The 113,000-nt window shown below is 72.2% G+C and carries 111 protein-coding genes (2 of these 111 cut by a window edge); 57 read left to right on the top strand and 54 right to left on the bottom strand.

All coding sequences use genetic code 11. The features are described 5' to 3' along the window. Positions 1 to 1,380, top strand: partial view of a DUF4011 domain-containing protein gene (locus BM290_RS50755; RefSeq protein ID WP_093617909.1) — the end only. It extends 3,456 nt beyond the left edge of the window; 1,380 of the gene's 4,836 nt are visible here — the last part of the coding sequence; its start codon lies beyond the left edge, outside the window; its stop codon occupies positions 1,378 to 1,380. 27 nt (positions 1,381 to 1,407) lie between these two features. Here BM290_RS50755 and BM290_RS48580 read toward each other — a convergent pair whose 3' ends face one another. Beyond that, entirely contained in the window at positions 1,408 to 1,560 is a 153-nt protein-coding gene (locus BM290_RS48580; RefSeq protein ID WP_177319880.1) for a glycine zipper domain-containing protein, read from the bottom strand. A gap of 125 nt (positions 1,561 to 1,685) precedes the next feature. Here BM290_RS48580 and BM290_RS24470 point away from each other — a divergent pair, with 125 nt between their 5' ends. Further along, complete coding sequence (locus BM290_RS24470) at positions 1,686 to 2,909, top strand: family 8 glycosyl hydrolase (protein WP_143133921.1); 1,224 nt, start codon at positions 1,686 to 1,688, stop codon at positions 2,907 to 2,909. Here BM290_RS24470 and BM290_RS24475 read toward each other — a convergent pair. Continuing rightward, positions 2,891 to 3,127, bottom strand: coding sequence for a DUF4229 domain-containing protein (locus BM290_RS24475; protein WP_093617913.1), 237 nt, complete (start codon positions 3,125 to 3,127; stop codon positions 2,891 to 2,893). The genes BM290_RS24470 and BM290_RS24475 overlap by 19 nt on opposite strands. A 105-nt stretch (positions 3,128 to 3,232) precedes the next feature. Continuing rightward, positions 3,233 to 3,583 (bottom strand): GrpB family protein, encoded by a 351-nt coding sequence (locus BM290_RS24480; protein ID WP_093617915.1) that lies wholly within the window; start codon positions 3,581 to 3,583, stop codon positions 3,233 to 3,235. A gap of 40 nt (positions 3,584 to 3,623) precedes the next feature. On the opposite strand from BM290_RS24480, the gene BM290_RS24485 reads away from it, so the two are divergent. Continuing rightward, the gene (locus tag BM290_RS24485; RefSeq protein WP_093617917.1) at positions 3,624 to 4,151 is read left to right on the top strand and encodes a VanZ family protein; all 528 of its coding nucleotides are present in this window, start codon (positions 3,624 to 3,626) and stop codon (positions 4,149 to 4,151) included. Here BM290_RS24485 and BM290_RS24490 read toward each other — a convergent pair. From BM290_RS24490 to BM290_RS24515, 6 genes are all read right to left on the bottom strand, one after another. Beyond that, positions 4,127 to 4,645, bottom strand: coding sequence for a hypothetical protein (locus BM290_RS24490; RefSeq protein WP_093617919.1), 519 nt, complete (start codon positions 4,643 to 4,645; stop codon positions 4,127 to 4,129). The genes BM290_RS24485 and BM290_RS24490 overlap by 25 nt on opposite strands. A 79-nt stretch (positions 4,646 to 4,724) precedes the next feature. After that, on the bottom strand, positions 4,725 to 5,330 hold the full coding sequence (locus tag BM290_RS24495; RefSeq protein WP_239143654.1) for a lytic polysaccharide monooxygenase auxiliary activity family 9 protein: 606 nt from the start codon (positions 5,328 to 5,330) through the stop codon (positions 4,725 to 4,727). Between the two features lie 240 nt (positions 5,331 to 5,570). Next, positions 5,571 to 5,981, bottom strand: a complete 411-nt coding sequence (locus BM290_RS24500) for a S26 family signal peptidase (protein ID WP_093617923.1) — start codon at positions 5,979 to 5,981, stop codon at positions 5,571 to 5,573. Further along, positions 5,978 to 7,810 carry an ABC transporter ATP-binding protein gene (locus BM290_RS24505; protein ID WP_093617925.1) on the bottom strand — a complete coding sequence of 611 codons (1,833 nt, stop codon included), beginning with the start codon at positions 7,808 to 7,810 and terminating at the stop codon, positions 5,978 to 5,980. The genes BM290_RS24500 and BM290_RS24505 overlap by 4 nt, the downstream gene beginning before the upstream one ends. Then, positions 7,807 to 8,337, bottom strand: a complete 531-nt coding sequence (locus BM290_RS24510; RefSeq protein WP_093617927.1) for a thioredoxin domain-containing protein — start codon at positions 8,335 to 8,337, stop codon at positions 7,807 to 7,809. Before BM290_RS24510 ends, BM290_RS24505 begins: the two co-directional genes overlap by 4 nt. A 71-nt stretch (positions 8,338 to 8,408) precedes the next feature. Beyond that, positions 8,409 to 8,615, bottom strand: coding sequence for a hypothetical protein (locus BM290_RS24515; protein ID WP_093617929.1), 207 nt, complete (start codon positions 8,613 to 8,615; stop codon positions 8,409 to 8,411). 151 nt (positions 8,616 to 8,766) lie between these two features. Between BM290_RS24515 and BM290_RS24520 the strand changes: the two genes are divergently transcribed. The 3 genes from BM290_RS24520 (at position 8,767) to BM290_RS24530 (ending at position 10,787) form a co-directional block, all read left to right on the top strand. After that, complete coding sequence (locus tag BM290_RS24520; RefSeq protein ID WP_093617931.1) at positions 8,767 to 9,306, top strand: MauE/DoxX family redox-associated membrane protein; 540 nt, start codon at positions 8,767 to 8,769, stop codon at positions 9,304 to 9,306. A 125-nt stretch (positions 9,307 to 9,431) separates the two neighbouring features. After that, positions 9,432 to 10,439: a carbohydrate-binding protein gene (locus BM290_RS24525; RefSeq protein ID WP_093617933.1), complete on the top strand. Its 1,008-nt coding sequence runs from the start codon at positions 9,432 to 9,434 to the stop codon at positions 10,437 to 10,439. A 30-nt stretch (positions 10,440 to 10,469) separates the two neighbouring features. Beyond that, complete coding sequence (locus BM290_RS24530; protein WP_093617935.1) at positions 10,470 to 10,787, top strand: hypothetical protein; 318 nt, start codon at positions 10,470 to 10,472, stop codon at positions 10,785 to 10,787. Positions 10,788 to 11,089: 302 nt separating this feature from the next. Here the strand turns inward: BM290_RS24530 and BM290_RS47505 are convergent, their stop codons facing one another. Both BM290_RS47505 and BM290_RS24540 read right to left on the bottom strand, forming a co-directional pair. Continuing rightward, positions 11,090 to 11,494: a GIY-YIG nuclease family protein gene (locus tag BM290_RS47505; RefSeq protein WP_143133922.1), complete on the bottom strand. Its 405-nt coding sequence runs from the start codon at positions 11,492 to 11,494 to the stop codon at positions 11,090 to 11,092. 61 nt (positions 11,495 to 11,555) lie between these two features. Then, positions 11,556 to 13,112 carry a GGDEF domain-containing protein gene (locus BM290_RS24540; RefSeq protein WP_093617939.1) on the bottom strand — a complete coding sequence of 519 codons (1,557 nt, stop codon included), beginning with the start codon at positions 13,110 to 13,112 and terminating at the stop codon, positions 11,556 to 11,558. 159 nt (positions 13,113 to 13,271) lie between these two features. Between BM290_RS24540 and BM290_RS24545 the strand changes: the two genes are divergently transcribed. Then, the gene (locus BM290_RS24545; RefSeq protein ID WP_177319881.1) at positions 13,272 to 15,515 is read left to right on the top strand and encodes a putative bifunctional diguanylate cyclase/phosphodiesterase; all 2,244 of its coding nucleotides are present in this window, start codon (positions 13,272 to 13,274) and stop codon (positions 15,513 to 15,515) included. 3 nt (positions 15,516 to 15,518) lie between these two features. Here the strand turns inward: BM290_RS24545 and BM290_RS24550 are convergent, their stop codons facing one another. From BM290_RS24550 to BM290_RS24565, 4 genes are all read right to left on the bottom strand, one after another. Beyond that, the gene (locus BM290_RS24550; RefSeq protein ID WP_093617943.1) at positions 15,519 to 16,184 is read right to left on the bottom strand and encodes a response regulator; all 666 of its coding nucleotides are present in this window, start codon (positions 16,182 to 16,184) and stop codon (positions 15,519 to 15,521) included. Then, positions 16,181 to 17,368, bottom strand: coding sequence for a sensor histidine kinase (locus BM290_RS24555; RefSeq protein WP_093617945.1), 1,188 nt, complete (start codon positions 17,366 to 17,368; stop codon positions 16,181 to 16,183). The genes BM290_RS24550 and BM290_RS24555 overlap by 4 nt, the downstream gene beginning before the upstream one ends. A 68-nt stretch (positions 17,369 to 17,436) precedes the next feature. Then, positions 17,437 to 18,603, bottom strand: a complete 1,167-nt coding sequence (locus BM290_RS24560; protein ID WP_093617947.1) for an alpha/beta hydrolase family protein — start codon at positions 18,601 to 18,603, stop codon at positions 17,437 to 17,439. A gap of 112 nt (positions 18,604 to 18,715) precedes the next feature. After that, the gene (locus BM290_RS24565; RefSeq protein WP_093617949.1) at positions 18,716 to 19,144 is read right to left on the bottom strand and encodes a MarR family winged helix-turn-helix transcriptional regulator; all 429 of its coding nucleotides are present in this window, start codon (positions 19,142 to 19,144) and stop codon (positions 18,716 to 18,718) included. A gap of 85 nt (positions 19,145 to 19,229) precedes the next feature. Here BM290_RS24565 and BM290_RS24570 point away from each other — a divergent pair, with 85 nt between their 5' ends. The 3 genes from BM290_RS24570 to BM290_RS24580 all read left to right on the top strand — a co-directional run bounded on the left by BM290_RS24570 (position 19,230) and on the right by BM290_RS24580 (position 21,642). Further along, complete coding sequence (locus BM290_RS24570) at positions 19,230 to 20,156, top strand: quinone oxidoreductase family protein (RefSeq protein WP_093617951.1); 927 nt, start codon at positions 19,230 to 19,232, stop codon at positions 20,154 to 20,156. Positions 20,157 to 20,307: 151 nt separating this feature from the next. After that, complete coding sequence (locus tag BM290_RS24575) at positions 20,308 to 20,868, top strand: DUF3455 domain-containing protein (protein ID WP_093618482.1); 561 nt, start codon at positions 20,308 to 20,310, stop codon at positions 20,866 to 20,868. A 132-nt stretch (positions 20,869 to 21,000) separates the two neighbouring features. Continuing rightward, positions 21,001 to 21,642: a nucleotidyltransferase domain-containing protein gene (locus BM290_RS24580; protein ID WP_093617953.1), complete on the top strand. Its 642-nt coding sequence runs from the start codon at positions 21,001 to 21,003 to the stop codon at positions 21,640 to 21,642. Positions 21,643 to 21,672: 30 nt separating this feature from the next. Here BM290_RS24580 and BM290_RS24585 read toward each other — a convergent pair whose 3' ends face one another. Continuing rightward, positions 21,673 to 22,536, bottom strand: a complete 864-nt coding sequence (locus tag BM290_RS24585; protein ID WP_093617955.1) for an NmrA family NAD(P)-binding protein — start codon at positions 22,534 to 22,536, stop codon at positions 21,673 to 21,675. Positions 22,537 to 22,622: 86 nt separating this feature from the next. Between BM290_RS24585 and BM290_RS24590 the strand changes: the two genes are divergently transcribed. Further along, positions 22,623 to 23,072 (top strand): MarR family winged helix-turn-helix transcriptional regulator, encoded by a 450-nt coding sequence (locus tag BM290_RS24590; protein ID WP_093617957.1) that lies wholly within the window; start codon positions 22,623 to 22,625, stop codon positions 23,070 to 23,072. On the opposite strand, the gene BM290_RS24595 is transcribed toward BM290_RS24590, so the two are convergent. Together BM290_RS24595 and BM290_RS24600 are read right to left on the bottom strand one after the other, a co-directional pair. Further along, positions 23,073 to 23,660 carry a TetR/AcrR family transcriptional regulator gene (locus BM290_RS24595; protein WP_093617959.1) on the bottom strand — a complete coding sequence of 196 codons (588 nt, stop codon included), beginning with the start codon at positions 23,658 to 23,660 and terminating at the stop codon, positions 23,073 to 23,075. A 28-nt stretch (positions 23,661 to 23,688) separates the two neighbouring features. Next, the gene (locus tag BM290_RS24600; protein ID WP_093617961.1) at positions 23,689 to 24,372 is read right to left on the bottom strand and encodes a type 1 glutamine amidotransferase domain-containing protein; all 684 of its coding nucleotides are present in this window, start codon (positions 24,370 to 24,372) and stop codon (positions 23,689 to 23,691) included. A gap of 37 nt (positions 24,373 to 24,409) precedes the next feature. Between BM290_RS24600 and BM290_RS24605 the strand changes: the two genes are divergently transcribed. After that, positions 24,410 to 24,745 carry a hypothetical protein gene (locus BM290_RS24605; RefSeq protein WP_373871070.1) on the top strand — a complete coding sequence of 112 codons (336 nt, stop codon included), beginning with the start codon at positions 24,410 to 24,412 and terminating at the stop codon, positions 24,743 to 24,745. A gap of 9 nt (positions 24,746 to 24,754) precedes the next feature. After that, complete coding sequence (locus BM290_RS24610) at positions 24,755 to 25,201, top strand: CBS domain-containing protein (RefSeq protein ID WP_093617963.1); 447 nt, start codon at positions 24,755 to 24,757, stop codon at positions 25,199 to 25,201. A 6-nt stretch (positions 25,202 to 25,207) separates the two neighbouring features. Here the strand turns inward: BM290_RS24610 and BM290_RS24615 are convergent, their stop codons facing one another. The 3 genes from BM290_RS24615 to nhaA all read right to left on the bottom strand — a co-directional run bounded on the left by BM290_RS24615 (position 25,208) and on the right by nhaA (position 29,654). Beyond that, positions 25,208 to 26,860: a sensor histidine kinase gene (locus BM290_RS24615; RefSeq protein WP_177319882.1), complete on the bottom strand. Its 1,653-nt coding sequence runs from the start codon at positions 26,858 to 26,860 to the stop codon at positions 25,208 to 25,210. Between the two features lie 95 nt (positions 26,861 to 26,955). Then, entirely contained in the window at positions 26,956 to 28,251 is a 1,296-nt protein-coding gene (locus BM290_RS24620; RefSeq protein ID WP_093617967.1) for an ArsB/NhaD family transporter, read from the bottom strand. Between the two features lie 104 nt (positions 28,252 to 28,355). Next, positions 28,356 to 29,654 carry a Na+/H+ antiporter NhaA gene (gene nhaA, locus BM290_RS24625; protein ID WP_093617969.1) on the bottom strand — a complete coding sequence of 433 codons (1,299 nt, stop codon included), beginning with the start codon at positions 29,652 to 29,654 and terminating at the stop codon, positions 28,356 to 28,358. A gap of 208 nt (positions 29,655 to 29,862) precedes the next feature. On the opposite strand from nhaA, the gene BM290_RS24630 reads away from it, so the two are divergent. From BM290_RS24630 to BM290_RS24650, 4 genes are all read left to right on the top strand, one after another. After that, positions 29,863 to 30,759 carry an ABC transporter ATP-binding protein gene (locus BM290_RS24630; protein ID WP_239143653.1) on the top strand — a complete coding sequence of 299 codons (897 nt, stop codon included), beginning with the start codon at positions 29,863 to 29,865 and terminating at the stop codon, positions 30,757 to 30,759. After that, the gene (locus BM290_RS24635) at positions 30,756 to 32,387 is read left to right on the top strand and encodes a hypothetical protein (RefSeq protein WP_093617973.1); all 1,632 of its coding nucleotides are present in this window, start codon (positions 30,756 to 30,758) and stop codon (positions 32,385 to 32,387) included. The genes BM290_RS24630 and BM290_RS24635 overlap by 4 nt, the downstream gene beginning before the upstream one ends. A gap of 209 nt (positions 32,388 to 32,596) precedes the next feature. Further along, entirely contained in the window at positions 32,597 to 32,887 is a 291-nt protein-coding gene (locus BM290_RS24645; RefSeq protein ID WP_143133924.1) for a hypothetical protein, read from the top strand. Positions 32,888 to 32,923: 36 nt separating this feature from the next. Beyond that, positions 32,924 to 33,655 (top strand): hypothetical protein, encoded by a 732-nt coding sequence (locus BM290_RS24650; RefSeq protein ID WP_143133925.1) that lies wholly within the window; start codon positions 32,924 to 32,926, stop codon positions 33,653 to 33,655. Positions 33,656 to 33,697: 42 nt separating this feature from the next. Here the strand turns inward: BM290_RS24650 and BM290_RS24655 are convergent, their stop codons facing one another. Next, a complete protein-coding gene (locus BM290_RS24655) occupies positions 33,698 to 33,970 on the bottom strand; it encodes a hypothetical protein (RefSeq protein WP_093617981.1) in 273 nt (90 codons plus the stop codon). Between the two features lie 148 nt (positions 33,971 to 34,118). Between BM290_RS24655 and BM290_RS24660 the strand changes: the two genes are divergently transcribed. Continuing rightward, on the top strand, positions 34,119 to 34,580 hold the full coding sequence (locus BM290_RS24660; protein WP_203779466.1) for a GNAT family N-acetyltransferase: 462 nt from the start codon (positions 34,119 to 34,121) through the stop codon (positions 34,578 to 34,580). Here the strand turns inward: BM290_RS24660 and BM290_RS24665 are convergent. Next, entirely contained in the window at positions 34,577 to 35,989 is a 1,413-nt protein-coding gene (locus BM290_RS24665; protein ID WP_093617983.1) for a class I adenylate-forming enzyme family protein, read from the bottom strand. The genes BM290_RS24660 and BM290_RS24665 overlap by 4 nt on opposite strands. Before the next feature lies 1 nt (position 35,990). Further along, a complete protein-coding gene (locus tag BM290_RS24670; protein WP_093617985.1) occupies positions 35,991 to 37,508 on the bottom strand; it encodes an NAD(P)-binding domain-containing protein in 1,518 nt (505 codons plus the stop codon). A gap of 63 nt (positions 37,509 to 37,571) precedes the next feature. Between BM290_RS24670 and BM290_RS24675 the strand changes: the two genes are divergently transcribed. The 5 genes from BM290_RS24675 to BM290_RS24695 are packed head-to-tail and all read left to right on the top strand — an operon-like array spanning position 37,572 to position 44,129. Next, positions 37,572 to 39,062: an aromatic amino acid ammonia-lyase gene (locus BM290_RS24675; protein WP_093617987.1), complete on the top strand. Its 1,491-nt coding sequence runs from the start codon at positions 37,572 to 37,574 to the stop codon at positions 39,060 to 39,062. A 24-nt stretch (positions 39,063 to 39,086) separates the two neighbouring features. After that, positions 39,087 to 40,628: an NAD(P)-binding domain-containing protein gene (locus tag BM290_RS24680; protein WP_093617989.1), complete on the top strand. Its 1,542-nt coding sequence runs from the start codon at positions 39,087 to 39,089 to the stop codon at positions 40,626 to 40,628. A gap of 5 nt (positions 40,629 to 40,633) precedes the next feature. Next, positions 40,634 to 41,617, top strand: coding sequence for an alpha-hydroxy acid oxidase (locus BM290_RS24685; RefSeq protein ID WP_239143652.1), 984 nt, complete (start codon positions 40,634 to 40,636; stop codon positions 41,615 to 41,617). After that, positions 41,614 to 42,870, top strand: a complete 1,257-nt coding sequence (locus tag BM290_RS24690) for a cytochrome P450 (RefSeq protein WP_093617993.1) — start codon at positions 41,614 to 41,616, stop codon at positions 42,868 to 42,870. Before BM290_RS24685 ends, BM290_RS24690 begins: the two co-directional genes overlap by 4 nt. Then, positions 42,867 to 44,129, top strand: a complete 1,263-nt coding sequence (locus BM290_RS24695) for a cation:proton antiporter (protein WP_093617995.1) — start codon at positions 42,867 to 42,869, stop codon at positions 44,127 to 44,129. Before BM290_RS24690 ends, BM290_RS24695 begins: the two co-directional genes overlap by 4 nt. Here BM290_RS24695 and BM290_RS24700 read toward each other — a convergent pair. Further along, positions 44,041 to 44,709: a TetR/AcrR family transcriptional regulator gene (locus tag BM290_RS24700; protein WP_093617997.1), complete on the bottom strand. Its 669-nt coding sequence runs from the start codon at positions 44,707 to 44,709 to the stop codon at positions 44,041 to 44,043. The genes BM290_RS24695 and BM290_RS24700 overlap by 89 nt on opposite strands. An 80-nt stretch (positions 44,710 to 44,789) precedes the next feature. Here BM290_RS24700 and BM290_RS24705 point away from each other — a divergent pair, with 80 nt between their 5' ends. The 4 genes from BM290_RS24705 (at position 44,790) to BM290_RS24720 (ending at position 49,854) form a co-directional block, all read left to right on the top strand. Further along, positions 44,790 to 45,929, top strand: coding sequence for an FAD-dependent oxidoreductase (locus tag BM290_RS24705; protein ID WP_093617999.1), 1,140 nt, complete (start codon positions 44,790 to 44,792; stop codon positions 45,927 to 45,929). A gap of 91 nt (positions 45,930 to 46,020) precedes the next feature. Further along, complete coding sequence (locus BM290_RS24710; protein WP_177319883.1) at positions 46,021 to 46,677, top strand: response regulator transcription factor; 657 nt, start codon at positions 46,021 to 46,023, stop codon at positions 46,675 to 46,677. After that, the gene (locus tag BM290_RS24715) at positions 46,674 to 48,005 is read left to right on the top strand and encodes a sensor histidine kinase (RefSeq protein WP_239143651.1); all 1,332 of its coding nucleotides are present in this window, start codon (positions 46,674 to 46,676) and stop codon (positions 48,003 to 48,005) included. Before BM290_RS24710 ends, BM290_RS24715 begins: the two co-directional genes overlap by 4 nt. A gap of 445 nt (positions 48,006 to 48,450) precedes the next feature. Beyond that, positions 48,451 to 49,854: a DUF4352 domain-containing protein gene (locus BM290_RS24720; protein WP_143133926.1), complete on the top strand. Its 1,404-nt coding sequence runs from the start codon at positions 48,451 to 48,453 to the stop codon at positions 49,852 to 49,854. Positions 49,855 to 49,935: 81 nt separating this feature from the next. Here BM290_RS24720 and BM290_RS24725 read toward each other — a convergent pair whose 3' ends face one another. From BM290_RS24725 to BM290_RS24740, 4 genes are all read right to left on the bottom strand, one after another. Further along, positions 49,936 to 50,295 (bottom strand): VOC family protein, encoded by a 360-nt coding sequence (locus BM290_RS24725; protein WP_093618002.1) that lies wholly within the window; start codon positions 50,293 to 50,295, stop codon positions 49,936 to 49,938. A 61-nt stretch (positions 50,296 to 50,356) separates the two neighbouring features. Next, complete coding sequence (locus BM290_RS24730; protein WP_093618004.1) at positions 50,357 to 50,728, bottom strand: GntR family transcriptional regulator; 372 nt, start codon at positions 50,726 to 50,728, stop codon at positions 50,357 to 50,359. Between the two features lie 5 nt (positions 50,729 to 50,733). Next, on the bottom strand, positions 50,734 to 51,543 hold the full coding sequence (locus BM290_RS24735; protein WP_203779465.1) for a hypothetical protein: 810 nt from the start codon (positions 51,541 to 51,543) through the stop codon (positions 50,734 to 50,736). A gap of 98 nt (positions 51,544 to 51,641) precedes the next feature. After that, positions 51,642 to 52,244 carry a TetR/AcrR family transcriptional regulator gene (locus BM290_RS24740; RefSeq protein ID WP_203779464.1) on the bottom strand — a complete coding sequence of 201 codons (603 nt, stop codon included), beginning with the start codon at positions 52,242 to 52,244 and terminating at the stop codon, positions 51,642 to 51,644. 169 nt (positions 52,245 to 52,413) lie between these two features. On the opposite strand from BM290_RS24740, the gene BM290_RS24745 reads away from it, so the two are divergent. The 3 genes from BM290_RS24745 (at position 52,414) to BM290_RS24755 (ending at position 54,349) form a co-directional block, all read left to right on the top strand. Continuing rightward, on the top strand, positions 52,414 to 53,181 hold the full coding sequence (locus BM290_RS24745; protein ID WP_093618008.1) for an NADPH-dependent F420 reductase: 768 nt from the start codon (positions 52,414 to 52,416) through the stop codon (positions 53,179 to 53,181). Between the two features lie 97 nt (positions 53,182 to 53,278). Continuing rightward, positions 53,279 to 53,881, top strand: coding sequence for a hypothetical protein (locus tag BM290_RS24750; protein WP_093618010.1), 603 nt, complete (start codon positions 53,279 to 53,281; stop codon positions 53,879 to 53,881). A 45-nt stretch (positions 53,882 to 53,926) separates the two neighbouring features. After that, complete coding sequence (locus tag BM290_RS24755; RefSeq protein WP_093618012.1) at positions 53,927 to 54,349, top strand: hypothetical protein; 423 nt, start codon at positions 53,927 to 53,929, stop codon at positions 54,347 to 54,349. A gap of 252 nt (positions 54,350 to 54,601) precedes the next feature. Here the strand turns inward: BM290_RS24755 and mptB are convergent, their stop codons facing one another. The 3 genes from mptB to BM290_RS24775 form a co-directional block, all read right to left on the bottom strand. Beyond that, complete coding sequence (mptB, locus tag BM290_RS24765) at positions 54,602 to 55,951, bottom strand: polyprenol phosphomannose-dependent alpha 1,6 mannosyltransferase MptB (protein ID WP_093618016.1); 1,350 nt, start codon at positions 55,949 to 55,951, stop codon at positions 54,602 to 54,604. Positions 55,952 to 56,082: 131 nt separating this feature from the next. Continuing rightward, positions 56,083 to 56,421 carry a hypothetical protein gene (locus BM290_RS24770; RefSeq protein ID WP_093618018.1) on the bottom strand — a complete coding sequence of 113 codons (339 nt, stop codon included), beginning with the start codon at positions 56,419 to 56,421 and terminating at the stop codon, positions 56,083 to 56,085. Between the two features lie 76 nt (positions 56,422 to 56,497). Next, the gene (locus tag BM290_RS24775; protein WP_093618020.1) at positions 56,498 to 57,067 is read right to left on the bottom strand and encodes a hypothetical protein; all 570 of its coding nucleotides are present in this window, start codon (positions 57,065 to 57,067) and stop codon (positions 56,498 to 56,500) included. A 248-nt stretch (positions 57,068 to 57,315) separates the two neighbouring features. Here BM290_RS24775 and BM290_RS24780 point away from each other — a divergent pair, with 248 nt between their 5' ends. The 5 genes from BM290_RS24780 to BM290_RS24800 all read left to right on the top strand — a co-directional run bounded on the left by BM290_RS24780 (position 57,316) and on the right by BM290_RS24800 (position 62,534). Then, positions 57,316 to 57,813, top strand: a complete 498-nt coding sequence (locus BM290_RS24780) for a hypothetical protein (RefSeq protein WP_093618022.1) — start codon at positions 57,316 to 57,318, stop codon at positions 57,811 to 57,813. A gap of 8 nt (positions 57,814 to 57,821) precedes the next feature. Next, positions 57,822 to 59,825, top strand: a complete 2,004-nt coding sequence (locus tag BM290_RS24785; RefSeq protein WP_239143650.1) for a sensor histidine kinase — start codon at positions 57,822 to 57,824, stop codon at positions 59,823 to 59,825. Then, positions 59,822 to 60,469, top strand: coding sequence for a response regulator transcription factor (locus BM290_RS24790; protein ID WP_093618024.1), 648 nt, complete (start codon positions 59,822 to 59,824; stop codon positions 60,467 to 60,469). The genes BM290_RS24785 and BM290_RS24790 overlap by 4 nt, the downstream gene beginning before the upstream one ends. Before the next feature lie 10 nt (positions 60,470 to 60,479). Then, positions 60,480 to 61,187, top strand: a complete 708-nt coding sequence (locus tag BM290_RS24795; RefSeq protein ID WP_093618494.1) for a nucleotidyltransferase family protein — start codon at positions 60,480 to 60,482, stop codon at positions 61,185 to 61,187. Positions 61,188 to 61,304: 117 nt separating this feature from the next. Continuing rightward, positions 61,305 to 62,534 (top strand): FAD-dependent monooxygenase, encoded by a 1,230-nt coding sequence (locus BM290_RS24800; protein ID WP_177319884.1) that lies wholly within the window; start codon positions 61,305 to 61,307, stop codon positions 62,532 to 62,534. Here BM290_RS24800 and BM290_RS24805 read toward each other — a convergent pair. From BM290_RS24805 to BM290_RS24825, 5 genes are all read right to left on the bottom strand, one after another. Continuing rightward, entirely contained in the window at positions 62,531 to 63,043 is a 513-nt protein-coding gene (locus BM290_RS24805) for a monooxygenase family protein (protein ID WP_093618026.1), read from the bottom strand. The two genes, BM290_RS24800 and BM290_RS24805, sit on opposite strands and share 4 nt — an antisense overlap. 79 nt (positions 63,044 to 63,122) lie before the next feature. Next, positions 63,123 to 66,179 carry an FtsX-like permease family protein gene (locus BM290_RS24810; protein ID WP_093618028.1) on the bottom strand — a complete coding sequence of 1,019 codons (3,057 nt, stop codon included), beginning with the start codon at positions 66,177 to 66,179 and terminating at the stop codon, positions 63,123 to 63,125. Beyond that, complete coding sequence (locus BM290_RS24815; RefSeq protein ID WP_177319885.1) at positions 66,176 to 69,223, bottom strand: FtsX-like permease family protein; 3,048 nt, start codon at positions 69,221 to 69,223, stop codon at positions 66,176 to 66,178. Before BM290_RS24815 ends, BM290_RS24810 begins: the two co-directional genes overlap by 4 nt. A gap of 190 nt (positions 69,224 to 69,413) precedes the next feature. After that, positions 69,414 to 72,353 (bottom strand): S8 family serine peptidase, encoded by a 2,940-nt coding sequence (locus tag BM290_RS24820; RefSeq protein WP_093618030.1) that lies wholly within the window; start codon positions 72,351 to 72,353, stop codon positions 69,414 to 69,416. A gap of 280 nt (positions 72,354 to 72,633) precedes the next feature. Continuing rightward, the gene (locus BM290_RS24825; RefSeq protein WP_093618032.1) at positions 72,634 to 72,942 is read right to left on the bottom strand and encodes an NIPSNAP family protein; all 309 of its coding nucleotides are present in this window, start codon (positions 72,940 to 72,942) and stop codon (positions 72,634 to 72,636) included. 179 nt (positions 72,943 to 73,121) lie between these two features. On the opposite strand from BM290_RS24825, the gene BM290_RS24830 reads away from it, so the two are divergent. The 3 genes from BM290_RS24830 to BM290_RS24840 all read left to right on the top strand — a co-directional run bounded on the left by BM290_RS24830 (position 73,122) and on the right by BM290_RS24840 (position 75,256). Then, the gene (locus BM290_RS24830; RefSeq protein ID WP_093618034.1) at positions 73,122 to 73,760 is read left to right on the top strand and encodes a TetR/AcrR family transcriptional regulator; all 639 of its coding nucleotides are present in this window, start codon (positions 73,122 to 73,124) and stop codon (positions 73,758 to 73,760) included. A gap of 108 nt (positions 73,761 to 73,868) precedes the next feature. After that, positions 73,869 to 75,059, top strand: coding sequence for a cytochrome P450 (locus BM290_RS24835; RefSeq protein ID WP_093618036.1), 1,191 nt, complete (start codon positions 73,869 to 73,871; stop codon positions 75,057 to 75,059). Further along, positions 75,056 to 75,256 carry a ferredoxin gene (locus BM290_RS24840; protein WP_093618038.1) on the top strand — a complete coding sequence of 67 codons (201 nt, stop codon included), beginning with the start codon at positions 75,056 to 75,058 and terminating at the stop codon, positions 75,254 to 75,256. Before BM290_RS24835 ends, BM290_RS24840 begins: the two co-directional genes overlap by 4 nt. Before the next feature lie 267 nt (positions 75,257 to 75,523). Here the strand turns inward: BM290_RS24840 and BM290_RS24850 are convergent, their stop codons facing one another. Both BM290_RS24850 and BM290_RS24855 read right to left on the bottom strand, forming a co-directional pair. Next, complete coding sequence (locus tag BM290_RS24850) at positions 75,524 to 75,757, bottom strand: hypothetical protein (RefSeq protein ID WP_093618042.1); 234 nt, start codon at positions 75,755 to 75,757, stop codon at positions 75,524 to 75,526. A gap of 187 nt (positions 75,758 to 75,944) precedes the next feature. Further along, a complete protein-coding gene (locus BM290_RS24855) occupies positions 75,945 to 76,703 on the bottom strand; it encodes an SDR family NAD(P)-dependent oxidoreductase (RefSeq protein ID WP_093618498.1) in 759 nt (252 codons plus the stop codon). Between the two features lie 78 nt (positions 76,704 to 76,781). Here BM290_RS24855 and BM290_RS24860 point away from each other — a divergent pair, with 78 nt between their 5' ends. The 4 genes from BM290_RS24860 to BM290_RS50760 all read left to right on the top strand — a co-directional run bounded on the left by BM290_RS24860 (position 76,782) and on the right by BM290_RS50760 (position 79,798). Next, on the top strand, positions 76,782 to 77,234 hold the full coding sequence (locus BM290_RS24860) for a MarR family winged helix-turn-helix transcriptional regulator (protein ID WP_093618044.1): 453 nt from the start codon (positions 76,782 to 76,784) through the stop codon (positions 77,232 to 77,234). Further along, complete coding sequence (locus BM290_RS24865) at positions 77,231 to 77,836, top strand: dienelactone hydrolase family protein (protein ID WP_143133928.1); 606 nt, start codon at positions 77,231 to 77,233, stop codon at positions 77,834 to 77,836. The genes BM290_RS24860 and BM290_RS24865 overlap by 4 nt, the downstream gene beginning before the upstream one ends. Positions 77,837 to 78,106: 270 nt before the next feature. Further along, positions 78,107 to 79,504, top strand: a complete 1,398-nt coding sequence (locus BM290_RS24870) for an IS1380 family transposase (protein ID WP_093618048.1) — start codon at positions 78,107 to 78,109, stop codon at positions 79,502 to 79,504. A gap of 159 nt (positions 79,505 to 79,663) precedes the next feature. Continuing rightward, a complete protein-coding gene (locus BM290_RS50760) occupies positions 79,664 to 79,798 on the top strand; it encodes a hypothetical protein (RefSeq protein WP_275413296.1) in 135 nt (44 codons plus the stop codon). A 36-nt stretch (positions 79,799 to 79,834) separates the two neighbouring features. Here BM290_RS50760 and BM290_RS24875 read toward each other — a convergent pair whose 3' ends face one another. Together BM290_RS24875 and BM290_RS24880 are read right to left on the bottom strand one after the other, a co-directional pair. After that, positions 79,835 to 80,461 (bottom strand): hypothetical protein, encoded by a 627-nt coding sequence (locus BM290_RS24875; RefSeq protein ID WP_143133929.1) that lies wholly within the window; start codon positions 80,459 to 80,461, stop codon positions 79,835 to 79,837. Continuing rightward, a complete protein-coding gene (locus tag BM290_RS24880; protein WP_093618500.1) occupies positions 80,448 to 80,786 on the bottom strand; it encodes a PadR family transcriptional regulator in 339 nt (112 codons plus the stop codon). The genes BM290_RS24875 and BM290_RS24880 overlap by 14 nt, the downstream gene beginning before the upstream one ends. A 189-nt stretch (positions 80,787 to 80,975) precedes the next feature. On the opposite strand from BM290_RS24880, the gene BM290_RS24885 reads away from it, so the two are divergent. The 8 genes from BM290_RS24885 to BM290_RS24915 all read left to right on the top strand — a co-directional run bounded on the left by BM290_RS24885 (position 80,976) and on the right by BM290_RS24915 (position 94,662). After that, positions 80,976 to 82,622, top strand: coding sequence for an RICIN domain-containing protein (locus BM290_RS24885; RefSeq protein WP_177319886.1), 1,647 nt, complete (start codon positions 80,976 to 80,978; stop codon positions 82,620 to 82,622). Positions 82,623 to 82,720: 98 nt separating this feature from the next. Further along, on the top strand, positions 82,721 to 83,113 hold the full coding sequence (locus tag BM290_RS24890) for a hypothetical protein (RefSeq protein WP_143133930.1): 393 nt from the start codon (positions 82,721 to 82,723) through the stop codon (positions 83,111 to 83,113). Positions 83,114 to 83,267: 154 nt separating this feature from the next. Then, positions 83,268 to 84,098, top strand: a complete 831-nt coding sequence (locus BM290_RS24895) for a hypothetical protein (RefSeq protein WP_093618056.1) — start codon at positions 83,268 to 83,270, stop codon at positions 84,096 to 84,098. 121 nt (positions 84,099 to 84,219) lie between these two features. Next, positions 84,220 to 84,558 carry a hypothetical protein gene (locus BM290_RS24900; protein ID WP_093618058.1) on the top strand — a complete coding sequence of 113 codons (339 nt, stop codon included), beginning with the start codon at positions 84,220 to 84,222 and terminating at the stop codon, positions 84,556 to 84,558. 8 nt (positions 84,559 to 84,566) lie between these two features. After that, positions 84,567 to 85,151 carry a nucleotidyltransferase domain-containing protein gene (locus tag BM290_RS24905; RefSeq protein WP_143133931.1) on the top strand — a complete coding sequence of 195 codons (585 nt, stop codon included), beginning with the start codon at positions 84,567 to 84,569 and terminating at the stop codon, positions 85,149 to 85,151. A gap of 152 nt (positions 85,152 to 85,303) precedes the next feature. Continuing rightward, positions 85,304 to 88,246, top strand: a complete 2,943-nt coding sequence (locus tag BM290_RS24910; RefSeq protein ID WP_093618060.1) for an ATP-binding protein — start codon at positions 85,304 to 85,306, stop codon at positions 88,244 to 88,246. 99 nt (positions 88,247 to 88,345) lie between these two features. Then, the gene (locus BM290_RS48585) at positions 88,346 to 88,489 is read left to right on the top strand and encodes a hypothetical protein (RefSeq protein ID WP_177319887.1); all 144 of its coding nucleotides are present in this window, start codon (positions 88,346 to 88,348) and stop codon (positions 88,487 to 88,489) included. 14 nt (positions 88,490 to 88,503) lie between these two features. Then, positions 88,504 to 94,662: a S8 family serine peptidase gene (locus BM290_RS24915; RefSeq protein ID WP_093618062.1), complete on the top strand. Its 6,159-nt coding sequence runs from the start codon at positions 88,504 to 88,506 to the stop codon at positions 94,660 to 94,662. A gap of 62 nt (positions 94,663 to 94,724) precedes the next feature. Here BM290_RS24915 and BM290_RS24920 read toward each other — a convergent pair whose 3' ends face one another. The 3 genes from BM290_RS24920 to BM290_RS24930 form a co-directional block, all read right to left on the bottom strand. Continuing rightward, positions 94,725 to 95,381: a hypothetical protein gene (locus BM290_RS24920; protein WP_093618064.1), complete on the bottom strand. Its 657-nt coding sequence runs from the start codon at positions 95,379 to 95,381 to the stop codon at positions 94,725 to 94,727. Positions 95,382 to 95,420: 39 nt separating this feature from the next. Continuing rightward, positions 95,421 to 95,807 carry a hypothetical protein gene (locus BM290_RS24925; RefSeq protein ID WP_143133932.1) on the bottom strand — a complete coding sequence of 129 codons (387 nt, stop codon included), beginning with the start codon at positions 95,805 to 95,807 and terminating at the stop codon, positions 95,421 to 95,423. Between the two features lie 118 nt (positions 95,808 to 95,925). Further along, positions 95,926 to 96,498 carry a TetR/AcrR family transcriptional regulator gene (locus BM290_RS24930; protein ID WP_093618068.1) on the bottom strand — a complete coding sequence of 191 codons (573 nt, stop codon included), beginning with the start codon at positions 96,496 to 96,498 and terminating at the stop codon, positions 95,926 to 95,928. 77 nt (positions 96,499 to 96,575) lie between these two features. Here BM290_RS24930 and BM290_RS24935 point away from each other — a divergent pair, with 77 nt between their 5' ends. The 5 genes from BM290_RS24935 (at position 96,576) to BM290_RS24955 (ending at position 100,351) form a co-directional block, all read left to right on the top strand. Next, positions 96,576 to 97,262: an SDR family oxidoreductase gene (locus BM290_RS24935; RefSeq protein ID WP_093618070.1), complete on the top strand. Its 687-nt coding sequence runs from the start codon at positions 96,576 to 96,578 to the stop codon at positions 97,260 to 97,262. Between the two features lie 255 nt (positions 97,263 to 97,517). Next, positions 97,518 to 98,039: a GNAT family N-acetyltransferase gene (locus tag BM290_RS24940; RefSeq protein WP_177319888.1), complete on the top strand. Its 522-nt coding sequence runs from the start codon at positions 97,518 to 97,520 to the stop codon at positions 98,037 to 98,039. 292 nt (positions 98,040 to 98,331) lie between these two features. Beyond that, complete coding sequence (locus BM290_RS24945; RefSeq protein ID WP_093618072.1) at positions 98,332 to 98,700, top strand: hypothetical protein; 369 nt, start codon at positions 98,332 to 98,334, stop codon at positions 98,698 to 98,700. Positions 98,701 to 98,802: 102 nt separating this feature from the next. After that, the gene (locus BM290_RS24950; protein WP_093618074.1) at positions 98,803 to 99,372 is read left to right on the top strand and encodes a TetR/AcrR family transcriptional regulator; all 570 of its coding nucleotides are present in this window, start codon (positions 98,803 to 98,805) and stop codon (positions 99,370 to 99,372) included. A 73-nt stretch (positions 99,373 to 99,445) separates the two neighbouring features. After that, the gene (locus BM290_RS24955; RefSeq protein ID WP_093618076.1) at positions 99,446 to 100,351 is read left to right on the top strand and encodes an SDR family NAD(P)-dependent oxidoreductase; all 906 of its coding nucleotides are present in this window, start codon (positions 99,446 to 99,448) and stop codon (positions 100,349 to 100,351) included. A gap of 48 nt (positions 100,352 to 100,399) precedes the next feature. Here the strand turns inward: BM290_RS24955 and BM290_RS24960 are convergent, their stop codons facing one another. Next, positions 100,400 to 101,173 (bottom strand): LysR family transcriptional regulator, encoded by a 774-nt coding sequence (locus BM290_RS24960; protein ID WP_203779458.1) that lies wholly within the window; start codon positions 101,171 to 101,173, stop codon positions 100,400 to 100,402. Between the two features lie 29 nt (positions 101,174 to 101,202). Here BM290_RS24960 and BM290_RS48590 point away from each other — a divergent pair, with 29 nt between their 5' ends. Then, a complete protein-coding gene (locus tag BM290_RS48590) occupies positions 101,203 to 101,343 on the top strand; it encodes a hypothetical protein (protein ID WP_177319889.1) in 141 nt (46 codons plus the stop codon). Here the strand turns inward: BM290_RS48590 and BM290_RS24965 are convergent, their stop codons facing one another. Next, complete coding sequence (locus tag BM290_RS24965) at positions 101,344 to 103,482, bottom strand: GAF domain-containing protein (RefSeq protein WP_177319890.1); 2,139 nt, start codon at positions 103,480 to 103,482, stop codon at positions 101,344 to 101,346. Positions 103,483 to 103,622: 140 nt separating this feature from the next. Next, positions 103,623 to 106,643 (bottom strand): AfsR/SARP family transcriptional regulator, encoded by a 3,021-nt coding sequence (locus tag BM290_RS24970; protein WP_177319891.1) that lies wholly within the window; start codon positions 106,641 to 106,643, stop codon positions 103,623 to 103,625. Positions 106,644 to 106,865: 222 nt separating this feature from the next. Between BM290_RS24970 and BM290_RS24975 the strand changes: the two genes are divergently transcribed. Then, complete coding sequence (locus BM290_RS24975; protein ID WP_093618084.1) at positions 106,866 to 107,747, top strand: MarR family winged helix-turn-helix transcriptional regulator; 882 nt, start codon at positions 106,866 to 106,868, stop codon at positions 107,745 to 107,747. 6 nt (positions 107,748 to 107,753) lie between these two features. Here BM290_RS24975 and BM290_RS24980 read toward each other — a convergent pair whose 3' ends face one another. The 7 genes from BM290_RS24980 to BM290_RS25010 form a co-directional block, all read right to left on the bottom strand. Further along, entirely contained in the window at positions 107,754 to 108,440 is a 687-nt protein-coding gene (locus tag BM290_RS24980) for a hypothetical protein (RefSeq protein ID WP_093618086.1), read from the bottom strand. Then, the gene (locus tag BM290_RS24985; protein WP_093618088.1) at positions 108,437 to 108,991 is read right to left on the bottom strand and encodes a SigE family RNA polymerase sigma factor; all 555 of its coding nucleotides are present in this window, start codon (positions 108,989 to 108,991) and stop codon (positions 108,437 to 108,439) included. Before BM290_RS24985 ends, BM290_RS24980 begins: the two co-directional genes overlap by 4 nt. Positions 108,992 to 109,090: 99 nt before the next feature. Next, positions 109,091 to 109,936, bottom strand: coding sequence for a class II fructose-bisphosphate aldolase (locus tag BM290_RS24990; RefSeq protein ID WP_239143646.1), 846 nt, complete (start codon positions 109,934 to 109,936; stop codon positions 109,091 to 109,093). Continuing rightward, positions 109,933 to 110,862, bottom strand: coding sequence for a 1-phosphofructokinase family hexose kinase (locus BM290_RS24995; protein ID WP_093618092.1), 930 nt, complete (start codon positions 110,860 to 110,862; stop codon positions 109,933 to 109,935). Before BM290_RS24995 ends, BM290_RS24990 begins: the two co-directional genes overlap by 4 nt. Next, a complete protein-coding gene (locus tag BM290_RS25000; RefSeq protein WP_093618094.1) occupies positions 110,859 to 111,764 on the bottom strand; it encodes a DMT family transporter in 906 nt (301 codons plus the stop codon). Before BM290_RS25000 ends, BM290_RS24995 begins: the two co-directional genes overlap by 4 nt. Before the next feature lie 13 nt (positions 111,765 to 111,777). Next, positions 111,778 to 112,695: an N-acetylglucosamine kinase gene (locus BM290_RS25005; protein WP_093618096.1), complete on the bottom strand. Its 918-nt coding sequence runs from the start codon at positions 112,693 to 112,695 to the stop codon at positions 111,778 to 111,780. Position 112,696: 1 nt separating this feature from the next. Beyond that, on the bottom strand, positions 112,697 to 113,000 hold the end of the coding sequence (locus tag BM290_RS25010; protein WP_093618098.1) for an SIS domain-containing protein. 812 nt of this gene lie beyond the right edge of the window; only the last 304 of its 1,116 coding nucleotides appear in the window; its start codon lies off the right edge, out of view; the stop codon is at positions 112,697 to 112,699.

Raw genomic sequence — 113,000 nt, forward strand, 5'->3', positions numbered from 1 at the left:
CGCGACACCGTGCTCGCCCTGCGCCCGTGCGTGCTCGCCTCCCCGCTGACGGTGAGCCAGTCACTGCCCCCGGACGTCGACTTCGACGCCGTCATCTTCGACGAGGCCTCCCAGGTCACCCCGGCCGAGGCGGTCAACTGCATCTACCGGGGCCGCTCGCTGATCACCGCGGGCGACGACCGGCAGCTGCCGCCGACGTCGTTCTTCGACCGCTCGTTCTCGGTGGCCGGCCAGGACAGCGAGGTGCTCGACTTCCAGTCGGTGCTGGAGCTGGCCAAGGCCTGCGGCGCGTTCCCCGGCATGAGCCTGACCTGGCACTACCGCAGCCGGCACCAGGCGCTGGTGGCGTTCGCCAACGACGCGTTCTACCAGGGCCGGCTGAGCACGTTCCCGGCGCCGGTGATCGGCGGCCCGGACACCGGTGTCGAGCTGTTCCCGGTGGCCGGGGTCTACCGGCGCTCGTCCGGCCGGGACAACCCGGTGGAGGCCGAGCGGGTCGCCGAGCGGATCGTGCACCACTTCGCGACCCGGCCCGGGCGCTCGCTGGGGGTCGTCACGTTCTCGGTGGCGCAGGCCGAGGCGATCGAGCGGGCCCTGGAGAAGATCGCGGCCGGTCATCCGGCCCTGGAACGAGCGGTCACCGACGACCGGCTGCACGGCTTCTTCGTGAAGAGCCTGGAGTCGGTGCAGGGCGACGAACGCGACGTGATGATCTTCTCGATCGGGTACGGGTTCGACGAGAACGGCCGGATCAGCGCCAACTTCGGGGCGCTCAACCGGCCCAACGGCTGGCGGCGGCTGAACGTGGCGATCACCCGCGCCCGGCACCGGGTGGAGATCGTGACGTCGATCCTGTCCCGCGACGTGCCGGAGTCGGACAACGGGGGGATCCGGCAGCTGGCCGCCTACCTGGACTATGTGGAGCGCGACGCGACCGGGGCCGACCGGGCGGCCGACGACGAGGCGGGCGCGTTCGTCTCCTCGGTGCTGGCGACCGTGCGGGGCTGGGGCTATCCGGCACGGACCGGCCTGGGCACGGCCGGCGGACGCGTCGACATCGCGATCCGGCACCCCGGCGACCCGGCCGGCGACTACCTGCTCGGGGTGCGCTGCGACGGCCCCGGCTATCGGGACTGCCCGGCCGCCCGGGACCGGGACCGGCTCAACGACCAGGTGCTGACCGGCCTCGGGTGGCGTCTGCACCGGGTGTGGGCGCTCGCCTGGTACCGGGACCGGGCCGGCGAGGAGGCCCGGCTGCGGGCGACGCTGGACCTCGCGGCGCGGGCACGCCCGGGACGTACCGGCGCGGTCGAGGCCCCGGCCGATCGCGCGCCGTCGGCCCACCCCCGGGTGCTGCGCTCCGAACCGGCCCGCCGCTGACCCGGTGCGGCGACGCCGGTCGCCGGGTCAGCCGCGGCGGTGGGCCATCATGCCCAGGCCCAGGCCGATCACGACACCGAGCGCGACGCCCAGGGCCAGATGGTCGGTCAGCAGGCCGAACGCTATGCCGATGGCGAGGCCCACACCGACGCCCGCGCCCTCTTGTGCCTTCTTGTTCATCGGACTCCCCCGTACCAGCCGACATCGAGACATTCATGATCATAGAACGGATGACCACGAAGGGCGCACTCCGGGTCCGTCGTCGCGCGGCCGGGCGGGCCGGAAACTGACGTAGGGTGGCCGCCGTGATCAGGTGGGCCGCGGGTCTTCTCGCTCTTCTGGCCCTCGCCGGGTGCGGGCCGGAGGTCCCGGCGGGCGTGCTGCGGCCGGTCACGCCGTCGCCACCGGTGGGCTTCTACCCGTACGACGTGATCCGCCCGTCGGCGAGCCCGGCGCTGATGCGGGAGCGGCTGCTCGCCTACTACACCGCGTGGAAGTCGGCGTTCGTACGGCCCGGCTGCACCGCCGGGACGCTGCGGGTGCACTCTCCCGACGCGGCATACCCGGCGATCGCCGAGGGGCAGGGGTACGGCCTGGTGATCGCCGCGTCGATGGCGCCGCTCGACGGCCGGGCGCGGGAGCTGTTCGACGGGATCCTCGGATTCGTGCTGGAGCACCCGTCCCACCTCGACCCCGACCTGATGGCGGCCGAGCTCGACGCGCGCTGCGCCGCCCGCGACGGCGGCGACTCGGCGACCGACGGCGACCTGGACATCGCGTACGCGCTGCTGCTCGCCGACCGGGCCTGGGGCAGCGCCGGCCGCCACGACTACCGGGCCTTGGCGGTACGCCGGATCGCGGCGATCAAGCGCAGCACGGTGAACCGGGACAGCGGCCTGATGCTGCTCGGCGACTGGAGCACCGAGGGCACCCGCCTGCACGCGACGTCGCGCACCTCGGACTGGAATCCGTTGTACTTCCGGGCGTTCCAGGCCGCCACCGGTGACCCGGCGTGGGCGGAGATCACCCGGGCGCACCGTGCCGCGATCAGCGGTCTGCAGCGTGAGCACAGTCCCCGGACCGGGCTGCTGCCGGACTTCGTGCGCGGTGACGGGCCGGAGCCGGTCACCGGCCGGGTGCTGGAGACGGCGCACGACGGCGACTACGGGTACAACGCGTGCCGTACCCCGTGGCGTCTCGGCCTGGACGCACTGCTCACCGGCGACGCCGTCACGACGGCCGCGGCCCGCCGGATGACGGCCTGGTTCCGGTCGGTGACCGGCGACGATCCAGGCAGGATCGGTTCGGGGTACGCCCTGAGCGGCGCCCGCTACGACGCGGACCCCGACAACGCGTTCTGGGCGCCGCTGGCGGTGAGCGCGATGACCGACCCGGCGGCCCAGCCGTGGCTCGACGCGCTGTGGGAGCGGCTCGCCGCCGCACGCGTCGACCCGGGCCACTACTTCGGCGACACCCTGCAGCTGCAGGTGATGATCATCGTCTCGGGCAACTATCCCCGGCCGGACTGACGGCGCCGCTCCAGGCGGGCGTCGACCTTAGTCACCACCTGCTCGGTGACCTCCAGCCGCTCCCGGCGCAGCAGGAAGAACGAGAGCACCATGCTGACCACGAAGGCGATCAGCACCCGCAGGATCAGGTCGAGCCCGAGCGGCGCGACGGTGAGCACCCCGAAGACGAGCAGGAAGTACAGCAGCCGGAGGCCGAGCAGACGCAGGACGGGACGCATGCGGCCCAGCGTACCGGTCTGCTGCGGGCCGGACGTCTCCCGGCGTCGCGGCCCACGCCGCCGGCCGCCGCAGCGTGTCCTCGCTCAAGCCCGCCCGGCGTCCGGTCAGCGCAGCCCCGCCCGGGTCAGGATCTCCACGATCACGTCGCCCTTGTCCCGCACATAGCCGGACGTCGACAGCGGATGCCGCGCGGCCGCCGCCTGCTTGTGCGCCGCGTAGCGGTCCCGGTCGGCGGGGCAGGCGCGCAGCCAGTCGCGCAGGACGAGGTGGCGCACGCCGAGGGCCGTCCGGATGCGCGCCTCCTCCCGCCGGTAGCGGGCCGGCCAGGCCGGGTCGTACTCGCTGATCGTGATGGGTGTGGCCGGGCGGTCCGCCGGCCGGTCGCCGACGGTGCGCCGGGCCATCCGGTCCGGGGTCAGGAACGGGGGCGGCGGCGGGAGTGGGGGCAGGCGCATGGCCGGACGCTACCTGGCGGTGGCTCGGTAGAGTGCGCTGATGCTCGGGGGCTGGCACGAATGGTTCGGCACGATCACCGGGGTCGTGCTCGTCACGATCGTCCTGGCGCCGGTGGCGGGGCTGGCGGTGTGGTGGCCGGCCCGGCGGCACGGTGAGTGGCGGCGGGCGCTGGCCGAGGTGGGGATCGTCTACGGGACGGTGCCGTGGGTGTGGATGATCCTGCTGCCGGGGGACGAGGCCCGGGTGAGCCTCGTCCCGTTGCGTGACCTGCTCACCGTCCTCGCGGCGGGGCCGGTGACGATCGTGGTGCAGATCGTGGGGAACCTGCTGGTGTTCGCGGCGCTCGGGTTCTTCGGGCCGATGCGGTTCGCGGCGCTGGCGTCGGTGCCGCGGGTCCTGGCGGTCGCGGCGGCCGGGTCGGCGCTGGTCGAGGCGGCGCAGTACGTGTTGCGGCTGGACCGGGTGACGTCGGTGGACGACGTGCTGCTCAACACGGCCGGGGCCGGGCTGGCGGCGCTGGCGTCCCGGCGCTGGTGGTGTGCTCAGAGCCCGGCGGCGGCGTCGTAGCGGCTGCGCAGGTCGGTCATCTCCGGTTCGGTCAGCGCCTCGGTGAGGGCCAGCTGCGCGTACCGCTCGGGGAACATCTCGTGCAGCCGGTCGACGAATCTGACGTTCTCGGTGGCCTCGACGACCTGGATGCCGGGCGGGTCGGACATGGTGACGATGACCGGTCCGGCCAGTTTGACGGCGACGTCCCACGGCAGCTGCGGCTCGGCGACGCCGCACATGTGGAACCCGTAGACGGTGCGCACGTCGGCGAGCTCGGTGACGTCGGACGGTTCGTAGCCGTACAGCCGGATGCCGCAGACCACCGCCTGCCGTCCCGGCGGACCGCTGTGGCCGGCGTGCTGGTGGGTGGCCGGGTCGGCCTCCTCGAGGGTGGTACGCACCCGGGACACGAGCTGCTGTTGCAGGTCCGGTGGCTCGTCGGTGAGGTGGAGGGCGACGGCGCCGGCCGACACGGCGAGCAGGGTGACGGCCGCCCACACATAGCGGTGCATCGTTGTTCCTTGTCGTTGTTCCTTGTCGCCGGGGACCTCCGGCCCGGGGTTGACGAGACCCCGGGCCGGAGGTCGGGGATCAGACGAAGTTGACGTCGCTGCACCACATGTAGGCCTGGTCCAGGTGCGAGGCCTGCCAGATGACGAACAGGATGTGCTGTCCGGTGTAGCCGGAGGTGTTCACGGTGAACGAGATGTTCTGCGCCGGCGCGTACTTCCCGGTCTGCGTGATGAAGTCGAGATTGCCCCAGCCGAGGGTCTGGGTGGCCGGGTTGAAGCCCTGCTTGCTCACGTAGACACGGAAGTAGTCGGCGCCGTGGCTCGCCTGGTCGTAGAGCTGGACGGTGAAGTTGCGGGTGAGGTTGCCGGTGGTCTTCCAGGCGCCGACCTTGTTCAGGCTGTCGTTACGGGTGAGCCCGTTGCTGCACAGCTGGCCGTCGGGCGTCTTGGCCTGGAACTGAGCACCGAGGCCGTCGCGCAGGGCGCTCATCCAGTTCCACATGGTGTCGGGGTTGGCCTGGAACGCCTGCCAGCACATCGGGTCCTGGGTCTGCATGGCCGGGTTGGTGTGCTGGCTGCCCCAGGTCTTCCAGCACTGGTAGGCGCGGGACTGCGGGTTGATGATCGTGCCGTGGGCCTGTGCGGACCCGGTCCAGGGCAGGGCACTGAGCAGCAGTGTGAGCACGACGACGGCTGCCTGGACGGGCCTGCGGGATCGGCGGGACTTGTGTGGGGGCACAGTTCGTCCTTTCCGGGGGGCCTTCCGGGGAACGGAAGAGCGCTGTCATAGGGGATTGGGAGCGCTCCCGAAAGGATTACATCCAAGTTTCCGAAATATCAACCGATGTCTATCGACGTGGCACACTTCCGGTTCGGCCGGGATGCCTCTTGCGCCGATGCGGGGCGCGTCGACCGTACATTTTGATCATCGGGGTAAGCGGCGGAGAACGACCCCGATGACGTCGTCCGCGGACAGGTAGCCCATCGTCCGGGAATCAGCGCTGCGGGCGGCGTTGTCGCCGAGCACCAGCAGCCGGCCCGGAGGGACGGCCGCGTCCGGCACCGGGAAGCCGGCCGGGACCGGATCGCCGGGCAGCGCCGCGGCGCGTTTGACCATGAACGGCGGATCGGCCGAGCCGGCGCCGGGCGGCGAGGCGACCAGGACGGCCGCGCCGCGGCGGACGCCCGCCAGGCCCGCGCGCCGGACCAGCAGGCGATCGCCGGGCCGGTAGGCGGGCTCCATGCTGACGCCCTCGACCGTGACCACCAGCAACCGCCGGCGCAGCAGGACGCCCACGCATCCCACCACGCCGGCGGCCGTGAGCAGCAGGATCATTCGGCCGCCGCGTAGCCGTCGGCCTGCATCCGGAACAACCGCGCGTAACCGGCGTCGGCGGCCATCAGCTCGTCGTGGCTGCCGCGCTCGCGCACCACGCCGTCGGCCAGCACGACGATCTCGTCGGCGTCACGGATGGTGCCGAGCCGGTGCGAGATCAGCACGCTGGTCCGCCCCTCCCGGTGCCGCCGCAGCCCGCGGTGCAGCTCGTACTCGGCCTCCGGATCGAGCCCGGCCGTCGGCTCGTCGAGGATCAGCAGGTCACGCCGGTCCCGCAGGAACGCCCGGGCCAGCGCGACGCGCTGCCACTGCCCGCCGGACAGCAGCACGCCGGTCTCGTCGTTCTCCCGGTCGGCGTCGTCGTACCAGGCGTTCGTCAGCATCGTGTCGTAGCCGTTGGGCAGTGCCGCGAGCGCCTGGTGAATGCCGGCACGGCCGGCGGCCGCCTCGAGCCGCTCCCGATCGTCCATCGCGGACAGGTCGCCGACCCCGATGTTCTCGGCCGCGGAGAACTCGTACGCCATGAAGTCCTGGAAGACCACCCCGATCCGGTCACGGACCTCGGCCGGGTCGAGCTCGCGCAGGTCACGGCCGTCCCAGGTGACACTGCCGCGCGTCGGGTCGTAGAACCGGCACAGCAGCTTGACCAGGGTGCTCTTGCCGGCGCCGTTGAGGCCGACCAGCGCGATCGTGCTGCCGTGCGGGATGGTGAGATCGACGCCCTGGAGCACCCACGGCTTGTCCGGGCCGTAACGGAACCAGACGTCGCGCAGCTCGATCCCGCGCTGCAGCGGGCCGGCCGGCAGCGGGTGCGGCGGCACCGGGAGGTCCGGTTCGGCGTCGACGAGTGTCCGATAATGATCAAACAGCAGGGCGTTCTCGTGGGCCGAGGCGAATCGGTCGACCAGACCGCTGCCGGCCGACTGCACCCCGCCGACCGCGGCGACGAGCAAAGAGATGTCGCCGATCGAGAGCCGGCCGGCCGCCGCCTGGTGGATCGCCCAGATCAGCCCGCCCCCGGCGACGATCGCGCTCACCGCCGCCAGCAGCGAACGGACCGCCAGCTCACGGCCGTCCTGCCGGGCCTGCTCGCGGTTGCCGGCCGTCATCTCGCGCAGCATCCGGCCGCGGAACAGCTCGCCGAGCCCCAGCATCCGCAGCTCCTTGGCCGCGGACAGGCTGGTCAGCAGCTCGGCGTAGTGGGCCTCGCGCCGGGCCCGCCCGCTGATCCGCCACAGCATCCGGGCGTTGCGCCGGTTGAGCCACATCTGCGCGGCCAGCGCCGGGCCCGCGGCGGCCAGGGCGAGCAGCGCCAGCCACGGGTTGAGGGCGGCCAGCACCCCCACGAACCCGGACAGCATGATCGCCGACTCGACCGCGCCGAGGGTGTCGTCGACCAGCTGGCCGGGCCCGGAACGACCGGACTGCTGAGCCATCCGCAGCCGGTCGCGGAACTCCGGGCTCTCCATCACGCCGATCCCGACGATCCGGCTCATCGCCTGGTAGAGCCGGTCCATCGCGCGGACGCCGACGGCGCGCAGCATCCGGCCGTACAGGTGGCCGCGGACGGCCGGGACCACCCCGAGGATCAACCCCAGGCAGGCGAGCAGCACGGCGGGGACGGTCAGCGCGGCGATCCCCCGCCCCGCGGCCAACCCGTCGATCACGGTACGGAGAACCGCTGCCGCCGCCACCGGGGCGACCCCGGCCGCGACCGTGACCAGCACATATCCGGCGAGCACACCGGGGGCCGCGCCGGCGCCGATCCGGACGGCCGCCCACAGGTGCCCCGGGATCCGGCGCACCGGAACCGACGTCGAGCCGGTCACGCCGGAACGAACTCGGGCAGCTCCGGGAAGGCGTTGCCGCCCGCCACGACCACACCCTGGGCGTCGACCAGGCACAGCGCCGGGAAGCTGGTCACCGCGAAGACGGTGGCCAGCGGGCCCCGCTCCGGCTCGACGACCACGTCGACGTGCGGGGACAGCCGCGCCACGTACGGCCCGGAGTCGTCGGCGCCGGCGACCACCACGGCGACCGCGGCGACCCCGGTGCGCTGCTGGTAGGCGACGAACTCCGGGATCCGGTCGTCACAGGCGCCGCAGCCGACCGAGAAGAAGCCGATCAGCTGGGCGCTGCCGGGCCGCACACTCGACACCGCGCCGCCGCCGACGGTGGTCGCGCTGACCGCCGGGACCGACGTGCCGGGCGGGAGGGTGGCCTCCTGGATGACGGCGTTCCGGTCGGCCAGCTTGGCGTCATGCACCTTGAGCTTGCGGATCACGCCGAAGGTGAGCAGCAGGTTGAGCGCCGTGGCGGCGATGGCCACGGTGACCGCGACCGTCAGGTAGAGCATGTCGTTCCTTTCCGGCCGGGGTGGCGCGGGGACCGGCCGGTTCCCGCGCCACGCACCGCACGAGCAGCGTGTCAGCAGATGGTGAGGGTGTTCGACCAGGAGCCGCAGGTGGCGGAGCAGTTGCAGCTGTCGACACACCAGCGGCGCTGCTGCAGGTGACCGACACAGCGGTACTGGTAGTAGCCCTCACCTGGCCGGCACGGGCAGGCGCCGGCACGCTCCTGCGGAAGGAACGTGGCCAGCATGCGGTCGGCGATCGCGCCCAGCTTCTGTCGCATGTGTAACTCCTTCGTTTACGCTCCCGAGATCATCTCGGCGGGCCGAGACTACCCACAGTGGAGCGTCCCGCGCTGTCCCGTTCATCGATGAACGTGGCCCCTCGGTGCCGGGTACGGTGGACCACCGGGGGGATCCACGGGGAGGTCCGGAGTGAGTTATGCGTTGATCGGCGCGCGCGTGCTGATCGGTCTGGTGTTCGCCGTCTCGGCAGTCACGAAACTGCGCGGCCGCGCCGCGTTCACCGCGTTCCGGGCGTCGGTCGCCGACATGCGCGTGGTGCCGGAGCCACTGGCCGGGCCGGTCGCGGCCACCGTGGTCGCCACCGAGGCGGCGATCCCGGCGCTGCTGCTGGCGCCGGCCACCACGGCCGCCAGCCTCGTGCTGGCGGTGCTGCTGCTGGCCGCGTTCTCGGCCGGGATCGCGCGGGTGCTGGCCACCGGGACGGCCGCGTCGTGCCGGTGCTTCGGAGTGTCCGCGGCGCCGTTCGGCCGGCACCATCTCCACCGCAACGGCGCGCTCGCCCTCACCGCCGCAGCCGGCCTCGCCTGGCCCGCGTCAGCCACCGACCCGGCCGGCTCGGCGATCGTGGCGGGGGTCGCGGCGGTCGCGGCCCTGACCGTCGTCATGCTCGACGACATCGTCGACCTGTTCCGCTCCCCCGCCGTCCGGACGCCCCGCAGCGGTCGCTGAAAATAATTACCAGTCTGGATGCGTGCCCTGGCGGAGCGTCCCCTAAGATCGACCGCGCGCCTGCCGGCCGGTACCACTGAACCGGCACACAACCGAATACGCGCCGTCGAGGGAGATGCATCGCGGTGGAGGAGCGTCCGAGCGCTTCACTGTTCCGGCCCTACGTTCTCACGCCCGATGGGACGCCGCCCGCACGCAGCGACGACTCACCGACCCGCGTCCTCCCGGCCGTCGCGGCAGATCGGCCGGTCCCGCCCGCGGCGACCGCCGAGCCGGGCCGATCGCAGCCGGCGGAGCGGACACCCGCCCTGCCCGACGGCCCGTCCGACGTCGCCGATGCCGCACCGGCGCTCCGCCGGTCCCATCGCGCCTGGTTCCTCGGCACGGCCGTGGTGCTCGCCGCGGCCATCCTGGGAGCGGCGCGGATGACCGCCACCGACCGGGAAACCGGTCCGGCCGACGGGTCCGCCGCCGAATGGGTCGTGCCGAGCGCGCCGGTCCCGGCCGAGGCCACGCCCGGCAGCGTCCCGGCAGATTCCGCCGGCGGCGACACGCCCGAGCAGCCGCAAGGCGGCAACCCCCGGAGCACCGGCGCCGGCACCGCGGATCCGGGCCGGGCCCCGCGGTCGCCGGCTGCCCCGCCGCAGAACGCCACCGCCTACACCGTCATCCAGGCCGAGACGTTCGACGAACAGAACGGTGTCAAGATCGAGAAGGCGCCGACCGGCACCGGCCGGCACGTCGGCTTCATCACCAAGGGCGACTGGATCCGGTACGACGACATCGGGTTCACCGACGTGCCGGCCACCAGCCTGCAGATCAGCGCCGCCGACTGGGCCAGGAACGACGGCACCGGAGTGGTCGAGGTGCGCCTCGACGACCGCGCCGCCCCGCCGATCGGCGTGATGACCATCCCGAACAACCACTCCTGGTTCGACTTCGTCACCTACACCATGACGATCCGGCCCACCACCGGTGTGCACACCGTCTACCTGACCTTCACCAGCAGACAGCGCGAGGAGTTCGCCAACATCGACTGGTTCCGGTTCCGGCACTTAGCCCGTCGCTCGACGACCCCGGCCCGCCCGCCCCGTCGTCAACGGCGCCGAGCCCCGGGAGGCCTCCATGGGTGATCCTCCGCGAGCTGCTGGAGGATGAGGGGTGTGAATCGCTTCGAGACCTGTTGCCACCTCGACTGGTGGGCGAACCCCGTCACCTGCCTGGCCAGTGTTGCGGTCTCGCTCGTCGTCACCACCACCGAGTCGGGCTGGGCGGCGGAAGGGCGCCTGTTGGCTGCCGGCGACGAACAACGTGAAGGCTTCGCCCTCCTGTGCGACCTGGACCCGGTTTTCACTCTCAGATTCGGCGACGGCAGCGAGTTCGCCGTAACCGTGCTTCGAGGGCTGGGCGACGACTTCACGCTGACGGAGTGTGTGGAGTCGGAGGCCCGCGAGATCGACCACACGATCGACCTTCGATGAGCCGAACTTCCGTCGATGCACCGGCGGCCGGCCACGGAGCGCGTAATCCGCGGCAAATTGAGTGCACATGCGGTCGAGCGCTGGTCCTGACTCCCCGACCGCAGAGGAAAGCTCAGGCGAATGCGATGTCGGCAAGCGCGGGGTTGTGTGTGCGCCAATGCATCGTGGGCCCCTTACGCATCAGGTCCAGGTTGAGCTTTCTGGCTGCGGGGAGGACGCCACGCACTCCGAGCAGCCGAGCGAAATCCTGCGGCTCCACAGACAGCGCCGCGACGTTCGGCCGGGCTCGGTAGCCAGGCTTATCATCCGCCTTGACCTTGGGCATCCGGCGCCTGAGCGCGTCGAGAGAGCCCCCGGCCTTGCTGGCGGTGGCGGTGCTTCGGATCGTCAGGGCGATCGTCGATTTCCGCCACCTTTGCGGACCGAGGCGCCGTCAGCCAGGACTGCTGTTCCTCGGGTGTGATCAATTGGTCGAAGTCCGGAGCGTCGAGCCGGCCGTCAAGGCCGGCTACATTGCGCAGCGAGACGCCCGCCCGTTCGAGCCTGGCGATTTCGGATTGCTCCACGGCGTCGAGTTGTCCGCGTGAGACACGGCGAAATCCGAGTTCCACGATGTCGCCGGGGTGATTACGCCGGTGGGCTCCGAAGCGGCTGCTCACGTCAACGGCTTGCCCGACATACCGGTCACCGTTGCCGAACAACAACACGTAGATTCCGCATCGGCTCTTCGGATGAATTGATCTTCAGGCTGCCTTGGGTGCTGGTGGGCTACCGGCGCGAGCGACCCGATGTGTCGCCGACCCGCTGGACGTCCGTGGCCGGCGGCAGCGGGGGCGTCGCGCCCCACACCACCACCCGGTTGCGGCCGGCGCGTTTTGCGTCGTAGAGGGCCTGGTCGGCGCGGTCGACGAGGAGGTCACCGTCGGCGTGCGGGCCGGTGGCCACGCCGATCGAGGCGGTGATCGTCAGGGTCGCCCCGGTGAGATCCACGGGGGTACGGGCGATCTCCTGCCGGATCCTCTCGGCGATGTCGGCGGCGTCGGCGTCGCCGGTCCGTGGCAGCAGCACGACGAACTCCTCGCCGCCCCAGCGGGCCACCAGGTCGCCGGCCCGGCTGACCGCCGAGATCCGCGCCGCCGCCGCTCGTAGCACGATGTCGCCGGTGAGATGGCCGTACGTGTCGTTGATGCGCTTGAAATGGTCGAGGTCGATGACGAGCACCCCGGCGGGGTCGGGCCGGACGGTGTCGCGGTCGGCGAGCCGCTCGTTGACGAAACGCCGATTGTGCAGGCCGGTCAGGCTGTCGGTCACGGCCAGCCGGTGCTGTTCGGCGACCGCCGCGCGCAGCTGTTCGGCCAGGGCCGCGCGGTCGGTGGTGAACAGGTACTGCCGCAGCAGGACGGCCAGGAACAGGACCCCGCTGATCGCCAGGGTGGTGGTGTCCACGTCGCCGGTGCGGGCCTTCTGCGTCGCCAGCAGCGTGAACACGACGACGCTGGAGAGCAGCACGGGGGTGAGTGTCAAACCCCGGTCGAAGGTGCGCGGCGCGGCCGGCGGCTCGGGGACACGCACGGCGACTACCGCCGCGATGAACGAGCACACCGAGGCCGCCTCGAAACCGGCATCGATCAGGCCGCCGCTCTCGTACCCCGTCGTGATGCTCATGAAGGTGTAGCTCATGTCGCTGACCGCGTTGACGGCGCCGGCCAGACCGATCAGCCGCACGCTCACCGGCACGCCCGAGTGACCGCCCAGCCCGATGATCAGCAGGCAGCAGAGCAGTGCGGTGTCCAGGACGGGATAGGTGAGGCTGACCAGGTCACCGGGGCTCAGGGAGGCCGGGACCTGCGGCTGGACCAGCAGATGCCAGGCCGCCGCGCCGACGCCGAGCACGATGATGGCGGTGTCGGCCAGGCCGCGCAGCTGCCGGAGCCCGCTCGCGCCGCCGAACCCGACGAGGACCGCGCACAGGGTGGTCACCGACGCGACGGTGTAGCCGAGGTCGGCCACCGACGGCTCGGGCGGCCCGTTCTCGGACAGGTAGTCGTAGCCGGCCCAGATGCACTCCCCCACCAGCTGAGCGGTGTAGGCGACGGCCAGCAGCAGCCAGAAGACGCGGTGCCGGCCGGTCAGCCGGCGCACCGCGATCACGGCCACCACCACGCTGGCCACGATCGGCACCACGTAGAGGATGTCGCCGACGAAGAGGTTCGCGGCCGGCGCGTCCCGGGTCAGGAGGATCAGCAGCACGTAACCGGCCAGCCAGGTGACGGCCAGCGCCGTGCACCGGCGGACGACGGGGTCGCCGAGCGGTCGGGCTGCCATTGTCGCCTCCCGTTCGCGATGGGTCCGGCACCTGCAGCAGCTGATCGGACGGCCCCCGGCACGACTGAGGAATCGTCACCGTCATCACCCTCGTGGCCGGCACGGGACAGCATCGGATTCCGGCCGAGACCGCACGTCCGGTGTGCTGTGCTTAGCTACGTGACGAGACAGGACCGACCGGCCGGCAGCGCCCTGCTGCGCTGGTACGTCGTTCTCGGCTGCTCGCTCATGGCCGCCATCCTGCTGGTCCCGGCCCTGCGGCTGTGGCTGTACATCCTGGTCGCGTGTCTGGTGCTGGCCGGCCTGATCCTCGGGATCCGCCGGCACCGCCCGGTCTGGGCACGGCCCTGGTGGCTGCTGGTGGGCGCGGTCGGCATGTCGATGGTGGCGAGCCTGGGCTGGGCGGTCACCATCACGGAGGACGAGCTGCCGCCGTACCCGTCGATAGGCGACCTGTTCTACTGCGCCTCGATGGGACTGCTGACGGCCAGCGTCTACTGGTGGGTGCGGCCCGGCCGGTATCGCGGCGGGCTGCTCGACGCCGCGATCGCGCTGACCGGCGGCGGCGCGGTCGTCTGGGTGGCGGTGGCCGAGCCGCTGCTGTTCGGCGGCCGGTTCGAGGGGGCACACCTGGCCGGCTACCTGCTCTACGTCACCAACGATCTGCTGATCCTGGCGCTGACCGTGCGGGTCGTGGTGGTGACCCGGGTCCGCACGGTCGCCTACCGGATGATGGTGGGCGCGGCCACGGTGTGGGTGGTCACCGACACCGCCTTCTACGCCGCGCTGTTCCGCGAGCAGGGCGAGGCCGCCGCGTGGATCCAGGTGGGCTGGCTGTCGGCCTACCTGATGATCGGCGCCGCGGCGCTGCACCCCTCGATGTCACGCAGCACCGGGTCGATGCCGCGCAACGCGGCCCTGCTGACGCGCAGCCGGCTGGTGGCGTACGTCGTGCTGATCGTGCTCATCGCCGGCCTCGACGCGGTCCGGGCCGTAGCCGCCGCGCCGCCCGGCCACGGCGGCCGGATGATCGTGGTGCTGTGCCTGGGCTGCATCACCTCGGTGTTGCTGATCGGCCGGCTCGCGCAGCTCGGCGCGGCCCTCGACGAGCGGGCGCACGTCGACGCGCTGACCGGCCTCGGCAACCGGACGGTGCTGCAGAACGAGCTGAACCGGCACCAGCCGCACGACCGGGTGCTGATGATGCTGGACCTCAACGGCTTCCGCGACATCAACGCCGCGTTCGGTCACAAAGCGGGCGACGCGGTGCTGGTGGAGAGCGGCCACCGGCTGCGGGCCTCGGCGCCCAGCGACGCCACGGTGGTCCGGCTCGACGCCGACGCGTTCGCCGTGCTCACCCGCGGTGACGACGATCTGCTGCACCGGCTGGCCGGGCGGCTGCTGCCGGCGCTCGCCGAGCCGTACCCGGTGCCCGGCCTGACCAGCCGCCGGGTCGAGGCCAGCGTCGGTGCGGTGATCATCCCGGCCGGGGAGAGCGGCACGACCGCGCTGCGTGACGCGGAGCTGGCGCTGGAGGAGGCGCGCACCCAGGGTGACGGTCTGGCGGTGTTCGATTCCGGGGCGTACGCGCAGTGGCGTGCCAACCGGGACCTGATCACCGAGTTGCAGCACGCCATCGGCACCGACGAGCTGAGCATGCACTACCAGCCGATCGTCGAGCTGGCGACCGGCCGGATCGTGGCCGCCGAGGCGCTGCTGCGCTGGTTCCGGCCGGACGGCGCCCCGGTCTCGCCGGGACGTTTCATCCCGCTCGCCGAGCAGAGCGGCGACATCCTGGTGATCGGCGAGTGGGTGCTGGGACGGGTGTGCTCGGATCTGGCCGGGCTGTGGAGCGGGTACCGGCTGCCGGTGACGGTCAACGTGTCGGCGCACCAGCTTCGGGACACCGGGTTCGCAGCCCGGCTGCTGGACCGTCTCCGGGACGTCGGCCTGCCCGGGGAGGCGCTGATCGTGGAGATCACCGAGACGGTGCTGATGACCACGGTGACCGACGCGGCGACCACGATCGGTCAGCTGCAGCAGCTGCGCGAGCACGGCGTACGGATCGCGATCGACGACTTCGGGACCGGGTACTCGTCGCTGGCGTACCTGCGGGAGCTGCCGGTGGACATCCTGAAGATGGACGGGTCGTTCACGTCCGAGCAGATCGAGGCGGGCGGGCCCCGGGAGATCGCGTTCGTGCGGACGATCGTCGACCTCGGCCGCAGTCTCGATCTGTGCACGCTGGCCGAGGCGGTGGAGACCGAGGGCCAGGCGCAGCGGCTGCGTGAGCTGGGCTGCCATCTGGCGCAGGGTTACCATTTCGCCCGGCCCGCGCCGGTCACCCGGCTCCACGAGCTGCTGGCCGCGCAGCGGGCGACGTCGGCCGAGGCGGCGGTCTGACCTCTACGGGGGTGTCTCCAAGGGCAGGAGCCCGCAGCGGTACGCCCAGATGACCGTCTGGACACGATCACGAGCGCCGATCTTGGTCATCGCGCGGCTCAGGTGGCTCTTGACCGTGCTGACCTCGACCGTCAGCTCGGCGGCGATCTCGGCGTTGGACAGCCCGTGCGCCAGCAGCCGGACGATCTCCGCCTCCCGTGTGGTGAGCAGGTCCGGTCCGGCGCCCGCCGGGGTGGTGGCACGGCGGCGGCGGGCGAACTCGACGATCACCCGCCGGGTGACCGTGTGGTCGACCATGCCGTGCCCGGCGGCGAGCCGGCGGATCGCGTCGAGGAGGGTGTCGAGGTCGGCGTCCTTGAGCAGGAATCCGCTCGCGCCGGCTTCGAGCGCGCCGAACACGTAGTCGTCCAGCTCGTAGGTGGTCAGCACCAGCACGGCGGGCGCCGGGTCGAGGGTGGCGACGATGTCGCGGGTCGCGGTCAGGCCGTCGCCGCCGGGCATCCGCACGTCCATGCACACCACGTCGGGTCGCAGCAGGCGGGCCATCCGGACGGCCTCGGGCCCGTCGCCGGCCTCGCCGACCACGGTGATGTCCCCGGCCAGCTCCAGCAGCGACCGGAATCCGGCACGCAGCATCGGCTGGTCATCGGCGAGCAGCACAGTGATCATGCGTGCTCCTCGGTGGGCCGGACGGCGAGCGGGGCGGTGTGCGGGACGGTCAGCCGGACGTGCCAGCCGCCGTCGGCGGTGGGACCGGCGGAGAGGTGGCCGTCGATCAGGGACGCGCGTTCGCGCATGCCGATCAGGCCGAAGCCGCGGCGCTCGCGGTCGTGGTGGACGGGCGGGCCGGCCGGCGGGCCGTTGTGGATCTCCATGGTGGTCTCCGAGGGCCGGTAGGTGAGCGCGATCGTCACCGGCGCGCCGGGGGCGTGGGCGCGGGCGTTGGTCAGCGCCTCCTGCGCCACCCGGTAGAGCGCCAGCTCGACGGCCGGGTCCTGGACGCCGGGGGCGCCGTCGACGGTGAGCACGGCCTCGCCGCCGGACACCAGCTTGTCGATCATCGCAAGGCCGCTGCCGTCCGGCAGGTGCGGGTCGGTCCCGTCGTCGGAGCGCAGCGCGCCGACGATCCGGCGCAGGTTGTGCAGCGTGTTGCGGCCCTCCTCGCGGACCGCGGCGGCGTGCCGGCGGGCCGCGTCGGGGTCCCGGCCGACGAGCCGTTCGACCAGGGTGGCCTGCACGATCAGGGAGGTGAGGTGGTGGGCGGCCACGTCGTGCAGCTCGCGGGCGGTCCGGGCGCGTTCGGCGGTCAGGACCGCCTCGGTGCGGGCCCGGTGCGCCTCGGCGTCGGCGGCCGCGCCCGCCGCGACGACCTCGGCGAAGCGGCGCCGCATGGCCAGGTGCGCGCCGAGCAGCGCGGCGCCGACGTGGAGCAGCAGCGACAGGACGAGGTGCGCCGCGATCCGGGTCAGCTCCAGCGACAGGTCCGGCGCGGCGGGCAGGCTCACCGCGGCGTATCCGGCGATCTCCACGACCGCGGTGATCACCGCGAGGACTATGGCGGTACGGGTGACGAGCACCGTGCCGCACGTGTAGACGGCGACGGCGAGCCCGACCCCGCGCAGGCCGGAGCCGGGTGGCACGGCCGCGGAGATCGCGCATTGCAGCGCCAGCATCAGGGCCAGGCACCACACGGGCGTGACCCGGCGCAGGCAGATGAGCAGGGTCTGCGCCGTGATCAGCGCCAGCACGGCCGGGCCGGGCAGCCGGCCGGTGTTGGTCAGCCACATCAGCACCGCGGTGAACGGCACGGCGGCCACGCCCAGTGCGGCGTCCTGGATGAGCCTCGTGCGCATCGTGGTCCCTTCTCCGGCTCCGGGCCCGGCAGTCCCCCTCAGGCTGCCGGGCCCGCCCTGCGTGCCGGTCAGCGGTGTGCGGCCAGCCAGGTGGTGATGTCGCGCAGCACCGCCGGGTCCGGGTTGCCGGGCACGGGCTGGTACTTCGGGGTGACGTTCATCAGGTGGCTGACGCCGGGGTAGGTGATCAGTGTGTGGTCGCGGTTGCCGGCGGTGGCCAGGGCGGCGTCGGTGACGATCGCGCCGCGCACCACGGTCTGGGTGTCGGTCTGGCCGTTGAGCAGCAGAACCGGGCCGTCGTAGTGCGGCAGGTCGCGCGCGGGGGCCGGGAAGCGGCCGATGTCGGTGATGTAGCGGGCGAACCGGTCGGGCAGGCCCGGCAGGTTCGGGAACCGGTCGAAGCCGGCGGCGGCGCGGACCACCGGCTCGACCTCGGTGTCGATGGCCAGCTCGCCGTCGCCGTCGGTGTCGGTGGCCGGGTCGGTCAGGACGGCCCGGAACTGCGCCGCCGTGTCGCCGGGCAGCCCGATCAGGCCGTGTGCGGTCTCGTCGGCGGTCAGCCGGCCGTCCCCGTCGACGTCGAACTCCTCGTGCAGTTGTCCCAGCGTGCGGCCCACGGCCTGGTAGTAGATCACCTGTCGCGGGGTGCCGTCGATCACGCCCATCGCGATGACGCCGGCGGGTTTCCTGATGCCCCACGCGTGCGGGTCGCCGGCCAGGTTCCCGGCGACCTGGGTGCCTTCGCTGTGGCCGAGCAGGTAGACGGCGGCCGGGTCGGCGCGCTTGGCGGTCGCGGCGAACCGGACTGCGGCGGCGGCGTCGCGTACCGTCTGCTCATAGGGTTTGGCCGGGTCGAGGACCGCCGGATCGTCGCTGAGCCGCGGTCCCACACCGACCACGCCGCGTTTGTTGAATCGCAGCACGGCGAAGCCGGCGCGGTTGGCCGTCCGGGCGACGGTCTTCAACGTGGTCACGCCCGGCGCGAGGGTCTGGTCCATGTCGTTGTACCCGCTGCCGTGCAGGAGCACGAGGATCGGCAGGCGGCCCCGGGCGCCCTTCGGGTAGGTGATCTCGCCCTCGGCCGACCAGCCGCCGTCCATCGGGATCGTCACGGACTCGCGGACGATGCCGGCCCAGTAGCTCCCCGAGCCACCGGTGGCCTCGGCGAAGGCGGGCGGGACCAGCCCGATCGTGACGGTCGCGACGGTCAGCACGGCGGTCTTCTTCCACTTCATGAACGTTCCCCCTGGTCGGTGTCGTGGTGACACCTCAGAGCCTGCCGCCGGGGCGGGGCCGGGCACATCCGGCGCGGGCGGGAACCGCGGCTTACGACTTCCGATGGAGGCCTCAGTCGCCGGTCGGGTTCAGCAGGGGGTCGAGCAGGGCGAGCAGCTGGTCGCGTTGCGCCGGCCGCAGGCGGGTGATCTCGGGGGCGAGGGCGTCGCGGACCTCGAGGTAGAGGCGCTGGGTGAGGTCGCGGCCGGCCGGGGTGAGGAAGACGTCGACGACGCGGCCGTCGGCCGGATTCTTCTCCCGGGCCAGCAGGCCACGGCGCTCGGCGCGGTCGATCAGGCCGGACATCGTGGACTTGTCGAGGCCCAGGTAGGCGGCGAGCTCGGTGACGCGGGGCCGCCGGTCACGCAGGATGCCGAACACGCGCAGCTGGGTCAGGGACAGGTCGTTGTCGGCGCCGATGCGGGTGAGCACGCCGGTGATCTGGAAGGTGCAGCGGACCAGTGCGTCGACCAGGGCGTCCACGGTGTCGTCGGCGGGCATGCGGACATCCTAGTTGACATGGTTGGGATTACGAACCATCCTTGGTTTAGTTGGTAATACAAACCATCTCTCCCGGAGGTTCACCATGTACGCCGCAGTCCTCACCGCGTTCGACACCCCGCCGGTCTACCGCGAGCACCCCGAGCCCGTCGCGACCGGCAGCGACGAGATGGTGGTCGACGTCCTCGCCGCCGGCCTGCACCACCTGACCCGCGCCAAGGCCACCGGCGCGCACTACAGCAGCACCGGCGCGCTGCCCCTGGTGCCGGGCGCCGACGCCGTCGTGCGCGACCGGACCGGGACGTTGCGGTACGCGGCGCTCGACGACACGACGCTCGGCACGTTCGCCGAGCGCACCGTCATCGACGTACGCCGCAGTGTCGCCCTCCCGGCCGGCATCGACCCGGTCCGGATCGCCGCCGCCATGAACCCGGGGATGTCCTCCTGGGTGGCGCTGCGCCGGCGCATCACCTTCACCGCCGGGCAGCGGGTCCTGGTCATCGGCGCCACCGGGAACGCCGGGCGGATGGCGGTGCAGGTCGCCAAGCTGCTCGGGGCCGCGCACGTGATCGCCGCCGGCCGTGACGAGGCCCGTCTGGCCGCGCTGCCCGCCCTCGGCGCCGACGAGACGTGCACGTTCGACGAACTCGACAGTGCCGCCGACGTCGACGTCGTGCTCGACTACGTCTGGGGCGAGCCCGCCGCCGGCGCCATGGTCCCGATGCTCACCGCCCGCGGCGACCGGTCCCGGCCGCTGACGTGGATCCAGATCGGATCGATGGGCGGGCCGACCGCGCCGGTCCCGTCGGTGGCGCTGCGCTCGTCACGGCTGCAGATCGTCGGCAGCGGCATCGGATCCGTCAGCGCCCGCGACTTCATCGCCGAGCTGCCGCACCTGGCCGCGGCGGTGACCGAGGGCACGATCAGTGTGCAGGCCCAGGCCGTGCCGCTCGCCGACATCGAGCGGGCCTGGACCACCACAACGGACCGCCGCGTCGTCCTCGTGCCCTGATCACTCCCGCGGGGTACGTCGATCGCACATCCCCGGCCGATGTTCGGACCGGTTCCCGGACCGCACCGATCCGCGGCGGCCGCGGCTGCGTGGACTGACGGTGAAGCGGGCCGTTCCGGAGCCCGCCGTCATCTGCCTCAGGGAGAAGTCGATGCTTCGTGCATCTCGTACCAGGGTCCGGGTCCTCGCGGGCGCGAGCATGGCCGGTGTCGTGGCGACGGTCGCCGCGGTGGCGCTGAACGCCTCGGCCGCCGAGGTACCGCAGTCGCCGGGCATTCCCGTGCCGCCGGTGCCGGAATCCATCGCGCCGAAGGACGGCTCCACGGCCATCGGCGTGTTCCGGGTGACCACCGGCACTCAGACCTACACGTGTGACACCGCCACCGGCACCTTCGGCGCCAAGTCGACGCCCGAGGCTCGGCTGGCCGGGGCCGGTGGGCTGGTCCACCACTTCGCCGGGCCGAGCTGGCAGTACGAACGCGACGGCTCCTCGGTCACCGGGACGATGGCGAAGCAGTCGCCGCGGGAGGGCACCATCCCCGAGCTGCTGCTCACCGTCACCGGCCACGGCGGCACGGGCCTGCTCGACCGGGCCGACCAGATCAGCCGGCTGCAGACCTCCGGCGGGCTCCGGCCCACCAGGACCTGCTCCGCCGGGGAGACGGTCGCCGTGCCGTACAAGGCGATCTACGTGTTCTGGGACGCCCCGTAGCCGGCGGCTGCCCACCGGATGATCGACGGGGCGGCGCGAGTCACGTACCCCGACTCGCGCCGCCCCCGCCGGCCGCGCGGCCACCTCGCGTCCAGCCGTCGCGGCCGGGGATTACGTTGCTAGATTTCTGCGGTGAGGGAGCAACTGCCCACCGGCGGCCACCGGCTGTCGCCGGCCGAGATCGACGCGCTCGACGCCAGATGGTCGTCGTGCTGGCGGCCGCAGGAGGTCGCACGCCGCCTGGCCGGCACGACGACGCCCTGGTGTGTGGCCGCCGGCTGGGCGCTGGACCTGTTCCGCGGCGAGCAGACACGCGAGCACGGGGACATCGAGATCGCGATCCCCGCCGCGGGTTTCGCCGACGTCCGGGCCCGCTTCCCCGGACACGCCTTCGACGCGGTGGGCAGTGGCCGGATCTGGGAGAACGCCACACCGGACGAACTCGGCGCCACCCATCAGACCTGGCTGCGCGACCCGGCCACCGGGGACTACCGGCTCGACGTGTTCCGCGAGCCGCACCAGGGCGACACCTGGATCTGCCGGCGGGACGCGACGATCCGGCTCCCCTACCGCGACATCATCCACCACACCGGGGACGCCGTCCCCTATCTCGCGCCCGAGCTGGTCCTGCTGTTCAAAGCCAAGCACGTCCGCCCGAAGGACCAGGCCGACTTCGACGGGACCGTCCCGCACCTGACCCGGGACCAGCGCGCGACCCTGGCCGGGCTGCTCGCCCGCGTGCATCCGGGACATGCCTGGCTCGCGCACCTGTGACCCCGGCGCGGCGCCGGGCGGGTGGCGGCCTCAGGCGAAGGCGGCCGCGTGATCCTCCGCGAACTGCCGGAAGGTACGGGCCGGGCGGCCCAGGACGGTGGGCACGTCGTCGGTGGTCCAGTCGGAGTCGCCTTCGGCGAACAGGCTGACGGCCTGGGCGTTCATGTGGGCGATGTGCTCGGGGACGCCGACGTCGACCATGGCCTGTCGCTGCTGCTCGAAGGTCAGGGGCCGGAACGTGACGGGCCGGCCGAGCACCCGGGACAATTCGGCGGCCGCGTCGGCGTACGACAGGCTCGCCGGGCCGCTCGGCCAGTAGGTCCTACCGGTGTGCGGCTCGGGTGCAGTGACGATCGCGGCGGCCACGGCGGCGACGTCACGGCTGTCGATCATGCCGATGCGGCCGTCGCCGGCGGCGGAGCCGAAGCCGCCCGTCGTGCTGACGGCGGGGCCGAGCATGAGCAGGTTCTGCATGTACGCGTTGTTCCTGAGCAGGGTGTACGCGAGTCCGGAGGCGATCAGCCGGTCCTCGATGGCCGCCTGGTCGCGCCGCCGGGCGATGGGCGAGTCGGCCGACGCCTTGCTGGTGACCTTCACGACGTGGGCGACGCCGGCCCGGACGGCGCTGTCGATGACGGCGATCTCCTGTGCCGGGATCGCCGGGCTGACGAGGATCACGGCGGTGACGTCGCGCATCGCCGCGTCGATGCTGTCCCGGCCGGCCAGGTCACCGGCGACGACGTCCACGCCGGCGCGCGCCAGCGCCGTGGCCCTCTCCGGATCGCGGGCGATCACCCGAACCGGCGTTCCCTGCCGGGCGAGCGTGCGGGCGGCCTCGGCGCCGACCTTGCCGGCTGTCGTCACGAGGATCGGGCCGGCACCGTGATGTGTCATGCGGACTCCTTGGTCGCACCAATGTTGGTCCGACCAACGTACTCCCGATCTGTTGGTTGAACCAACAAAGTGATTAGGATGACCGTATGACCGACCCCGGGGCGCCCGCCCTGCTCCGCAACCTGGCCAGCTGGCAGACCGGCCGGGTCGCCACCCTCGGCACCCGGTTCACCGCAGCGCGGATGCCTCTCGAGGCGCGCTCCGACTTCGCGGTCCTCGCCGCCCTGGAGGAGTACGGCGATCTCAGCCAGGCCGAGCTGGGCCGCCGGCTGGGGCTCGACCGCAACAACGTCAACGGCATCGTCACGCGCCTCGAAGAGCACGGTCACCTCGAACGGCGCACCGACCCGGTGGACCGGCGGCGCAACATCGTCGCCGTCACCGAGGCGGGCTCACGACACCTGCACGACCTGAACGAGCGCGCTCTGGCCGTACAGGACGAACTGCTCGCCGCTCTTGACCCTGGTGAGAGAGAGCAGCTCCGGGCACTGCTGTCGAAGGTCCTCGACAGCCACCCGGCCCAGCCTGCGTCCTAGTCAGACGCCGAGCAACCGGCGGGTCAGAGCCGTCGCGGTGTCCATCGGCGCCAGACTCCGCTGCACCTTGGCCATGACGCTGGCGCCCAGCCAGAGCTGGTACAGGGACTCGGCGGTCGCCCGGGCGTCCCCGGTGAACGGCGAGGAGCCGTCCTGGACGGCGCCGGTGATCGCGCGCTCGAGACGGTCGACGACCTGCGTGGTCCCCGCTTTCAGGGCCAGCCGCATGGGCTCGGACATGTCGGCGACCTCGGCGCTGAGCTTGACCGCCAGGCACTTGCCCGCACAGTCGCCGAAGCTCTGCGACGCCCGCCACGACGCGAAATAGGCCAGGATCCGGGCGGCCCAGTCCTGCCCGGCGGCGTCGAGGATCTCGTCCATCTCGGTCAGGTACTGCTCGAAGTAGCGAACGATCACGGCCTCGCCGAAGGCGTCCTTCGAGCCGAAGTAGTGGTAGAAGGAGCCCTTCGGCACGCCGGCGCCGGACAGGACCTCGTTGATCCCGACGGCGGCGTAACCCTTGTGCGCGAAGGACCTCTCGGCGGCCAGGAGCAGCTGCGTACGCGTGTCGCGGCTCTTGATCGTCATGTCTCCCACCTTACGGGCCGGGCGCCGGTCAGCCCTCGGCGAGCAGGGCGAGGAGCGCGTCGGCGGCCTCGGCGGACGAGGCCGGGTTCTGGCCGGTGATCAGCAGACCGTCACGCACCACGTAGGAGCCCCAGTCCGGGCCCTGGGAGTAGACGCCACCGTTGGCCTTGAGCATGTCCTCGACGAGGAACGGCACGACCCCGGTCAGGCCGACGCCCTCCTCCTCGGAGTTGGTGAAGCCGGTCACCCGGCGGCCCCGCACCAGCGGCGAGCCGTCCTCGGCGGTGACGTGCCGCAGCACGCCGGGCGCGTGGCAGACGAGGGCGACCGGCTTGCCCGCGCGCAGCGTGGTCTCGATGACGGTCCGCGAGTCGCCGTCCTCGGCCAGATCCCACAGCGGGCCGTGGCCGCCCGGGTAGAACACCGCGTCGTAGCCGGCCGGGTCGACCGTGCTCAGCACGACCGTCGAGTCCAGCGCGGCCGACGCCTCGGCGTCCGCCTCGAACCGGCGGGTGTCGTCGGTCTGGGAGCCGGGCTCGTTGCTCTTGGGGTCCAGCGGCGGGCGGCCGCCTTTCGGCGAGGCCAGCGTGATGGTGGCGCCCGCCTGCTTGAGCCGGTAATACGGCGCGGCGAGCTCCTCCAGCCAGAAACCGGTCTTGCGGCCCGTGTCGCCCAGCTCGTCGTGCGAGGTGAGAACAACCAGAACGTTCATGTCGGGGCCTTTCGTCACGGCGGCCGTTGTCGGCCACGTGCCGACTCTAGACGACTGGTCTACTATCGGCAAACCGTCTGCCTCGCCCGGAAACCTGCTCTCCGGCGATCAGGACTGCCCGGAGCTCGCCGCCCTGCTGGTCTTCGGCGCGCTCGTCCCGCCGGCGTTCCTCGGCGAGACCTCCTGGACCGGCCGGGTGTTCGCGATCCTGGCCATCTTCGTGGCGCGGCCGCCGGCGTTGTGGCTGTCGTTCCTGCTGCGCTCCTCCACCGGCGTGGTCGTGGCCTTCGACGAGCAGGCCGAGGTGCCGGCCTGGTACGGCGTGCTGCGCCGGCGCGGCGGCCGGGGCCGGCCCGGCGGCGGGACAGCGTAGGGTCTGCTCATGCGCGCCGCTGACGTGTCCGTGTCGATGAGCACCGTGACCGAGCAGACCAGGGCCCGGGAGGCGGCGCGGATCCTCGCGTCCCAGGATCTGCCGGGCCTCGTCGTCGTCGACGGCAAGGGCCGCCCGGTGACGGTGCTGGCCGGCACCCAGGTGCTGCGGATGGCGCTGCCGTCCTACTGCCAGGACGATCCCGCGCTGGCCCGGGTCATCGACGAGGCCGACGCCGACGTGATCCTGGCCGGGATCGGCGACCGCACGGTCGCCGATCTGCTGCCCGCACACCGGCCGGACCTACCCGCGGTGAGCGCCGACGCGACGCTGCTGGAGGTGGCGTCGGTGATGGCCCGTTCGAACGTGCCGCTGGTCGCGGTCGTCGACAGGACACGGGTGATGACCGGGGTGATCACTCTCGACGGGCTGCTGGACCGGATGCTCGGCACCTGATCCGGCCTACTCGGCTCGTCCGGTGACCGCTCCGTCGGCGTGGGCCAGGCGCGCCATCGCCGGTGCGCCGCCCGGGGCGCTGGGCAGCGCGAGCACGAACCGGCTGCCGTGGGGCACGACCGCCTCGTACCACAGAGCGCCGTGATTGGCCTCGGTGAGCAGCCTGGACAGGTACAACCCGAAACCGGCGCCGGTCCGCGCCGCTCCGGCGCCGTCGGCCTGGGTGAAGCGGTCGAACAGGTGCGCGACGAAGTCCGGTGGCACGCCGTTGCCCTCATCACTGACGGCGAACAGCACCATGGTGCCGGTGTCGTTCAGGGTCGCCGATACGTGGACGGCGCCGGGGCTGTACTTGACGGCGTTCGTGACGAAGTTGATCAGCACCTGGTGGGTGTGTACCGGGTCCGCCCAGACGGCCGCGCCGGGAGGGCCGAAGTCGGCGTCCACGCGCTGGCGCGCCTGCCGGGACAGGTTGTCGACGAGCCGGGTCAGCATCCGGTCGACCGGCAGCACCGCGGGCCGGGTCCGGATGTCGCCGCGCTCGGCACGGCAGAGCGCCAGCAGGTGCGCGGCCATGTCGAGCAGGTCGTCGACCCGTCTGCCGAGGGTCTCGGCCGAGGTGCGCCGTTCGTCGTCGGTGATGCTGTCCCAGTCGTGGGACAGCTCCTCGGCGCAGGCCGAGATCACCGCCAGCGGCTGGTTGATCTCGTGGGAGAGGGCGGCGAGGATGTCGCTCTTCCACACATCGGCGGCCTCCAGCTCGCGATTGGCGGTGGTCAGATGCTCGGCCCGCCGGCTCAGTTCGCGATGCGCCGAGTGCAGCTCGTCGTGGGCCGCCGACAGCCGGCGGTAGAGACCGGCGGTCTCGGCGATCAGCGCCGTCAGGACCACCGCCGAGGAGACCAGGAGAGCGGTGCGCGCGGCGTAGAAGCCGACCGAGTAGCGCGGCGCGACCAGGGTGAGGACCGCGGTTGCCAGTGACGCGCTGATCGCCACCACCACCCACCGCTCCACCTCCGGACGGCGGCGCAGATCCCTGGCCACGGCCAGCAGGCTGACCGCGATGACCGGCACCGCCACCCCGTAGAGGACTCGGCCGGCAGCGGTCGCGGACCCGTTCTGGTACAGCGGCGGCAGCCCGGCCGACCCGCCGGCGACGGCGCCGGCGACGGTGGCAGCCGAGGCCACCGCTGCGACGGCCATGATCGCGACCGCCGCCGGCCGGCGGCCGCGGGCCAGATCGTGGCGGCGGGCCGGAACGGCCGCGACCAGGACGGGGAACCCGGCGACGACCACCCACCCCAGCAACGGGGCGCGGACCTCCGACCAGCTCGGGCCGGCACCGGAAGCCTGCGACCGGGTGAACGCGACGGCGTACGCCGTCATCACCAGGCTGGAGAAGAGATAGATCCCGGCGAGAGTCAACGTCGTCGGCCGCCCGTGTGCCAGGAACTGTTGCGCCAGCAGATACCCGGTGAGCAGATCGGCCGCCGGCATGAGGACCAGGAACACGAGGACCAGGTTCGGGTGAACGCCCAGGCGACCGCCCGCGAACGGCACCAGCGCCACGGCGGCGGCGATCACCACGACCGCGTACACCCACGGGCCGCGGCGCACCGGCGCCTGTTCCGGCCGTCCCACTCCGCCCTCGGGGTTCACCGGCGACCGCCCCTCAACACACGGATGACCCATGTCGAGGCTATCCACAGGAACGGCCGCCTACCGGCGATTCCCGGCCTCGGCCGGGCGGGCCGTCAGAGAGCGACGAACCGCAGATAGAGGTACGGCACGGCGAGCGCGACGGTGATCGCGGTGACGATCAGCCCGTACCTGGTGAAGCCCCAGAACGTGATCGGGTGACCGGCCCGGCCGGCGATCCCGAGGACGACCACGTTCGCCGACGCGCCCACCGCTGTGGCGTTGCCGCCGAAGTCGGCGCCGATGGCCAGCGCCCACCACAGCACCTGCGCCTTGTCGAGACCGCCGGACGCGGTGACCAGCTCCGACACGATCGGGCTCATCGTCGCGACGTAGGGGATGTTGTCGACGATCGCGGACAGCCCGGCCGACGCCCACAGCAGCAGCATCGCAGCCGGCCACAGCTTGCCCTCGACCGCTCCGGTGGCGGCGTGCGCGATCTCGTCGATCACCCCGGTGGCGACCAGGCCCCCGACCATCACGAACAGACCGGCGAAGAAGATCAGCGTCGGCCATTCGACGTCCTTGGCGACCTCCTCCGGATCCAACCGGGACAGTACGAGCAGCAGCAGGCCGCCGAGCAGCGCCACCACCGACGGCTCCAGATGCAGCAGGGTGTGCAGCACGAACGCGATCAGCACCGCGCCGAGGACACTGAGGCTCATCACCACCAGGCGTGGGTCGCGGATGGCGTCGCGCTCCTTGAGCGCCATCACCCGGGCCACCCGTTCCGGGTCGTAGCGGAACGCCCGGCGGAACATGATCCGGCACAGCAGGACGAACACGATGAGCACCACGACGACGAACGGGGCGAGCACGGAGAGGAAGTCGTTGAAGCTCAGCCCGGACCGGCCGGCGATGATGATGTTGGGCGGGTCGCCGACCAGGGTGGCGGTGCCGCCGATGTTGGAGGCGAAGACCTCGGCGATCAGGAACGGCACCGGGGGTACGCCGAGCCGGTCGCAGACCAGCAGGGTGACCGGGGCGATCAGCAGCACGGTGGTCACGTTGTCGAGCGCCGCGGACACGACGCCGGTGACGGCCACCAGGATGACCATGATCGGGAAGGGCCGGCCGCGGGCCTTCTTCGCCGACCAGATCGCCACGTACTCGAACAGGCCGGTGCGTTTGAGCACGCCGACGATCAGCATCATGCCCAGCAGCAGGAAGATGACGTTCCAGTCGATGCCGGCCTCTTCGGAGAAGAAGGCGTGCTCGGCATCGGTGGCGCCCAGCGCGAGCATGATCGCCGCGCCGCCGACCGCGACCGTCACCCGATTGATCTTCTCGGTGGCGATCAGCACGTAGGCGATGGTGAACACCGCGACCGCGGTCCAGGCGATGACGCTCAACAGTGTCTCCCCCGGTTTCTGGTCAGGCTTCATCGATCGCCGACCAGACTTCCCGGCACACCGTCGATCAACCTACCAGTCGGCGCCAGGTCCGCCCGGCGGCCTCAGCGCTGGTAGACGTCCGGAACGCCGTCGCGGTCGTCGTCGACCTCCTCGGCCTGGCGAAGGCGGCGGTAGACGCGGTTGCGGGCTCGCAGCACCACGGTGGCGAGCAGGGCCGCGACCAGGGAGCCGGCCAGGACGGCGATCTTCACATGGTCGTCGCGGTCGTTGCCGGACCCGAACGCCAGCTCGCCAATCAGCAGCGACACGGTGAACCCGATCCCGGACAGCACGGCCAGCCCGGCCACGTCGATCCACGCCAGGCCGGCGTCCATCCGGGCCCGGGTGAACCGAGCGGTCAGCCACGTCGCAGCCAGAATGCCGACCGGTTTGCCGGCGACCAGGCCGAGGATCACACCGATCGCCACCGGGTCGGTCAGCGCGGACCGCAGGCCGTCGAGGCCGCCGATCGTCACGCCGGCCGAGAACAGCGCGAACACCGGCACGGCGAAGCCCGCCGACAAGGGCCGGAAGCGGTGCTCGAAATGCTCGGCCAGGCCGTGGGCGGTGTGGCCGGGCGACGCCGGGTGGGCGGGGGTGAGCACGGGGACGGCGAACCCGAGCAGGATCCCGGCGACCGTGGCGTGCACCCCGGACGCGTGCACCAGCGCCCAGGCGGTGAACGCGAGCGGCAGCAGCAGCCACCACGACCGGACCCGGCGCTGGACGAGAACCGTGAAGGCGCCCAGCGGCAGCAGCGCCGCGAGCAGCGGCAGCACGGACAGGTCCGCGGTGTAGAACACCGCGATGATCATGATGGCGAGCAGGTCGTCGACCACCGCCAGCGTCAGCAGGAAGGTCCGCAACCCCGACGGCAGGCTCCGCCCGACGACCGCGAGGACGGCCAGCGCGAAGGCGATGTCGGTAGCGGTCGGGATCGCCCACCCCTTCACCGCGCCACCCCAGTTGACCGCCAGGTAGAACACCGCCGGAACGATCACCCCGCCGGCCGCCGCGGCGACCGGCACCGCGGCCCGCCGCGGATCGCGCAGGTCGCCGGCGACGAACTCGCGTTTGAGCTCCAGACCGGCGACGAAGAAGAAGATCGCGAGGAGCCCGTCGGCCGCCCAGGTCGCCAGGGTCAGGTCGAGGTGCAGCGCGGCCGGGCCGATCCGGAACTCGGTCAGCGCGTGATATTGCCCCGACCAGGGCGAGTTGGCCCAGATCAGGGCGACGACCGCACCGGCCAGCAGCAGGATCCCGCCGATCGTCTCCTTGCGCAGCACGTCGGCGATACGGCGGGCCTCGGCCCAGGAGCCACGGCTGAGGACGGAGAAGGGAGGACGAGAGATGTCAGGCACGGCGGCTCCAGGCACGGACGGTCAGGGACTCCGCCGACCAGACTTCCCGGCACACCTGACGGCAACCCTACCCGGTGATCATGCGACGGCGAAGCGAACGGCACGGGCGGGGCTTCCCGGGCGGCGGCAGCGGGAGTACGGTGAGCCTCAGGTGTGCCGGGAAGCCTGGTCGGCGTCAGTGACGGTCGTCGACGCGAAAGGCAGTCCCGTGACCGATGTTCCCGCGCTGCGCGCTTCCGGCCTGACGAAACGCTACGGCCGGCTCACCGCTGTCGATGCGCTCACTCTGGACGTACCACCCGGTGAGGTTTTCGGTTTTCTCGGGCCGAACGGCGCCGGCAAGTCCACCACGATCCGGTTGCTGCTCGGGCTGGCCAGACCCACGGCCGGGCGGGCCGAGGTGTTCGGTGTGGACGCCGCCGACGTCACCCGCGCTCACCGGCGCGTGGCCTACGTGCCGGCCGATGTGGCGCTGTGGCCGCACCTGACCGGCGCCGAGATCCTGCACCTGCAGGAACGCACCGGCCCCGGCACAGATCGCGCCTACCGTGACGAGCTGGTCGAGCGTTTCGCGCTGGACCCGTCGAAACCGGCCCGCACCTATTCGACGGGCAACCGGCAGAAGGTGGCGCTGGTCGCCGCGTTCGCGACCCGAGCGCCGCTGCTGGTGCTGGACGAGCCGACCAGCGGCCTGGATCCGCTGATGGAGCGCGAGTTCCGGGCAGCCGTGCGCGCCGCCCGCGACCGGGGCCGGACCGTCTTCCTCAGTTCCCACCAACTCGCCGAGGTCGAGGCGGTCTGCGACCGGGTGGGGATCCTGCGGGCGGGACGCCTGGCCGAGGTCGCCGCGATCAGCCGGCTGCGGTCCCTGCACCGTGCGGAGGTGACGGTCACCCACACCGGTCCCGCGCCGGATCTCAGCACGGTCCCCGGTGTCGACGGCGTCTCCTCGGCCGGCGACGGGCAGCTGCGGTTCACGCTGACCGGGCCGCCCGCGCCGGCGCTGCGTGCCCTGGCCGCCGCGGACGTGACCGCCCTCGCCGTGCGGGAACCGAGCCTGGAGGAGATCTTCCTCGACTACTACGGCTCGGAGAACGGGCGATGACCGCCGCTGTCGTCTCCCCCGCCGCGCGCCCGGCGTCCCTGCCGGCTCCGGGCCGTGCGGTGTCGCGGCTGGCGATCCGCCAGATCCGCCGGGGCGGGCTCATCGTCGTCGCCCTGACCAGCGGGATGACCGCCATGGTCGCGGCCACCTTCGACACCGTGATGGCCGATCCGGCCGCCGCCGGCAGCCTGGCCGCACTCGCCGGCAACCCGGCCGTCCGTACCCTGTTCGGCACGCCCGCCGGCCTGGACACCTCGGGCGGCTTCACCGTGTGGCGGGTCGGCACCTTCACCGCCGTGCTCCTCGCGGCCTGGACGATCATGGCCACCACCCGCATCACCCGCGGCGAGGAGGACACCGGCCGGTGGGACGTTCTGCTGGCCGGCCGGATCACCCTGCGCGGCGCGGTCGTCCGCCACCTGACCGCCGTGATGCTGGTCCCCGTGGCCGCCGCCGCCGCGATGACCACGGTCCTCACGATGTCCGGCACCCCGGCCGGCGGGGCTCTGGTCCATGGGATCGGGACCGGGCTGATCGGGCTGTTCTTCGCCGCTGCCGCGGCCCTCGCCGCGCAGATCTTCCCGGCCCGCACACCGGCGACGGGTACGGCGTTCACGGTCCTCGGGGTCACCCTGCTGGCCCGGATGGTCGGCGACGGGATCACCGCCCTGCAGTGGCTGCGCTGGCTGTCACCGTTCGGCCTGACCGAACTCAGCGGCCCCTACCTGCACGACCGTGTCGTACCCCTGGTGGTGCTGCTCGCCGCGACCGCGGCGACCGCGCTGACGGTGCCCGTCGCCGCCGCACGGCGTGAGGTCCGCGGCGGTCTCACCGCGGCGCACACCGGCCGCCCGGCCCGGCTCGGCCTGCTCGGCGGTGTGGAGCAGTTCGCGGTACGCCGGGTGCTGCGGCCGCTGGCCGGCTGGGCTCTCGGCATCGGCGCCTACTTCCTGCTCGTCGGTCTCACCGCGGTCTCGGTGACCGAGTTCCTGGCCGCCAACCCGGCGATGGCCGGTCAGGCGGCCGAGGCCGGATTCGCCGGCCTCGGCAGTGTCACCGGATTCACCGCGACGCTGTTCGCGCTGCTCGCGATGCCGGTCGGTGGCTTCGTCACCGTCCGGCTGGGCGCTTTCGTGGCGGCCGAGACAGACCGGCGGCTGGTGCTGCTGACCGCCCAGCCGATCAGCCGGGCGAGGCTGCTGGGCGCGGAGATCGCCGCGACCACGGCCGCCGCCGTGACGCTGGTGACCGTGGCGGGCCTGGCGACCTGGACCGGTGTGACGGCGATCGGTGGCGAGCTGCCGTTGACCGCGGCTCTGCAGGGGGTCTGGAACACTCTGCCGGTCGCGGCGCTCGGCCTCGGCGTCTGTGTCCTGGCCACCGGCTGGGCGCCCCGCCTGGCCGGGACGGTCGGGGCGCTGCCGGCCGTCGGGGGCTTCCTGCTGCTGGTGATCGCCGAGAGCGTGGGCGCCCCGTCGTGGGTGCGCGAGATCTCCCCGTACGCCCATCTCGCGCCTGTGCCGCTGACCGGCGCCGACTGGACCGCCACGGCTGTCATGCTCGCCGTCGCCGCGGTCCTGACCGGTGCGGGCATCGCCGGCTTCCGGCTGCGTGACCTCCGGTCCTGACACAATTCCACTCGTGACGTCACCGAGCCCTGCCGTTGTCGTGTTCGGCGTGGCCGCGGCCGTCTCCGCGGCCGGCGCGGGCGTGGAGTCGCCGCAGGTCCGGTACGGCGCCGAGATCGTGGCGATGCTGGCGGTGTCGGCGGGCGCGGCGCTGACCGGCCGGCACCGCGCCCTGCGCCTGTTCGGGCTTCTGCTGGCCGGTGCTGGCCGTGACCCGCACCTCCGGCGGCCGGCCGCGCACCGCGGCACTCGTCGGCGGGGGCCTGCTCGCCCTGGTGCCGGCCCTGTCCGCCGTTCAAGAGATCACCACCCCCATGGTCCAGTTGCGGCATCTGACGCCCGACCCGGCACCCGGCTTTCTGACGCTACGGGGGTGCGCCTACTCGTACTGGACGCCGACCACGTCCCTGACCACGGTCGCATTGACCGCCGGCGGGGTCCTGCTGGTCCTGGCGGCCCCGGCGCTGCTGGTCTGGGCGTCACCGCGGCCGTCCCGCTGATCGGGTCTCGCGGGCGATCTCTCGTACGATGGCGCGGTGACCCGCCATGTGCTCGACGACGTGGCCGCGCTGAGCGGCAGAGCGCGGGCGTTTCTCGACGAGCACTGCCGGCGTACGCCGATCTCTCTCGCCGACCCGGGCCGGTGGTACGAGTGCACCGATGTGAACGGTGCACCGGTCCCGGGCCCCGCGGGCGGCCTGGAGCGGCTGACGTCCTTCGTCGCCCGGTACGGCGGGATGACGTTCTGCCCCGAACGACCAGGCTGCCACGGCGCCCACGACCATCCCTACGTGTTCGACAACAGCGTCTCGTCAGGATGGGACGAACTCGACGACGGTGACCACGTCGCCGTCGTCGGATCCGTGGAAGGTTTCGCCCTCACCCTGAGCTGGTCGACCGGTCGCATCGGTGCGGTGGAGCCGGATTTCTGGATCGCCGCCGGCGCCGTCAACCTGATCGAGTCCAGCGCCTTGGGGCAGAGCATCTACACCGGCGAGTCATGGTCGGAGGCCATCGAACGCGACGGGAAGGGCGCCGGCTGGGGATTGACCACCGTTGGATCGGATGCCTTCCGCGGCACGGTCGGCGAGGTCGCCGCGGCGTCGAGCGAGTGGAATCGGTGGTACCTCGACGAACACGTCGCCGTGCACGGCTGGCGCGTCACCTATGAACCGGAACGCGGCGAAGCCGTCATGGCGTGGTATCGCACCCCGGAGGGCCGCCGGCGAATCGAGACCGTGGCCGGGCCACTGCAGCCCGCTCCCTGACGGAACCGACACAATACGGTCACCGCCATGGCTCGGTGATCCTCACTCGTACGGCAGGCCCTCCTCGGAGACGACGTGCCACCCGTCGGCGCGCCTGCTCAGTACGAAGGCGGTGGGTTCCACCGCGTCGTAGTACCCGGCGTCCGGGGCGTGCCCGAAGATGAACCGGCGCGCTTCCACGCGCGCCGTGTCAGGTGTCCGGTCGACGACGGTGACCGTCTCCAGCCGCGACGTCGCACCGAACTCATCAACGGTGTCCTGGCCGTTGATCTCGGCGTATTCCGCACAGAACTCGTCGGGGTCTCGATAGGGCATGCGCGCCTCCTTCAGCCGGGCGACGACCGTTGCACCGCACAGGATCGCATCCGCACACACCGGACAGCACGAGCCGGCTGAGATCCCGGTGGGCTGAACGCCGGACCGGGAGTTGATCGGCCGTCGCGCTGCGGGGGATCATCGGCTGGTGAAGGTGCAGGCAGCGGTTTCCGGCGATGTGGACGGCTTCCTGGCGCTGGCGGCGAGCGTGGAACAGTGGTTCGGCCCGATGGCGAGCGACCCGGGTTTCCTCGAGGCGGTGCACCGGAACATCGGCCGGGGCAGCGCGTTCGTGGTCCGTGGCCGGGAGGATCGACTGCTCGGCGGGATCCTCACCGGCGGCCGGGCGCCGACGTATCGGATCAACTGGCTGGTCGTCGATGCGCTCGCCCGCCGGGGCGGGGTCGGGCAGGCTCTGGTGGCTCATGTGGTCGGCCGGTGTCAGCGCCCGTGCAGCCTCGACGTGGTGACGTTCGGCGAGGATCATCCGGCGGCCCAGGTCAGCGGCGCCCGGGCGTTCTACGAGCGTCTGGGTTTCCTCGGCGGCGACGCGGAGCCCGACGGTCCGGAGGGCGGGAGCCGGCAACGGTTCCGCCGCACTCTCGTTTAGGACGGTGGCCGACCGGGTTCCGCCGGTGGAGATCCGGGCAGATCGCGGACCGCGAGGGCGGCCTTGTCGGGTTTGCCGCTCGGCGCCGGCGGAACCTGGTCGATCACCGTGACGGTCCGGGGGACGCTGGAGGCGCCGAGCGTCGCCTCGACCAGGGCACGGAGCCGGGCCGGGTCGGGGGTGGCGCCGGTGGCCGGGACCACGAAGGCGTGGACGGCCTCGCCGGTCTCGTCGTCGGGGCGGCCGACCACATAGGCCTCGGCGACGGCCGGGTCGGTGGCGAGCCGGCGTTCGATCGGGCCGGCGTGGACCAGCGTGGCCTGGACGATGATCACGTCTCGGGCCCGGCCGTGCAGGTGCAGGTAGCCGTCGTCGTCGAGGGTGGCCAGGTCGCGGGTGCGGACCCAGCCGTCGACGAAGACCTCGGCGCTCTCCCGGGGGTCCTGCCAGTAGAAGCTCGCCTGGGCGGGCGTCCGGACGTACAACTCCTGGTCGTTGATCCTGAGGTCGGTGACCGACGGTGGCCGGCCGACGGTCTCCGGCCTCTCGCCGGGGAAGGTCATCGAGATCATGCCGGTCTCGGTCTGGCCGTATCCGTGGAAGACGATCGGCCCGAGGACGTCGAGCGCCTCCCGCAGGCGGGCGGGCCGCAGTGGCGAGCCGGAGACCATCAGCGCCTTCAGGCTGCTCAGGTCGGCGGGGTCGGTGCGCTGGGCGCGGACCAGCTGGTGGAGTTTGCCGACGGTGATGACGCTGGCGGTGGCCCGGTGGCGGACGAACGCTCCGGGGAAGTCCGGTGGGTGGGCGGCGACGAGGGTGCCGCCCGCGGTGAGCGCGAGGATGCCGTATTCGAGCATGACCTGGCTGTTCAGGGAGCCGAAGACCAGGTAGCGGTCGAGCCGGGTGGCGAGTTCGGCGATCACCGGAGGCCAGCGGCCGGGGTGGGGTGCCCAGGACGCGGACATCGCGGCGTACGTCTGGGCGCAGCCTTTGGGGTGGCCGGTGCTGCCGCTGGTGTAGATGATCCGGGCGACGTCCGGGCCACGGCCCGCCGCGCTGACCGGGCCCGGCGGGTATTTCAGCAGGTCAGCAGCGGTGGCGTCGTCGATCAGGACGGCGTCGTCGCGGTCCAGCAGATACTCCAGCTGGCCCGGGGCGAGTCCGGGTGGGATGCCGCAGACGCGCGTTCCGGCCGCGAACGCGGCGATCGTCGTGGCGAAGGCCTCGGCGTTGACACCGAGCCGCAGCGCGATCCCGCGGCCCGGGCCGAAACCGTGGTCCCGCAGGCCGGTGGTGACGCGGCGGATCATCGTGTGCATCCGGGCCGCCGTCACGACCCGGTCGCCGTCCTCGAAGACCGGGCGGTCGCCGCCGGTGGCGAGCAGGTCCAGGACCGGTTCGGGCCACATGTCAGAGCAGGCCCTTGAGGAAGCGGGCCAGGGGCTCCTGGTGTACGGACGGGATGTTCCAGTGGTTCTCCAGGTTCTCGGCCAGGTGGTGCTCGGCGACGACCTCGCCGTGGCGGCGGGCCCGGACCACCGGGTGCAGGTAGCTGGCCTGATGGGCGGTGGCGGCGTCGTTCTCGGGGATCCGCGGGACGGTGATGTCGAACGGGTCGACCTGGTCGTGGCCGGGCCCGTATTCGAGGGTGACCACGAACGAGAGCGGCTCGGGCCACAGGTGGGCGACCGGGATCTCCTCGTAGTAGCCGGCCCGGCCGTCGGCGACGGTGACCACGTCGGCGAGCACGGCGAACTGCTGCCACAGCGCGGAGGTGACGTTGATCCGGGCGATGATCGCGTCGGTGATCGCCTCCGGGGTGGCGTCGACGGGTGTGGACGGCCACGGGATGTCGTGGTGACGGCTGCGCAGGATCCGGTGGAGAGCGCGTACGGCGTACCGGAATCCGTGAATGAAGCCGTTGGTGGATTTCTTGAAGTCGCGTTGCTGCGAGAGGGTTCCGGCGAAGTAGAGGCCGGGCACGTTGACCGATTCGTAGGCGGGGGTCTGTGCCGGGAAACGGTCGTCGATCGCGAGTTCCGGGCGGGCCGACTCGTCGAAGATGGTGGCGTCGAATCGGAAGCCGGTGGCCAGGATGATCCGGTCGTAGTCGATTTCGCGGAGCCGTTCGCTGGTCCTGGCATAGCGGAAGACGATCCGGAAGCCGCCGTCGTCGCGCCGGGTGATCCGCTCGACGGTTCCGTCGAGCACCGCGTTCTGCGATTTGAGCTGATACGTGTCGAGGAAGTTGTTGTTGACCGCCCGCAGGTGCCCGACGTAATGGGTCTGCCAGGCCAGCCGGATCGAGTGCGGACCGGCGACGTGAATCGTCGACGCCGTCTCGACCAGCGCGTCGGCGGTTTCGAAGGCCGAGTTGCCCTTGCCGATGATCAGGACCCGCTGGTTCTCGAAGCCGGCCGGGTCGACGCTGACCGTGTCGTAACGTTCGCACAGGTCAGCACCGTCGATCGGGGGCACGTACAACTGCGAGACGCCGGTGGCGACGACGACCCGCCGCGCCTCCCACGAGCGGTCGCCGGCCACCACCGTGAAGACGTCGCCGTCCCGGGAGACGCGCTCCACACGAGTGCCGAAGACGATGTTCAGTCCTCGGGCGAAATCGGCCAGATAGCGCACCAGATCGTCGGCGCCGGGGAAGTATCGGCGGCTGTAGTTCTTGAACAGCAGCGCCGGGTCGTCGGTGAGCAGCGAGTTCCAGTCCGAGCGCAGATTGAACTCCGGGTCGTCGGATCCGGTGAACACCTTGTTGATGGAGATCAGCGTCCGGTGCCGCGGATAGCGGGTGAAGAAGGCGCCCGGCGCGTCCCCGGCCTCGATCACGACGTAGTCATGACCGTCGCGCTCCATCAGGGAGGCGAGCTGCAGGCCGGCGGGCCCGGCGCCGATGATGAGGTAGTCGTGCGTCATGCGCCGGAAGCTACCGGCCCGATTTCAGAGGGTTCTGAGAAGTGCGGATTAGCGTCGGCGGGCATGACGATCGAGGTGGATCTGGCGGCCCCGCTGAGCATCGCGGATCTGCGCGCGGCCCGCGAGCCGATCACCGTGCTGGTCGGACCGGCGGTCCGGGAGCGGGTGACGGCCGGGCGTGTCTTCCTGGCCAAGGTGCTCGGCGACGACCGGGCGGTCTACGGCGCGACCACCGGTTTCGGGGCGCTCGTGGGGTATGCGGGCCGCGCCGACCAGCGCGATCAGGCCGACAACACGCTCGCCCACCTGGGCGCCGGCCAGGGTCCCGACATCGAGCCGGATCTGGCGCGCGCCACCCTGCTGGTACGCGCGCACTCGCTGGCCCGTGGTGACTCGGGCGTGTCGCCGCACGTCGTCGACGCGCTGGCGGCGGCGCTGGGCACGACGTTCGCGCCGGCGATGCCGCGTCTGGGGTCGGTCGGCGCGAGCGGCGACCTCATCCCGCTGGGCGCCGCGGCGCAGGCGTTGCGAGGGCGGGGAGACGCCTATCTGGACGGGCGGCGGCTCCCCGCCGCGGAGGCTCTGGAGCGGGCCGGCCTGGAGCCGCTGCCGCTGGACGGCCGGGATGCGCTCGCACTGGTCAACGGCACGTCGCTGACGACGGCGGCGACCGCGCTGGCGCTGGACCGGGTCCGGGCCTCGCACCGGGTGATCCAGCTGCTCACCTGTGTGCTGGCCGATCTGCTCGGCTGCGATCCGCAGTTCCTCGACGCGGGCCTGCTCGACGCGTACGGCCATCCGGGCGCGATAGCGGTGGCGGCCCGGATGCGCGCGACGCTGGACGGGGTGACGCCGTCGGGGACGCGGCCGCTGCAGGAGCCGTATTCGATCCGCTGCACGCCCCAGCTGCTGGGCGCGGCCGAGGACGCGCTGCGGTACGTCGACGGGGTGGTCGCGGCCGACCTGGCCAGTGTCAGCGACAACCCGCTGTTCTTCCCGGGCGCCGATCGGGTGGTGCACGGCGGCAACTTCTTCGGTCAGCCCGCCGCCTTCGCCGCCGACCTGCTCACCATGGTTCTCGCGCAGCTCGGCAACCTGGCCGAACGCCAGCTGGACCTGCTGGTCGACCCGGTCCGCAACGGCGGCCTCCCGCCGATGCTCGCGGCCGGCCCCGGACAGCAGCACGGCCTGCAGGGCGTCCAGCTGGCGTCGACGGCGCTGATCGCCGAGATCCGCCGGGACGCGATGCCGGCGAGCATCCAATCCCTGCCGACGAACCTTCACAATCAAGACATCATTCCCTTGGGTACGCAGTCCGCGCTGCGTGCCCTGGACCAGTCCCGCCTGCTCAGCCTGATCACCGGCTCGCTGGCGCTGGGGCTGCGTCAGGCAGTGCATGTGGGCGCGCGTACCCCCACCGCCCCGGCCTGCGCGGAGTTGCTGGACGCGCTGGCCGACGCGATCGCTCCGATCGACCCGGACCGCCCGCTGGAGGCCGAGGTGCGCGTGGCCGCCGCGATCGCCGAATCCCGGAGCGGATTGAAAAATCTCTGATTTCTTGTTCGTAGCGTCGGCGGCATGGCGCTTGACTACGTGATCATCGGGGCCGGCCCGGCCGGGCTTCAGCTGGCCGCTCTGCTGGAGGCCGACGGCAAGCGTGACTACCTGCTGCTGGAGGCCGCGGACAAAGCGGGCGCCTTCTTCGAGCGGTATCCGCGCCACCGGACGCTGATCTCCATCAACAAGCCGCACACCGGCACCGACGATCCGGAGCTGAATCTGCGGCTGGACTGGAACTCGCTGCTCAGCGACGACCCGGAACTGCTGTTCACCCGCTACACCGGGCGCTATTTCCCGAGCGCCGACACGATGGTCCGCTATCTGGGCGACTTCGCCGGGCGCACCGGGGTGAAGGTGCGCTACAACGCGCGGGTGACCAGGGTCGGCAAGGTCGGGGACCTGTTCACCGTCGAGGCCGGCGGCACGTCGTACACCGCGCGAAGAGTCGTCGTGGCGACCGGGGTGTCGCAGACCTATCGGCCGGACATTCCCGGGTTCGAGCTGGCCGAGGGCTACGACACGATGTCCACCGACCCGCGCGACTACCTGGACCAGCGGGTGCTCATTCTCGGCAAGGGCAATTCCGCGTTCGAGACGGCGGACAACCTGATGGAGACGACCACGGTGATCCACGTGGCCGGCCCCAGTTCGGTTCGGCTGGCGTGGCGCACGCATTTCGTCGGCCACCTGCGCGCGGTCAACAACAACTTCCTCGACACCTATCAGCTGAAGTCGGCGAACGCGATCCTCGACGGCTCGGTGCGCCGCATCGAGCGCGACGGCGACGGTTTCCTGGTGACGTTCGCCTTCTCGCGGGTCGACGAGGTGGTCAAGGAATTGCGGTACGACCGGGTTCTGGCGTGCACCGGTTTCCGTTTCGACGCGTCGATCTTCGACGAGTCGTGCCGGCCGGAGCTGGCGATCAACGACCGTTTCCCGGCGCAGACCGAGGCGTGGGAGTCGGTGAATGTGCCCGGCCTGTTCTTCGCCGGCACGATCAGCCAGGTCCGCGATTTCAAGAAGTCCACGAGCGGTTTCATTCATGGATTTCGGTACGCCGTACGCGCGCTGCACAGGATCCTCGAGGGCGCGCCCTGGCCGGCCGAGAAGCTCGACGTCACCCCGGAGGCGGTGACCGACGCCGTGATCGCGCGGGTGAACCGGACGTCGGCGCTGTGGCAGCAGTTCGGGTTCCTCGCCGACGTGGTGACGGTCGGTGAGGACGGGGCGCGCTATCACGACGAGGTGCCCGTCGACTGGTTCGTCCGGCACGGTCTGGCCACCGCCGGGCACGACTACCGGGACGCGTTCGTGGTGACCCTGGAGTACGGGCCGGATCACGACAAGGTGGACCCGTTCGACATCAGCGTGGCCCGGATCGCGCAGGACACGCCAGGTCAGGCCCACGACGCCGCGTACCTGCACCCGGTCGTGCGGCACTACCGCGACGGCGTGCTCGCGGCCACCCATCATCTGGCGGAGAACCTGGAGAACCGGTGGGACCGGCCGGAGGCGCACGTCAAACCGCTGGCGGCGTTCGTGGCCCGAGCCCTGCGGTGAACCCGGTGCACGCCGACTTCTTCGCCGGCGGGGCCGGTGCGGAACGGACCCTGCGCGACAACCTCGACGCGTACCACCGGCTGCGGATCGTGCCCCGGGTGCTGCGCGCCACCGGCGACCGTGACCTGCGCACCACCCTGTTCGGCACGCGGCTGGCGACGCCGGTCCTGGTCGCGCCGACCGCGTTCCACCTGCTGGCCCATCCGGGCGGTGAGGCGGCGACCGCGGAGGGGGCGGCCGCCGCCGGGACGATCATGGTGGTGAGCATGGCCGCGACCCAGCCGGTCGAGCGGATCGCCGAGGCCGGTGGCCCGCTGTGGTTCCAGCTGTATCCGCAGCCGGATCGGGAGTTCACCGCCGCGGTGGTGAAGCGGGCCGAGGCGGCCGGCTGCCGGGCGCTGGTGGTGACGGTGGACTCGCCGGTCTTCGGCCGCCGCGAGCGGGACCTGCGCCACGGCTTCACCGACCTGCCGGCGGGGCTGGCCTGCGAGAACATGCGCGACGGCACCGGGCGGGTGCGGGACATCGCGATGGACGCGACGCTGGGCTGGGACCGGATCGGGTGGCTGCGCGAGATCACCGGGCTGCCGATCCTGCTCAAGGGCATCCTGCATCCGGCCGACGCGCGGCTCGCGGTGGAGCACGGCGTGGACGGGGTGATCGTCTCCAACCACGGCGGGCGGCAGCTGGACGGGGCGCTCGCCACGATCGACGCGCTGCCGGCGGTGGCCGAGGCGGTCGGCGGGCGGATCCCGGTGCTGGTCGACGGCGGGATCCGGCGTGGCACGGACGTGCTGATCGCGCTCGCCCGGGGCGCTGCCGCGGTCCTGGTGGGGCGGCCGGTCCTCGACGCGCTGGCACAGAACGGCGCGGACGGCGTACGAGATCAGTTGCGGACGCTGACGGCGGACCTGGACCATGCGATGGCGCTGGCCGGAGCGAAGCGACCGGCCGATCTGAGCCCGGACCTGGTGCGGGTGGCCGGATGAACGCCGTGGTCCGGCTGCGTGAGTGGATCTTCCAGCGGGTCAACGGCACCGAGGGCATCCCGGTGCCCGGGCCGCTGATCGGCGCGGAACACTTCGAGCAGGTCTACAGTCATCCGGCCGCCGACGGCCGCAGCCGCGGCGCGGGACTGTCCGACCTGTTCTGGTACTGGCTCGCGCCGGGCCCGCAGATGCACCAGGAGCACCTGGAGCCGGGTGATCGCTATCAGACAGTCGCCCGCACCACCCGCAGGGTCCTGGCGGTCCCGCACGCACGCTCCGACGAGCTGGCGACCGCGGCGACACGCCGGATCCTGGACCGGCTGCCGGCGGAGCGGCCGTCGCTCGTACGGCTGCGGGATCTGTTCATGCCGGTCTGGGCGGAGGTCTTCCACGAGCTGGTCTTCGCCGAGGCGTGTCCCGGCGAGGCGCGCGAGCTGATCGTCGCCAACGCCGACGACGTGGTGACCGCGTTGAAGGGGCTGAGCCTGCGGCACATGCGCCGCCGCGACCGGCTGACACGCTACCTGCTCGGCCGGATCGAGGCCGGGACCTGCCCGGTCGTGCTGCCGCCGCCGTTCACCGCCCAGGAGACGGCCTGGTATCTGCAGGGCGCGTTCTTCAACACCGCGGTCGTGCAGATGTCCGAGGCGATGGCGCACATCCTGCTGTGCGCCGCCGGATACCCGACCGACCTCTCCGACAGCTCGCTCGACCGGCTCATCGACGAGACGCTGCGGGTGCATCCGCTCTTCGGCATCGCCCACCGCATCACCTCGGCGCCGATCGTGGTCGGTGACGTCACCCTGCCCACCGGATCGGTGCTGCTCTTCAACTACCTGGCGTTCCAGCGCACCGGCCCGGCCGCCGACGACACCTTCGACCCCCAGCGCTGGAAGACCCTCAAACCCCGGCAGGCACATTTCATCCCGTACGGGGTGACGGCGAACCGTGCCTGCCCGGCCCGCGGCGCGGCTCCCGTGATGCTGCGCGCCGCGACCCGGGAGGTGCTGCGCCGGTTCACGCTCGCATCGACGGTCCGGCACACCCGGTCGCTGCCCAGCCGTGGCCCCGCCTACCTGACCCCGATCGGACGGCCGGGACCGACACCCGGCCGTCTGCTCGCGTTGCGCCGCGCCGATGCCGTCGCCGACGCCGGCCGCTCGGTGAAACAGCTGGTGCTCGGCACCTGGATGGTGCTCGACGCCCGCCGCCGGAAGCTCTGCGCCACCTATTTCGAGGAGGCCCGCCCGTGACCCCGACCGAGCTGGCGCCGCGGTTCTTCATCGCGGTCGCCGTGATCCTGCTCTTCTGCCGCCTGGTGTCCTGGCTGCTCGGCAAGGCCGGACAGCCACCCGTGGTCAGCGAGATGCTGGCCGGGGTGCTGCTCGGACCGTCCCTGCTCGGCCTGCTGTTCCCCCAGGTCCAGGAGGCGCTGTTCCCGGCGCCGCTGCTGCCGGTGCTGTACGTGGTCGGGCAGGTCGGCCTGGTGTTCTTCATGTTCCAGGCCGGGTACGCGTTCAAGTCGCACCGGGTCACCCGGCTGGCCGGCACCGCGGGGGCGGTGTCCCTCGCCGGGGTCACCGCTCCCCTGCTGCTCGGCGTGCTGCTGGTGATCGTCACCGCGGACACGGTCCCGCTGCGGCCCGACGGCGTGTCGGTCGGGGTGTCGGCGGCGTTCGTCGGCGTGGCCCTGGCCATCACCGCGTTCCCGATGCTGGCCCGGATCATCACCGAACGCGGGCACGCCGGCACCCGGCACGGCTCGCTCGCCCTGGCCAGCGGCGCGATCGACGACATGGTCGCCTGGATCATGCTGGCCGTGGTGCTGGCGTTCGCGTCCGGCGAGGCCGGGCCGGCGTTCGTCACCGCGGGCGGCGCGGTCCTGTTCGGTCTGGCGCTCTGGTTCGGCGGGCCGCGGGTGACCGGGGCGCTGATCCGCAGCGACCGGCTCGACGATCGCGGGCGGATGCTCGGCGTGGTGGCGCTGCTGTTCCTGGTCGCCTTCTACACCGACGAGATCGGCCTGTACGCGGTGTTCGGGGCGTTCGCGCTCGGCGTGGTGATGCCGCAGCACGAACGCAGCGACCGGGTGATCGCGGTGACCAACCCGGTGGCGTCGGCGGTGTTCCTGCCGCTGTTCTTCACGTTCTCCGGGCTGCGGACCGAGTTCGCGCTGCTCGGTGATGTACGGGTGCTGCTGTTCGCGGCGGCCTGCGTGACCCTGGCGATCGTCGGCAAGTTCGGGGCGTGCTGGGCTGCCGCCCGGCTGCGCGGCGAGCCGAACGCGGTGGCGCTGAAGGTCGGCGCGCTGATGAACGCGCGGGGGCTGATGCAGCTGATCGCGCTGAACGTCGGCCTGGAGGCGGGGATCGTGAACTCGTCGCTGTTCACCGTGCTGGTGCTGGTCGCCCTGGTCACGACCATCATGACGACGCCGGTGCTGACCTGGCTGGAGCGGCGGGAGAAGCGGGCGCCGGCGCCGGTCGAGGAGCCGGCTCTGGCCGTGCCGTAGAGCGAACGGCGGCCGGCCAGCCCCGCTCCAGGATGTCGAAGACCGCCTCGACGGCGGCGCGTGGGTCCGGCCGGCCGCGGACGAGGCCGGGGATCTCCAGGACGAATCGGGCCAGCGCCACGCAGCCGAGGTCGTCGCGGTCCACACCGCACTCCTCGGCTATGGCGGCGCCGAGACTGTCGGTGTGCCGGGTCCACATGCGTTCGGCATACGACCGCAGGGCCGGCGTGGCGTCGACCAGGGCGACGAACTCGGCCATCCGAGGATGCCGCGCGACGGGGAGGTAGGCGTCCAGGATGTGTACGCGGAGCGCGCCGACGATGTCCTGGCCGGCGGCGCGCTCGCGCACCGCGGCGATCAGCTGCGCCTCGTTGTCCTGCTCCCGGTCGAAGACCAGGGCCTCCTTGCCGGAGAAGTGTTTGAACAGCGTCGTGGTCGACACGTCGGCCGCGTCGGCGATCTCGCGCAGACTCACCCGGTCGTAACCGTGCTCGAGGAACAGGCGGAGGGCCGCGTCGGCGATCGCCTGCCGGGTGGCCGCCTTCTTGCGCTCCCGGCGGCCGACAGGTGTCTGAGTCATGAGCCGAGTATAGGCGAAGGTGGCATCAGACCAAAAGTTGACTCGTTGCACTTTTAGAATCGTTCTGCTTTTCTTGGGCCATGACCTCACCCACCAGAGAAGCGCGGATCGACATCATCGGCGCCGGGCCCGCCGGGCTCACCTGCGCCCGCATCCTGCAACGGCACGGCATCACCGTCACCGTCCACGACCGCGACGCCGGCCCGGACACCCGCGATCAGGGCGGCAGCCTCGACCTGCGCGCCGACAGCGGCCAGCTCGCCCTGCGCGAGGCCGGTCTGCTCGACGCGTTCCTCCGGCTGTCCCGCCCGGAGGGCCAGGAGATGCGCATCCTCGGCACCGACGGCGAGCTGCGGGCACGCGTCGTCCCGGAGGAGGGCGAGCCGGCCAAACCCGAGATCGACCGCGGCCGGCTGCGCGACCTTCTGCTCGACTCGCTCTCGCCCGGCACCGTCCGCTGGGGCCGGGCGCTCACCCATGTCAGCGGGGCCGCGGGCGGTCCCCGCAGACTGCACTTCACCGACAGCGCCTCCATCGAGACGGACCTGGTGATCGGCGCCGACGGCGCGTTCTCCCGGGTGCGGCCGGCGGTCTCCGCGGCGGTCCCGCAATACACCGGCGTGAGTTTCACGGAAGCCTGGTTCCACGCCGTGGACGATCGGCACACCGAGCTGTCCACCCTGATCGGCCCGGGCAGCGCCACCGCAGCCGACGGCCGGCGCGCGCTGTGGGGCCAGCGCAACGGCGGTGACCACCTTCGCGCCTACATCATCCGCCAGGTCCCTGCCGACTGGATCACCGCCGCCGGGCTACGGCCCCATGACACCGCCGGCATCCGCGCCCACCTGCTCGACGAGTTCGCCGGCTGGTCGCCCCGCCTGCGGCGGATGATCAGCGACAACGACGGCCGGTACGTCGACCGGCCGATCTTCGCGCTCCCCGCCCCGCACCTCTGGGACCACGACCCCACCGTCACCCTGCTCGGTGACGCCGCCCACCTCATGCCCCCACTCGGCGTCGGCGTCAACCTCGCCATGCTCGACGCCGCCGACCTGGCGCTCGCGCTCGCCGGCTCCGCGACCATCGACCAGGCTGTTCGCGCCTACGAGGACACCATGCTGCCCCGCTCCACGGAGACCGCCAAACTGCTCGACGGCTGCGTCGAGGACCTGCTCAGCGACGACCTGCCGCCCGAGTTCGGCGGCGATCACAGCGACTGAGGCCACCGCGGCGCCGGTCGCTTCTAAGAGTTTCATTTAGAAATCGGGCTTCTTCGTCCAGATCGCCCAGACATATGAGATCTTCGATGTCATGCGCCGGCTGCTGGTCGTCGAGGACGACGCCGAACTACGCGAGATGGTCGCCGGGACCCTGGTCGACGAGGGCTATCACGTCGACCAGGCCCCGGACGGGCAGCGCGGACTGCACCTGGGCCTGACCAGGCCGTACGACGTGCTGGTGATCGACCGCCGGTTACCGGCCGTCGACGGGCTGGACCTCATCACCAAGCTCCGCGCACGGGCCGTCGCCGCCCGCGCGCTGATGCTGACCGCGCTCGGCACCGTCGACGACCGGATCGCCGGCCTCGACGCGGGCGCCGACGACTACCTCGTCAAACCGTTCGACCTCGACGAGCTGAGCGCACGGATCCGGGCCCTGTGCCGGCGTACCTCGGACGCCACCGACGCGCTGCGCATCGGCGGCGGCCTGCTCGACCTCGGCGCCCGCGACGCGGTGCTGCCCGACGGGACCCGGGTGTCGCTGTCGGCGCGCGAGTTCGAGCTGCTGCGGGTCCTCGCCGCCCGGCCCGGCGCCGTGCACCCCCGGGCGGCGCTGCGCAGCCGGGTCTTCGACGAGGCGGCCGCGGCGTCGATCGTCGACACCTACGTCTACTACCTGCGCCGCAAACTCGGGCGCCGGGTGGTGCAGACCGTGCACGGGCTCGGATACCGGCTGGGCGCGCTGTGATCCGCGACGTCGAGCCGTGGGCGGTCCGGCGGGCGCGGGCTCGGACATCGGCAGGGCCCGCCGCGGCCCGCGACGTCGAACTGCGGGCGGTCCGGCGCGCCCGCTGGCAGATCGGGCTGCTGGTCGGGCTCGCGATCGCGACGCTGCTGGCGATGGCCGGCGCCTTCGCGTACGAGGTCATGCGGCACAGCCAGGAGGAACAGATCGGCCTGGAGCTGGACTACGGCATCCGCAACGGGATCATCGCCGGGCCGCCCACCTGCAGCTGGATCTTCTTCTACGCCCCGGACGGCCGGCTCACCCACGCCGACCGGGCCGCTCCCGCCGGGCTGCCGCTGCGCGACGACGCCGAGGAGGTGGCCGCCACCGGCGCCACCCGCGACCGGCAGGTCGACCGGGACGGCACCACCTACTGGATCCGTACCCAGGACCGCGGCGCCGGCATCGTCCAGGCCGTCTTCGACGCCCGCTTCCAGAACGCCGACCGGCGGCATCTGCTCACCGCGTTCCTGCTGGCCGCCGTGGCCGGACTGCTCGCCGCGATCCTGGCCGCGATGCTGGTCGGCCACCGGGCGGTCGCCCCGCTGGCCGAGGCTCTCAGCCGGCAGCGCCGGTTCGTCGCCGACGCCAGCCACGAGCTGCGCACCCCGATCGCGCAGGTCCACACCCGCGCCCAGCTGCTGGCCCGGCGGGCGGCGCAGAACGGCGCGGACCGCCGCGACCTGGACCGGCTCGTCGGCACCACCCGCCGGCTCGGCGAGATTGTCGACGAACTGCTGCTGTCCGCACGTCTGGGTGCCGACAACCCGCGGCCGGGCACGCCGGTCGATCTGGCGCGGCTCACCGTGGAGGAGACCGAGCGGGCGCTCACCGGCACCACGGCGGTCACCCTGAGCACACCGCCGCGGCCGGTGCCGGTCGTCGGGGTGGAGTCGGCGCTGCGCCGGGTGGTCAGCGAGCTGCTGGCCAACGCGCTCCACCACACCGCGGACGGCCGGATCACGGTGACCGTGCTGGCGCTGCCCACGACGGCGGAGCTGACCGTCACCGACACCGGCGACGGTTTCGACCCGGCCGACGCCGAACGGATCTTCGACCGCTTCCACCGCGGCCCCGGCGGCGGCGAACGCCGCTTCGGCCTGGGCCTGGCCCTGCTGCGGGAGGTGGTGACCAGCCACGGCGGCACGATCGCCGCGGACGGCCACCCGGGGATGGGCGCGACGTTCACCGTCCGCCTCCCGCTCGCCGTTCCCGCGGCGATGACCGCCGCGCCGAGGCTCTCCTTCGGGGAAGGAGTCTCCGGCGCGGCCTTCTGGCTCAGGGGCTGATCCCGGCCCCCGGACGGAAGGGCGAGCCGGGCGAGGTGGCCGCAGGTGGGGCGAGGTCTCGTCCGGATCGGAGGTGGACGGTCGGCGATCCCACCCTCGATCATGTTCGCCGGTTCGGTGACGTCCGGAGACGCGTTTCCGACGACCCAGGCCGCCTGCCGACGGGATCGGACCACACCTTGTTCGCGTTCACATCCGGACCCCCGAAGATGTCTCGACGGGACGATCGCGGCAGCCGCCCAACAGAGGTGCGGAGTCATGGCCTCGGCACGGCCGCCACCAAGGCACTGATCTGCAAAGATTGTTTAGCATTCGCAGGGTGGGGCCGGCAGCGGTCTTCGCAGCACGAAGCATCGCTCTCGGCGACGACTTCCGGCCGGAGCGATCCGAGAGCGCTAACATCCGCGTCGTTGCACAGTGGACTCCTGTCGCTATGCTGCCCGCCGTGATCATCAAAGGTATCGATCTGGCGGCTGACGAGCCGCCCGCCCGCCGTCGACGGGCGATGGTGGAAGCGGTGATCTTCGGGTTCGCCGGGCTGGTGTTCGTCTTCGCTCCGGTGGTCATAGCCGGTGAGTTCGATGATTTCGCCGACCGGGCGCGGAGGATCTCCGGCCCCGACACCGACGTCCCGGGCATGTCGCCGCTGCTGATGGCGGTGCCGATCGGGATCGGCCTGCTGCTCGTCAGCCTGTCGGTCGTCCTGATGCTGCGGATGGTGCGCTCGGCGGCCTGGCTGGACGGCACCGTCGCCTACGTCCGCGGCGCGTTTCGCACCCGCAGCATCGACCTGTCCACGGCATATGTCAGTGCGGGCACAGCGACCCGGCACGAGGCCGCCGGCCGGAGTCACACCGCGGCCGGCACCGTGCACCACGTCGCCGTGCGGGAGGTTCCCACGCTCGAAGCACACGACCCGGTCAGCGGCCGGAAGCTGACGATCCACCTGTGCCGGCCGGGCGGGGGCGCGATCCCACCGTACGCGCTGCGGGCGCTCGCCGATGCCATGGTCCGTGGGCGGGGCCGCAACGGCAACGACCACGACGTACACCAGCTCGCCCACCGGCTGCGCCGGATCGTCGACGGTGACCGCGTCACGGAGCAGCCCGCCGACGGCGGATACGGCCCGTACCGGACGGCCGCCGATCCCTGGCAGGGACACGCGCCACAGGATCCCGCCGGTTACGGTCCAGGGCCTGCCGAACCGGTGACCACCGGCCTCGGCGGGACCCCCACACCGGTCCGCCGGCAGACGGACACCGGGCTGAGGGTGATGGTGACGATGCTGGCCGTGCTCCTGCTGGCCGGACTGGGCACGGCCGGCGCCATCTACGGCAGCATGCTCGCCCGGGGCAGCGGGGGGACGCCCGCCGAGGCGGCAGGGGCCGCCTCGGCGAAACCGACCGGCGGCGGCGGCAGCCCCGCGGAGGAGAAACCCGCTCAGCAGCAGAAGCCCAGCACGCTGGCGGCCGGCAAAGCGGTGGTGGTGGAGTACGGCGGCGGCACCGTCCGGATCAAGGTCGACAAGATCGCGACGCACAAGTCGTTCTGCGGTTCGACCGGCCTCCCGCCCGACAACGGCGGGTACGTCACGGCCCGCATCAGCTACGAGGTCATCTCCGGCGCCACCACCATCAGTCCGCTCGACTTCGGGTTCGTCGACTCCGACGGGACCCCCTACGAACGGGTCGGCGCCGGATTCACCGGCTGCGGGGGCTCGGACCTCGCCGTCTCCGGTGACCAGGCGGCGGGCGCGAAGGTCAGCGGCTATGTGGGGTTCGATGCTCCGGCACACGGCCTCATCACCTTCGGCGACCGGAAACGACAGGCCGCCTGGCGGGTCGGCTGAGGGACCCGGGCCGGACGGTCGTGCGACACATTCGCACGACCGTCCGGCCCGGCCGCTTCCCGCGTACGACGACGGATTCCCTCAGATCTGTCTCGTCAGGTTGAGCATGTTGCCGTCGGGGTCCAGCACGTGGGCGACCCGCTGGCCCCATGGCATGTCGCCGGGCCGGCCGGGCACGGTGCCGCCGGCTGATTCGACCACGGGGAGCAGCGCGTCCACGTCCTCGACCTCGGCGCTGAGGATGATCCGTACCGGTGCGCCGATCTCGGTGTCCTTCTCGCTCACGAGGCCGAGGGCCGTCGTGCCGATCCGCAGTTCGATGTAGAACTCGGGGCCCTCGTCGGGTACGCGGACGGTCTGGGTGGCGCCGAGGACAGCCTGGTAGAAGGCGCGCAGCCGGGGCAGGTCGGGGGTGCTGACGATGGGCTGGATCGAGGTCATGAGCCCTCCTGGGTAGTCGGTTCACTCAGGTGGACCCGGCGCCCGCCGGAAACTCATCGGTTCAGCCGGGCTCGGGGACGCCCCGGGTCAGGGCCGCCTGGACGATGCGGACCGCCTCGGTGGTGTCGAGGCCGACGCTGGCGATGACGGCGGCGTACTCGGCGGCGGCGCGCCGGGCCCGTTCGCGGCCCTGCTCGCCGGCCGCGGAGACGAACGAGCCGGCCGCGCCGCGGGTCTCGATCAGGCCCGCCTCCTCCAGCTCACGGTAGGCGCGGCCGACCGTGTTGACCGCCAGTCCCAGGTCCGCGGCGAGGCGGCGGATGGTCGGCAGGCGGGTGCCGACAGCCAGCGTACGGTCCTGGATCTGCGCGGCGAGCTGGGCACGAAGCTGCTCGAACGGTGGGACCGGCGAGGCCGGGTCGATGACGATCATGCTGCTCATCGGGTGCCGGCGTTGCGCTGGGCGGCCAGGGCGGTGCGCCCCTCCCCCGCCGTGATCAGGACGATCGCGACGACGCTCAGCATGATGAAGGCGAGCCAGCCGGTGTTCCAGGGATCGAGGCCGGCGTCGAAGACCGACACCACGGGCAAGGACCACACCACCGTGGGTACGGCCATCTCGCGCGCGTCCTCGACACGCATGAGGTGGTCGGCCCTCAGGGAGCCCTCGTCATCGGCCACCACCGGGTGGGTGAACACGTGGCGCAGCTGGACGGCCGTGCCGGCGGCGACTCCGCAGAGCCCGATGAGCAGGATGATCGCCGCATACCTGGCGGCGCCCTCCCGCATGGTCAGGGCCACCGTGCCCAGCACCGCCGAGGCCGCGTAGGTGATCACCAGCAGGGCGGTCCGGGGCAGGCCGAGGACGCTTCGCCAGCCGGGGCGTACGGAGTGCGCCGCCCGCCGGGGCAGATCCGCGGCGGCCTTCCGGTCGACTCGCCGCACCCACCGGTTCAGCAGCGACAGGCCCAGCACCAGGCCGGCGACCAGCGCCGTGAGCACGACCAGTGACCAGCTCCGCTGCGTGCCGAATCCGTCGCCGGTGGATCGCCACGGCAGCGCGGAGACGTAGACGAGGGCGGTCGCGATCAGGAACACGGCGGGCAGGATGGCCGCGCCCAGTCGCGCCCGTCGCCGGACCGTCAGGCGAGCGGCCAGCATCGGTGTCGGCGTGACGTCGGCCAGGCCGTGCCCCTTCAGCCACAGGCGGGCGATCTCCAGTTCTGTCGGACGTGCCTTTCCCGGCATGGCGGCCTCCCCGGCTTGTCGCATCCCTTGTCTCACCATGTTGCGACAAGCCTTGAGACAAGTCAACTGTGGATCCGCCGAGGGGTGGCCGGCCCACGTCAGGGCAGGGGCTCGGCGTTACGGCTGCTGAGGCCGTCGAGGGAGATGCGCAGCAGGCGGCGCCACTGACCGGGGTGACTCTCGGCGGTGGTCAGCACGGCCTGACTCAGGGCGCCGCTGAGCAGGAACAGATCGTCGGTGGTGACGCCGGGACGCAGCACGCCGGCGTCCGCACAGCGGACGCGCAGCTGGTCGATCAGCGCATAGCAGCGCTGGACGCAGGCACTGCCGGGGCCTCCGGTGGCGGTGTAGCTCTCGACGACGGCGCGGTTGCCGGCCTGATTGCCGAGCAGCTGCTCGAAGAAGCCGGTGAGCGCCCGCCAGGGATCCTCGGTGGCCACGGCCTGCCGGTAGGCGTCGGTGAGCCACGTGTCGAGCTGCTGCTCCAGGACGGTGGCGAGCAACTCGTCCTTGGTCGGGAAGTGACGGTAGAGCGTGCCCATGCCGACACCGCTGCGCCGGGCGATCTCCCGGACGTCCACACCGCCGCCGCACTCGGCGAAGACCACGGTGGCCGCCTCGATGATGGCAGCCCGGTTGCGCTCGGCGTCGGCGCGGCGACCGGGCCGGGGCGCGGGAGCGGCGTGGTCGGCGAGCGTCACGGCGTCCAGCGTACGACATCGCCCACGCGCCGGAGCATCTGCTCCGTTTATGACGTGCGCAATAGGAGCAGCCGCTCCGTTTAGTGCTAGCTTCAGACGGAGCAGATGCTCCGCTTCGTCCGCACCATTTCGACCGCACCATTTCGTCCGCACCATGAGGAGATCAACCATGGCAACACTCGGCATCATCGGCGCCGGCGCCATCGGCACCAGACTCGCCCAGCAGGCGATCACGGCGGGCATCGACGTCGTCCTGGCGAACTCTCGCGGACCGGAGACCCTCGCCGAGACCGTGGCGCAACTCGGCGCCCGAGCCCGCGCCGCGACCCCCGCCGAAGCCGCCCGGGCCGGCGACCGGGTGGTGGTGAGCATCCCGCTCGCCGCCTACCGGCAGCTTCCGGTCGCCGAGCTGGCCGGCAAGGTGGTGCTCGACACGAGCAACTACTACGCCTCACGCGACGGGCGACTCCCCCGGCTCGACACGGGTGAACTCACCACCAGCGAACTCGTCCAGCAGCACCTGGCCGGCGCCCACCTGGTCAAGGCCTTCAACAGCATCAGCGACCATCACATCCCCGCGCTGGCCCGCCCGGCCGGCGCGCCCGACCGTACCGCGCTCCCCATCGCCGGCGACGACCCGCAGGCGAAGGCCGACGCCGCCGAACTGATCAGCCGGCTCGGCTTCGACACGGTCGACGCAGGCCCATTGTCCGAGAGCTGGCGGTTCGAACCCGAGACCGACCCCTACGTCCTGCCCTACTCCGCCGACCCCGACGCCGTCATGGCCTCCTGGGAACGCCTCGTCGAAGCGCTGCGCAACGGCAATCCCCCGCAACTGCCCGCCCCCGACCCGGGCGCCCCGCTCCCCGCGGCCCGGCTGCGCGCCCTGCTCGCCGGAGCGTCCCGCAAACTCACCGCCGACCGCATGATCGCCTGACGCTCCGGCCGGTCAGGTGTCCGGTGCTCGAACCGCGCCTCCCCCGCCGGGCACAGGACACCCGACCGGATCGGTGATCGGCTAAGGTCTGCTCCTCATGGGATCGACATACGAGACGTTGCTCGTCGCCGCGGAGTTCCAGGCGACAGTGGATGCTCTGCGGGACGCCGGGGTCACCGCGGTCGTGGTGCCGCTGGCCGACGAGCGGGTCGCGGTGGTGCCGGCGGAAGGTGACCGGGACAGCGCCCCGGTCCGGTCCATCGGCAAGGACCTGAGTGTGCGGCTCGGGCGTCCGGCGCTGGCGATGTACGTCTTCGACTCAGACCTCATCCGTCTGTATGTGGTCCGGGACGGCGAGACCGTGCACACGTACATCTCCGACGTCGAGATGACGGTGGAGATGTTCGAGGACGACGACGGTCAGTTCCACCCGATGATCGACAACGTGGTGTATCCGGTCGACTTCGAGATTCCCGAGGGTCCGATCGGTGACGACCCGGAGGCGTTCGCGCCGTTCGCGGCCGGGCCGCTCGATGTGGACGCCGTCGGCACGGCCCTACGCGACTCGCCGTATGTGATGGCCGAGACTCAGCACTGGGCGATCATCGAGGCTCTCGGCCTGCCGCCGCGGGCGCTGACCACCGCGTACCGCCATTGCGACCCGTCGGACTTCCCCGCCGCCGTCCTCGTCCACAGCTAGGCGCTCCCGAAGCGGATGCCGGAACCGCACCGGGATAATCGCGCTGTGCCGGCGTTTGTGATCACCCCACGTAGTCTCGGCGAGCTCAGTGCCATCCGGTACCGGTTCGCGACCGCCCGTCGTGGTGACGGTGACGACCTGCTGGTGGTGACCTTCGCGGGAGCGTACGGCGTGGGCAGTTCCGGCAACGGCGACGCCCTGTTCATGCGCGCGGTGATCGGCCTCGCGCTGCGGGCGTTCGCCCCGGCCGGGGTCGTGCTGGACCTGCGCGAACTCGACTACCGATGGGGCGACATGATGGCCTCGGTCCTCAACGACGCGATCGTCGGCGGCGTCGCACCGGCGGTCGTGGTGTCCGACGCCTGCCGCAAGGCCCTGACCAGCCTGGTCACCGACGAGTTGGGCGAGGACCCGGGCGATCGGTTGTTCGACGGTCTCGACGACGCGCTGCACGCCGTGCATCGATAGAGTCCGTTCCCATGGTGGAGTGGGTGAAACTCGAACCGGACATCGACGGTTTCGACGACACACGGTTCGAGCGACACCTGGATCGGGCCCGATCATCCGGCATACGGTTCACGACCATGGCCGCCCTCGGCGACGCGCCGGAGCAGCGCCGATCCCTCTACGACTCCTCGTGGCGTTCCACCATCCCCGTAACCGGGCCGCCATCGCGATAAACGGCGGCTCGGCTTCGTGGACTAGGTCGGCTGAGGACCGTCACGCCGCGTCGAGGACCAGGCCGGTGCGGCGCCGGGTGGCCTGGACGACGGTGTAGACCAGCAGCCCCGCGGCGGTGCCGAGGACACCACCGAGGACCAGCGGGGCGCCGGGTGGGGCGTCGTTCGGCGGGGCCAGCAGCACCAGGACCGGTGACGCGCAGGCGGCCAGGCGCCGCGCCCGTTCGGCGCCGGCGGCCGCGAGCGGCACGAGACCCCACAGCAGATACCACACGTGTACGACCGGACTGAGCAGAACGAACGCAACCAGCGCCGACCCGAGGGCGGCGACCATGTCCGCGCCGGTCCCGACGCGATGCAGCAGGAGCAGGGTGATCGCCCAGGCCAGCAGCAGCCCGGCGAGCCACACCGCCTCGCGGGCGCCGAGCAGCCCGCCGAGATCGGTGGTCAGGGACATCCACGTGCGGGCCCGGGTCGGGGCTCGCAGGGCGGGGATCCAGCCGAAGCCGGTTCCCGCGATCGTGGTGACGGCTACGGCCGTACCCCCGGAGATCACCAGCGTCGCACCCACGGCGCGGACCAGACGGAACCGGCCGGGAAGCCGGCCCGCCCAGAGCACGGCCAGGAACGCCAGGCTCAGCAGTGCCGGCCCCTTGACCAGCCCGGACAGGGTGATCAGCACGGCGCCGAGGACCGGCCGGTGACGCAGGGCGAGCAGCAGCCCGGCGCACATCAACGCGATCATCACCGCGTCGTTGTGGGCGTCCACCAACAGGTGCAGCAGGACCAGCGGGTTGAGCACGCCGAGCCGGAGCGCGGTGGACGGGTCGGCGCCGCATTCGCGGGCGATGCGTGGCAGGGTGACCGCGAGCAGGGCGACGCCGGCGACCGCGAGCAGGCGCATGCCGATCAGGCCGGGCCACAGTTCGTGCCGGGTGAGGGTGGTGACGGCGCCGGCCAGGCGGAGGAAGACCGGCCCGTACGGCGCCGGGGTGTCCTGCCAGATCGGCGGCACGTTGGCGGCCAGTTCGCCACCGAGAGCCGACGGCCCCCACCGGTAGGGGTCGATCCCGGCCGCCGTCATCGCGCCCTGCGCCAGGTAGCTGTAGACGTCGCGGCTGAAGATCGGCCCGCTCAGGGTGAACGGGATCGCCCACATCACCGCGGTGCGGATCACGACGGCCGGCTCGGGGCGGAGCCGCCCGATCGCCCACCAGGCCAGGATCAGCAGGCTCATGCCCAGGTAGCAGACGGCCATCGGCCACAGGATCGCCGCGACCGCGTCGTGCGGAAGCTGCACCGCGTCACCCGACGGCCCGACACCCACGAACAGCCCGCCCACGGCGACCAGCGTGCTGCCGGCGACACCCAGCCACTGCCACTCGCGCACGCTCAACGGTTCCCCTTCGTCGCCGTCCGGCGCGGGTCACCGTAGCGATCGAGGGGGAACAGCCGACACAGTCGCGGTGAACGATCAAGACCCTTCAGGGGTACGGGTGACCCGCGCCGGTTGCTGTCGCGTCAGCAGGAGGCTCCGCCGCCGAGGGCGCCCTTGGCCAGGATCACGTCCTTGCCCTCCACGTGGATCAGCAGGCCGGTGGGGGTCACCTCGACGCCCCGGTAGGTGAGGTCGGCGGGGAAGCGGGGGCCGAACATCTCGATCTGCTGCGGGGCGATGTCCAGGATGTTCCCGGTGATCTTCGGTCGGGCGTACCACCGGATCCTGGTGTCCTGGTGGGAGCCCTTCGTTGATGCGGTCAGGAAGCCGGCCGGGTCGACGGTGACCGAGCGGTAGCGCACGCCCGGCGGGAGTTCCGGGAGTTTGCGGGTCAGATCCTTCTCGTCGATCCGGGAGAGCACGATCCTGGCGAGGAAGTCGTCCGAGTCCAGGTTGCGGGCCGGGGCCGAGGCGCTGGACCGTGAGCATGCGGCGTGGTCAGTGTGCCGGGCCGGGCCGGCCGGGGTTCGCCGCCGGGAAGTAGCAGCAGCGCATTCCGGTGTGGATGCGGTGGCGCAGGTGATCGCCGACGACCGGGTCCAGGTCGTGGATGCGGGCGATCGCGCGGCGGATCGCGCGGCCGGCGGCGAGGCGGGCGCGTTCGGCCTCGTCGGTGAAGTCACGGGCCCGGCCGCCGAGCCCGACGCCGGCGGTCATCTCACGGATCAGCCAGTCGCGTTCAGCCCGCGCGCGGGCGGCCCGGTCCGGCGCGCCGCCGGCCTCCAGGTCGTCGATCTCGTCACGGAGGCGTGACAGGCGCTGCCGGTACTGCTGGATCGCCGTGCGGTCGAGCACCGGCTGCCCGGCCCGGGCCGGGCGGGGCAGGGCGGCCGCGCCGCTGACCAGGTCGATCGCCGGGATGTCGACGTTCGGATTGGCCAGCAGGACCGCGAGGTGCAGCAGGCCGACGCTGTGCGCGACCAGCAGCCGGCGGCCGTTCAGCTCGACCCGCCACAACCGGCCGTCCCGGACACACGTCGCGACTCCACCGGCCATCGTGCTGAGCATGGTTTCTCCTCGTCGCCGCGGCCCCGGATGGCGGGCCGACGCCGTCCAGCGTGGGGGCGGCCGTGTCCCGTGGTCGTGGTGCAGATGTCCCGGCCGGCCGGGACGTTCCGGCGCCGGCGTGTCCGAGTCGGATATCGGCCACGGCCGTCGTCGTCCGATGTGTGGATCATGTCGCGTGGGTGACAGCACGCTCCCGGGACACTGAGGACAATTCGTGAGGCCCTCTCATCTCTCCTCGAGGAGCCGTCATGTCTGTTGGCCTGCCCCAGGACGTCAACCTGATCGTCATCGCGACCTCCGCCACCGGGAGCCGCGCCCACTTCTACCCGGACGCGAAGTCGCTGCTCGCTGCCGTGGTCGGGCTGGGCACCACCGCGGACGCCGATGTGCGTGTGGAGTTCTTCGACAAACAGGGCGTACGGATGCATCCCGTCGTCGCCGGGAAGTGGCAGATCGTCGGCATCGCGCCCGGCGTCGACGACCCGGGGCCGGAGATCGTGCTGAGCCGGCTGCGCACCGCCGTGGGCGACGTCGAGAACTTCCTGCTCGACCCGGCCACGGAGAACGCGCTGGCGAGGATGAAGCTGTCACCGAAGGAGGCCGTCGCACGGCTGCCCCGCCTGGACGGGGTGACCGATCTGGCCGAGGCCATCCGCCGGTGCGACGGCACGTTCGGCCACGGCGACGCCGACACCGGCCACGACGGCAGTCTGCTGCACAACCTGTTCGTCCACGGAATCTTCTGACCGCCGCGGTGGCCACCGTTCTGAACGCCTCCGCGCCGATCGCGGCGAGCCCCCGGGCCCGGCGCTGGACCGTGCTGGTCACCGGGGTGGCGCTGCTGGCGCTGGCGGTGGCCGGCCAGGTCCGCGGCACCGGTGAGGTGACCGGGCCGGTGATCGGGCTGACCGCGCCGATCGCCGTCGCGTACACGATCATGGGGGCTGTGGTCCTGGCCGGTGTGCCCGGCCATCCGGTCGGCCGGCTCGCGCTGGCCGCCGGCGGGCTGGCCGCGGTCGTCACCCTGGCAGCGAGCTGGTCGCACTGGGTGGTGGCGGCGTGGCTCACGCAATGGCTGTGGTGGCCGCCGCTCGGGCTGATCTTCCTGGTGCTGCTGTACTTCCCGGACGGTCGGCTGCCGTCGCGACGGTGGCGGCCCCTGGCCGTCGGGATCGCCGCGGCGAGCGTGATCGCGAGCGCGGCTCTGGCGGCCGGCGCCGTCGACCATCCCCGCGACCTGCTCACCGTGGTGACCGTGATGACGCCACGGGCCCATCTGATGGTACGGATCGCCGGCGCCGCGATCCTGCTGGCGACGCTCGGCCTGTTCGCCGTGCTCGGCTCGCTGGTCGTCCGGTGGCGGCGGGCCGACGGGGAGACCCGCAGCCAGCTCGCCTGTCTCGTCGTGGCGGGTGCTCTGCTGGTCGCCGGCCTGGCGTGGAACGTGTTGAGCCTGCCCGGCTCGTATGCGGTGATCACCCTCGCCCTGCCCCTGGCGATGACGGTGGCCGTGCTGCAGCACCGGCTGTACGGGCTGGACCAGATCGTCCACCGGGGCATCGTCTGGCTGCTGATGACGGTGCTGGTGGTCGGCGGGTACGTGGTGATCGTCGCCGGGCTGGGCGGCGAGGTCACCGGCGGCGACACGTCGATCGCCTCGCTGGTGGCCACCGGGCTGATCGCGGTGACGTTCGAGCCGTTGCGCCGGCGTGTGCAGCGCCACGTCGACCGGCTCGTCTACGGCGACCGCGACGACCCGTACGAGGTGATCGCCCGGCTCGGTGGCCTGCTCGGCTGGACCGGGGAGCCGAACGCGTTGCTGCCGCTGCTGGCCGCCTCGATCGCCGGGTCGCTGCGGGTGCCGTACGTCGCGGTGGAGATCGACGGCCGTGCCGGGCCCCGGCTGCTGGCCGAACACGGCTCGGCCGGAACCCCGATCGAGGCGTTCGACATGGCCGCCCACGGTGCACGGGTCGGCCGGCTGCTGGTGGCCACCCGCAGCCGCGGCGCCCGGTTCACCCGCCGGGAACGCCGCCTGCTGCGCGACGCCGCGCTGCACGCCGGGGTGGCCGTCGAGGCGACCCGGCTGATCCGTGACCTGCAGGACTCGCGGGAGCACCTGGTGCTGGCCCGCGAGGAGGAACGCCGCCGGCTGCGCCGCGATCTGCACGACGGGCTCGGCCCGGCCATCGCGGGCATGTCCATGCAGGTGCGCGCCGCGCAGAAGCTGCTCACCGACCCGGACCGGGCCGCCGAACGCCTGCTGGACCGGGCCGGTGGGATCCTCGGCGCCCTCGCCGCCGATCTGCGCGCCTGCACCGCCGAGCTGCGTCAGCTCGTCGACCAGCTGCGCCCCGCGGCGCTGGACCGCGGCCTGGCGGACGCGCTGCGCGCCGAGTGCCGGCGCTTCGACACCACCGATCTGACGGTACGGCTGCAGATCGCACACCCACTGGACGGGCTTCCGGCCGCCGTCGAGGTGGCCGCCTACCGGATCGTCGCCGAGTCGCTGACCAACGTGGCCCGGCACGCCCGGGCGAGCGCCTGCGAGGTCACCGTGCAGCGCGGCCGGTCGCTGCGGATCGACATCGTCGACGACGGCGTGGGACTGCCGGTGTCCCCCGGCGCCGGGGTCGGCCTGGACTCGATGCGGGAGCGGGTGGCCGAGCTCGGCGGCGACTACGACATCGGCCCGGCCGAGCCCCGCGGAACCGCCGTCCGGGTCGCTCTGGCCCTGCCCACGGGGCCGGTGTCATGATCGCCGACCAGCGTGTTCTCGTCGTCGACGACCACCCGGTGGTGCGCCGCGGTCTGCGCGCCATGCTGGAGGGCGAGCCGTGGGTGGCCACGGTCACCGAGGCGGCAACGGTCGCCGAGGCGGTACGGGAGGCGGCCGTCCACCCGGTGCACGTGGTCGCCATGGACGTGGTGCTGCCCGACGGCGACGGCATCGACGCGGCCGGCCGGATCCTGCGGGCCGCGCCCGGCACCCGGATGCTGATCCTTACCATGGACGACGACGAGAGCGTGGTGGAGCGGGCGCTGCGGGCCGGCGCCCACGGGTTCCTGCTCAAGGACACCGACCCGGAGGTGGTGGTGGACTCGTTGCGGACCGTCGCCGCCGGGGGTGTCGTGCTCGGCCCGCGGACGGCGGGGGCGCTGCTGACCGGCCTGCGGACGGCGCCGGCCCGGATTCCGGCGCCGTTCGACCGGCTGTCCGAGCGGGAACGTGAGGTGGTCGTCCGGCTCACCGCCGGGGACAGCAACGCCCAGATCGCGCGCCGGCTGGGGCTGAGCGAGAAGACCGTACGCAATCAGCTGTCCGCAATCTTCGCCAAGCTGGGCGTGACCGACCGGGTCCGTGTCGCCCTGCTGGCCCGTGACGCGGGCCTGCGGGCCTGACGTCCGCACGATGAGCGTCGAGCCGCCTGTCCTCGCGCGATTCGGCAGCGAGCTGCTCGCGCTCGGCTGGATCAGTGACCTGCTGGTGGCCGGGTCAGTCGCGACCGGCGACTACATTCCCGGGGTCAGCGATCTCGATCTCGTCGCGGTGACCAGCGGCGTGGTCGACGGCGATCGTCAGGCTGCGCTGTCGTCGCTGCACCGGCGGGTCGACCGGTCCGTCGGCGCCGGTTTGAAGCTCGGCTGCGCCTACATCGACCACGACCGGCGCCACCTGATCGAGGCGCCCCACCCGACGTGGACCCATGGGCAGCTGGTCCGGCGTGCCGTCTCGGCCGTGACCCGTGCCGAGCTCGTGCGCCACGGGTACGCCGTGTTCGGCCGTACGCCGCAAGCGCTGTTCCCGGCCGTGACCGCGGACGATGTTCGTGAGGCCGCCCGCGCCGAACTCGACGGGTACTGGGCGTGGGCGGCCCGGCGTCCCTGGATGTGGCTCGATCCGGTGATCGCCGATCTGGGGCTGACCTCGATGGCCCGGGCCCGTCACGCGCTTCGCACCGGAGAGTTGCTCACCAAGACCCGGGCGGTCGAGCAGGCCGCCGCGCCGGCGTGGCTGGTCGAGCAGCTCCGCGCCCGCCGCCGCGGCGAGGACGTCGCGTCACCCCGCTGGCGTACGGCCTGGATCGCCTGGCGCGACGCCCGCCGAACCACCCGCTGAGATCCGGGCGCCGGCGATGAGTTTCCGGCCGCACCGGAGTCTGAATGTCCGGGCGGGCGGACCGGGGACCGGGCCGGCCCGCCATGATTGACGAGAGTCGGACCGACAGGGGGCGTGGTGAGCGGTATCAGGGTGCTGGTGTCGGGAGCGAGTGTCGCGGGGCCGGCGCTGGCCCACTGGCTGCATCGGCGCGGGGCCGAGGTGACGGTGGTGGAGCGGGCCGGCGCGTTGCGTCCCGGTGGGCAGGCGGTGGACGCCCGCGGCGTGGCCAAGGAGGTCATCCGGCGCATGGGCCTGGACGCGGCGGTACGCGCGGCCCGCACCGAGACGGCCGGCGCGTACACCGTCGATGCGGACGGCACCGTGCTGGAGACCTTCCGCGCGGACGACGACGGCGGCGACGGGTACATCTCGGAGATCGAGATCCTGCGGGGGGACCTGTCCCGGGTGCTCTACGACGACACCCGCGACCGCGTCGAGTACCTCTTCGGCGACCGGATCGCCGAGCTCACCCAGAACGCGGACGACGTCGATGTCACCTTCGCCGGTGGCGACAGGAGGCGCTTCGATCTGGTGGTCGGGGCGGACGGGCTGCACTCGGCGCTCCGGGCGATGGTCTTCGGACCGCACGAGCGGTTCGTCCGGCACCTCGGGCGGGTGCTGGCCTTCTACAGCGTGCCGAACGAGTTCGGGCTGGACCGCTGGCTGATCGACTATCAGGACCCGGGGTCCGGGCGCTCCGCCGGCCTGCGACCGCTCCCCGACGCCACCCGGGCGATGGCCATGCTGTCGTTCCCCACGCCCGGCTTCGACATCGACCACCGCGACGTCGCGGCCCAGAAGGAACTGCTGCGCGAACGGATGGCCGGCCTGGGCTGGGAGACCGCGCGTATCCTCGCGCATCTCGACGACGCCCCGGACTTCTACCTCGACCAGGTCGCCCAGGTGGTGATGGATCGCTGGTCCAGCGGGCGCGTGGCGCTGCTCGGCGACGCGGCGTTCAGCTCGTCGCCGTTCTCCGGCGGGGGCACCGGAATGGCCCTGGTCGGGGCGTATCTGCTGGCCGGCGAGCTGGCCGCCGCCGGATGGGACCCGCAGACCGCATTCGCCGGGTACGAGCGGCGCATGCGCCCCTTCGTCGAGGCCAACCAGGAGATCGGCCGGCTGCACGTACAGAGCCGAGCGGTCCCCGAGCCGGGCGCCGAACCGGCCCCGGAGCCCGACATGGAGGCGCTGATGGCGGTCGTCGAGCGCGCGATCAACGGCGTCGAGCTGCCCGACTACGCGGCGGTGCCGGACTCCCGAGCACCCCGCGAACCGTGGAACGCCCGGCCCTCGGAGCCCTAGGTCCCGGGGGCGTGGAGGTCGTCCTCGGTGACGACCGGGGCGAGGTCGTCCTCCGGGCGGCCGGCACGCGCCGCCGCGCCGAACATCGCGCCGCGGGCCGGCTGCACCGGGGCGAAGGAGGCGAAGCCGCGGCGCTGCGGGATGTCGTCGTAGACCGCCTCCATGCCGCCGCGCAGCAGGTAGGTCTCGTGCCAGAAGCCGGTGCCCCCGCTGTCGCGCAGGAAGTCGCGCCACCACACGCGGTGCGGCTCGGAGCGGGCCCAGGCCAGCAGCGTGGGCAGGTCACGCCAGTACTGACGGATGCCCAGGTGCATGGGGAACAGCGACCAGAGGAACGTCTCGTGCGCGAGCAGACCGTCCGGCTGCTCGCCGGACCGGTCGATCCGCGGGCCGCGGGTCATCAGGGTGCGCAGGCCGTAGAGCCGGTTGACCCGCATACCCAGATAGATCACCACCAGGTCGGGATAGGACGACAGGTCGACGGTCTCTCGATTGACACGGCTCGCCATCGCCGGATCTCCTTCAGGTCAGGATGCTCCGATCGTAAGGCAGCGCACCGGGCATCCCGGCTGTCCGATGCGCTGCCTGTCAGAGGGTTCCCCGGCCCGTCACCTGCCGGCGCAGATCGCGGCCGGTGGCGACGGCCACGGCCGTGTGCACCAGCAGGACCACCGCACCCACCGCGAGCAGCACGGTGACGCGCGGCCGGCCGGGCAGGGGGAGGTCCGGCGGGTACGGCCCGGCGAGCGGCAGCGCCCACCCGGTGACCAGCCACGCGACCGCCCCGGCCAGCAGTCCGACAACGACGGCGACAGCGACCAGAGCCGGGTACGTCCCGAGCATCGCCTGTCCGGCCGGGCCGGGACGCAGCCCCTGGGACCGCAGCGCGGACAGGTCCTCGACCCGGCGGCGCCGGTCGACAGCTGCCGCCAGCACCAGTGCGCCCGCTCCGAGCAGCACGGCCAGAGCGCCTGCGAGCACGTGGAACCAGAGGGCCTGCGCCGGTCCCTGCTGTTCGAGGCGGCGGCGTACCTGATCGGAGCGGACGTCGGCGACGACGGTGAGGCCCTGTGCCGAGACCCGGTCCAGGATGTCCGGCGGCGCCGCCGCGTTGAGCCAGATCTGTGGCGTGTTGCCGGGCCCGGCGGTGACGGTGATCCGGTCCGCGTACTCGAGGTCGACCAGGACGGCCCGGCGGCCCAGCTGGGGCACGGCGGGCAGGGTCCCGGTGCCGGTGATCAGCGTGGGCTTGGCGTCGAGGCCGTTGATGACGTCGGCGGGGAGACGTCCGCCGGCGACGGCGACCGGGATCGGGTCCGGGGTGCTGGCCGGCTTGATCCAGACGAGCGGGGACTCGCTGACCGGCGCGGCGAAGGTGACCCGCAGGCCGTCCGGGGACCGCGCCAGCCGTACGTCGGGGCTTGTCCGCCAGCCGGACGGGTCGGCCAGCCGGTCCACCGGCAGCGCCTCGCGGTCCGGGCCGGTGGCGCGCACGCCCCGGATCACCACCTCGGCGGTGGTGGGGAACGAGCCGGTCCGGGCGAGCCCGATGCCGTCGATGCGGCATCCTTCCTGGCAGACCACGATCCTCTGGCGGTACGTGCCGGACCGGTTCTGCAGCTCGCCGAGTTCGATCACCGCGTCACCGAGGCCGGTCAGCGACGAGACCGACACCTGGAGCCGGAGGCCTTTCGTGCCCGGCGTCAGGCCGGACGCCGACACGTCGACGGCGACGTCCGGGCCGGGGAACGCCGGTGGCGCCGGCAGCTCCGGGCGCAACCGGTCGGCGACCTCGTCCGGGCCGGGTCCGTCGCCCGGCCACGCCGCGACGGCCGCCAGCCGGGTGGAGTCCACGGCCAGGCCGGGTACGTCGGTCGTGGAGCTGCCCGGGGGCAGCCGGGTGACCGCCATGGCGAAGTCACCCTCCGGGTCGATCCGGCGCACCGCGCTCAGCAGTTGCTGGGGTTGGGCCGCCTGCACGGTGAGGACCCGGTCGGCGCCGGTGCCGAGGGTCGCCTCGACAGCGCGGCCGGCGGCGGCGGTGTCGACCGCGCAGGTCGCGTACCCGGCCACGGCCACGGTTGCCACCAGCAGCGCGAACAGCCGGCCGGCGCCGGGCCGGCGGGCTAGCTGCAGACCGGCCAGGGCGACACCGAGACGGCCGCGGTGCAGGGCGCGGACCGCGTACCGGCTGATCAGGGGAAGCAGGGCACGGGCGGCGAGCAGGCCGAGGGCCAGCATCACGATGGCGGGTGCGAACAGGCCCACTCCGGTCAGCGAGCCCTGGGAGAGCACGAGCTGGACCGAGGCGGCGACGGCGAGGAGTACGGCGAGCGCCTCCGCCGCGATCGCCCACCGGCCGTTGCCGGTGGAGGGGTTGCGGCGCAGCAGCGCGGCGACCGGGCCGACGAACTGGCGGCGCTGGGCCACCATCACGGACAGCAGCGCCGCCCCGGCGGCCAGGGGCGCGTGGCGCAGTGAGCTCCACCCGGCGGGGATGCCGCCGTCCGGGAAGACGATCGCCGCGACCGCGTTGACCAGCAGTTGCCCGATCAGGCAGCCGCACAGGGCGCCGGCCAGGACCGCGATGAGGCTTTCGCCGGCCGCCAGCCACCACCGCGTCCACCATCGTGAGCCGCGCAGCGCGACGACCGCCAGCTCGCCCTGCCTGGCTTCGAGGCCGTAGCCGACGGTGAGGAAGATGGCGAAGCAGGCGAGCAGGATCAGGGGTACGGCCAGCACCGGCACGAGCAGCCGGGTCGACGACTGTCCGATGTCGATGCGGTCCAGCAGTGCCGTCATCTCGGTGTCGATCTGGACCGCCATGCCGAGGTCGGCGGTGCTCTGGTTGAGGTTCTGCAGCTCGGTCCGGAGCTGGCCGAGCCGGTCGGGGTGCAACGCGGCCGGCCCGGCCCGGCCGTCCATCGCGAGCGTGATCCGGCCGTGGTCCATCGTCTGCTGCGTCGTCGCGGCGGTGAAGATCGGTTCGCCCGGCCCGGTCTCCGGTGTCGCGGTGAAGTAGCCGCGGGCGCCCCAGTAGCCGGCGCTCGGCTCGGCCGGCCGGTAGGTGCCCGCGATCAGCAGGCGCCTCGGCTTGCCGTCCGGCAGCCAGACCTTCTTTTTCGGATCCGGGCTCGGTACGGCCGACCGCAGCTCGATCGAGTCGCCGGCCCTGAGGTTCAGCCGCTGGGCGGTGTGTTCGCCGAGCAGCACGTCGCCCTCGGCGGCCAGGCAGCGGCCGGTCAGGATCCGCAGGTGGGCGCAGACGTCCTGGCGGTAGACGAGGCGTACGGCGTTCGCCGGGTTCGGGTCGATGCCGATGACGTGGTACTCCGCCGAGTAGACGTAGGTGAAGCCGGGCAGCGCGATCAGCGCGGTGGCGACGTCGCCGAATTGCAGCCCGCCCGGCGCCGGGTTCGGGGCGCCGTCCTCGGTGGCCGCGCGCTCGTCCTGCACCGCGCTCGCCACCAGGCCGAGCTCGTTCGGCGCGGCGGTGGCGATCTGCCCGACGGCGACGGCACGGTCGGCCGCGATCAGATAGGCCGGCGCGGCGACCGCGGAGGTGACCGCCAGCAGGCCGAGCAGTGCCAGGGTGAAGGCCTGCCCGCGGCGGTGCCAGAGCATGACGAGGACCAGCGAGATCATCGGCCGTCCTCCTTCGGCGCGGCGCCGGCCCGCCGGTCGGGCGGCGCCGAGCCGGGCGCTCGCAGGCTGCGCAGCAGCGGCAGCACCGACAGCCACCCGGTCACGCCGAGCACGGCGACGGCGGCCAGCGCGGACAGCGCGAGCACAGTGCCGGTGAGCGTGGCGGGCGGCGGCAGCACCGCCCAGCCGTCGGTGAACGGTGGCACGACGATCCGGGTGAGCGGGCCGGCCAGCAGGGCGGCGAACACACCGACCGACAGGCCGGCCAGCAGGAGGGCGGCGGTCCCGGTGTACCCGGTGGCGACCGCGGCCGGGGCGGGCAGTCCCTGCACGCGCAGCGCCTCGAGTTGCCCGCGCAGCGTCGGCCGGTCGACGGCGACGGCGACGGCTGTCGTGGCCGCGGCGAGCAGCAGCGCCGCCACACCGGCCAGCAACCCGAACCGGGCGACGGCCGCCGGCCCCTGGCGTCCGAGGATCACGGATCGTTCCGCGGCGCTGTCGTCGGTGATCACGGTGAGCCCGGCCGCGGTCAGGTCGGCCACCAGGCCCGGGCGGGCGCCGCCGGAGAGCCAGACCTGGAACTCCCCGGGCGGCTCGCTCTCGCCCGCGACCCGGCGGGTGGCGTCCAGGTCGACGAGGATCCCGGCCGTTCCCAGCACGGGCAGGGCCGGCACGGTGCCGGCGACCCGTGCCGGGACCTGGCCGAACGAGTTCAGCAGCGGGTCGGTGAGCCGCCACTCGGCCGGAGCGTCGCCGGCCAGCACCACCGGAAGGGGCATCGAGGTGTCGGACGCCCAGACCTCGGTGCCACTGGCCGGCACGGCCCGCTCGGTGCGGTCGGCGGACAGCCGCAGGCCGGCGCCGCTCGTGGCGATGTCGACGGCGGCGCCCCCGACGGCGGGCCGCCACCAGCCGATGTCGCCTAACCGGGCCGGGTCCAGGACCTCCGCTGCCGGGCCGTCCTGCCGCAGGCTCTGCAGCGTCACGACGGTGTCCGGCGGGAGCGTGCCCGGCCCGCCTTTCCAGCCCGGCGCGGTCAGCCCCCAGCGGACCAGGCGACAGCCGGGCGCGGCGGCGCATCCGGGCGCCGGCGCCGAGACCGTCCCCTCCCCCGTCCTCAGCGCACCGAAGCCGACCTGAACCGGCAGGCCGGTGCCCTCGTGCTGGAGCAGCAGCTCGACGGTGACCGGGGCGGTTCCCTCGTACCGCGTCCGGAGGGTCAGCCGGTCGCCGGTGACCATCGGCAGCTGTTTCCCGCTGCCGGCCGCCGTCGCGTCGGGGAGCAGGCCGACCGGCCCGAACTCGGGGCGCCACTCGGCGACCGCGGCGAGCCGTGTGGTGTCCACGGCCAGCACCTGCGGGATGGTGGTGGTGTCGGCGACCACCGCCATCGCCTCCCGGCCGCCCGGATCGGCTCGCCGGACCGCCGCGAGCAGCGCCGTGCGGTTCGGCGCCTCCACCGTGAGCACCCGGGCGGCGCCCAGTTCGGCGGCGCTGCGATCGGCCCGGACGGTACGGTCCGCGGCCAGCCCGCCGGCCGCCGTGGCGAGACCGGCGACCGCCACCACGATCAGGGCGAACACCCGGTCGACGCCGCGTTGCCGGGAGACCTGGACGGCGGTGAGGCCGAGCCGGAGCCGCCCGCCCCGCAACGCCACGCCGACGGCCCGGTCGGCGACGCGGACCAGCAGCCGCGCGGCCAGCAGTGCCACGGCCAGCGCGGCGAGCGCGGGCGCGGCGGTCTTGAGGCCGTCCTCCGGTCCGCCGGACCGGGCCTGGTAGACCGCGGCGGCAGCGACCGCGGCGAGCACCGTGTCGACCAGGGTGGAGCGCCAGTCGGCGCGTCCCAGCGCCGAGCGCCGCAGCAGCACCGCGACCGGCTGCCGCAGCACCATCGCCTCGCCGACGATCAGCACGAGCAGGCCCCCGAGCAGTACGGCGGCGACGGCGGCTGCCACGAGCGACAGCGCGGCGCCCAGGTCGCTCGACGGCACCGTCCCGGCCAGGCCGCCGGCGAGCAGGAGCCCGGCGGGCGCGCCGGCCAGCACTCCGAGCAGCAGCGGCACCAGGTGCTGTCCCCAGGCCAGCCGCAGGATGTCGCCCCGGCTCACCCCGCGCAGTTTGAGCAGCGCCAGGTCGGTACGCCGGTCCCGGCCGGTGCAGCGTCCGGCGATCCCGATCGCGAACCAGGTGAGGATCAGCGTCTGCAGGCCCGCGGTCAGGACGCCGCGGCGTACGGTGTCCCGGTCCTCGGCGATGCGCTGCAGCACCGTACCGATGCCGGTGATCATCCGCAGCCGGTTCAGGCCGAGCCGGGCCTCGGCGCGGGCCAGCGCGACACCGAGACGCTGAGCGCCGTCGCCGCGGACCAGGTCCGGCGAGACCTGCACGTCGTAGGCGAGCGTCGGCTCCGGGAACCGGCCGGAACCGAACGTCTCGACCGGTGTGAAGAGCGGGTCCAGTCCGGGAACCTCGGCCTGGAACAGCGGATTGCCCCAGTACGCGTCCGCGGGATCACGCACCGAGTAGCGGGCGACGACCGTGAACTCGTACGGGGTGTTCAGTCGGCCCAGCAGGGTCAGTTTGTCGCCGGTCTCCAGCCCCAGGTTCTGGGCGGTGACGCTGCTGACCGCGATCTGCAGAGGGGCGGACGGACAGGGCCCGTCGAGGCGGACGTGCCGGCAGAAGTCGTCCCGGTAGGCGACGGCCATGTTCGCGTCCCCGTCAGCCCGGGTGACGCTCAGCCGTACCCGGATCCCGCGCACCGGCTCGTCCAGTGAGCGGGACAGCTCACCGGCGGCGAGGCCGGCGAACCGGTGGAGCGCGTCGGCCGCGTCCCCTGGGATGTCGGACTCGGTCTGGATCGAGACGTTGCGCTGGGCCGCGGAGGCGGCGCTCAGTTGCGCCTCGGCGGCCCGGGTCGCGGACGCGTAGGCATACCAGGGACCGGCGGCGGCGACGGCGGCGGCCAGCGCGGTCAGCACGAAGATCGCCAGCACCTGCGCGGTTCGCGCCCGCACCGCGTCGACAACGAGCGCGAACAAGCTCCACCCTCCCCCGATCAACCGGCAGGCTACGCGATGGCCACAGCTCGTGGGGGGCATGGCGGATCCGCGGCGAGCCTACGACGAACCGTGACCTCGCCGGACGATCTGATCTCTACCGGGAGATCGTCGGCGCGCGTCCGGGCGGCGCCGCGGGCGGTGGTGGGACACCGCCCGCGGCGATCGCTGGTCAGCGGGAGCTGATCAGCAGCCCCGGCACGATCGTGCGGCCGGTGCGGAACTCGGTGTAGGCCCACTGCTCCTGATCCGGTTGCGGGCCGACGGGGTTCAGGGTGACCTGGCCCGACCCGCCTCGGGTGACCTCCGGCGGCGCGGTGATGGTTGCGTTGCGACGGTTGCCGTCGGCCGCGACCGTCGTCACGCCGATCCGGTAGGGCACCTCGGCGGTGTCGGTCGACTGCGCGTGCACGTACGCCGTGTACACGCCCGGCTCGGGGAAGAACCGTGCGATCCGTTCGTTGCTGTGCCAGAACGCCCAGCTCCGCTCGACCAGTTTGCCGTCCTTGTAGAGGTACAGGTCGAGGTTCTTGCCCGGGTCGTCCGTGGCGGTCTGCACGATCAGGCCCGCCGTTCCGCGCGGCACCACGATCCGGGTGCCCTGTGTCCCGACGCCGCCGGGGGCGAAGGACCCGCCGGTCACGGTCGTGCTGAGCTGCTTGGCCGACCAGGTCACCGGGGTGTACCCGGTGGTACGCGCGGCCACCGGCCCGGTGAACCCCGGCTGCAGGAAGCCCTGCCCGAGCCCACCGGTCCGGCCGAACTCGATGCCGGTGTCGTCGTAGGGCCGCGGCGTGAAGCCCCACGGCCGGGCCGCGACGGTGAGCCGTACCCGGTGCCGGTCCCCGGTGAGGACCAGCGAGCCGGTGGTGTAGCGGTCCCAGGTGGCGGCGCCCCGGGCCAGTTTGATCGTGACGGTCGCGGTGGCGCCGGGGCGTACCGTGAAGGTCTTGGGGGTGATCGTGACGTCCATGCCGGACAGGCCCTCGACGCGCGCCCGGTAGGTCTCGGTCCGCTTGCCGACGTTGGTGAACCTGCGTACGACGGTCACGGGGTGCAGACCGTCGTACTCCCGCAGCGCGATGGAGGGCAGGTTGAGTTCCTTGCCGTCCGGCGTCGCCGCCGAGGCGAAGGCGGTCAGCGAGGCCGCGGTCGGCTCGACCACCAGGCCGGGGTCGGTGGCGCGGGAGACGAGCGGCAGGCCCGAGCCCTGCTGTAGCGGGCTGCTGGTCCCCTTCGTGTCGCCGGCTGTGGTCCGCAGCGCCGAGGCCACCGCGCCCGGCGACCAGCCGGGGTGCTGGGCGCGCAGGACGGCGGCCATCCCGGCGACGTGCGGCGCGGCCATCGAGGTGCCGGAGTAGGCGTCGAAGAGCCGTCCGCCGGCCATCGGCGACACCGCCGCGACGACGTCGACGCCGTCGGCCACGAGATCGGGCTTCTGCAGTCCGGTGTGCACCTGGTCCGGTCCGTACGACGAGAGCCCGGCCACGCTCGGCAGCCCCACCAGGCTCGACCGGTCACCGCCGGCCGTCAGGGTCGCCGTGCCGTCGTCGCGGTGCGCCCACAGGTAGTTGAAGATCTGCCCGGCCTGCTCGGCGCTCCACAGATAGACCGTGGGGAAGTCGTAGATGACGTTGAGGCGGGCGTTTCCGTTCGTCTGGAAGAGCACGACGCCCACGCCGCCCTTGGCCTTGACCTCCTCGACTGCCCCGACCGCGTTGTCGAAGTCGCAGGCCACGATCTTGCCCTTGACCTTCGTGGCGTCGAGGCTGCCGCCCCAGCAGAACTGGGCGCCGGCCTCGATCGAGCCGGCCCGGTCGGCGAAGACGATCGGGGTCCGGCCCCGTGCGGGCAGCACGTCCATCGAGGCGCCGACGATGGTGCTGCCGTCACCGAGACGCACGGTCGCCTCGTTGGCCCGTTCGACCGCCGCGCCCACGGTGGTGACCCACGGCTCGGCGTTGCTGATCATGCCGGACCAGCCGTCGTTGCCGGCCGAGGCCGCCACGAAGACGCCGGCCAGGTAGGCGTTGAGGAAGGCGTTGCCGATCGGGCTGTTCGGCTGGTAGTCGCCCATCGTGTTGCCGATGGAGTAGTTGATGACGTCGACCCCGTCGGCGACTGCCGCGTCGATCGCCGCGATGATGTCGGCGTCGGTGCCGGAGCCTCCCCACAGCGCCTTGTAGACGGCGATCTGCGCGTCCGGCGCCACGCCGGAGATCCGGCCGAGGTCGCGGCCGAGCACCATCGCGTGCGCGACCGGCAGACCGGCCGCGGTCGACGCCGTGTGGGTGCCGTGGCCCTGCATGTCACGGGCGGAGAGGATCTCCCCGTCGGGCAGCTCGCCGGCCATCGCGATCCAGCCGTCGGCGAAGTAGCGGGCGCCGACGATCTTGCCGTTGCAGGCGGTGGCCGGGAAGCCGTCGCCCACCTGGCAGGTGCCGTGCCAGCCCTTCGGCGCCGGCATGGTCGCCGCGAAGGACGCGCTCTCCGGCCAGATGCCGGTGTCGATGACGCCGACGACGACGCCGGATCCCTTGCCGGGCGCCGGCCTGACCGGTGCGCCCGTCCCGGCTGTCCGGGTGGGACCGCCGAGCGTCGCCGCGTCGGCCTTGACCAGCTGCGCCTTGCTGACGGCGGCCACGCGCGGGTCCTTGGCGAGCCTCGTCGCCTGGGCGCCGGTCAGCTGCGCGGTGAACCCGTTGAAGGCCGTCGTGTAGGTCTGCCGTGCCGTCACGTCGAGGTCGTCGAGCACGTCCCGCTGGGTCTCGCCCAGGTGTGCGCGGTATTTCTCCGCCGCGGCCGAGTGCGGCTCGAGGTCCTGCCCGGCCGGCGGCCTGGTGGCGGCAAGACCGGCCACCCCTCCGCTGTACGAGGTGACGGGCGCCTCGCGCAGCCGGACCACGTACTGGCCGTCGGTGCGGGCGGTGCCGCCGGTTCCCGGGCTGAGTGCGGCGCCGCCGGTGAGCGCCGCCGGAGTCCGTCCTTCGCGGAGAAGTCCGAGGTCGGGCAGGGGTGTGCCCGGCCTCGCCTGCGCCGGCCCACCCAGACCGGCCACGGTCAGGGTGAGAGAAAGAGTGAGCGCCGACAGCGCTCGAAGGCTCGTGGCCACGAGGCCCCTTCCCCAGTGGAGAGTCACTTGCATGGATGGCCACACCCAACCCTGAACCGGTTAAGACATTGCAACAAGATCATTAAGATCGATGGAGCCTGCCGTACGCCGTAGGCCCCGACCGGTGGTGGCGCACGGGCCACGAGGCCTACCGGCACGGCGAGGACTACCGCGGCCGGCCGGGCGACCCCACCTTCACGATCACCGACGACACCCCGGCGGTGCTCGTACGCTTCCGCGTCGTCACCGACCTCTGACGACCGGCACGCGAGCCCGATGGTCAGCCCGGCAGCAGCGGTCGCATGAAAGTCCTCTCGTATCGCAGTACGCAGCCCGACTCCTCACGGATCCGGTCCGCAGCGACGAATTCCGGGTCATGGCCGAACCGGGATCGGTAGCGCTCATAAGCGGCCAGGCTCTCGAAACTGAACAACGCCTCCGCGTGATCGCTGGCGCCCTCAGCCGGCAGGAAGTAGCCGTGGTGGATGCCGCCGTGCATCGCGACCAGGCGCATCCACTCACGGGCGAAGCGTTCGAACGCCTCGATCTGGACAGGGTCGATGGTGTAGTGCACAACACAGGTGATCATCGATCAAGCCTATGCATCACCGGCCGCCGGCCGGGATGCGGGCGCTGCCGGACCGGCAGCCTGTCGTCCCTGCTGGCGAGGCAGGCACGGATCCGGCCGTCGCCGCGGGATCCGGACCGGCGGCCGATGGCCCGCACGATCGCGCCCGGTTAATCTGCCGGGAACGCGAGAGGATTTTGATGAAGGCTGAAACAACCCGGCTGCGGGCCGACGCGCAGCGCAACCGCGACCACATCGTGTCGGTGGCTCGGGTTGTTTTCGCCGAGATCGGCCCGGGTGCGCCGATGGACGAGATCGCCCGCCGGGCCGGGGTCGGCGTCGGCACGCTCTACCGCCGCTTCCCCGACCGGGGGTCGCTGCTGCGCGCCGTGGCCCTCGAGGGATTCTCGGCGATCCTGGCCGACGCCCGCGCCGCACTCGATGAGGAGCCGGCCGCGTGGGACGCCCTCACGCGGATCGTCCGCCGAGCCGTCGACCTACGGTTCAGCACGCAGCTGACCATGCTGGACGAGCGTACGCGGCAGGCCCTCAAAGACGCGCCCGAGTTCCGGCACATCCGCGCCGCGGTGCACGACATGGTCGAGGACTTGGTCGAGCGGGCCCAGGCCGAGGGTTCGATGCGGTCCGATGTCGGCGCCGGTGACGTGCTGGCGATGGTGTCGCTCCTGCTCAAACCGCCACCGAGCCGGTCCGAGGAGATGTCCGACCTGCTGATGCGCCGCTGCTTGGGCCTCATCCTGGACGGCCTGCACTCCGGCCGGCGGAGCGCGCTTCCCGGCGAGCCGATCAGCATCGCCGGCCTCCGCCTGGATTCCTGAGAACTCACCGTCAACTCTGGACGACTGTCCGGAGCCGGGGCTAGTCTGCAAACGAAACGGAGGATTTTATTCCGCTTAGATTCGACTTTGATCGATGGAGGTTCCTCGGTGACCGCTCCCGCCTTGCAGACCACCCGCCGCTGCCCCTATGCGCCCCCGGACGAGCACACCCGCATCCGGGACAGCGATTCCGGGATCTCCCAGGTCACCCTGCCCAGCGGCCAGGTCGCCTGGGCGATGGGCCGGCTCGAACACATCCGCGCCATGCTCACCGATCCGCGGTTCAGCTCCGACCGCCGGCACCCGAACTTCCCCCGGTTCACCCGCGAGCAGCCCGCCTTCGACCTCATGCGCCCGTCGCTCATCCAGCTGGACCCGCCCGACCACGGTCCCGCCCGTAAGGCCGTGGTCGGCGAGTTCACCGTGCGCCGCATGGCCGGCCTGCGCCCGCGCATCCAGCAGATCGTCGGCGAGCACATCGACGCCCTGCTGGCCGGGCCGCGCCCCACCGACCTCGTGCAGGCCCTTTCTCTGCCGGTGCCGTCCCTTGTCATCTGCGAGCAGCTCGGTGTGCCCTACGGCGACCACGAATTCTTCCAGCGCAACAGCTCGGCCCTGCTGAGCCGCACCACCACCCCCGAGGGACGGCGGCAGGCGGTCACGAATCTGCGTGACTACCTGCGAGAGCTGATCGCGGCCAAGACCGCCGACCCGGCCGACGACCTGCTGGGCCGCCAGCTCGCCCAGGGCAGCGATCCCGAGGACGTCCTGTCGCTGGCCTTCCTGCTGCTGATCGCCGGCCACGAGACCACCGCCAACATGATCTCGCTCGGCGTGGTGACGCTGCTGGAGCGACCGGGCGAGCTGGCAGCGTTGCGCGAGGACCCGGCGCGTACGCTCCCCGCGATCGAGGAACTGCTGCGGGTCTACACCATCGCCGAGTTCGCCAACTCGCGCGTCGCCATCGAGGACGTGGAGATCGGCGGCGTGACCATCCGTGCCGGCGACCCCGTCCTGGCCCTGAGCAACGCCGCCAACCACGACCCGTCGGCCTTCGACGAGGCGGAGGAGATCAAGCTCGACCGGGGCGCCCGTAACCACGTCGCCTTCGGCTTCGGCATCCACCAGTGCCTCGGGCAGAACCTGGCTCGCATGGAACTGCAGATCGTCTTCGACACCCTCTTCCGTCGCATCCCGACGCTGCGGCTGGCCACACCCGCCGACGCGCTGCCCTACAAGAACGACGCCTTCGTCTACGGCATCCACGAGCTACCCGTCACCTGGGAGGACCCGGCATGACCGAGATCGTGGCGGACGCCGGCCGCTGCGTCGGAGCGGGCCAGTGCGTCCTGACCGACCCCGACGCGTTCGACCAGAGCGACGAGGACGGCACGGTCGTCCTCCTCCAGGCGGTCCCGGCGGACGACGAGGCCTTGAAGCGGGCGCAGATCGCCGTCGAGATCTGCCCGAGCCGCGCTCTCTCCCTGACGGATTAGCCCCGTACGCGGCGCGGCCCGTGATCCCGGTCCGCGCCGCGGTCGCGATCCCACCCGGCCGGGGTCAGGCCGCTCGAGCGAACGACGTTGCCGCGCGACGCCGCACGGTTGACCATGTGCCGCGTGAACTCCGTACTCCGTGCGACGTGCTGAAACGAGGCCAGGACGCCGGCCCGCCGCACGGTGCGTCGCCTTCGCCCATCGGAGTCCGTCACCGGGACGACGAAGCGACCGCGGGGTGTCCGGCCTCGGCCAGGCGCCCGGAGCTCAGTCGTTCTCCGCTGTCATGTCGCCCGGCATGACCGTCGCGATGAGGCCGGCCACGAACTGCGGGACATCCTCCGGAAGCAGCGTCAGGCACGGCTCGCTGAAATCCGGCCCCTGGAAGATCTCGACCGATCGCACGCCCGGATCGTCGGCCGACTCAGCGACGCCGATGATCCGCCAGCGGCGGTGACGCGGTCGGGTGTTGGCGAAGTGACTGAAGTCCGGCTCGGACATACGTGCTCCCGTCCTCGTGCTCGCGAATGAGGAACACCAGCTTGACCCCTCGCGATCATGGTGTCCTCCGGGTTCTCCCGGAGACCGACCCTGGGCTTCGACCTCCTCGGCCAGTCCCGGAGTGCCGCAGTCCACGGGCCGGATCGCGCGGGCCCACCGCCGCCGGTCGCAGCGGCAGGCCCCTGGGCTATCGGACGAGTTCGCGGCCGCCCGCAAGGGATAGCGTCTGCCCGTTGATGTGACCGTTCGCCGCTGAGGCCAGATAGGTGATCGCAGCAGCGACGTCCTCGGGAGTACAGATGCGGCCGGTGGGTGTCTTCCCGGATTCGGCGGCGATCGCTTCAGGCCCCAGGAAGGGAGCGGTCAAGGCCTTGTCGGTGAGGGTGAAACCGGGACGGATGATGTTGGTGAGGATGCCGTGGCGGGCTTCCCGGACGGCGAGCACGCGTGCGGCCGTTTCGAGCGCGCCCTTCGCTGTGGCGTAGGCGAGCGGCCCGGCCATGGGTTGCTCGACGATGTCGGTCGACACGATGACTATGCGTCCCCAGCCGGCGGTGCGCATGCCCGGCAGGGCCGCATCGATCAGAGCCGCCGGACCGACAGTGTTGACGGCCAGCGAGGTCGTGAGGCCGCTGATCTCGTCGTCGTCGAACGACGGCCATTGAACGGCGTTGGCGACGAGCACCGAGAGGTGCCCGAGGCGCCCGGTGACTTCCTCGATGACGCTCTGCGCCGCGGCCGGATCGCTGTGATCCAGCTGGACGGCATGGGCTCGACCGCCTTCTCGCGCTATGGCTTCGACGGTGTCCATGACGGCGTCGTGGTTGCTTCGCCAGGTGACCGCGACCACGGCGCCCTCGGCGGCCAGGTGCAGGGCGGCAGCCCTGCCGATGGCGCCGGAGGCGCCGGTGACCAGAGCCGTCCTGCCGGACAGACCGGTTTCCATCAAGACCTCCATAGTCGGCTATAAGTTAGCCGACTATGGTTTGTGGGACGGTGAATCGTCAACCCGTACACTGCCGAGGTGGAACTGGCTGATGTCCTGGCTACCAACAAGGCTCTGGTCAAGGTGGCCAAGCTGTATCGGAGCGCGCAAGCCGAAGTGCTGAGCGGCCTCGCCTTGCACCCTGGCCAGGACGTCCTGCTGTGGATGCTCGGCCAGGAGCCCGGCGGCGTCACCGTCTCGGAGATCGCCGCCCGTCTGGGTGTCGAACAGCCTACGGTGACACGCAGTCTCACCCGCCTTGAGCACGGCGGCTGGTTCGTCCGGCAATCGGTACCGGGCGATCGGCGTGCCACGCGTATCACGTTGACCGACAAGGGCCTGTCGACCATCCCGGAGATAGAAGCGGCCTGGCGTACGCTCGCCGAGACCGCGACCGCCGGAATCGCCACCGAACAGCAGGCCATTCTGATCGGGCTGCTGGAAAAGGTACGCGAAAATCTCCTGACCCTTACCGATGAATCTGCCGGATGACCGATATCCCTTGGCCGCGTCCCTCGCTTCCCGACCGCGTGGAGGGCGATCCGGAGCGGGTCGCTTTGCTGATCCCCGGCGGTGAGTACTCGGCCGAACGACCGTTGCTGCATTTTGCCCGAGCGGTGTTCATGAGGCACGGCTGGACGACACAGGCGGTCTGGTGGCCTCAGCAACCACCGCAGCGCGAGGGTCAGGCACTTCGCTCGTGGTTCACGCAGTTGCGCTCGTTCGTGCACGGGCACGTGAGCCGGGCGCTCGATGCGGAAACAGCGCCGAAGATCGCCTTGGTCGGGAAGTCGATGGGCGCGTTCGCTGCATCGGTGGCCGCGGACCGGAGCGTGCCCGGCATCTGGCTGACCCCGGTGCTGCGCGATACCGACGTACCCGAGGATCTACGTCGTAACTCCGCGCCGTTCCTGCTGGTAGGTGGCACCGCCGACCCCTCGTGGGACACCGAGGTGGCTCGTGGCGTCGGCCGCCCCTTCTTTGAAGCACCCGGCGCCGATCACGGCCTGGAGACCACCGATGACCCGGTGAATTCCGCAGACATTCTCCGGCGCGTAACGGCCGCCATGGACGAATTCGTCGGCCGGCTTTGAGATACGTCACGCGCTCCTATGAACAATCCCGGGTTGTGACGCACTCTCATCGGCCACAACAAGACTCCGGCCGGGCGGCGGTCGTCGACTGAGGTGCGCCGTACGCGCAAAGGGGAAGCGGCGTTGTCGACGACCGGCATGATCATCTAGCCTCGCCCCTTCGTTAAGGGGTGTCCAAGGACTGGGCCGGAAATGGCGAAGTGCCCTCTGATCAGGGAAAATAGGGCTTGTCGAGAGTCCTGTTAACCCGTCCCGGAAGGCACTTGCTGGGTGAAGACTACCCGCACACGTCCGAAGATCATCGTGACCGGGGACGGGCGGGGCGTGGTCGGTCACGCCGGCACCCGTCTGCTCGCCGATCTCGCCGACGCAACCGGTCTGACCAACGCGTTCAGCGAGGCCCTGGCCGGGCTGCGGCAGCGGCAGAGCGGCCACGACCCTGGCCGGATTGCTGTTGACCTGGCGGTACTGCTCGCTGACGGCGGCGAGGCCATAGCCGACCTGGCCGTGCTGCGTGACCAGCCCGGCCTGTTCGGGCCGGTCGCCTCCGGCCCGACAGCGTGGCGGCTGCTGTCGCAGCTCGACGCCGCGATGTTGGCCGAGCTGCGGTCCGCCCGGGCTTGCGCCCGTGAGATCGCCTGGGCCCAGCATGCCGAGGTCCGCGGCGACCTGCCGCAACCCATGGTGGCCGGGCAACGGGTCGACGGCCTGGTCCTGGACATCGACGCGACCATCGTGATCTGTCATTCCGAGAAGGAGTCGGCGACCCGCACCTGGAAGAAGACTTTCGGCTTCCACCCCTTGCTGTGCTTTCTGGACAACACCGGCGAGGCCCTCGCCGGCCTGCTGAGGGAAGGCCGGGCGGGATCCAACACCACCGCCGACCACATCACCGTGCTTGACCAGGCTCTTGCCCAGATCCCCGACGTTTTCCGGCACGGCACCCCTATTCTGCTGCGCAGTGACTCCGCCGGTTCCAGTCACGGCTTCCTCGCCCACATCCGGGCCTTGCGCGAACGCCACCTCGACATCCGATTCAGTGTCGGCGCGGCCATCACCGAACCGGTCCGGCAAGCGATTCAGGCCGCGACCGGCTGGGTCCCCGCGGTCGACACCGATGGTGACCTGCGCGACCACGCCGAGGTCTGCGAGATCACCGGCCTGTTCGACGCCACCGGCTGGCCGGAGGGCACCCGGTTCCTGGTCCGCCGGGAACGCCCGCACCCCGGCGCTCAACTGTCGCTGTTCGACACCATCGAAGGATGGCGGCACCAGGTCGTGGCCACCGACAGCCCACCCGGCACCGGCAGCATCCAGTTCCTGGAAGCCCGGCACCGGGCTCACGCCAGGGTGGAAGACAAGATCCGGACCGGCAAGAACACCGGCTTCGGCCGGTTCCCGTCCCGCGTGTTCGCGATCAACCAGGCCTGGCTGCAACTCGCGCTGACCGGCATCGACCTGCTCGCCTGGACCCAAACCCTGCTCCTGGACGGCGAGTTGGCCGCCGCCGAGCCGAAGAAGCTGCGCTACCGGCTGCTGCATGTCGCCGCCCGGTTCACCCGCACCGCCCGCCGAACCCGCCTCGCCATCGCCGCCAACTGGCCCTGGGCTGACGCCCTCACCAGCGCATTCAGCAGACTCGCCGCGCTACCGCGGCCCACCGGCTGACACCGCGGTCCACACAGCGACCAGCAATAGGGAGGAACCCGGCCCCGCGCCGGACCTTCAGCATGCCCACCAACCGAAAGCAGCTTCCGCGGACCGCACCCATCGAGCAAACACTATGAGTCAGCTGCTAAACGAAAGACCGAGGCTAGTCTACGTGGCGTGAGCGTGAATATCGGATCGATGGTGCTGTCGCTGTTGGGGGTGGCCGTACTGTATCGGGTGATCCGGACGGCCGTTGCCCACGGCATCGCCGACGCTGAGGAAAAGCGGCGCAAGGCAGGCCGGAAGGCCTGAGAACGGCAACCGCACTCATCGGCAGGGCCGTCACCATCAGGCGATCGATCGCATGGCTCCGTATCCGAGCACTGCCAGGACAATGCCGAGGCTGAGGTACGACAAGACTCGCAGCGCCGGGCGTCGCTGTGGCGCGCGGAGCAGCACCGCGGCGGTGGTGAGTTGCCCGACGAGGACGGCCAGCGGGGCATAGAACAGCAGCCCGGTCCCGGTGGAGCCGCGGAACGCGGGCACGGGGTACAGCTCCTGCACCGCGAGGTCGAGCGCGCCCGGCCACGAGCCCTGGGATGACGGGTCCCCGATGACGAAGTAGGACAGGTGATCCAGGATCTTGTATCCCAGCAGCGCCAGCAATATGAGGGCCGCGCCGCGGAGCACCGACTCGCACCATTCCAGTGGCGTGGGCCAGGATGCCGATCGAAATCCGGACAGGAATCCACCGGGTACGGCGCCGGCCGCTGCGCGCAGTTCGGCCGCGTACTCCCGGGGCTGCTCGACAGTCATCAGCTCCGGATATTGCCGGAGGTGTTCCCGCAGGTCGGCGATGAGTTCACGCCGACGACGCCACGGCACGTCCAGCAGGAGGCCGTCCACCGCTGTGACGTAGTCACGGATGGCTTCGCTTGCGCCGGCGGGTGCGACGGGTGACTCAGCGTTGCTCACAGTCATTCCTCTTCTCCAGGAGCCGGTTGACGACCCGGGCGAGCCGTGACCACTCTGCGTCAGCGTCGTCCAGGTCGGCTCGCCCTTTCGGGGTGATGCTGTAGTACTTGCGGGCGGCGCCGCCGGCCGACGGCTCCAACCGGGCGGTGACCAGCCCGTCCTGCTCGAGCCGGCGTAGCACCCCGTAGACGGAGGGGTCACCCAGCGGCGTGAGGCCTTCACTCCGCAGTCGCTCCAGCAGCTCGAGGCCGTACAACTCGCGACGGGACAGCGCGGCCATCACGGCGATGTCCAGCACGCCCTTGAGGAGCTGACTCGATCTCACTTGCTCTGTATAGCAGAGAACCCTGCATAGCAGGCAACCAGCGAGGCCCACGGAGGCGGCGTACACCGGGCGGATCGATCCACTAGCATCGACCGCGTTCATTGTTTCAGCCGGGGCTCCGGGCACCTGTCGCATCGACAGTCGTGTGCGCCGAGCCGACGGCTGTTCTCGGGGGAGGAACAGAGGAACGTGCTGATCACCCGTGCTCGAAGCGCAACCGGACGCCCGCGCGGCCGGACCGTACGTCTGGCCGGCCTGCTCACCGCCGTGGTGGCCCTGACGCTGGCCGGTGCCGCGCCCACCCTCGCTGTCGGAGGCGGGGCCGCCGCGGCCGACGGCGCCTTCCCGTTCGTGGCGAAGGTCGACATCGGCGTTCCCGGCGAAGGCCGCAGCTGCACCGGCGCTCTGATCTCGCCCGCCTGGGTGGCGACCGCCGCGGCCTGCTTCCTGGAGCCGGGACGGACGACGGTGCCGTTCGGCGCCCCGGCGACCCCGGCGAGCGTGACCGTCGGCCGCACGGACCTCACCACGACGGCCGGTCACGTCGTGCCCGTCACCGAGCTGGTCGCCCACCGCGACCGTGACATCGTCCTGGCCCGGCTCGCCACCCCGGTCACCGACATCACGCCGGTGACCGTCGCCGCCACCGCGCCCGGCCAGGCCGACGTGCTCACCGTCGCGGGCTTCGGCCGGACCAGGAACGAGTGGATCACCAGCCGGCTGCACACCGCCGCCTACACCGTGTCCACCGTGTCCGGCACGACCGTGGACATCGCCCCGCAGACCCCGGCCGACAGCAGCCTCTGCAAGGGGGACGCCGGCGGCCCGGCGCTGCGCCAGACCGGCGGCCGGTGGGAGCTCGCCGGTCTGCACCACAGCTCGGGACAGGTCGGCTGCCTGGGCTCGGCCAGCACTTCCCCGGGCGCGGTGGAGACCCGCCTCGACGACCTCCAGGGCTGGCTGGCGAACTACATCCAGGGCGGCACTGTCGCGCTGCGCAACGGCGTCAGCGGCAAGTGCCTGGAGACCAACGACAACGCCGGCGCCAACGAGGCCCCGATCCAGCAGTGGACCTGCGGCGACCAGCCGGCCGCCCGGTGGGACCTCGAGCTGGTCGGCAGCAACGGCGCCGACCCCGTCTACCGCATGCGCCACCACGCGCACCCCACCAAGTGCATCGAGATCCCGGACGGCTCGACGGCCAACGGCGCGGTGGCGCAACTGTGGGACTGCGGCGACCAGCCCACGGCCCAGTGGATCTGGCGCCCGCTCGGCGCGGGCCGCTACAACGTGGTCAACGCGCTGACCGGCAAATGCCTGGAGATGAACAACGCGACCACCGACAACGGCGCCAAGGCCCAGCAGTGGACCTGCGGGGGTCAGGCCGCCGCGACGTGGCACCGCGACGAGACCACCACGTTGCGCAACGGCGTGAGCGGCAAGTGCCTGGAGACCGACAACAACGCCGGCGCCAACGAGGCCCGCATCCAGCAGTGGGGTTGCGGGGGCCAGGCGGCCGCCCGGTGGGACCTCGAACTGGTCGGCAGCAACGGGACCGACCCCGTATACCGGATGCGCCACCACGCGCACCCCACCAAGTGCATCGAGATCCCGGACGGCTCGACGGCCAACGGCGCGGTGGCGCAACTGTGGGACTGCGGCAACCAGCCGACCGCCCAGTGGGTGTGGCGTCACCTGGGCGCCGGCCGCTACAACGTGGTCAATGCGCAGACCGGCAAGTGCCTGGAGATGAACAACGCGACCACCGAGAACGGCGCCAAGGCCCAGCAGTGGACCTGCGGGGGTCAGGCCGCCGCCACCTGGTATCGCTTCTGACCCGCCGGCCGGGGGCCACCTCCGCGAGGTGACCCCCGGCGGCCCGCTTCCCGAAACCCTTCTGGGAGTACGAGGGCCGACGCCGATACTCTGACGCGATGATGCCGCGAACCGTGCCGGGCAAAGGCGTCAGATCTGCACTCGTGAGCGTGTCCACCGTGCTGGGCCTGCTGGCCTGCCTGTGGGCATTGCGTGTGTTGCTGGTGATGAGTTGGTTCGGCGAGGACGCGATACCGCCGGAGTCCCGCATTCCTGACCTGCCGTCCGGAGCGAGGGTCATCGCACAGGGCAAGGAATGCGGCTCCGGCGGCTGCTGGTTGGAGGTCACCGTCGTGCCGGCGGCCGGGCAACTGCCGGAGGACCTGGCCCGGGAGATGGACATTTCCGAGGTGCAGCGAAGCCTGCCGACGCTCCTGGATCCCGGTTTCGTCTACGTGTGGGGTCATCCGCGAGCAGGCCGATTGGACATTGTGGTCAGCTATCGGAAGTGAACGTCGCGGACGACCGGCGCCAGCGTCGAACGGCTGGTGTTCGGCACCGATCATCCTCGGCGAATTCGAGTGTCGGCCTATCGGGGCCATCCACTCCGGACGCATACGGTGAGGCCGTTCCTCCAGGAAGAAACAGTTCTCGGAGAGGGTCGCCATGTCCGGTTCGCCGTCGTGGTTCCGCCGGAAGATCGCCGTGGCCGCCGGCGCGGTCGTGGTCGTGATCGGCGCCGGTGTGGCCGTCGCCTCCCAGATGTCCAGTTCCGGGGAATCGCCGGCCGTCGCGAGTGAGAGCACCTACACGCCCACCACGACTCCGGCCACCACGACTCCGGCGACCACGCCGACGACGACCGCTGCCGCCGGCGGTTGGGGAACCGAACCCACCACGGACGAGACGCCTACGGCAGACGAGACCGAGGAGGCGACCGACGCCGACGACGGCAGTAGCGAGGAGCAGGAGAACACCAGCGAGCAGGAGAACACCAGCGAGGCGTACGGCGAGTATCGCGGCTCTCTGGAGATCACCGTCAACGCGTTGGACACCTGCATCAACCAGGCCAGTGAATACCGGTTCAGCTACGCCGCGACCCTGGTGATCCGTGAGGGCCCCGGCTCCTCCCCGCACGTCCATCTCGCCACCGACAGCCAGTCCGGCGCCGGCACGCTGACGCTCAGCACCGGTCTCAGCGGCACCGACTACCGCGACGGCCGCGCGGTCGACGTGCGCTTCTGGGACACGTCCTATGCGAACGGCGACCTCCGGGGTGAACTCGTCAACGGTGGCGTCAGCGCGGCCGTCGCCGTCAACGGCCTGAACTTCCCGCGCAAGTTCGGCTGCGGCCCGGCCGCATTCGAGACCCCGTACACCGACGGGCTCGGGCAGGCCTCCTTCGACGGCGAGGTGAGTTCGGACAGCGCCGACGTGCGGATCACGGGCGCCGTGACCGAACAGGACCGGGTGTTCACCGCCCGATTCACGGCCTGACCACAACGGCCGGACGTAGCCGGAGGCACCGGACGTTGTCCTGGTCGAGAGCGGAGAACGCCACGGAGGTACGGGCTGTCGAAGCGGAAGCGGCCCGTCGTCATCCCCTATCTTCGGCGGCGTGGCCGGGGTCGTGCTCGCCTGGCATGACGGAACCGCCCTCCCCCGGATCGCGCCGTGGGTCACCGTGCGGGCCGTCGAGTACACCTACTTCGGCATCGTGCCCGCTGACGATGAGCCCGGGGAACCTTCGGCCGTCCTCAGGACATGGACCGATGCCGGTGGGGTCGATCACGAGCAGACCTTCACCGGGGCCTTGTCCTGGGAGCGGTCGGACACCATGTCTCCCGTGGCCGGGCCGGCGTACGATCCCGATCCGGTCGAGATCACCAGGGCGACGGTCGAGCGGTCCGTCCACCGCTTGACGGAGCGCATCCAGGCGCAGCGGCGCCGGAAGTAGGTGGGGTCATGGACGCGGAGGAGCAGCTGGAGTCGATAGCCGAGGTGGCGTCGCTCGGCCTGGAGGTGTGGCTTCGCGGCGGCTGGGCGATGGACTTCTTCCTGGGCCGGGTGACCCGCCCCCACCTGGACGTGGACTGGTTCGTCTGGGCGCCGGACGCGGGCCGGCTCTCCGCCGCGCTGACGAGCAGGGGCTACGAGTTGCTTCCCGAGCCGCCGCATGATCGGCAGCTCGACTTCGCCCGCGGCGGGCTGGATCTCAGCTTCGCGCTCATCACCCGGGACAGCGCGGGAGACGTGACCGTCGCGGGCGGGCCCTGGGCGGGTCAGCGGTGGCCCGGCGGCATGCTCGACTGGCCGGCCGGCCGCATCGGTGCGGTGCGGTGCCCGATCATCAGCCCGTTCGCCCAGATCGAGATCAAGAGGATGATGCCGGTGTGGGTGCCGGGCATGCCGAGAAGGGCGAAGGACGCCGCGGACATCGCCACTCTCGAGACGGCCCTCGGCCACCTCGGCGCGGCGGATCCGGGGACCACTGTCACGCCGACGCCGCGGCCGGCACGAGACACAGGGCGCGGGCGAGGGCCGGCCTGATCGCGGTCGTCCGGCGGCGTCCCGGCACGGCGGTGGAGACCTGCGCACGTCTGGTGGACGGCCTGCGGGAGCCGGCCGCCCGAGGAGGCCGTGATCTCGGCCACCTGTGGGCCGGTCTTGTGCCGGAGCGCCGGTAAACGAGATCATTTCGCATGCTCGATCCCTCGATTGAGGACGACGGGGCCACGCCGTTCGTTTCCACGCCGCGTTTCGTCGGTCGCGATCGGGAGCTGGCAGCTCTGCGGGGCGCCCTGGACCGGCCTCCGGCGATCGTGCTCGTGGAGGGCGAGGCCGGCATCGGCAAGAGCCGGCTGCTGCGGGAGTGGCTGGCCGCGCCGGACGACCGTACCGCGCTGGTGTCGGTGTGTCCTCCGCTGCGTGAATCGTTGACGCTGGGTCCGATCGTCGACGCGTTCCTCGGGGTCGCGGGGCCGGTGCCGCGGGTGCGGCTCACCGAGCTGGCGGGCGCGTTGCGGCCGTTGTTCCCGGAGTGGTCGTCGCAGCTGCCGCCCGCGTTGCCGCCGCTGGACGATGCGAAGGCGGCCCGGCACCGGCTGTTCCGGGCGCTGGACGAGCTGCTGCGGGCGCTGCGGGTCGAGGTGCTGGTGCTGGAGGACGCGCACTGGGCCGACGAGGTGACTCTGGAGTTCCTGCTGTTCGTGATCTCCCGGCAGCAGTCGGACGGGCTCAGCGTCGTGATCTCCTACCGGCCGGAGGAGGTGGACGACGGGTCGCTGCTGCTGCGGCTGACGTCCCGGTTGCCGGCCGGGGTGACACAGCTGCGGATCGCGCTGGCGCCGATGCGGCCGGACGGCACGGCGGCGCTGGTGTCGTCGATGCTGGACGGCAATCCGATCTCGCAGGAGTTCACGACGTTCCTGCACGACCGGACCGGCGGTGTCCCGCTGGCCCTGGAGGAGTCGGTGCGTCTCATGTGCGACCGCGCCGACCTGGTCTTCCGGGACGGGCAGTGGGTGCGGTTGAAGCTGCGGGAGCTGCAGGTTCCGCCGACGGTGCGCGACTCGACCCGGGAGCGGGTCGGCCGTCTGTCGCCGGCCGCGCAGCAGGTGTTGCGGGCGGCGGCCACGTTGGCGGAGCGTTCCCCGGTGGAGACGATCGCGATGACCGCCGGCCTGTCCCCGGCGGTGTGCCGGGGCGCCATCGCGGAGGCGGCCGGCGCCGGCGTGCTCGACGGTGACGACCGTGGCCGGTGGCGGTTCCGGCACGTGCTGGCCGCGACCGCCGTCTACGAGGCGATCCCGCTGACCGACCGCCGGCACTTCCATCTGCTGGCCGGGCGGGCCCTGGAGGCCCGGCAACCCCCGCCGGTGGCGCGGCTGGCCCATCACTTCCGCGAGGCGCGGGAGACGCAGTCCTGGGCGCGGTACGCCGAGCAGGGCGCCGAGCTGGCCATGGCGTCCGGTGACCACACCAAGGCGGTCGACCTGCTCGTCGATCTGCTGTCGTGGACCGTGCTGCCGCCGGTGGACCGGGCGCGGGTGGCGCGGATCGCCGGGGTCGCCGCGCTGGGGCGCCGGGAACCGGTCGACGAGGTCTATCACCGGGTGATCCGGACGCTGCGCGCGGTGCTGGAGACCCCGGGTCTGTCGGCTCGTGAACAGGCCGAGATCCGCAATCCCCTGGGCCGGTTACTGATCACCGGGGGCGAGGCGCAGGCCGCGCTCAGCGAGCTGGAGCAGGCCGTGGCCAATCTGGACCACGATCCGGTCGAGGCCGCCCGGGCGATGACGTACCTCGGCTGGGCGTACGCCGGACCCTGGCCCGCCTCGACCCATCGGCGGTGGCTGGATCGCGCCGCGGAACTGACCGCCGCGATCGACTCCCCCGCGCAGCGGCTGAATCTGGCCGGGAACCGGGCCGCGGCGCTGCTGATGCTGGGTGAGGAGGAGGCCTGGGAGGTCGTCGCGGGCCTGCCGGCCGACGGCGCGACGACGGCGGAGCGGCTGGATGTGGCCCGCATCCACGTCAATGTCGGGACCGGGGCGCTGATCTGGGGCCGGTACGCCGACGCGGAGCAGCATCTCGCGGTGGCGATGCGCCTGGCCGAGGCGGAGCAGGCGTCGCGGCTGCGGCACAACGTGCGGCTCGAACAGGCGAACCTGGCGTGGCACACCGGCCGGTGGGATGGTCTGGCGGAGACGAGCGCGGCACTCGCCGACGCTGATCGGGATCGGCCGGCGCACTACCTGGGCAGTATTCGTCTCGCGGCCCGGCTGGCGGCCGTGGCGGGGCGGCGGCGGGTCGCGGAGGAGCAGTTCCGGCTGGTGCTGGAGGAGTCCGCCCGGCTGGGCGCGGCCGATGACACGGTGGAGGCCGCGGCGGCGCTGGCCCGGTTGTGGCTGGCCGACGGCAACGGCCGCCGGGCGGTGCGGATCACGAACGAGCCGATCGAGACGGTACGCCGCAAGGGCATCTGGGTGTGGGCGACGGACCTGGTCCCGGCCCGGGTCGAGGCGCTGCTCGCCGCCGGTGACGCGACGGCCGCGGCGCGTCTGACCGACCAGTTCGCCAGGGGGCTGCGGGGCCGGACAGCGCCCGCGCCTCGCGCCGCGCTCGCGGTGTGCCGTGCCCTGCTGTTCGAGGCGGCCGGTGATCATTCCCGGTCGGCGGCGGCGTTCGATCGGGCGGCGCGGGCGTGGAGCGCGTTGCCGCGGCCGTACGACGCGATGCGCGCGCGGGAGCGGCAGGCCGAGGCGCTGATCGCGCTGGGCCGGAGCGGGCCGGGCCGGGAGCTGCTGGCCGGGCAGTACGAGCAGTTGTTCCGGCTGGGCGCCCGCGGGGACGCGGATCGGGTGGCGCAGCGGCTGCGCGAGCACGGCGCGGAGGTGCCGCGGTTGTGGCGTGGCGGCCGGCGTGGGTACGGCGACCAGCTGTCGCCCCGTGAGCTGGACGTGGTGCAGCTGGTGGTGGCCGGCAAGACGAACCGGCAGATCAGCCGGATCCTGGCCAAGTCGCCGGCCACGGTGGACCAGCAGTTGCGGGCGGCGATGCGCAAGCTGAAGGTCAGCTCCCGGACGGCGCTGGCGGTCAAGGCGGTGGAGGCCGGCGTGTTCGCCGACGAGGACGCCTCATGAATTTTGACGTATCCACCTGATAGCTAAGGTCCCTCGCCGAGCCCGAGCATGGCTGCATGATCCATAGCCCCGGGCCGATGCATGCCTGAGCGACCTGTCGTGCCTGACGACTCCGTCGCCGAGCCTCCGTCCCCTCTCGAGCTGTCGCGGGAGCCGCACGACAGCGCCCGCGACGACGCCGACGCCCACGACGCCGCCGGTGCCGCCGATCACCAGAGCCACGACCCCTACCAACCCCTGTAGGCGGAAGGGACCCCATGAGATTCACAGCCCTCGCGGCGACGCTGGCCGCAGTGGTCGGCCTGAGCCTGTTGCCGCAACTGCCGGCGTCCGCGGCGGAGCCGGATCCCGGCGGCAAGATCGCGCCGACGCTGAAGGACCGGTTCCGGACGCAGCCGTCCGCCGACTTCTGGATCACCTTCGAGACCGGCGCCGACCTGGCGCCGGCGAAGAAGATCACCGACTGGACCGCGCGTGGGCGGTTCGTCTACGACGCGCTGAGCGCCGCGACGACGAAGTCCGTGGCGTCGGTGTCCGCCGAGCTCGACCGGGCCGGCGTGAAGTACACCTCCTACCCGATCGCCAACGCGGTGCTGGTCAAGGGCGGCACCGAGAAGCTGGCGCTGGACGTGGCCGCTCGGGTGCAGGTCGCCGAGATCCACGCGACGCCGCAGGTCGCGCTCGTCGAGCCGGTGGAGGAGAAGATCCCCGCCGACCGGTCCGCGCGGCCGGCCGCGCCGAAGGCCGCCGGCGACGACGGCACTGTCACGTGGGGCCTGGAGGAGATCCGCGCGCCGCAGGCGTGGGCCATGGGCGCGACCGGCGCCGGGATCACGGTGTCGAACCTCGACTCGGGTGTGCAGTTCGACCACCCCGCGCTGAAGAGGCAGTACCGGGGTACGAAGCCGGACGGCACCGTCGACCACAACTACAACTGGATGGCGACGCGGGGCTCGTGCGCGAGCGCGCCGTGCGACGACAACGGGCACGGCACGCACACCATGGGCACCATGGTCGGTCTCGACGGCACCGACCACGTCGGGGTGGCGCCGGACGCGCAGTGGATCGCGACGGACGGCTGCTGTGCGAGCAACGGTGTCGAGTCGCTGCTGCGGTCCGGCTGGTGGCTGCTCGCGCCGACCGACGTGCGGGGCGAGAACCCCGATCCGTCGAAGCGGCCGCACGTGATCAACAACTCGTGGGGGCAGAACGTCGAGCACGACTTCGACGGATTCTTCCAGGCGATCGACGAGGCCTGGAGCGCCGCGGGCATCTTCAGTGTCTGGTCGTCGGGCAACACCTCGCCGTACGCGGCCTGCGACACCGTCTCCTCGCCGGGCGCCGCCGGCAGCGCGTACTCCGTCGGTGCTCTGTCGCCGGACGGCACGCTGGCGTCGTTCTCCCGCAAGGGTGAGGGTGAGGGCGGCCGGATCAAGCCGGAGATCTCCGCGCCGGGCGACGCGGTGCGGTCGTCGTACCCGAACAACGGCTACGTGGAGATGTCCGGCACGTCGATGGCGGCGCCGCACGTGGCGGGCGCCGTGGCGGCGCTGTGGAGCTACGACCCGACCCTGATCGGGCAGGTCGACGAGACCCGCCGGCTGCTGGGCGCGTCGGCCGTCGACGTCGACGACACCGAGTGCGGCGGCACCGCGGAGATCAACAACAAGTACGGCGAGGGCCGGCTCGATCTCGTACGCCTGCTGGAGCTCGCCCCGCGCAAGGGCGGAACCCTGACCGGTGTGGTCACCGCCGGCGGCGCCCCGGTCCCCGCCGCGGAGGTGACGATCAGCGGCCCGTTCAGCAGGTCGATCGGCACCGGCGCCGACGGCCGGTTCACCACGAACCTGCCGGTCGGTGACTACAAGCTCAGCACCAAGGTCTTCGGCTACCTGACGGCGACCGCGGACGTCACGATCGGTCTCGGTCAGGACACCGCGGTCACGTTGCCGCTGACCGCGGCCGCTCGGCACGACATCAGCGGCCGGGTGGTCGACGGCCAGAAGCGACCCGTCGCGAACGCCGACGTGTCGCTGCAGGGAACGCCGCTCAAGCCGGTACGCACCGGCGCCGACGGCGCGTTCACGATCGCCGCTGTCCCGGAGGGCGCCTACGGCCTGTCCGTCGAGCCCAACGCCTGCTTCTCCCCCACGACGGTTCCGCTGACCGTCGGCGCGCAGAACCAGCCGTCGGAGATCGCGGTCGGGCTCGTCGTCGACAAGGGCGGCTACCGCTGCGCCGTGACCGAGGGCGAGCACCTGCGCGGCACCGACCCGGTCACGTTCACCAGCGGGGTGTGGACCACGGTGAAGCTGCCGTTCCCGATCGCGCTCTACAACGGCAGCCACGACACCCTCGGCATCGGACTGCGCGGGGTGATCGCCCCGGACGGCAGCACCGGGCCCGGCTACGGCGGCGCGGGCATCTTCCCGTTGTACGTGGAGAGCCCGGTCGAGTTCGCCCCCGGCGGTGGTGTCTTCACCGCGGCGACCAAGGTCGACGGTGAGGACGCGTTCGTCATCGAGTACCGCAACGCCAGGATCTGGGCCTATCCGAGCCGGACGGAGTACACCGCGCCGGTGAACTTCTCGGCCACGCTCACCCGGTCCGGCACGGTGATCTTCGGGTACGGCGACGGCATCGGCTCCGACGACCCGGTGACCGCCGGCGTGCACGCGGTCACCGGCATCCAGGGCTGGGCGGGCGTCGACGGCATCCGGTTCTCCGACCACGCCCCGGTGCTGCGCGACGGCATGATCGTCACCTACGACCTGCCGGACTTCGGGTATCTCGACGCGACCGTCGCCGACCGGAACGACGGGCTGCCGGTCGCCGGCGCGAAGGTCTCCTTCAGCACCAGGGACGGGCTGGTGGAGGCCGTCACGACCAACGGCACGGGCATCGTGCACCGGCAGCTTCCGGTGGGCGAGTACACGATGACGGTCGAGGCGCCGAACTACACGACCGCGGCGTACCCCTTCTCGTTGAAGGATCTCTATGCGAAGGCCCGGATCGACGCCCGGCTGACCACCGGCGCCGCCGGGCAGAAGACCGAGGGGCTGGACGCGCTGCTGGGCGCCGGCCAGAACGGGGTGGGCTCGCTGACCCTGACCAACAACGGTTCGGCGCCGCTGACGTACAGCCTGGGTGAGGCCGCCCGGCATCCCGAGCTCGACGCCGCCGGCGCCACCGCGCGCACCGGGACGGGCGCGGCCAGCACGATCGACCTGGCCGCGTGGAAGGCCGGCGCGAGCGGGATGAAGCCGTCGGACGTCGACGGCAGGCCCGCCACGTCGAGCGGCGCTTCCGGTGTCACCGCGGCGCAGGCGTCGGCCAAGGTCGGCGCGACCTCCGGCGGCGAGGTGATCACCCGGATCTCGATCCCGGGCACGATCGCGGAGAAGGAGCCGTCCGGCATCGGCTACGACGGCGACGTGTGGATCCACGACTACGACAAGCGGACCAACACCGCCTACACGGTCACCGGCAAGAAGACCGGGAAGGTGTTCGACGCGTCGTGGAACCCCGCGTACCGGGCGTTCGACATGGCCCTGGACACCCGGACCGGCGACATGTGCCAGATGGAGGACAGCCCGGCCAGCTACATCCACTGCTTCGACCGGGCCACCGGCAAGGAGACGAGGCAGATCAAGGGTGACTGGTCGACGCTGCAGCTGACCGGTCTGGCGTACAACCCGAAGCAGGACGTCTTCTACGTCGGCGGCCGGCGCAACGGCATGATCGGGACCGTCGCCGGCACGTCGCACGACAACCCGGGCGCGCTGCTGTCGTTCTGTGCCCCGCCGCTGCCCGAGGTGATGGGCCTGGCCTACAACCAGGCGTCGGACACCATCTGGTACACCGATCTCACCTCGAACCGGCCCACCCGGCTGCTGCAGGTCGACCCGGTCGACTGTTCGCTGGTGAACGCCTGGTGGTTCCCGGGCCAGAAGGCGGGCCAGGGCGGTGGCCTGGAGACCGACGCGACCGGCGCGCTGTGGGCGGCCGACCAGATCGCCGACGACGTCGTGCTCGTCGACGTCGAGGACGACCTGCTCACCGACCTGCCGTGGCTGTCGCTCTCCTCGACCGGCGGCACGCTGGCCCCCGGCCAGTCGGCGACGGTCAAGGTGTCGATCTCCGCGAAGGGCGCCGAGCCGGGCGTACGGGGCGCGAACATCGTGGTCCGGTCCAACTCGGGACGCCAGTCGAAGAGCTACGTGCCGGTCACGCTCACGACCACGAAGTACCAGGTCGGCGTGAACGCGGGCGGTGCGAAGCTCACCGACGGCACCGGCTACACCTGGTCGGCCGATCAGGCGGCCGGGAAGAAGTCGTGGGGCTACGAGGGCAGGACGAAGGTCGCCACCACGAGGTCGCCGATCGCGGGCACGACCGACGACGCCCTGTTCCAGTCGCAGCGGACCACGGCGGACAAGCAGCTGTTCTACCGGTTCCCGGACGCGCCGAAGGGCACCTACGCGGTCGACCTCGGGTTCGCCGAGATCGACCGGGCCGGCCGGGGCCGGCGGGTGTTCGACGTGCTCGTGGACGGGACGCTGACCGACTATGCGTACGATCCGGCCGCGGCCGTGGGGCCGAACGCCGCCGACTGGCGCAGGGCGGTGGTGAAGCACGAGGGTGGCCCGCTGACCGTGGAACTGCGCGGCTCGAAGGGCCTGCAGGCCCCGAGCATCGCCGCGCTGCGGGTGACGCTCGACCCGCGCGGTGACGAGGCCGAGCCGGAGCCCCAGCCCGAACAGCCGGATCCCGGACCGGTGCCGGTGGCGCCGGCCGGCCGGTCGTACTCGATGAAGGTCTCCGAAGGGCTCTATCGGCAGGGCGCCCAGGAGTCCGGCTGGCACGGGGACGACCTGTGCGGCGTGCTGTGGTTCGACGCCGGCTACCTGCAGCCGTTCTACGACGGCGCCTGGGACGGGGTGTGCGTGACGACGAACGGCACGCTCGTCTTCGACCGTGCCAGCACGTCCGGGAGCAACACGGCGCTGCCGTCGCCGTCGCCGATCGACGCGATCCACCCGTTCTGGGACGACCTCGTCGTCGACGACGAGGCGGGCATCTACTTCGGCACGACCCGGGTGGACGGGGTGGCGGCGCAGGTCGTCGAGTGGCGCGACGTCACCTTCTACAGCGACCGGACGGCTCGGGTCAGCTTCTCGGTCACGCTGATCGCCGACGGGCGGATCCAGATCGGCTACGGCGACGGTGTCGGCGGTGACAACCCGCTCACCCGGGGGTCGTCGGCGACGGTCGGGGTGGAGAGCCTGAACCGCAACCCGGCCGGCCAGTACTCCGTCGACCAGCCCGTCCTCAAGGCCGGCCTGGGCCTGGAGTACACCCTTCCGGCGGCGGGCACGATCGAGGGCACGGTCACCGACGCCAACGACGGCAAGCCGATCGAGGGCGCGATCGTCACGCTCACCGGGCCGGCGGGTGATCGGGTCATCTCGACCGACGTGAAGGGCCGGTGGAAGGCTCAGGCGCTGGTCGGTGCGAACACCGTGCAGGTTGCGGCGCCCCACTACGTCACCGCGAGCCGTCCGGTCACCATCGCCACCAAGGACCAGGCGGAGGTACGGGACACCGCACTGACCACCGGCGTCGCCACGGTCACCACGGGGAGCCTCGACTGGCTGCTCGACAAGGACCGCCGGGCGACGGCTGACGTGACCGTGACCAACAGCGGCTCCGCCCCGCTGGAGGTACACGTCGGCGAGGCGAGCGAAATGGCGTGGCTGTCGCTCACGGGTGCGGCCGCGACCGGCACTGTCACGCTGGCGGCCGGCAGGTCCACCACCGTCACGGTGACGGCCGACAACACCGGCGTGGCACCCGGCGTGCTCACCGGGGACCTGCTCGTGACGTCGACCGCGGGCAAGGGCGACACCCAGCGCAAGCCGGTGCGCCTGGCGACGTCGGCGTACACGAAGGCCGTCGACGCGGGCGGTCCGGGGTACGTGGGTCCCGCCGGGTTCTTCTCGCCCGACCAGGCGCTCGGCTCGAAGTCCTGGGGCCACGTCGGCGGGAAGGTGAGCACCACGAGGGCCGACATCGCCGGTACCAGGGACGACGCGCTGTTCCGTACCCAGCGCACCGGCGAGACGTTCCGCTACGTGTTCCGCGACGCCCCGGCCGGGACGTACCGGATCGGCCTCGACTTCGCCGAGATCGAGAAGGTCAAGGCCGGCAAGCGTGCCTTCGATGTGCTCGCCGACGGCAAGGTCGTGCTCTACGACCATGACGTGCAGGCGAGAGTGGGCGCGCTGACCGCGGACACGAACACGGTCACCGTCGAGCACACCGGTGGTGACCTGACGATCGTGTTCACCCGGGAGAAGGGTGAGGCCGACCCGATCCTCAACGCCCTGAAGGTGCAGGAGGATCCGAGACTCTGATCCGGCCCCCCGAAAAGGTCAGGGCCTCCCCGGCGCAGTCGCCGGGGAGGCCCTGATCGTTGCTACTTGGTGACGATGATGATGACCACCACGGTCGTGACCAGCAGGAAGTTCAGGAGGTCCTCGTCGGTGGGGTGACCCGGCCCCGGCCCGCCGGGAGCGTCGTCCGCCACGATGAGCTGGGCGACGTGGTCCGAGCTGATCTGCAGCGCGTCGGCGAACGACGGCGACGTCCTGGCCTTGGCCTGCACCTGGCGCAGGAGTTCGGGCAGGAAGCCGGGTTCCAGGTTCGCCAGCACCGCCGGCACGGGCATGCTGCGGGCGATCTTCGGCTGCGGACGGCTCTGACTCTGGGTGTAGTGCAGAAAGGCGAAGGCCAGCAGCGTACGGGTCTCCGGGATCTGCTTGACGGCGGCCTCGATCGAGTCGGTGCCGGTCAGGTTCTTGATCCGGGTCTTGAGCCAGGCGAGCAGGTCGTCCGCGTCCGGGTCACGGGGAGCGGACGCGAGATAGCCGGTCAGGCCGGCCTTGAACAGCCGGGTGGCGCCGTCGAGGTCGACCGCGCCCAGGTCGGCGTCGACGAGGTTCAGCACACGGCGGGCGTGCTGGGTGGTCGCCGTGTCGGCGGCGGCCGACGCCCCGGCCGGCAGGATGGTGGCCGCAGTCACGGCGGCCAGCGCGGCGGCGCCCCCGCCGACGATCAGTTTCCGTCGGTCCATAACGGATGTTCCCCTTGTCTCGGTCGATGATCCGCGTTCTCAGAAGTTGCGGCTGACGGTGTTCGTCCGGACGGAGACGACGTTGCCGTTGGGCTCACGCACCGCGACCTTGGCGTAGATCTCGTCCTCACGGTTGAACGGGGAGTCGTCCTCGTCCAGCGTTCCCTGGTCGACGAGCTGGCCGGGCAGGAAGTTCGCGATGAACTGGTCGAACGGCCAGTCCTCGGCGTACAGCGAAACGGTGCCCGGGCTCCCCCCGGTACAGCTCACCAGGATCCGGTAGACCTTGGTGCTGGGCCGTTCGAAGTCCAGGTGGCAGCTCGCCGCCTGCGCCGGGCCGGCGACACCGACGACGGCCGCGAGGCCGGCGCCGACGGCCAGGGCAGCCGCGGCGAGACCCGGCATCGTCCTGTTGGAGCGGTGCATGTCATTCCCCTTCTGTGCCGCACGGTTGCGGTGTTCACCGAAGAGGCGTTCCATGCCGTTCCATCGTGGCCGCCGGGTCCAGCCGCCGGGCATCCGGTGAGCCCGGCCCCACGGACGCTCAGGCGAACAGGATCTGGCGCAGCACCCGGCCCAGGTGGCGGGCCAGGTCGTCGGCGGGCATCCGGGCCAGGACCCCGGTCGGGGCGATGTAGCGCACGACGGTGATGCCGATCAGCTGGGCGCCCAGCATCGCCACCCGGGCCGGGACGTCGTCCACCGTGTCGCCGAGGACCTCCCCGTACGCCTCGATGCTGTTGGCGACCATCGCCTCCAGCAGGCCCGCCGTCACGTTCTGATCGGAGGCCATGCTGCGCAGCAGCACGACCAGCGGGTCACCGGCCGCGTTGCGCTCCATCCGCTCGACGAAGGCCTGCGCCACCCGCTCCGGCAGCGTCTCGCGATCACCCGCGATCGTCTGATCGAGCTCACGATGGCCCGGCACCGCGGCCAGGAACAGCTGCTCCTTGGTGCCGAACTGGCGCAGCACCAGGCCGTGCGTCACACCCGCCCGGGCGGCGATGTCGCGCACCGTGGCGCGGGCGAAGCCCTTCTCACCGAAGCACTCCTGCGCGGCGCTGAGGATGTCGAGGCGGTGCCCCTCGGGGTCCCGGCGCTGTGGTCGACGGCTCACGCCCCCAAATTACCACGTGGTCATTAACGTGGTTACAGTCTTGATGACCACGTGGTCAACAACCTGAGGAGCCGCACATGGGTACGTCAGTCGTCATCGGTGGCACCGCCGGCCTCGGCCGGTTCATCGCCGCACGCCACGCCGGCCGCGGCGACACCGTGATCATCGCCGGCCGTGACGCGGAGAAGGCCCGGACGGCAGCGCGGGAGCTGGGCGCGAACGTCACCGGCATCGCCGTCGACCTCGCCCGGCCGCAGACCATCGCCGACTCGCTGAAGACCGTCGAGAGCGTCGACCGCCTGGTGATCACCGCCGCCTTCCAGAAGCCCAGCACCCTCAAGGACTTCGACGTCGAGGAGGCCGTGGTCGCGGTGACCACGAAACTCGTCGGGTACACCGAGACGATCCGTGTCCTGCGGGACCGCTTCACCCCGTACGCCTCGGTGGTGATCTTCGGCGGCCTGGCCAAGGAACGGCCCTACCCCGGCTCCACCATGATCACCACGTTCAACAGCGCGATCACCGGCCTGATCAAGACCCTGGCCGTGGAGCTCGCCCCGCACCGCGTCAACGCCCTGCACCCGGCCCTGGTCGCCGACAGCCCCCGCTGGGCGGGCACCGACCTCGGCCACATGGCGGCCCGCACCCCGATCGGCCGCCTCATCACCATGGACGAGGTCGCCGACGCCACCGACTTCCTCCTCGACAACGGCGCCATGAACGCCCACGACCTCTACGTCGACGGCGGTGTGCTCGCCCAGTAGCACCAGGTCCTCCGGTCAGCCGCAGCAGCCGCCCGCCGAGCCCGCCACGGGGACCGGGTGGGCGGTGCGGCGCCGGTACGCAGCCCGCCTCTGCCGTTCCACTGCTCAGGCATGGCCGTCGGCATCGGTGGCTCGCTGAACGAGGGCGGGGAGCACGGCGAGCCGTAGTGGCTGCTCAGCCGCGGATAGGTGCCCGCGTCGGTGATGAGGCGACGGCACGGCCGTACCCGGGCACCGGATGCGGACAATGGGCTGATGCCAAAGCCGATGATTCGGATCCGGCAGGTCTCCGATCTGGATCGATGTGTGCACACCCTTCGCGCGGTGCACGACGCCGACGCCTACCCGTTGAACTGGCCGTCTGATCCGCGCTGCTGGCTCAACCCGTCCCGGTTGATTCAGGCGTGGATCGCCGAGGGACCGGAGGGGAGCGTCGACGGCCACGTCGCGGTTCACCGCCTTGCCGAGGGTGCGCCGGCCCGTCAGATCGAGTTGTCCCGCCTTTTCGTCGCTCCTGCCGCTCGCCGCCGGTCCCTTGCCCGCTCGCTCGTCGACCACGCCCGAGCCTGGGCCGCCGACCACCAGCACGACCTGACGCTGAACGTCACCGACGAAAGCCGCTCGGCTGCCGTCGCCTTCTACGAGGCCACCGGTTGGCGGCACTCCCACACCACGGACGCCGGCTGGACCACACCCGATGGCAGACCCGTGAGGCTCCGCCACTACCTCCTCACCACACCCCCGACCGACACCGGGCGACCGTCAGCTGTCCCGTAGAGCCCGTCCGGTGAGTCGATCATGGACGGCCCCATGGGTCGGCGTGGCGCTGACCGTGCTTGCCGGCTGCGCAACCGTGGAGCAGCCCGGCCCGGCGGCCGTGTCGCCGACGCCATCCGTTCCGTCGGTCCACTAAACCGGCCTGAGCGGAGAGTGCCCCGTCCTCAGGTCGGCGGAGTTCCGAAGGTTCACCGGCTCCCGGGCCGGCAATCGCACGCCGATCCCGAAGGCGACGAGAGGCTTGGAACGGATCGACTGCGACTGACATCCGGCATCGGACACTGCGCCCTGGGTGGTCGTCGCCGTCACGATCTTCCTGGATCCCGCCACCGCCCAGCAGACGGCCGAGCGCGCCTTCATCGGGGCCCGCGACTACGACACCGGTAGGGCGAAGAAGGACTCCTCACACGCGATTCAGGCGACGGAATCCACGACGCCCAGCGGTCCGGCCTACGTCGTCGCCGACGCCGGGGACGACGGGACGCCGACTGACAGAGATCAGCTTTGGCAGGGGACCCGGATCGAGAACACGCTGGTGACCGTCCAGCTCTTCGAGAAGCGGGAGGCTGGGTCGAGAGGAGCGCTCGTGCCGGCAAACTGCTGGCCGAGCTGTCAGCCACCAGCGAGGCGATCACTGCCGAGATCGCCGGGCAACTGGTGACCTGAGCGCAGGACGCCGAGGCGGCCGACGGTCTGACGCCACCGGCCGCCGATGGCGCCTCCGGACAAGCGGACTGTCAATCCGGTTGGCTAGGATCGGATCATGTCGCCGCAGCGTGCCGATGCCGTCCGCAACCGGGAGATCCTTCTGGGGACGGCTCGGCAGGCGGTCGCGTCGGGTGATCTGTCGCTGCAGCTCAACGAGATCGCTCGGCGTACGGGTATGGGCGTCGGCACCGCCTACCGGCACTTCCCCACCCGCCGGGCGCTGCTGGAGGCGCTGGCCGCTCCGGCGTTCGCCGGCGTCGTGGCGGATGCGCGCGCCGCCGCCTCGCACGACGACGCGTGGGGCGCGGTGGCGGCCCTTCTGCGCGGGCTGCTGGTCCGGCAGCTGGCCGACGCGGCGTTCGCCGAGGTCATCGCCGCCGACCGGGCTGATGACGCGCTGCCGGAGACGACGGCGCTCCGGGTCGAGTTCGCCGCGCTCGCCAGGACCGTGACGGACCGGGCCCGTGACGCGGGCGTCCTTCGCGCCGACCTCACCGACGACGATCTGCACCACCTCGCGTGCGGCGTCGTCTTCGCCCTCGGCCTCTCCCCCGACCCGGGCGCCCGGCTGGACGCCTATCTGCGAGCCCTGCTCCAGGGAGTTCGCGCTCCCGGCCCGGCCTGAGGCCACCTAAGCGGATTGACAATCCGTTTCTGCACGGAGTCTAATCGGATTACCTATCCGCTTGGAGGAAGTCATGTCCCGTGCCGTCTCGTGGAAGCTCGGCGACCAGACCGGCCGCACGTTCGTCGTCACCGGCGCCAGCAGCGGCCTCGGCCTGGCGATCACCCGTCATCTCGCCGCCGCCGGCGGCCGGGTGGTCATGGCCGTCCGCGACACCGCCAAGGGCCATCGGGTGCGCGACCTGTTGCGCGCCGGCGCCGTGAAGGCCGACCTCGCCGTACGCCGGCTGGACCTGTTCGATCTCGGCAGCGTGCGCCGGTTCGCCGCCGAGATCGAGGCCGACGGAACACCCGTCGACGTGCTGATCAACAACGCCGGCATCGGCACGGTGCCGCGACGGCTCAGCGCCGAGGGCGTGGAGAGCCAGCTGGCGACCAACCACCTCGGGCACTTCGCCCTGACCGGCCTGCTCCTCGGCCGGCTGGCCGCGGGAATCGACCCGGCCGTGGTGACCGTCGGGTCGAGCCTGTACCGGCTGGGCCGTCTCGACCTCGACGATGTGGCCGCCGAGCGCCGCTACTCGCCCGGCCGCGCCTACGCCACCTCGAAGCTCGCCAACGTGCTGTTCGCGGTGGAACTCGACCGCAGGCTGCGGGCCTCCGGGTCGCCGGTGCGCAGTCTGCTGGCCCATCCCGGCATGACCAGGACCGCTCTGGATCGTGACGCGCCGGCCTCGGCCCGCACGGTCGCCGCGGTCATGGGCACGCTGTTCCGCCGGCCGATCGACGACGCGGTCGCGCCGATCCTCTACGCGGCGACCGAGCCCGCGGCGCCCACCGGCCGGCACATCGGGCCCGGCCGCCCGCTGCGCCGGGCGCGGCCGACCGCCGAGACGCTCACCGGGGCCGCCACCGATCGCGATCTCGCCGCCCGCCTGTGGTCACGGTCCGCCGAACTCACCGGCGTCGACCCCGCATGACCGGCGGTACGGCCGGATCGCCGGCCTGATCCGGCCGGACCTGCGCGATCAGCGCCACACGCACCGCGGCGGCGGCGCCGGTGAGAGGGCCGATCCGGGCGAGACCCGTCGACCGTCCCGTCCACGCCGGATCGTCGACCTCGACGCAGACGACACCGATCCCGCCACCAGCCGGGGAACGGTGGTCACGCCGATGCCGGCGGCCACGAACCCGAACCGCGCCGACCAGTCACCCAGCTCGGCGGCCACCAGGGGCTCGGTCAGCGTCGGCCAGACGCCGAACTGCGGCTCGCCGCGCGCGCCCCGGCCGGCGATCCAGCCCTCGCCGACCAGGTCGGTGACCGGCACCCGGCCCGCGCCGGCCAGCCGGTGCCGGCGGCCCACGGCGACCAGCAGCACACCCGACGGCAGCGGCTCCACCTCGATGCCGGTCAGGTCCCAGCCGGGCAGTCCCTCCCCCGACGCCTGCAGCGCCGGGTCCAGCCGGCCCGCCCGCAGCCGACGGATCCGCACCGGTGTCGACGACTCCACGAAGTCGACGTCGATCGAGCAGTGGGCGGCGCGGACCCGGGCGATGGCCCGGGGCGCCGGCCGCAGCGCGGTCGCCGGGAACCCGCCGAGCGTCACCCGGCCCCCGAGCGGCGGACGGAGGTCGTCGACGCCGCGCGGCCCCCGCTCGAACAGCCGCACCCCGGCGGCCGCCTCCAGCGTCGCGATCTGCTTGGACAGCGCCGACCGGGTGAACCCGAGACGCTCGGAGTCGACCGTCGGCGACCCCGGGTCCAGCACCGCTCGCGGAGCCCGTAGCAGCTGCGGATGCACGTCCAGACTCATTGCAAGCGAGGGCGGCGATGGATGCCGAGAACCCGCCGCGCCGGCTACTGCCCGGCCGCGACTTCCCGGAGATCGAGCCGATCCACCAGGACCGTCTGCAGACCTGGCGCGACTGGCAGCCGGTGTCGGTGGCGGCGTTCGGCGACCGGGTGAACTGATCACCGCTTGCGTCGCCGTCCGGCGGGGAGCCGGATCGTGACGGTGGTGCCGGGGTGGCCGTCCGGTGGTGTGGTCAGGGTGATGGTGCCGTGGTGCAGCTCGGTGATCGTGCGGCACAGCGCCAGCCCCAGGCCGGTTCCGGGGATGCTGCTGTGCTGGACCTGCCGGCTGCGGAAGAAGCGCCGGAACACCTCGTCGCGTTCACCGGGGTCGATGCCGATGCGGGTGTCGGTGACGACCAGCTCGGCGACGCCACCGGAGGCGGTGAGGGCGGTGGTGACGCGTCCCCCGGAGCGGCTGTATCTGAGGGCGTTGTCGACGACGGCGTCGATCAGTTGCCGCAGCCGTGCCGCCGACCCGTCGACGACGAGGTGATCCGGCGTCGCGGTGTGCAGGGCGATCCGCTGCGCGGCGGCCGTCGTGCGGACGGCGGCGACGCTGTCGCGGACCAGCGCGGCGAGGTCGACCGGCCCGGTTGCCATCGGCAGGTAGCCGGAGTCCAGCGCGGCGAGGTCGAGCAGGTCGTCGACCACCACCTGCAGCTTGGTGGTGTTGCGGCGCAGCGCCTCGTGAAGGTCGGCGACCTGCGCCAGGGTCGTGACGCCGTCGGTGTCGGCGAGCAGGTCGGTGATGGCGGTGATCGAGGTCAGCGGCGTCCTGAGGGAGTGGCCGACCAGGGCGAGGTATTCATCCTTGGAGCGGGCGAGCTGCCGGTCGAGGTCGTCGGCGCGGTGACGCTGGAGCAGCTCGCTGATCTGGTTGGCGATGCCGGCGACCATGGTGATGATCGTCGGGTCGGTCGGCTGCGGGTGGGCGGCGAACATGACGAGCGCGCCGATGGGGTGCTCGGATCCGTGGACCGGGACGCCGAGTGCCGCGCCCCACCGGCCGGCGGCGACGGTTTCCGGGCTGAGCGGCGCCGGGTTGCCGGTGAGATCGGGGATGCAGACAGGCCGGCCGGTGTGCCAGACGGCGCCGGCGAGGCCGTGGCCACGCTCGATCACCGGGGGAACGCTGTCGTCGACCCGATGTCCGGGTTCGGTCCAGGTCGCGACGGGGCGGAGCAGATCGTCGAGCTGGTCGGCCAGCCACAGTTCGGCGTGCGCCCATTCCAGCGCGCCGGCGACGGCACGCACGATGGCGGGCGCCGCCTCGACCGGGGCGGCGGTGGCACAGGCGTCGTGGACGGCCAGGGCGGCGTCCCGGAACCGGTCGGCGCGGCGGCGCTCGGTGACATCGTGCACCGCCGCCACCGCACCGAGCACGTCGCCTCGCGGCCCGATGATCGCCTGGGCGTGGGCGCGCACTGTCGCCCGCCGCTGGTCCGGGCCGATCAGCAGGTGATCGTCATCGCGGACCCTCTCGCCGGCCAGAGCCCGAGCCAGGGGCAGCTCGTCCGGCGCGAACGCGCTCCCGCTGGGATGCAGGACGATGAACCGGGCCACCGACTCCTCAGGTGACGATCCGGGTGCGACATCGGTCATCTGACGCAGAGCACGATTCATCAGGACGATACGCCCGGACGGGTCACAGGCGACGACACCGGCGTCCAGGCTGTCGAGCAGCGCGTCGAGGAAGGCCCGCTGCCGGTCGGCGTCGTGCTGCTTCTCGGCCAGTTGCCCCGCACGCAGGACGGTGGCCACCTCGTCAGCGGCGACCGCGGCCATGTCCGCCAGGAAGCGCAGGTCACGAGCATCCCACCGGCGGGGGCGGGTGTCGGCGGCGCAGAAGCTGCCGAGCACCTCGCCGCCGGGCGCCCGCAACGGGTACCCGGCGTAGGCGATCACCCCGAGTTCAGGGATGGCGAGGTTGGTGCACCAGAGCGGATCGGCGCGCGCGTCGGCGATGATCACCGGCTGCTGGGCGTCGACCACGTACTGGCAGAAGGAGTGTGTCAGCGGGGTCTGCCGGGCCGTCGCCCACCGCTCGGGAAGTCCGAGGTGGCTGGCGAACCACTGCCGGTCGGTGTCGACCAGGCTCACCAGCGCTATCGGCGCGGGCAGCATCCGGGTGGCGATCCCGGTGAGCCGGTCCAGGCCGGGAAAGACCTGATCGCAGATCAGCCCGGTCGCGCGGAGGGCGGCCACCCGCCTCGGGTCGATCACGCCGGCCGGAATCGATCCGGTTTCTGCGACCACGATCATCATCCCTTTGGATTGCACCGCAGCAAGCTTCGGGCTGTCCCCGCCTGCTTTCCCGCGACGGGCACGGCGCCTGCTTTCCCGCGACGGGCACGGCGAAACAGGGCGCCGGATCCCGGCCGCCGCGCGGTGCGAGGTCAGCAGCGGGCGCCGCGATCGAGGGCGCTGATGACGGCGTCGAGTTCGGCCGTACGGTCGGTGTGCCCGAGCCGTTGGTGGATGTCGCGGGCCTCGCTGAAGGCGCGACGGGCGGCGACCGGGTCCGAGCGGACCTGCGCGTCACCGAGTTTGCGCAGAGCATCGGCGAGGAAGGCGGGCCAGCCACGGCGCCGCCAGAGTCGTACGGACGCCTGCAGGTGGCCGACGGCGGCGTGGTGGTTGCCCTCGGCCAGTTCGATCGCGCCGAGAACGCCGAGGGCGTCCGCGGTGTGGTGCGGGAGGTTGTATTCGCGGGCGATGGTCAGCGCCTCGGTGGCGAAGCCGCGCGCCGGGGGGTGCGGCAGGTGTGCGCGCGCCAGGGTCAGCAGGGTCAGCACCTCGGCGTAGCGGTCCCGGTAGCGGTGCAGGATCCGCAGCGACTCCTCCAGGGCGCCGATCGCCTCGGGGTTGCGGCCGGCGCGGGTGTGGAGGACCCCGATGAACTGGAGGGTGGTGGCGACGTACCGCTGGTTGCCGAGCCGGCGGGCGAGTCGCAGGGCGATGGTGAGGTGCCGTTCGGCGTCGGCCAGCGCGAGCGACTCGCCGTGGACGACGGCGCGGGCCACGTGGGCGCGGGCCTGGCCGCCGAGGTGCTCGTGCTGTTCGGCCAGCCCGATCGCGGCGTCCGCGCGGACGGCGGCCTGCTCGTAGTCGCCGGTCGCGGCCAGCGCCCAGGCCTGGTCCACCGCCGCGTCGGCCGTGCCGGGGCCGTGGCCGGCCTCGGTGAAGAGCCGGAAGAGGTGGTCGGCGTCGCGGAGCATGCGTTCCATGGCGGCGCCCGGGTGGTCGGCCTCGTGCCAGGTGGAGAGCTCGATCAGGCCGCGCAGCATGACGGCCTCGCCGAGGCGGTGCCCGGCGGCGCGGCAGGCGGTGAGCACGTGGTCGTTGATGGAACGCCAGTCGATGTAGACGCCGCGGATGTCGAAGAACTTCTCCAGGCAGCCGGCCAGCTCGAACGCGGCATCGAGCGCGCCGATGTCGCAGGCCTGCCGGATCGCGGCGAGCAGCGACGACCGTTCGAGCGCGAACCAGTCGAGCGGGTCGGGCAGCGTGCCGATGTCGTCGACGGGGGTCTCGGTGGCGGCGCCGCGCACGGCGGCGTAGCAGGGGCCGGGGATGCGTTCGCTCATCCGGCGGGCCAGCCACAGGTAGCCGCCGAGGCCGGCGTTCAGCGTCTCGGCGCCCTCGGACGGCTCCTCGTCGCGGGCGCGTTCGCGCAGGTAGAGCAGGACCAGGTCGTGGAAGCGGTAGCGGCCGGCGCCGGTGGTGTCGGTGCCGGCGTCGAGCAGCAACTGGGCGTCGACGAGCTCCTCCAGCAGGTCCTCGGCCTCCGCGGCGGGCGCCCCGGTGACGACAGCGGCCAGCCAGGACGGGAGATCCGGCAGCGCGAAGAGGCTGAGGCGGCGGGCCAGTCGCCGGGCGGGTTCGCCGATCGCCCGGTAGCTGGCGGCGATCGAGGTCCGTACCGCCAGGTCGCCCGCGACCAGATGGTCGAGGCGGCGTCGTTCGTCGCGCAGCGCGCGGGTGAGGCGGGACATCGGCCATGCGGGACGCGAGCGCAGGCGGGCGCCGACGATGCGTACGGCCAGCGGAAGACGCCCGACGAGCTGCAGGATCGTGGTGCTCTCCGCCGGGTCGTCGGCGATCCGGTGGGTGGTGGCGACCCGGCCGAGCAACGCCGCGGCCTCCTCGCCGGAGAAGACCTGCAGTTGCAGCCGCTCGGCGCCCTCCAGGCCGTGCAGGCCGGAGCGGCTGGTCACCAGGGTCGTACAGGAGTGGCCGCCGGGCAGCAGTGGCCGGATCTGCGCCTCGTCGGCGGCGTCGTCCAGCAGCACCAGGATCCGGCGTCCGGCCACGCGGGAGCGGTACGCGTCGGCGCGTTCGGTCAGGTCGATGGGGATGGCCCGCTCGTCCGTGCCGAGCGCGCGCAGGAAGCGGGCGAGCACGTCGCCCGGCTCGGCCGGGTGCGTCTCGGTGCCGTGCAGGCGGGCGTAGAGCTGGCCGTCCGGGTGGTCGCGGGCGGCCCGGTGCGCCGCGTGGACCGCGAGGGTGCTCTTGCCGACGCCGCCCATCCCGGTGATCGTGACGACCGGCCGTGGCCGGTCCCCCGGGGCGAGCACGGCGTCCAGCCAGGCGACCTCGGCAGCGCGGCCGGTGAAGTCGACGATGGCGGAGGGCAGCAGCGCCGGGACCACGGTGGCCGGGGCCGGTGGCGTCTCGTCGACGTCGTCGGCGGCCTGCAGGACGGTGCGCTCCGCGGCCACGAAGGCGCTGCCGGGCTCCAGCCCGTGCTCCTCGGCGAGGAACCGGCGCATCTCCCGGGCCGCAGCGAGCGCGTCGGCCTGGCGGCCGCACCGGTGCAGGGCGGTCATCAGCGCGATCCACAGCCGTTCGCGGGTCGGCTGGTCGCGGGCCATGCCGGCGAGTTCCGGGACGATCTCGCGGTGCCGGCCGGCCTGGAGTTCGAGATCGAAGACCTCCTCCCAGGCGGCGATCCGTTCCTCGTCCAGCCGATAGCGCGCGGCCGCCACATAGGCCCCGGCCGCGTCCGCCAAGGGTTGCCCGCGCCACAGGGCAAGAGCCTCCCGCAGGTGTACGACACGCTGGTCGGGCGGAAGGCCGGCGGAGTCTGCGGTGAGCTGCTGAAAGCGCAGGTGGTCGAGGTTGTCCGGGCCGGCTCGGAGCAGGTAGCCGCCGTGCTGGCTGAGAAGCGTCAGCCGGCCGTCGGCGGCACGGCGGATCGCGGAGATGTCGGCCTGCAGCTGGGACCGTGCGGTGGCCGGCTCGGCGCCGCCCCACATCGCGTCGGCCAGCGCTTCGACGGTGACGACCCGGCCCGCGTTGAGGAGGAGGTAGCCCAGGACGGCCCGGTGCCGCGGCCGGGCGACGACGACGTTCTCGCCGCCGAGCCGCACTTCCACGTTGCCCAGGATTCGATAGTGGACAGTCTCGGGTGGCATCGGCGCCAGGCTATCCGCGCCGTCACCGAAAGTCGATCTCATGGTGATCCTGTGACACCGCGTGGCCGGGGGCCGGTGCGATGGGCCCCGTGACCCCATCGAGACGGCCCCCGGAGTCGCGCTGCTCCCGCGGCCCTTTCACGATCGGCCACGCCGTTGACACATACGCCATCCGTACGCCATACGGGCGATTACCTGACCGGGGTCAGATAATGTCGGGGGATGGAGCCGGACCTGATCGAACAGATACGCGACTTCAACCGCTTCTACACCGAACGCCTCGGGCTGCTCACCGATCGGTATCTCGGCGGTGACCGGCCGCTCGGGCCGTCCCGGCTGCTCTGGGAGATCGGCGACCGACGCGATGTCAGCGAGCTGCGCGACCGCCTCGGCCTCGACTCGGGCTACCTGAGCCGGCTCCTGCGCGGCCTGGAGGAGCAGGACCTGATCCGGGTCCTGGCCCACCCCCGCGACGGCCGTGCCCGCATCGCCGAGCTCACCGAGGCCGGCCGGCGCGAACGCGACACGCTGGACCAGCGGTCACGCGCCGGTGTCCGGGCCCTGCTCGGCGGGCTGAGCCCCGAGCAGCAACACGAACTGGCCGCCGCCCAGGGCCGGGTCCGGCGGCTGCTGCGCCTGGCGAGCGTCACGATCACCCCCGTGGCCGCCGGCGACCCGGAGGCGTGGCGCTGCCTGCAGCGGTATGCCGCCGAGCTGGCGACGCGCTTCCCGGAGGGCTACGACGACGCGGCGTTGACCAGGCCCGAGGAGTTGACCGGCAGTCTGCTGCTGGCCCGGGAACGCGGCGAGCCGGTCGGCTGCGGCGCGTGGATCCGGCTGGACACCCGTACGGCGGAGATCCGGCATCTGTGGGTCGACGGCACAGCGCGTGGTCTCGGCCTGGGCCGGCGCCTGCTGCACCACCTGGAGGCCGACGCCGCGGCACACGGCGCCGGCACCCTCCGGCTCGGGACCCACCGATGCCTCGGCGAGGCGATCGCCCTGTATCGCGGCGCCGGGTATCACGAGATCGATGCGTACAGCGATTCGCCGTACAACCAGATCTGCTTCGAGAAACACCAGCCGGTCGCCGAGCCCGGCTGACACGCGTCAGCCGATGCCCTGCAGGGCCTCCTCGTGGACGTGCACGCCGGCCGTCAGCGCGACCATCTGCTCCCGGTCCAGGCCGAGGCCCTCCCCGAACTGGACGATCAGGTGGACGCCGTGCGGCTGCTCGACCCAGATCGTCCAGCCGGTGTCGCCGTCGGCGGGCGGCGGGCTCTGGCCGGGGATCATCGCCGGCAGGCTCTTGACCAGGACGCCGTCGCGATCGCCGACCTCCACCTCGGCGCCGGCGCGCGGCGGCCCGTTCTGGTCCCGCGACTCCAGGTAGATGACGATCTTGCCGGCGGCGCTGTCCGGGCCGGCGCCGCTCCCCTGGGGGGCGAGCAGCAGGCTGTAGCGTGCGTCGGACTGCACGAACCAGCCGGCCGGCACCGTGTCCAGGGTGAAACCCTTCGGCTGCGGGCCCTGGTAGGCGACGAGGTCGAGAGAACGGGCGACGGCCGGTGGCGCCGCCGCCGTCGGCCCGAACGGACCCGACCCGACACCGGCGGACGGGATGGTGAACGCGGCGACGATCGCCGCGACGCCGAAGATCGAGCCGGCGACCGTCTGTACGACGCGCCGCCGCCGTACCGCGCGCCGGCCGCGTACGACATCGGCCTCGACGTCGGTGGTCGCTGTCGAGGTCACCGAGTCGGCGATCTCGTCGAAGTACTCTCGCAGGTCGGTCATGACGTGGCTCCCTGGGTTCGCGAGGACATGGCGTGCTGCTGTTGCTCGTGCAGAACAGCGCGGAGACGGTCGAGGCCACGGGCGGTCTGGCTCTTGACGTTGCCCTCCGAGCAGCCGAGGGCGTGCGCGGTCTCGGCGACGTCGAGGTCGTGGAAGTAGCGCAGCACCACGGCCGCCCGCATGCGCGGCGGCAGCTCCCGCAGGGCCTGCCGGACGGCGTCGCCGCCCGCGCTGCCCGATGGGGTGGCGGCCTCCTGATCGGGCAGTTCGGCCACCGGCTGCTCCCGGCGCCGCCAGATCCGGCGGCGCTCGTCGATCAGCGCGTTGACCAGTGCCTTGCGCAGGTAGGCGTCCGGGTTGCCGGCCTTCTGGAACGTCGCCCAGTTGGCGTACACCTTGATCAGCGTCGCCTGCACCAGATCCTCCGCCAGATGGGTGTCACCGGCGGCCAGGAGCGCGGCGGTACGCAGCAGGTTCAGCCGCCGGTCGGCCACGAACTCCCGGAAGTCGTCTTCTTGGCCGGATCTGACCGAGCCCCTGTGCAGTCTCACAACCCGAAGACGGATTCATCGCCGCTCAGGTTGCAGCCCGCGGAAGGTTGTCGCCGGCCGTGGTGGTCTGACCCTCGACCACGCCGAGGTGACCGCGGGTCAGCGAGGCCGGGCGAGCAGGCGCAGCGTGCGGGTGACCTCGGCGCGGACGGCGTCGCGCCCGGGCGCCAGATACTTGCGGGGATCGGTCAGGCCCGCGTGGTCGGCGAGGACCGCCCGCACCTCGCCGGTCAGCGCCCGGTTGAGCAGGGTGCCCACGTTCACCTTGGTGATGCCGTGGGCGACGGCCCGGCGCAGTCCGTCCTCCGGCACGCCGGAGGAGCCGTGCAGCACCAGCGGCACGGGCACGGCCTGCCGCAGCCGTGCGATCAGGTCGTCGTCGAGGACCGCGTCGCGGCTGTTCATGGCATGCGACGAACCGACCGCGACGGCCAGGGCGTCGACCCCGGTGGCGGTGACGAAGGCGGCGGCCTGCGCGGGGTCGGTGCGGACCCCGGGCGCGTGGGCGCCGTCCTTGCCGCCGACCTCCCCCAGTTCGGCTTCGACCCAGCAGCCGGCGGCGTGGCAGTGGGCGACCACCGCGCGGGTACGGGCGACGTTGTCGGCGTACGGCAGGGTGGCGGCGTCGAACATGACCGACCGGATGCCCAGGTCGACGGCCTGGTGGATGAGGGTTTCGTCCTCGGCGTGGTCGAGGTGGACGATCACCGGCACGGTGGCGGCCTCGGCGAGCCGCTGGCAGGCTGCGGCGAACGGCGCCAGCGATCCGTGGTATCGCACGGCGTTCTGGGAGATCTGCAGGATCACCGGCAGCCCGGCGTCCTCGGCGCCGGCCACCACCGCTTCGGCGTGTTCCAGCATGATCGCGTTGAAGGCGCCGATGGCCCGGCCGCTGCCGCGCAGGTCACGCACGATGGCAGGGTCGGTGGCCGTCTGTCCGTTCACCACAGTTCCTCCACGGTGATGGTGTCGCGCCATCGGGCGCGTGCCGGCAGGTCGATCTCGCCGGCCACGGGCCGCAGCACGCAGGCGGCGGAGGTGGCGACGGCGTCGGCGAGGGCGTCCGCCCACGAGGGGCGGCGGGTGGCCAGGTGCAGGGCGAGCGCGGCGGCGGCCGCGTCGCCGGCGCCGGTCGGGTTGCCGGTGACGATTTCGGCCGTACGCGCGAACCAGGCTCCCGCCGGTGTCACCGCGACCGCTCCCGCGCTGCCGAGGGTGACGACGACGGCCGCCGCGCCGTCGTCGAGCAGACGCCGTCCGAGGGCGGCCGCCTCCGCGGTGCTGTCCGGCCGGTGACCGGCAAGGTCGGCGAGCTCGTCGGTGTTGGGTGTCAGGACCGCGCCGGATCCGGCGGCGGCCCGCAGCGCCGGCCCGGACACGTCGGCGATCACCGGGATGTCCCCCGCTGCCTTCACCAGCCGGGCGGGCAGGTCGTCCGGCAGCCCGGGGGGAAGGCTGCCGGAGACGACCAGGGTGTCGGCGTGCGCGAGTTCGTCGGACACGGCGGCCGTGATGGCGTGCGCGGTGTCCGGGCCCGCCGGGCTGCCGGGTTCCAGCAGCACTGTGGTCGTGCCGTCGGCGGCGACCACCGCCACCGTTCGCCGCACCTCGTCGAAGGACGGGATCAGCCGGTGTGCCAGCCCGATCCGGTCGAGCGCGGCCCGGAACGGGTCGGGGCCGGTCCGCGTGGTGGGCGCGATCGCCAGGCTGTCGCCGCCGAGCTGGCGGACCACGGCGGCGACGTTGACGCCCTTGCCGCCGGGCCGGGACCGTACCGCGCCGACACGCACACTCTCGCCGGTGGCGAGCGCCGCCACGTCGTAGGTGATGTCGAGCGCGGGGTTGAGGGTGACGGTGACGACGCGGGTCACGACGGGCTCAGCTCGGCGGTCTTCTCGGTGGTGTAGACCATCAGGGTCGATCCGGCCAGGGCGAGGACGATGCCGGCGATCTGGAAGCCGGAGGGGATGTTCTGGTAGACGGCCAGCGACAGCGCGATCGTCAGGACCGGTGCGAGGGCGTTGGTGATGGGTGCGACCACCGACGCCTTGCCCCGGCTCATCGCCATCACCAGGAAGAGCGCGCCGACGGCGTTGAGCAGCTGGGTCACCGCCGCGAGGGTCGGCGCCTGCCACGGGAACCCGGTGGGCAGGCCACCGGCCATGATCAGGGCGACCGGGACGAGGACGAGGCCGCTGATCGTCATCCAGCCGAACGTGGTCGCGTCGTTGACCCCGACCGTGGCCGCTTTGCGCATGTAGTAGGCCTGCACGCCCCAGGCGGCACAGATCAGGACGGCGAGCAGCAGGTACGGCCCGGTGGAGGCGTCGGAGTCGCCGGGTGCGACGGAGAACAGCACGATCGCGACGAGGGCCAGGACCACACCGGCCAGGGCCATCCGGGTGAGCCGTTCCCGCAGCGCGACCAGCGCCATGATCACGGTGATCGCCGGGGACAGGGCGATGATCGGGAAGATGATGTACGCCGGACCCAGGGTCAGCGCCTTGAAGAGCAGCAGCTGTCCGCCGGCGCCGGTGAGGCCGACGATCAGTCCGTAGAGGGCGGCGACCGGCCGGCGGTCGAACACGGCGCCGCGGAGGGCGGCCACCGCCGGGATGATCATGGTGATCGCCCAGACCACGTAGACCATGCCGTCGGGATAGCCGTACTCGCTGGTGGGAAGGCTGGAGAAGGCGCCCCAGACACCCCAGAAAAGAACGAGCAGCCCGGCGTACGGAATCCAGCCGGTTCGGTGGGTGGTGGTGACGGACATGGTGGTGCTCCCTTCAACGGGTGGAGGTGTGCAGCCGGGCGGCGTAGAGGGCGGCGCCGAGGTCCGGCGGGTGCAGTGGCGTCCGCAGCTCGTGCCGGTCACTCAGGGCCCGGCGGAAGGCGTCGAGCACGGGCGGGCAGGTGAACATGCCGCCGGAGTAGGAGACGGGGATCGGCTCCCCGGGGCGGAAGCCGAGCGTGGTGGTCGCGGTGTCGACGAGGGCCGCCAGCTCGTGGCCGGCGTCGTGCAGGATCGCGGCGCAGGCGGTGTCCCCGGCCTCGGCGGCGGCGCTGACGAGCGGGCTGAGCGCGGCGATCCGGGCCCGGTCGCCCTGCCAGCGGTTCAGCACGACGTCGATCACGTCGAGGTCGCCGGCCAGGCCGAGGGTCTCGCGCAGCAGCGGGACGAGCGGGCCGGCCGGCAGTCTGCCGTCGCACATCCGGGTGAAGGTGTTCAGGCCGCGCACGGCCACCCAGTAGCCGGAGCCCTCGTCGCCGAAGAGTTCACTCCAACCTCCGGCCCGTACCCTCCGATCGCCGTTCTCGCCGTAGGCGATCGATCCGGTGCCGGCCACGACGTTGATGCCGTCGACCGCGCCGAGGGATCCGGCCCAGCCGCAGATCATGTCGTTGTCGCAGCGGTACCGGCCGGTGCCGAGCACGGCGGCCGGGAGGGCGTCGAGCGCCGCGACGTCGGCGGCGACCTCGCCGTAGCAGGGGATGCCGACGAAGGAGTACGTGATGGCGTCCGGGGTGATGCCGGCGTCCGCGCAGACCCGGGTGATCCCCTCGCGCAGCAGCGGGGCGACGATGCCGATCCCGCTGGTCAGGTAGTGGATGCTCGCGGTGAGGGCGCGGGCGCGTACCACGCCGTCGTCGTCGATGAGGCAGTAGGCGGTCTTGGTGCCGCCGCCGTCCACGCCGAGGAACATGTCAGTCGCGCCTCTCGCCGAAGGGGTGGATGACCACTCCCCGCACCACCCGGTTGACCTCGCCGCCGGGGAACGGGTTGTCCGGGGTGTGGCCCAGCGCCAGCGAACACGCCAGGGCGGCGAGCTGGGCGGGAATGATCGCGGCGGCCGCCCACACGGCGTCCGGCAGGCCGGGTTCGCGGGGGACGTGCCAGTGCAGGGTGTCGAGGCCGTGGGTGGAGTCGCCGATCAGCACCACCCGGTCGGCGCCGAGTGATCCGATCAGCTCGCGGGCGAGGTCGAGATCGTACGCGCGCCGGTACGCG

The sequence above is a fragment of the Actinoplanes philippinensis genome (assembly GCF_900113015.1).
Taxonomy (GTDB): domain Bacteria; phylum Actinomycetota; class Actinomycetes; order Mycobacteriales; family Micromonosporaceae; genus Actinoplanes; species Actinoplanes philippinensis.

Excerpts from the sequence above, each read along its gene's own strand:
- BM290_RS48580 (WP_177319880.1), bottom strand. The coding sequence starts at position 1,560 with ATGAACAAGAAGGCACAAGAGGGCGCGGGCGTCGGTGTGGGCCTCGCC.
- BM290_RS24475 (WP_093617913.1), bottom strand. The coding sequence starts at position 3,127 with ATGCGTCCCGTCCTGCGTCTGCTCGGCCTCCGGCTGCTGTACTTCCTG.
- BM290_RS24480 (WP_093617915.1), bottom strand. The coding sequence starts at position 3,583 with ATGCGCCTGCCCCCACTCCCGCCGCCGCCCCCGTTCCTGACCCCGGAC.
- BM290_RS24485 (WP_093617917.1), top strand. The coding sequence starts at position 3,624 with ATGCTCGGGGGCTGGCACGAATGGTTCGGCACGATCACCGGGGTCGTG.
- BM290_RS24490 (WP_093617919.1), bottom strand. The coding sequence starts at position 4,645 with ATGCACCGCTATGTGTGGGCGGCCGTCACCCTGCTCGCCGTGTCGGCC.
- BM290_RS24500 (WP_093617923.1), bottom strand. The coding sequence starts at position 5,981 with ATGATCCTGCTGCTCACGGCCGCCGGCGTGGTGGGATGCGTGGGCGTC.
- BM290_RS24510 (WP_093617927.1), bottom strand. The coding sequence starts at position 8,337 with ATGCTCTACCTGACGGTCGCGGTCACCGTGGCCATCGCCGCCACGGCG.
- BM290_RS24515 (WP_093617929.1), bottom strand. The coding sequence starts at position 8,615 with ATGCGACAGAAGCTGGGCGCGATCGCCGACCGCATGCTGGCCACGTTC.
- BM290_RS24540 (WP_093617939.1), bottom strand. The coding sequence starts at position 13,112 with ATGGCAGCCCGACCGCTCGGCGACCCCGTCGTCCGCCGGTGCACGGCG.
- BM290_RS24550 (WP_093617943.1), bottom strand. The coding sequence starts at position 16,184 with ATGATCACTGTGCTGCTCGCCGATGACCAGCCGATGCTGCGTGCCGGA.
- BM290_RS24555 (WP_093617945.1), bottom strand. The coding sequence starts at position 17,368 with ATGCGCACGAGGCTCATCCAGGACGCCGCACTGGGCGTGGCCGCCGTG.
- BM290_RS24560 (WP_093617947.1), bottom strand. The coding sequence starts at position 18,603 with ATGAAGTGGAAGAAGACCGCCGTGCTGACCGTCGCGACCGTCACGATC.
- BM290_RS24565 (WP_093617949.1), bottom strand. The coding sequence starts at position 19,144 with ATGCCCGCCGACGACACCGTGGACGCCCTGGTCGACGCACTGGTCCGC.
- BM290_RS24570 (WP_093617951.1), top strand. The coding sequence starts at position 19,230 with ATGTACGCCGCAGTCCTCACCGCGTTCGACACCCCGCCGGTCTACCGC.
- BM290_RS24575 (WP_093618482.1), top strand. The coding sequence starts at position 20,308 with ATGCTTCGTGCATCTCGTACCAGGGTCCGGGTCCTCGCGGGCGCGAGC.
- BM290_RS24585 (WP_093617955.1), bottom strand. The coding sequence starts at position 22,536 with ATGACACATCACGGTGCCGGCCCGATCCTCGTGACGACAGCCGGCAAG.
- BM290_RS24590 (WP_093617957.1), top strand. The coding sequence starts at position 22,623 with ATGACCGACCCCGGGGCGCCCGCCCTGCTCCGCAACCTGGCCAGCTGG.
- BM290_RS24595 (WP_093617959.1), bottom strand. The coding sequence starts at position 23,660 with ATGACGATCAAGAGCCGCGACACGCGTACGCAGCTGCTCCTGGCCGCC.
- BM290_RS24600 (WP_093617961.1), bottom strand. The coding sequence starts at position 24,372 with ATGAACGTTCTGGTTGTTCTCACCTCGCACGACGAGCTGGGCGACACG.
- BM290_RS24610 (WP_093617963.1), top strand. The coding sequence starts at position 24,755 with ATGCGCGCCGCTGACGTGTCCGTGTCGATGAGCACCGTGACCGAGCAG.
- BM290_RS24635 (WP_093617973.1), top strand. The coding sequence starts at position 30,756 with ATGACCGCCGCTGTCGTCTCCCCCGCCGCGCGCCCGGCGTCCCTGCCG.
- BM290_RS24655 (WP_093617981.1), bottom strand. The coding sequence starts at position 33,970 with ATGCCCTATCGAGACCCCGACGAGTTCTGTGCGGAATACGCCGAGATC.
- BM290_RS24665 (WP_093617983.1), bottom strand. The coding sequence starts at position 35,989 with ATGTGGCCCGAACCGGTCCTGGACCTGCTCGCCACCGGCGGCGACCGC.
- BM290_RS24670 (WP_093617985.1), bottom strand. The coding sequence starts at position 37,508 with ATGACGCACGACTACCTCATCATCGGCGCCGGGCCCGCCGGCCTGCAG.
- BM290_RS24675 (WP_093617987.1), top strand. The coding sequence starts at position 37,572 with ATGACGATCGAGGTGGATCTGGCGGCCCCGCTGAGCATCGCGGATCTG.
- BM290_RS24680 (WP_093617989.1), top strand. The coding sequence starts at position 39,087 with ATGGCGCTTGACTACGTGATCATCGGGGCCGGCCCGGCCGGGCTTCAG.
- BM290_RS24690 (WP_093617993.1), top strand. The coding sequence starts at position 41,614 with ATGAACGCCGTGGTCCGGCTGCGTGAGTGGATCTTCCAGCGGGTCAAC.
- BM290_RS24700 (WP_093617997.1), bottom strand. The coding sequence starts at position 44,709 with ATGACTCAGACACCTGTCGGCCGCCGGGAGCGCAAGAAGGCGGCCACC.
- BM290_RS24705 (WP_093617999.1), top strand. The coding sequence starts at position 44,790 with ATGACCTCACCCACCAGAGAAGCGCGGATCGACATCATCGGCGCCGGG.
- BM290_RS24710 (WP_177319883.1), top strand. The coding sequence starts at position 46,021 with ATGCGCCGGCTGCTGGTCGTCGAGGACGACGCCGAACTACGCGAGATG.
- BM290_RS24725 (WP_093618002.1), bottom strand. The coding sequence starts at position 50,295 with ATGACCTCGATCCAGCCCATCGTCAGCACCCCCGACCTGCCCCGGCTG.
- BM290_RS24730 (WP_093618004.1), bottom strand. The coding sequence starts at position 50,728 with ATGATCGTCATCGACCCGGCCTCGCCGGTCCCACCGTTCGAGCAGCTT.
- BM290_RS24735 (WP_203779465.1), bottom strand. The coding sequence starts at position 51,543 with ATGCCGGGAAAGGCACGTCCGACAGAACTGGAGATCGCCCGCCTGTGG.
- BM290_RS24745 (WP_093618008.1), top strand. The coding sequence starts at position 52,414 with ATGGCAACACTCGGCATCATCGGCGCCGGCGCCATCGGCACCAGACTC.
- BM290_RS24750 (WP_093618010.1), top strand. The coding sequence starts at position 53,279 with ATGGGATCGACATACGAGACGTTGCTCGTCGCCGCGGAGTTCCAGGCG.
- BM290_RS24775 (WP_093618020.1), bottom strand. The coding sequence starts at position 57,067 with ATGCTCAGCACGATGGCCGGTGGAGTCGCGACGTGTGTCCGGGACGGC.
- BM290_RS24780 (WP_093618022.1), top strand. The coding sequence starts at position 57,316 with ATGTCTGTTGGCCTGCCCCAGGACGTCAACCTGATCGTCATCGCGACC.
- BM290_RS24790 (WP_093618024.1), top strand. The coding sequence starts at position 59,822 with ATGATCGCCGACCAGCGTGTTCTCGTCGTCGACGACCACCCGGTGGTG.
- BM290_RS24795 (WP_093618494.1), top strand. The coding sequence starts at position 60,480 with ATGAGCGTCGAGCCGCCTGTCCTCGCGCGATTCGGCAGCGAGCTGCTC.
- BM290_RS24805 (WP_093618026.1), bottom strand. The coding sequence starts at position 63,043 with ATGGCGAGCCGTGTCAATCGAGAGACCGTCGACCTGTCGTCCTATCCC.
- BM290_RS24810 (WP_093618028.1), bottom strand. The coding sequence starts at position 66,179 with ATGATCTCGCTGGTCCTCGTCATGCTCTGGCACCGCCGCGGGCAGGCC.
- BM290_RS24825 (WP_093618032.1), bottom strand. The coding sequence starts at position 72,942 with ATGATCACCTGTGTTGTGCACTACACCATCGACCCTGTCCAGATCGAG.
- BM290_RS24830 (WP_093618034.1), top strand. The coding sequence starts at position 73,122 with ATGAAGGCTGAAACAACCCGGCTGCGGGCCGACGCGCAGCGCAACCGC.
- BM290_RS24840 (WP_093618038.1), top strand. The coding sequence starts at position 75,056 with ATGACCGAGATCGTGGCGGACGCCGGCCGCTGCGTCGGAGCGGGCCAG.
- BM290_RS24850 (WP_093618042.1), bottom strand. The coding sequence starts at position 75,757 with ATGTCCGAGCCGGACTTCAGTCACTTCGCCAACACCCGACCGCGTCAC.
- BM290_RS24855 (WP_093618498.1), bottom strand. The coding sequence starts at position 76,703 with ATGGAAACCGGTCTGTCCGGCAGGACGGCTCTGGTCACCGGCGCCTCC.
- BM290_RS24865 (WP_143133928.1), top strand. The coding sequence starts at position 77,231 with ATGACCGATATCCCTTGGCCGCGTCCCTCGCTTCCCGACCGCGTGGAG.
- BM290_RS24890 (WP_143133930.1), top strand. The coding sequence starts at position 82,721 with ATGATGCCGCGAACCGTGCCGGGCAAAGGCGTCAGATCTGCACTCGTG.
- BM290_RS24895 (WP_093618056.1), top strand. The coding sequence starts at position 83,268 with ATGTCCGGTTCGCCGTCGTGGTTCCGCCGGAAGATCGCCGTGGCCGCC.
- BM290_RS24905 (WP_143133931.1), top strand. The coding sequence starts at position 84,567 with ATGGACGCGGAGGAGCAGCTGGAGTCGATAGCCGAGGTGGCGTCGCTC.
- BM290_RS24910 (WP_093618060.1), top strand. The coding sequence starts at position 85,304 with ATGCTCGATCCCTCGATTGAGGACGACGGGGCCACGCCGTTCGTTTCC.
- BM290_RS24915 (WP_093618062.1), top strand. The coding sequence starts at position 88,504 with ATGAGATTCACAGCCCTCGCGGCGACGCTGGCCGCAGTGGTCGGCCTG.
- BM290_RS24920 (WP_093618064.1), bottom strand. The coding sequence starts at position 95,381 with ATGGACCGACGGAAACTGATCGTCGGCGGGGGCGCCGCCGCGCTGGCC.
- BM290_RS24925 (WP_143133932.1), bottom strand. The coding sequence starts at position 95,807 with ATGCACCGCTCCAACAGGACGATGCCGGGTCTCGCCGCGGCTGCCCTG.
- BM290_RS24935 (WP_093618070.1), top strand. The coding sequence starts at position 96,576 with ATGGGTACGTCAGTCGTCATCGGTGGCACCGCCGGCCTCGGCCGGTTC.
- BM290_RS24940 (WP_177319888.1), top strand. The coding sequence starts at position 97,518 with ATGCCAAAGCCGATGATTCGGATCCGGCAGGTCTCCGATCTGGATCGA.
- BM290_RS24950 (WP_093618074.1), top strand. The coding sequence starts at position 98,803 with ATGTCGCCGCAGCGTGCCGATGCCGTCCGCAACCGGGAGATCCTTCTG.
- BM290_RS24955 (WP_093618076.1), top strand. The coding sequence starts at position 99,446 with ATGTCCCGTGCCGTCTCGTGGAAGCTCGGCGACCAGACCGGCCGCACG.
- BM290_RS48590 (WP_177319889.1), top strand. The coding sequence starts at position 101,203 with ATGGATGCCGAGAACCCGCCGCGCCGGCTACTGCCCGGCCGCGACTTC.
- BM290_RS24970 (WP_177319891.1), bottom strand. The coding sequence starts at position 106,643 with ATGCCACCCGAGACTGTCCACTATCGAATCCTGGGCAACGTGGAAGTG.
- BM290_RS24975 (WP_093618084.1), top strand. The coding sequence starts at position 106,866 with ATGGAGCCGGACCTGATCGAACAGATACGCGACTTCAACCGCTTCTAC.
- BM290_RS24980 (WP_093618086.1), bottom strand. The coding sequence starts at position 108,440 with ATGACCGACCTGCGAGAGTACTTCGACGAGATCGCCGACTCGGTGACC.
- BM290_RS25000 (WP_093618094.1), bottom strand. The coding sequence starts at position 111,764 with ATGTCCGTCACCACCACCCACCGAACCGGCTGGATTCCGTACGCCGGG.
- BM290_RS25005 (WP_093618096.1), bottom strand. The coding sequence starts at position 112,695 with ATGTTCCTCGGCGTGGACGGCGGCGGCACCAAGACCGCCTACTGCCTC.